A 111,039-nucleotide genomic window follows, 5' to 3' on the forward strand; every position below is an offset into this window, starting at 1 on the left:
GCCGAAGCGCGCTATTATGCTCAAATCGAGGACGTCGCCATCGCGGCGTGACTCAACCAAATCGGCCTCCGACAAACTCGGGGCGGTTCAAACTACATCGGCTACTGCGCCGACCAGAACCCCAGCCGGGTGCTGGTCTACCAGCCGACCATCGACGACGCCGAGGACTTCGCCAAGGACGACGTCGCCAAGCTGCTGCTGTGGCCGGCGGTGCGCCGGCTGTTCAGCGGGAAGAAACGGGACGCCAGCAACACGATCCGCTCCAAACGCTTCCCCGGCGGCTGGATCAAGATCAAGGGAGCGAACAGCCCGAAGGAGTTCCGCCGCATCACCGCCGACAAGGTGCTGCTGGAGGAGCCCGACGGCTACCCGGCCACGGCCGGCATGGAGGGCGACCAAGCCGAGCTGGCGTTCAAGCGCTGCCTGACCTCGGACGAGCCGCTGAAGGCCGCCGGCAGCACGCCGACGGTCAAGGGCGCCAGCAAGATCGACGCGCTGTTCGAACAGGGCACCCAGGAACACCGCTACGTGCCCTGCCCGCACTGCGGCGAGATGCAGATCATCCAGTTCGGCAACGGCACCGGGCCGGGCATCCGCTGGGAGCCGAAGGAGGCGCCGACCCACGCGTGGTACGTCTGCGTCAACGGCTGCCCCATCGAGGAGGAAGGCGAGGGGGAGGTCGGCGGCAAGGCCTGGATGGACGAGCATGGCGCGTGGCGGGCGCACGCGCCGGAGAACTGGCCGCACCGCTCCTTCCACATCTGGTCCGGCTACAGCCAGTTTGCCCAGGCGTCCTGGCTGGAGCTGGCCAAGGAGTTCGTCCGGGTCCGCAAGGACCCCAACAAGCTGCGGGTCTTCGTCAATCAGGTCCTCGCCGAAACCTACGTGGTGCGCGGCGAGGCGCCGGAGTGGCGCCGGCTCTATGAGCGCCGCGAGGACTACCGCCGGATCCCGGCCGGCGGGCTGATCCTGACCGCCGGCATCGACGTGCAGAAGAACCGCGTCGAGGTCTTCGTGTGGGCCTGGGGGGCGGACTGGCAGTCCTGGCTGGTCGACCACATCGTGATTCCCGGCAACCCCTACGAGGCCGAGGTGTGGACCAAGGCGTCGGAGGCCATCCAGGGCCATTGGACGCACGAGTCCGGGGTGGAGCTGAGCCTGACCAAGGTCGGCGCCGACACCGGCTATGCCACCAAGCAGGTCGAGGCCTGGAGCCGCAAGCATCCCGGTCTGGTCATCCCGATCAAGGGCGCCAACAGCCTGGGCGCCCCGGCCTTCGCGTGGTCGAGCGTGCGCGAGTCCACGACGGACGGCAAGCGGCGCAAGCGGGGCCTGCGGCTCGGGATGGTCGGCGGCCACACCCTGACGCTGGAGCTGTACGGGCTGCTGGGCCTCGACCCGCCGACGGAGGACGAGGCGGCCGAGGGCGCGGTCCATCCCGCCGGCTACGTCCACCTGAACAAGCAGGCCAGCGAGGAGCTGTGCAAGCAGCTGGTCGGCGACCAGTGGATGGAGGAGAGCGGCAACTGGAAACAGGTCCACGCCACCGAGGCGCTGGACGGCTGGAAATACGCCCGCGCGGTGCTGATCGCGCTGGGGGCGGAACGCTGGTCCGCCAACCGCTGGGCGCAGCTCGCCGAAGCGCTCGCCGTCGTCGCTCCCTCCACCGCCGGGGAGGATGCCGGCGACACCGATACGCCGGTCCCGGTGCCCGCCAAACCCGCGCCGCCGGCCAAGAAAAGCCGATGGGAAACCGTCGTCCACCACAACGACTACACAGCGAGATAGCCCATGGCCACCACCCCCGAGCTGGAAGCGCGGTTGGAGCAGCTTCTCAAGGCCCGCGCCAACGACGCCCGACTGGTCCAGCGGGCGGACGGGTCGCGGGTCGAATACCGGACCGGCGCCGAGCTGGACACGGCGATCCAGGACCTGGAGAAGCGCCTCGCCGCCCGCAAGGGCCGGGCCGTCGGGCCGGTCTACCAGCGCACCCGCAGCGTCAAGGATCTCTGATGAGCAAGCCCATCCTTCGCGTGGCGGCCGGCGACGCCTCGGGGCGGACAGCCCGCCCGGTCACGCCGGCAACGCCGGGGCCGAGCAACCGGTCCAACGGCCTGGACGCGGCGCAGTACGGCGGCCGGCTGACCTCCTTCGTCCCGGCGGCCCAGCACATCAACGCCCTGATTTCCTCCTCGGGCCGCACCGTCACCACCCGCGCCCGCTACCTGCGGCGCAACAACGGTTATGTGAAGGCGGCGGCCGAGGCCTGGAAGGGCGACGTGATCGGCACCGGCTTCACCCCGACCGTGGGCGACGAGGCCCTGAAGGCGCTGTACAACCGCTGGACATGGCAGGCCGACGCCGAGGGCGTGCTGGACTTCGAAGGCATGCAGCGCCGGGCCGGGGACGAGGGCTTCGTCGTCGGCGAATGCTTCATCCGCCGTCGGCCGCGCTTCCCCCAGGATAGCCTGGAGGTGCCGGTCCAGCTGCAATTCCTGCCTTCGGAGCAGTGCCCGGCCCAGCACAATGGCACGGCGCCCGGCGGCAACCCGATCGTCCAGGGAATCGAGTACGACCGGACCGTCCGGGACCGGCGGGTCGCCTATTGGTTCCACCGGGGCAACCCGACCGACCCGACGCCGGGCGACCTCGACCCCACCACCTTGGTCCGGGTGCCGGCGCGCGATGTGATCCACGTCTTCGACCCGTCCGAGGCCGGGCAGCGGCGCGGTGTCTGCCAGTTCGCGGCCGGGATCGTCCCGGCGTGGCTGCTGGATGTCTATGAGGACGCCGAGCTGGACCGCAAGAAGGTGGCGGCGCTGCACGCCTTCTTCTTCTTCCGTCCCGATCTGCCCGACGCCGAGAACGAATCCATCGCCCCGCCGCCGCCAATCACCCTGCGGCCCGGTTCGACGGTGACGCTTCCCCCCGGCTGGGACGCGCGGCCCTCCACCCCGGCCGATGTCGGCGGCGCGTTCGAGGCCTTCATGTTCCGGGCGCTGCTGCGCCTGTGCGCCGCGCTCGGCGTGCCCTATCCGCTGGTCACCGGGGATTTCTCCAAGGTCAACTTCTCCAGCATCCGGGCGCAGTTCATCGCCTACCGCCGCCGGGTCGAGGCGTTCCAGCACGCGGTCATCGTCTTCCAGCTCTGCCGCACCGTCTGGCGCTGGTTCGTCGAGGCCGCCGCCCTGGCCGGGCGGCCCGAGCTCGCGCCCTACAGGACGGAGCTGTCCGCCATCCTGGACGTGCCGTGGCAGCCGCCGCGCTGGGAATGGGTCGATCCGCTGAAGGACGTGAAGGCGGAGAAGGAGGCGGTCGATGGCCTGCACAAGCCGTTGTCCGCCGTCTGGGAGGGGCTGGGCGAGGACCCGGCGGCGAACAAGGCGCGGATCGAGGCCGATCTGGCGTGGGTCAAGTCGCTCCGGGACAAGGGCTATCTGCCGCCGGACAAGGCGGCCGGCGCGGGCGCTCCGCCGCCGGCTGGCGGCAACCAGGACGGCGCCGAGGGCGGCGCGGCAACCGAGTAGGGCATCGACATGGCAAAATGGTACGAGATCAAGGCCGCCGCCGAGGGCAGCGGTCAATCCGCCCCCACGATCTTCCTCTATGACGAAATCGGCTATTGGGGCACCACGGCGAGGGATTTCGCCGACGACCTGAAGGCGCTTGGGCCGGTGACGGACCTCACCGTCCGAATCAACTGTGGCGGCGGCGAGTTCTTCGCCGGGCTGGCGATCAACAACCTGCTGCGCACCCACCCGGCCAAGGTCACCGTCAAGATTGACGCCTTCGCCGGCTCCATCGCCTCCGTCATCGCCATGGCTGGCGACGTGGTGGAGATGCCCGCCAACGCCATGATGATGATCCACAACGTCTCTTGGTGGGCGTCCGGCACGGCGGAAGACCTGCGTGAGACCGCCCTCATCATGGACCAGATGCGCAAGTCGCTGGTCGCCGCCTACCGGGCCAAGACCGGCCTGGATGAGACCAGGATCAGCGAGCTGCTGACCGATGGCGGGACCTGGATGACGGCGGCCGAGGCCAAGGATCTCGGCTTCTGCGATGTCGTCACCGGCGCGGTGGACGCGACCAACTTCGCCGCGGTGACCCCCGGCCGCTTCGCCGCGGTGCCCGCCGCGGTCGCCGGCAAGCTGAGCGCCACCCCGCCGCGCGCCCAATCCCCCACCGCCCCCAACGGAGACAGCATGAGCAAACCGCAGACCCCGACGGCGCCGACCGCCGGCACCCAGCCGCCGGCCGGCGCCGCCACCCCGGAGGCCGAGCTGCGCGCGCAGCTCGCCGCCGAGGCCGAGGCCAACGCCGGCAAGCGTTCCCCGGTCCCCGGCGAGACGCCGGAGGCGATGACCGCCCGGCTGCGCGCCGAGGCGGCCGAGATCACCGACCTGTGCGAGATCGCCGGCTGCCCGAGGAACGCGGCCGGCTACATCCGCAAGGGCCTGACGCCGCAGAGCGTCCGGGCCGAGCTGCTGAAGCGCGACGTGGCGCAGTTCGAGCGGAGTTCGGTCGCCCCGGTCACGGTCGAGCCGCCCGCCGCCAAGGCGGTCGCGATCGACGCCGCCGCCGCCTACCGCACGTTCAACAGCCCGAAGGCCTGATCCCATGGCAACGTTCACCGAAGGCATGCACGCGGGCGAGTTTCTCGTCTCGGAAGCCAATGGCCGCCTGTCGCGCGCCACCATCACCGTCGCCTCGGGCGCCGGGAAGCTCCAGGCCGGCACGGTCCTGGCGACGCTGACGGCCGGCGGCAAACACGTCCCCTACGACAACGCCGGCACCGACGGCTCGGAAACCGCCGCCGCCATCCTCTACGCCGGGGTGGACGCCACCGCCGCCGACGTGAAGGCCACCGGCATCGTCCGGCTGGCCGAGGTCGCCGCCGAGGCGCTGGTCTGGGCCGACGGCCTCGACGCCGCCGGCAAGACCGCCGGCCTCGCCGATCTGGCCGCCGCTTTCGTCATCGCCCGCTGAGGAGCCCGCCACCATGGCCGAACTGACCCTTGACGCCTTCAACGACGACGCCTTTTCCAACGCGACGATGACCGCCCAGGTCAACACCAACATCCCCTTCGTGCCCGGCTTCCTGGGATCGCTGGGCGTGTTCACCGGGGAAGGCGTCTACACCACCACCGTCGCCTTCGACGACGAGAACGGCAACCTCAGCCTGATCGAGACCAGCCCGCGCGGCGCGGCGCCGAGCCAGTCGAAGAACAGCAAGGGCACGACCCGCCACCTGTCCACGGTGCGCCTGGCGCGCGAGGCGGTCATCACCGCCGACCAGGTCTCGGGCGTGCGCGTGCTGGGCACCGCCAACCAGCTCCAGACCGCCGAGCGTCTGGTCTACAAGCGGGTGGAGGGGCCGACCGGCCTGAAGGCCCAGCTGGGCTTCACGCTGGAGCATTTCTATCTCGGCGCCATCGACGGCGTGGTCTACGACGCCGACGGAACCTCGGTGCTGTGGGACTATTTCGCCCATTACGGCCAGAGCCGGCCGGGCCTGACCACCTGGGACTTCGGCGCGTTCACCGCCGACGGCTCGGAGTTCGGCAAGGCCTGCCTCAAGCTGCGCCGGGCGCAGACCAAGGCGCTGAACGGCTTCTCGCTGGCCGGCGCCGCGCCGGTCGCGCTGTGCGGCGATGATTTCTACGACGCCGCGTGGGGCAACAAGGAGGTGACGCAGGCCCGCCAGCTGGCGGTCACCGGCAACATGCAGGCGCCGGAGATCATCGCCCAGCACGACGCCTACGACTCGTTCAAGTACGGCGGCATCACCTGGGTGAACTACCGGGGTTCGGACGACACCAAGGTGGCGGTGCCGGCCGACGAGGCGCGGCTCTTCGCCATGGGCGTGCCGGGCCTGTTCAAGACCTACTTCGCCCCGGCCGACACCTGGGATTTCGTCAACACCGAGGGGCTGCCGAGCTACATGCTCCAGCGCGAGGAGCGGCAGACCTCCAGCCTGCGGACCTTCGAGGTGCAGTCCAACCCGCTGGCCATCTGCCTGCGCCCCAAGAGCTTGCTCCGCCTGAAGAAGGCCTGATCCCCGTTCCCACGCCTGACTGCGAGAGGGCCGCCCCTGGGCGGCCCTTCGCGTTTCCGGAGGTCCCCGCATGAACGCCTTCGCCGGCATGCTCGACAGCCTGTTCGCCGACTCGAACATGGCGGTGGATGCCCTCTACACCCCGCCCGACGGCGGCCCGCCCGTGCCGTGCCGCGCGATGATCCGGCAGCCGGACGTGGACTGGCGCAGCGGAGGCAGCGCCATCGGCACCACGGCGCGGATCGCCGAGATCCGGGTGTCCGAGGTGGCGGCGATGGAGGAGGAGGGGCTTCTCGCCTTCGGCGGGCGGACGGCGAGCGTCCAGAAGGCCAGCCGGCCGGACGCCGACCGGCTGGTCTGGCGCCTGGAGCTGGGCTGATGACGGACCCCGTGCGGGAGCGGGTGCTGACCGCGTTCCAGGCCCTTCTCGAAACCGTGATGGTGGAGGCCTCCCCGCGCGCCATCACCGTCTACCGGGGGCGCCGCAAGGCGGTCCCCGACGAGAAGCTGCCGGCGCTGGTGATGCGGGGCGCCCCGGTCTCCTCCGACCAGGAAAGCGCGGCGGTGGTGCGCAACACCGAACGCATCACCGTGACGGCCTACACCAGCGACGCGACCGACGCCGGGCTGGACCGGGCATTGGTGGCGCTGTGGACGGCGCTCCAGCGCGCCATCGAGGCCGACCCGACGCTCGGCGGGCTCGTCGTCGACACCAACCTCGCCGACGCCGACCAGGACGCGGCCGACGAAGAGGGCATCGGCGGGCGGGGCGATGTCTTCGCCGTCTACAGCGTCGAGTACTGGACCAAGCCCGGCGACCCCTACGCCCTGGCGCCCTGACCACGTTTCATCACCCTGGAGAGCTTCCATGGACATTCCGGCCCATCGGGCGGCGGCGGTGGTGCCGACGCCTGCCCAGACCTTCGAGCGTCGCGACGGCGACCAGCTCGTGGCCATCACCGGGGAGACCGCTCCGGCGGACGCCTCCCTCGCCACGCCCCCGTTGGCCGACGAGACCGACGCCCATGGCGCCGAGCCGGACGGCGATCCGCTCGCCCTGTCCCCCACCGCCAAGCGCCGCCGGCTCGCCAGCGAGACGCCGATCGTCACCGCGCCGATCGTCACCGCGCCGCTGGCCGACTGAAGGAGCATCCCCCCATGGCCCTGCGTTCCCGCAACGCCGCCCTGCTGGCGAAGATCGAGACCACCGAGGGCGTCGAGGCCGTGCCCGTCGCCGGTCTCGACGCCGTGCTGGTCGAGAACCCGCAAATCAGCTTCAACCCCAACATCGTGCAGACCAACGAGGCCACGGGCAGCCTGGACGGGCGCGGCCCGATCGCCGGCGGCATGACGGTGCAGATCACCGGCGACGTGCTGCTGAAGGGCTCGGGCGCCGCCGGCACCCCGCCGGAGTGGGGCAAGCTGCTGAAGGCCTGCGCGTGGTCGGAGGTCCTCACCGCCGCCGCCGTTCCGGTCGCCCCGGAGGCCGCCACCGCCGGCACCGCCACCAGCTTGACGCTGGGAGCCGGCGCCAGCGGCACCGCCCAGGCCTATCGCGGCATGCCGCTGCTGCTGACCGGCAACCCGGCGGCCGGCGCCACCAGCTTCGTCGCCGACTACACCGCCGGGAAGCTTGCCGTCCTGGCGGACCGCTTCGCCTCGCCGTTGAGCGCCGGCACCAGCTATCAGGTGCCGGCCAACGTGCTGTACCGCCCGGCCTCGGTTTCCATCCCGTCGCTGACCCTGCACCTCTTCCTGGACGGCGTGCTCTACAAGGTGGTGGGCGCGCGCGGCAACGCCAGCGTCAAGCTCCAGAGCGGAAACATCGGCCGCATCAGCTTCACCTTCACCGGGATGTTCCTGGCCAAGGTCGATTCCCCGGTGCCGGCCGGGCTGGTCTACGACAGCACCCGTCCGCCGGTGTGGAAGGGCGGCAAGGCGCTGGTCGACCGCACCCCCTCGGCGATGGCCTCGATGTCGATCGAGTTCGGCAACCAGATGACCAACCCGGACAACCCGAACGCCGCCGAGGGCTTCGACCCCTCCATCGTCACGTCACGCAACATGACCGGGTCCTGCGACCCGCTGGAAACGCTGATCGCCACCCGCGACAGCATGGCCGCCTTCCGCGCCGGAACGCCGCAGATCCTCCACGCCTCCTACGGGACGGCGGTCGGCAACCGGATCGGCCTGACCATCCCGGCCGGCTTCTACACCAGCCTCGCGCCGGGCGACCGCAACGGGCTGATGACCAACACCCATCAGTTCGCCTGCACCGGCGAGGATGCCGGCGCCTTCCTCTGCCTGCACTGATCCCGAGACCCCGGCCGACACCGGGTCACCGATCGGCCCCGTTTGCGCAACGGGCCGCCGATGGGCGCCTCGGCGCCCGCGCGGGCGGGGATGTCGGCCCCGCCCGCACCCACTCCCTCAACCGACATGAGGCTTCCATGCTCCCCGTTTCCACCAAGGACGTGATCCCGTTCACGCCGCTCGTCGATCATCTCGCCATCCTGGCCAAGCTGCGCGACAGGGCCGAGGCCGACGCCGAGCGCGAGGCCTTCGGCCGTCTGATCGACGCCACCCAGGCCGAGATCGACGCCGCGCCGCAGCCGGTGTTCCGCCTGGGCATCGCCAGCCACTTCACCCGCGCCGCCTTCCGCCGCGACCTGAAGGCGGCCGGCACCACCTATCCCGGCGACGTCGCCCTGTACCGCGCTCTGCGCGAGGACCTGAAGGAGGTGGCGCCCTACAATCTGGACGACCTGCTGGCGCTGATCGACGAGGTCGAGGCCGCCTCCCAGGGCGAGGTCGATCCCACGGCCTCCGACAGGCTGGAGACCATCAAGAGCGTGGCGCGCTCGTGCGGTGGGCGCTTCGCCGCGCTGGAGGGCGACCGCGACTTCTTCATTGCCGTGGCCCCGCTCATCGCTTGCCGCCATTTCCTGCTCGGCTGGGAGGGCATCAAGGCGGAGGACGGTTCCGACGCGCCCTTCGTCCGCCGCCGCGACCTGACCACCGACGCGACGCTGGCCCATCTGTCCGAGGAGGAGCTTCAGGCGGTCGGCTTCAAGATCATGAGCCTGATGCGCCCGTCGAAGGATCTGGAAAAAAACTCCGCATCGCCGTCGCGGTCAGCCTCCAGCCGGAAGCCTTCCCCGACGGCGAAGACCAAGCGCCTGACGGCTCCGCGTGGGTCCTCTTCGGCGAACGCTTCGAGCGGAACCCCCGCCTCGACCTGACCGAGGACCATTTCGACATGGTCCAGTTCTGGCGGGCCTACCGCCCGCCGCCGGGCCGCGTCGCCGGCATGGCGGGCGGGATCATCCCGGTGGCCGGGCATCTGCCGGAGGCCGGCGGCTTCGGCGATCAGGCGGCGATCATGCTCGACGCCTTCGCCATCATGACCGCCGCCGAGGCCGAATTGCTGGCGGGAGAACCGGGATGAAGATCGTCGGCCGGATCAGCGGCGACCTGAAGGAGCTGATGAACACCCGCTTCGACGAGATCGCCGACGCCGCCCGCGCGGCGGTGCGCTCCGCCTCGGAAGGTCTCCAGGCGGAGCTGCGCCGGCAGACCGTCGCGGCCGGGCTGGGCAGTGGGCTGGAAAAGGCGTGGCGGCTGGACCTGTATCCCAAGATCAGCCGTCGCCGCACCCTCCGCCCGGCGGGGCTCGTCTACTCGAAGGCGACCCGGTTGCACGATGCCTTCGATAATGGCGAGACCATCACGGCGCGCGGTGGGAAGTGGCTGGCGATCCCGCTGCCCGCCGCCAAGGCGGCCGGGTTGGACAAGAGCCCGATGCGTGATGACTCCCGTCGCGCCAGCCCGATGCCGGCGAAATGGTCCAACGTGGTGGCCGCCACGTCGAAGTTCGGGGCGCTGCGCTTCGTGCCGATCGGCAACGGCGCCCGCGCCCTGCTGGTCGCCGACGGCAAGGCGCGGGGCGATACCCTGGCGCGCGGCGGCGCCGGCCGGGCGACTTCGATTCCCCTCTTCCTGCTGGTCAAGCGGGTGCGGGGCCGCAAGCTCCTCGACCTCGCCGCCGCCGCCAAGCAGGCGGAGGCGCAGCTGGTCGCCAACCTCTCCAACATCCTCGGACGGTAGCCATGGCGCAAAGACAGGTCAGCGTCCGCATCGGCGTCGAGGCGGACAACCTCGACGCCGTCCGCCAGAAGCTGGAGGCGCTGGGCGTCACCGTCAAAGCGGTGGGCAACGACAACTCCGTCGACAAGCTGCGCCGCTCCTTCGAGGGGCTGGAGGGGCGGCTCGACCCCGCCGCCCGCGCCACGCAGCGCCTTGCCCGCGACACCGACATCCTGAACAAGAACCTCGCCGCCGGGACGGTGACGCAGGAGCGCTACAACCAGCTGTTGGCGCGGTCGCAGCAGGCCCACGCCCAGGCGGCGGCGGGGATGGGGGCGGCCACCAGCTCCGCCGGCTCGTTCCGGGGCGCGATGGGCAACCTCGGCGCCCAGATCCAGGACGTGACGGTGCAGGCCCAGATGGGCACCAGCGCTTTCATCATCATGGCGCAGCAAGGGCCGCAGATCGCGTCCGCCTTCGGCCCGGCCGGCGCGGTGATCGGCGCCTTCGTCGCCATCGCCTCGGTGGCGGCCGGCGCGATCTTCAGCCTGGGCCAGAACGCCGACGACACCACCACCTCCTTCACCAGCTACACCAAGGCGCTTGAGTTCGCCAAGCGCGCCAGTGACGAGATGAAGGGCGCGTCGGAGGGGGTGAAGGCGGCGCTGGAGGCCGAGGGCCGCGCCGCCACCGACGCCGCCCAGAAGCGGCTGGCCAAGGCCGACGCCGAGCTGAAGGCGCTGGAAGTCGGGATGCTCGGCACGGCCGACGCGGCGTCGGCCGCCGGTGCCGCGATCACCTATCTGTTCCAGAACAGCAAGGTGAAGGAGCTGCGGCAGGAAGTCGAGGTGCTGCGCGGCACCTTGGGCCAGTACAACGACGGCGCCCGCGACGCCCGCCTCGCCACCGAACAGGGCAACACGTCCCTGCGCGACGCGCGCGGCGTGGTCGAGGATTACCGGGAGAGCCTGCGGCAGCAGATCGCCGAGGCCAAGCTGACTGCCGACGCCGAGGACCTGAGCAGCGCCGGGAAGCTGCGCGCCCGGCTGGAGACCGAAGCCCTGACCAAGGCGCGTGCGGCTGGGCGCATGGAGCTGGACGCCGGCACGCGGTCGCTGATCGACGAGCTGGTCAAGCAGCAGGAGCGCATCGACCAGCTCCAGGAGGACGAGAAGGCGTCGAACAAGGCGGGCACGGCGGCCGAGACGCTGGCCAAGCAGCGCGCGCGGGTCGTCGCCGAACTCGACCGCGACGTGGACGCGCAGAAGCGGCTGGCCGAGATCGCCGGCATGGGCGCGGCGGAGCAGCGCGCGGCCAACGAGCAGACCCGCATCGCGGCGGAGCTGGCCAAGGCCCACACGACCGAGTCCACCGCCGAAGGCAAGGCCATCGCCGCCAAGGTGAAGGAGGCCGAGCGCTGGAAGGCGGTCGCCGCCGACACCAAGACGCTGGACGCGGCCAAGACCAGCCTGAAATACGCCCAGGACGAGCTGGCGCTGAACACCCTGCTGCCGGGCGCCCGCGAGCGCGCGGTGCGCAGCCTGCAAATCCAGCGCGAGGCGACCGAGCGCTGGGGCGAGGCGGCCAGCGAGGTCAAGACGCAGTGGGTCGGCCTCCAGGAGCGGATCGCCGACACCCAGGCGATCAAGAAATTCCAGGACGACGTCCGCGATGTCGCCAAGGACATCGGCAAGGACGTGTCCGAGAACCTGTGGGACCAGTTCACGGGCGAGGCCAAGGCGCAGGACGCGCTGACGATCTTCAAGAACCTGTTCAAACGGATCGCCATCGAGGCGCTGAACGCCAACATCATCCTGCCGATCGTGACGCAGGTGGTCGGCTCGGCGCCGTCGCTGTTCGGGATCTCCAGCGCCGCGACCGGCGGCAGCGCCGGCAGCCAGACCGCCAACGGGCAGGGCGGCTCCATCGCCAACGGCGGCATGTCGCAGCTGATCCAGGGCGGCCAGAACCTCTACTCCGGGATCACCGGCTCCACGTCCTCGACCCTTGCGGGGGCCGGGACCTATCTGGCCGAAAGCAGCCTTGGGCACTCCTGGGGCCTCTCGACCGCCTATCCGATGATGACCAGCGCGCCGGTCGGCACCGGGGCCGGCGGCACGCTGATCGCAGGCGAGGCCACCAAGGTCGGTACCGCCTACGCCGCCAATTCGTCAGGAACCGCGCTGTCGAGTGGCCTCGGCGCCATCGGCGCGGCGGCGCCCTACGGCATGCTCGGCGGCATGGGGGGCGCCTACCTCTCCAACACCTACATGGGTGGGTCCAAGGTGGGTGGCGCCGTCACAGGCGCGGCTCTGGGCGTGGGCACCTATGCAGCCGGCACGGCGATCACCGGCGCCCTGGGCATGGGCGCGGCGGCCTCGGCCGCTGGCGTCAGCGGCATGGCCGGCGCCACCGCAGCCCTGTCCGCCATCCCCGTTTATGGGTGGATCGCGGCGGCGGTTTTGGCCGCCGTCATGGCGGCGGTGGGCAGCCAGAAGCCCAGCGTCGGGCCGAACGCCCAGGGCAATGTGATCGTGCAAAATGGGCGCTACGCCCAGGGGCCGAGCGCGGCGGACAACGGCGGCGACGACTCCAACGTCAAGACCGTGACCGCCGCCCTCGCGCAGGGCTTCAACACCCTGGCCGACACCTACGGCCTGAAGATCGCCGACAAGAACTTCGGCTATTGGGAGGGCGGCACCGAGGCCGCCACCGGGAACGGCGTCCACAACGACCCCAAGCTGCTGATCCGGCGGATGGTCAACGAGGGCATCAGCGCCTCGGACCCCAACAGCTCCGTCGCCAAGGCCCTGGCATCGGACGCGGCCAAGAACGTCGATGATCTCGAAACGCTCCAGAAATACCTCGACGTGGCGAAGAAGATCGACACCGCCACGGAAGCCTTCGCCGAGCTGAACAAATCGCTCGCCCAGGTGCAGGCGAGCGCGAAGACGGCGGCGGCGGACGGTTTCAAAAGCATCGACGACGAAATCAAGACCGCCGACACCATCGGCCTGGGCACGGCGTACCGGAACAGCCTGGAAAAATCGATCCGCTCCACCTTCGAAGGGGCGGTGGAGGCCGCGACGCCGTGGGAAACCGCGATGGCGCAGCTGCGCGGCTCGACCGACGCCTGGATCGAGGCCGTGACGCGGTGGAACGTCGGCGTGTCGGAAGCGGAAATCCGCGCCGACGCCGCCGCCAAGGCGACCAAGCTCCGCGCCCAGGCGATGGAGGAGTACAACGCCGCGCTCTATCAGGCGCAGGGCCGCGACTACCTGACCACGCTGGCCGGAATCGGCGCCGGGCGCGACACGACGCGGCGCAACTTCGCGGCGCTCGGGGTGGACGATGCCGCCGGCAAGGCGGACGCGCTGGTCACGGCGCAGCTGACCAACGCCATGTCCGGGCTGGGGCTCGCCGCCCTGTCGGACGTGACGACGACGCTGGGCGGCGCGGTCGGCACCTTGGCCGAGACGATGCGTCTCGCGGCGCAGGCCACGGCCACCGAGGATCTGACGGTACGGTCGCTGAAGGCGCAGGGGCGCGGGGAGGAGGCCGCCGCGCTGGAACTGTCGCTGACCCAGCAGCGCGCCTACGCCCAGGCGGTCAAGGACGGCAACGACGCCGCCTATCTGGCGGGCTTGCGGTATGTGCAAGGGCTGGACAGGGAAACCGCCGCCAAGGAGCGGCAGGCGGCTCTCACCGCCTACAACGCCGACCTCCTGGCGCGGACCTACGCGGCGGTGGGACAGGACCGGATCGCCCAGCTCCTCTCCCTCGACCAGCGGCAGGCGGTGGAGCTGTCCCAGGCCCGGACCGCCGGCCGGGACACCACCCAGCTCCAGCGGGTGCAGCTGGCCGAGCGCGAGACGCAGTCGTTCCAGTTGGCCAAGCAGGATCTGCTGGACGCCTACGACGAGAAGATCGCGGCGGAACAGGACTACATCGCCACCCTGACCGACGGCGCGGTCAAGGTCGCGCAGTCGGCCCGGCAGTTCCGCTCCGCCTTCGACGCGCTCGCGCTCAACGACAACGCGCCCCTGTCGGCCTTCGACCGTCTGGCCGAGGCTCGCCGCCAGTTCGAGACGGCCTATCGGACCATGCACGCGGCGACGGCCTCCGACGCCGCGAAGGAGGCGGCCGGGAAGGACTTGCAATCGCTGGCCCCGACCCTCGTGCAGCTGGCCAAGGGCTTCTACGGCAGCACCGACGCCAGCGATTACGACCGGGTCCGCGCGGTGCTGGCCGAGTTCGGCGACGTGTCGGCGCTGGGCGTGGACACGGCCGAGCAGCAGCTCGAAACGGCACAGGAGGCGCTGAAGGAAACGCAGCGCGCCCGCGCCGAGGCGGCCAGCTTCGGGCAACGGCAGATCGGCCTCGGACAGGACGCGGTCAGCCGGCTCAACGACCTGAACGCCACCATGCTCCAGAGCCACGCCATCATGCAGGCGGCCCTGTCCCCGCTCAACCAGCAGACCGGCACCCAGACCACCGCCACGGTGGACCGGATGCTTCAGGGGCTGACGGCGCAGACCCTGCCGGCGATCATGACCTGGGCACGGGCGCAGGGCAGCGGGACCGTCCAGGCGGTGATCGACACGGCGGACCAGCGGCTCGGCTGGCAGAACAACCCGTACCGCTACACCAGCCCGGTCGAGTTGCAGCCGGTCGGCCAGTACATGAGCGCCGACGCGTTCGCCGGGGTGATGCGCGGCATCGGCTTCACCGGCCCGATGGACAAGGCCAACAGCTGGATCGCCGCTTACAACCAGCAGACGACCTACGAGGCGGCGGTGCGGGCCTGGGCGCATGAGCATGGCGTGCCCGGCTTCGCGGCGGGCGGCATCATCCCGCACAGCCCCGGCGCCATCCCCGGCGTCGATTCCGTCCCGCTGATCGGCATGCCGGGGGAAGGCGTGGTCAACCTGCGCGGTATGGGCGTGCTGGGCGCCGACGGTCTCGCCGCCCTGAACTCCGGCCGGTGGCCCGCCAACGACCGGCGCGGCGGCTCCGTCACCGCCTTCCGCGCGGGTGGCGCTGGAGCGTCGGACGGCGGCACCGCTCCGCTGCTGGCCGAGCTGCGCCGGCAGAACGCCCTGCTGGAGCGCCTGATCGTCCTGACCGAGGAGGGCGACGCCGACAACGCCGCCGCCACCCGCGAGGGCGCCGTCGCCCTGACCAAGGCGTTCGGCGCCCGGACCGGCCGCGCCGCCGACCCGGTCGGTTCCCGCCTTCGCACCGCCAACGGATAGCCCCATGCCCTACCTGCTGCGCGCCTGGCCGTACGACGCCGCCCTCGGCGCCGTGCGGCTTCTCCCGTTCTCCGACACCGGCTTCACCAGCGAGCCGGGGGACAGCCTGCCCAACACCTATTTCGTCCGCCGGATCGAGACGCCGCTGTCCGCCAAGCGATCCCTGTTCGCCGGCACCGCCATCGGCGGCTACAGCGAGACGAGCTTCGGCCGCGCCACGCTGGCCAACGACGACGGCGCCCTCGACGGGCTGGCGGAGCTGGAGTGGGACGGCCGGCGGGTGGAGATCCTGCACACCGCCAAGCAGCGGCCGACGCTGGCCGACTTCGGTGTGCTGTTCAGCGGCGCGGCCGAGCAGCTGGTGCTGGGCGACGAGATCGCCATCGAGCTGCGCGACCTGCTGGTGCTGTTGGACGTGCCGGCCAGCCGGGGCCAGTTCGGCGGGACGGGCGGGATCGACGGCACCAGCGAATTGAAGGGCCGGGAAAAGCCCTGGCTGATCGGCCGGCGCCGGCAGATCGAGCCGGTGCTGATCGACGCCGCCCGCAACGTCTACATGATCGACCCGGCCGGCTTCAGCGCCTTGCTGGCCGCCCGCGACATGGGCGTGGTCTACGGCGGCGGGGTCAACGATTACGCCTCCCACGCCGCGCTGATCGCCGCCACGGTCCCCGCCACCGGCATCGCCACCGCCAAGGCGGCGGGTCTCATCCGCCTTGGGCAGAAACCCGCCGGGCGCTTCACGGTGGACGCCGAGGGCGTGACGGTCGGCGGAAGCTGGATTTACCGCTTCGCCGATCTGGTGCGTCACCTCGTCATCGCGATGACCACGCTGACCGCCGCCGACCTCGACGCGGCGTCCTTTACCGCGTTCAACGCGCTTCAGCCGGCCGTGCTGGGCTACTGGTGCGACGGCGCCAACGTGCCCCAAGTCCGCGCGGCGATCGACGAATTGGCCGAATCGGTCGGCGCCTATTGGGGCTTCGGCGAGAACCGGTTGCTGGGGCTGGGGCGCTACGACGGCCCGGCCGCGTCGGCGGATTTCACGTTCGATGAGCGGCACATCATCGAGCTGACGCCGCGCGCCGTCGAGCGCCGCATGAAGACGCTCAAGCTCGGCTACCGGCCCTTCGCGGCCACCATCACCGATGCCGACCTCGCCCAGGTCAACGTCACGGCGGCCGACCGCGAGGCGCTGCCCAACGAATACCGCTGGACCTCCGTCGGCACCCATGCCGGAGCGGCGGCGGCCTCTCTGCTGGCGCGCGAGGAGGAGGTCAAGACCCTCTTCGACCTGGAAGCCGCTGCGGTCGCCGAGCGGGACCGCCGGCTGGCGCTCTACGGCGCCAAGGTCAAGGCCTTCGAGGTGGTGGTGCCGCTGACGCTGGGGCTGGAGGTCGGCCACACGGTGCGGCTGACCGACGCCCGCTATGGGCTGGCCGCCGGCTGGCGCGGGCTGGTGCTGGAGACCGAGCGCGACGCGCTCGCCGAGGAACACAAGCTGACGGTGATCGGTCATGGCTAAGCCGCTGCACGTCCTGTGGAAGAAGCCGAGCGACACCGGAGCCTATTCCGGCGGCGCGTGGGTGGCCGGCGGTGGGCTGGCGCTGACCAACCTGACGACGCAGGACGTGCAGGAGGTGGCGCGCTCCACCGACACCGCCGAGGCCTCGACGTGGTGGCGGATCGACTTCGGCCGGCTGACCCCCTTGTCGATGTTCGCCCTCCTCAACCACAACGGCAGCACCTTGGCGCGGCGCCGGCACATCGTCACCAACAGCCCGGACAACAGCGGGCCGCCGGTCTACGACACCGGCTTCGAGCGCATGCGGGTGCCCACCGTGGTGTGGGGCGCCGAGGCCTTCGGCGCCTTTCCCTTCGACGGCATCGACGCCGACGCCTACCCCGGCGGCACCGTCGACCTGCACATCGCCCCCGAGCCGGTCTATGGGCGCTACCTCTTCACGCAGATTTCCGACGAGGACAACCCGGCCGGCTACGTCCAGGCCGGGCGCTTCATGGCCGGCGAAGCCTGGGCGCACCGCTACACTTACGGCCTGACCGTCAAGCCGGTCGACCCCAGTGTGGTCAAGCGCACGCGGGGTGGGCTGCGGCTGGTGCGCAAGCTGCCCGGCTACCGGACGGTGACGGTGACCTTCGAGCACATGTTGGCGCGCGACGCCTACGGCACCGGCTTCGAGATCGACCGCCAGCTCGGCAAGAGCGGCGATTTCCTGCTGGTCTGCGCCCCCGACGAGGACCCGTCGCTCCGCTTCCGCCGCACCGTCTACGCCGCGCTGACCGACACGGTCGGCATCACCACGACCTCGCTCGGCCGCTACGGCTGGGCCATCAACGCCGAGGAGCTTGTCTGATGCCGATGTTCGCCGGCCGGAACTGGACACTCGCCGACTTCCAGCCCTTCAAGTATTTCGAGAACTGGACTCCGTTCTGGGGCGATGTCCTGACCGAGCTGGACAGCCGGGCGGAAGGCATCGGCGAGGCCACGGCAGCGGCCATCAGCGCCGCCGAGGCGACGCTGGCCGACCGGCAGACGGTGGCCCAGGATAAGGCGGCGGTCGCCACCGACAAGACGGCGATGCACACCGACCGTCTCGCCGCCGATGCCGACGCAGCGGCCACGGCGGCGGACCGGACGGCGGTGGCGGCCGACAAGACGGCGGTGCATGCCGATCGTCTCGCCGCCGACACCGACGCCCAGGCGACCGCCGCCGATCGGCTGGCCGTCGCCACGGACAAGACGGCGGTGCACGCCGATCGCGTGGCGGCCGACGCCGACGCGGTCGCCACGGCGGCCGACCGGCTGGCGGTGGCGGCGGACAAGGCGACGGTGGTAGGTGACAAACAGGCGGTGCATGACGACCGCGTGGCGGCCGACGCAGCGGCGGCGCAGGCACTGGCCGCCGCCGCCAGCGTCAACCTGCCGGCGATCACGGTCGCCAACGCCGGGCAGGGCCTGGAGGTCAAGCCGAACGGGACCGGCTGGCAGCTTGCCACCTTCCTGAAAGCCCTGGCGGGCACAGCCACTTCGTGGATCCGCACGGTCGCCGGCTCGGCGGCCACACCCGGTCTCCAAGTCGGCGAGGCCGGCACCGGCCTGTACCTCGTCAGCGCCGGGGTGGTCGCGCTGGTGCTCACCGGGGCCGTCGAGGTGTTCCGGACCGCAGCCAACGGTGTCGCGAGCTTCGGCCGTGCCGTCGTGCCCAAGACGGTGGATGCTCCTTGGACCAGCACGATCACGCTTGACCTGACAGCGGGCAACAAGTTCCGGACCACCCTTGGCGGGGCGACTGTCTATGGGAACCCCACGCTGACGGCGGCCATGATCGGGCAAGAATTCACGATCATCCCGACGCAGGGCACCGGTAACCAAACCGTCAGCTTCTCTAGCTTGTTCAAATTTCCCAATGGCGCCGCGCCGACGGCCTCGACCGCCGCCGGCAAGCGGGATCGGGTCATCTGCGAGGTGGTCAGCACGACCGCCATCGACGCCGTCTACATCAAGGGGTTCTGATGATGGATGCCTTCATCCGCCGCCCCTCCGGCCTGCTGTTGCCACCGGAGCCGCGCCTTCACCGCCCGCAGCTCTGCGACCTGTTCGGCGGCACCATGATGATGGGCTCCGCTCCGCTGCGCCTCGTCAAATTCAAGTTATGGGGAGCGGCTGGAGGGACAGCGACTGGCAATCCGGGCGCGCCCGGTGGGGCGGGCGGTTATACCGAGTACACCGATACGTGGGAGGCCGGGACGGCCTTCGGATTGGTTGTGGGGGGTGGAGGCCTTAACTTCGCGGGCGGGGGGTTGGCCGGGGTCTTTTCCAGTACGACGATCAATCAGGGCACGGCCATTGCGATCGCTGGCGGCGGCGGTTCCAGCGGTGATTATTTCAGCCAGACAAAGGGCGGCGCCGGAGGCGGCCTATCGGGAGAGGCGGGCTACGCTTTTAGCTTCGGCTCTGCCGGAGCTGGCGCCACACAAACGGCCGGGGGCGGCGCTCTCAACGGTGGCTCCGGTGTCGGCGCTGGTGGCGGGTCGTCCGGCCCGACCTACGGCGGGGGCGGTTCCGGCAGCAACGGTGGTGGCGGTGGCGGTGGTGGATACTTCGGGGGCTACGGCGGGAACACCGCAGGCGGTGGCGGCGGCAGTGGGTTCGTGCTGTCCGGCGCCAAGGGTTCGACCGTCGCGGGCAGCGGTCCGACGCCTGGGAACTCTGGTGACGCTGACCGAGCCGGGGCTGGGGCCGCCGGGGCCGCGCAAGGAGCCGATGCGCGCATCGTGATCTTCATCGACGGCCTTTACCACACGGCCTTCGGTTATGGCGGCGCAACATTTATCGTTCCATGAGGCATCAGATGCACACATTCCCTTTGGTCGTGGTGACCGGCAACAGGGTCGCTGCCGTCTTCGAGCGTCGAGCCCAATTCATTGGCCCTGGTGATGTCCCACACCCCGCCGAAGCCTGGGATTTCTGGACGCCAGCCGAGTGGGCCGCCCTATGCCCCGGCTGGACGATCCTCCCGCTGGTCGATGAGCAGCCGCCGACCGTCGCCGGAAAGCGCGCGGTGCGCCGGCCGCTGGCCGACTGGACGGTCGGCGCCGACGCAGTGAGCGTCACCTATGAGCCGGTCGACCTGACGCCCGCCGAACTGGCCGCCACCCTCAGCGTGGCCCGCGTCGCCAAGGTGGCCGCCATCAACGCCGAGCGCGACCGCCGCCTCTCCGTCGGCGCCCCCTATGCCGGCAAGCGGATCGAGGTCTCCGACAAGGGACGGGCCGACCTGGGCGGCATGGTGTCGGCCGCGATCCTGGCGACCAGCGGCGCGGCGCTGTGGGGTGAGGGCTACGCGCGCGGCTGGATCGCCATGGATAACGAGCGGGTGCCGCTGCTCACGCCGCTGGACGGCATCGCCTTAGCCGGATCCGTGGGCGACTGGTACGGCCTGACCATGCAGCACGCCCGCGATCTTAAGGACGCGGCCTTGGCCGGCGATCTGACTGCGGTGAACGAACTGGCCGGCTGGCCCGGCTGATCCCCGCGACAACACTCCAACCCCGATCGACCGACAAGGCGCCGCGTGGCGCCTTTGTCGTGTCTGGAGGATCCCCGCATGTTCACCACCCTCTGGCCAGCGCTTGCCAGCTGGCTGGCCGCGTCGTGGCCAGCCGTCGTCCTCTCCGCTCTGGCTCTGGCCGCCGCCTACCGCGAGCGCGGGCAGGGGCACGCTTGGCTTGGCACCACCGGGGCGCGCGTGGTCTTCTGGGCGCTGCCGGTCGGTGCCATGACCTTCGCCTTGGCTGGCCCGCCGAACCTGGACGGGGCGCGGGTGGCGGTGCTGACCGGTGCTCTGGCCTACGCCGGCATGGCGTGGCTGCCGCACGCTGCCGGACAGAACCTGACCGAGACGGCGGCGGCCTACCCGCAGAGCTGGACCGCTCGCATCAGCCTTTCCAACAAGCTGGGCTACCTCGCCGCTGTGGGCATCGCCCGGCTGGCGTTGATCGCCCTGCCGCTGGTCCCCGGCCACCCCGCTGCCCTGTGGCTGCCGCTCGCTGGGCTGGTCCTGCCGCTCGCCTACCTTCTGGGCGCCCGGCTGCCGGCGTTGCCCTGGCGCCTGACCACCGCCACGGAGTGGGGCGAGGCCCTGTCCGGCTTGGGCATCGGCGCCGCGCTCGCCGTCACGCTGACCGCCTGAAGCGGGGCAGGAAGCCACTTCATTTTTCCGCCCTCTTCGGAGGTCGGAAAATGGGACATGACCGCCCGCAACAGACCCCGACCGATCCCCGATTCGTCACCCACGCCGCCCGGCCCGTGCCCAGCGGCCTTTTTGCGCTGAAGGAGACCATGCATGCGCGCCATCCCGCATTCCTGCCCCGAACTGGTGAAGGCCGCCGAGGGCCTGCGCCTCACCGCCTACCCCGATCCCGCCAGCGGCGGCGCGCCCTGGACGATCGGCTACGGCCACACCGGGCCGGAGGTTCGCCCCGGCCTGACCATCACCCCGGCCCGCGCCGAGGAACTGCTGGCCCAGGATCTGACCGAGGCGGCGGCGATCGTCGACCGCGCTGTCAACGCGCCGCTGACCGACGCCCAGTTCGGGGCGCTGGTCTCCTTCGTCTTCAACGTCGGCACCGGGCGGAAGGCCAAGGGCAAGGACACCGGCAAGGACGGGTTCCTCGTCCTGAAGACCGGCAAGCCCTCGACGCTGCTGGTCAAGCTCAACGCCGGGGACCATGCCGGCGCAGCGGCCGAGTTCGGCAAGTGGACGCGCGGCGACGGCAAGGTGATGGCCGGCTTGGTCAAGCGGCGCGCGACCGAGGCGGCGCTGTTCCTGGCCGACACCAACGCCCCGGTCACGCGCGCGGCCGAGCCGGCGCCGGGCATGAAGCCGCTGGCCAAGTCGGTGACCGGGGTCAGCGGCGGCGGCGCGCTGGGGCTGGCCACCGTCGCGGTGGTGATCGACCAAGCGCGCGACGTGTCGGAGTCGGTGCGCGGCCTGCTGGAGGCGCTGCCGTCGGGCGCGCTGGGCTGGGGGGTCGCCGCGCTGCTGGGCGTGGCGGTGGTGGTGATGCTGGTCCGGCGCTGGGACGACCAGCGCAAGGCGGCGTGATGGTCCTCCTCGCCGCGCTGTGGGGCCGGGTCGGTCCCACCCTGATCGCCGCCGGGCTTCTGCTGGCGGCGATCGTCTCCTTCGGTGCCGTCCAGCGCCGGGCCGGGCGGCGGGACGCCGCCGTCAAGTCGACCACGTACTCCCTCTGGAACGCACAGGTGCGCCATGACATCGAGGACGATCTTCGCCGGGCTGGCCCTGGCGCTGCTGACCGGCTGCGTGACGAGTGGAGCCGGGACTGAGGGCGCCTGCGCAGCGTGGCGGCCAGTCTACGTCAGCCGGGCCGATGCGCTGACCGAGGGCACGGCGGAGCAGCTCCTTGCGCACAACCGTACTGGGGCGATCCTATGCGGGTGGAAGCCGGCCCGTTGAAGGCGAGGCCAAACCGTTCCCTGGGAACGGTTTGGCTAACAGGCGTGCGGAGCCATATATAATTTTGATCAAACTGTAGGGCGGCCAATCTAAGCGGAGACCGCCATCATTCCTGCAAATGAAGATGTCAAACTGGCCAGCTAACGTATTGATTTTGCTAAGGTGAGTTTAAGCCCGAAAGTCTGACAAACGCTAAATATTTCAATGCTCTAAGCATCACTTTTAATCATGTGGCCGTGGGTTCGAATCCCACCCGGATCACCAAAAACAGCTTGAATATCAAGCGATTAGACAAAGGCCCCGAGCAATTTGCCGGGGCCTTCGCTTTTGTGTCCGCACCATGTCCGAATTCCGGACAAGGCGTGTCCGCGCCATTGCGATGCATTGGACCGCGGCAGGCGCTATCCTCCGGCCGTCCTTGTGATTTGGATGGGAGTGCGGAATGGACGATCCATCGGGCGGATGGGCAAAAGCGGCGAAGGCGTCCGCCGAGCTTGGCGGAAAGGTGGTGGACGCAGCTCGCGACCTGGGGAGCTTCATTGCCGGGCCGGCGGCTGAGGTGGTGGGGATGGTCCAGGACCAGCTCAAGGTCGCGCGGTTCGAACGTCGGATCCGGCTAATGGATCGCGTCGATGCGCTCATGAAGGAGCGAGGCATGTCCGGGCCAACTCGACAGCTTACCCTAGCGGTTGGGCTGCCGCTTCTCTCTTACGCCGCAGTTGAGGAAGATGACAATCTCCAGGACCGATGGGCGACCTTGTTGACGAACGCTGCGGATGCCGGCAGCGGGACTGAGATGCGGCGTGCGTTTGTGTCCATGCTCGCCGACATGACGGCCCTGGATGTGAAGTGCCTCGTGGCTATCGCAACGGCTCCGAACGCGGGGAACGGCACCATCCTGACGGGTAAGTTGCCTGATTGCGTTGAGATCGACGAGCAGAGCGAAGCGGACGCGGCTATGCCGACAAAGGATGTGGCTGTGTCCCTCGGGAACCTCTATCGGCTGGGGTGCATCACGCTCGGTATGACCTGGGGCGGCTGGATGCATCCGGCGACCGCCGCGATCACACCGCTTGGCCTTGCCTTCGTGCACGCCTGCACCGCCCAGCAGCATGTAGCAACGCCATAGCGGACCACAGCGGTTTCAGCCCTTCGGAACTATCCATATTCGTCACGCTACATATCTCTTGTCTAATCCGTAACGTGACGCTAGATTGTGTTACGTTACGGACATGGAGGCCGCCTTGCAGGCGAAGCCAAAATATTTCGAGACCGCTTTGCCTGGAGCGGAACGGCAACGTCTCTACCGGCAGCGCAAAGCTGATCGGGAACGCCACACGGCGGAGTTGATTGCTGAACTGTTGGCCACCGTGCCGGAAGACGTGGCGGCTCGACTGACCGCCGACGAGCGATACAACGAGATCATCACCGCAGCCTTGCTGCGCTGATTGAGCGCGGCCGATCCGGGAGGGGTAGGAGCCTCCCGGTCCGGCCTAACCACAACCCGAGCTGTAGAGGAGCTACGGACCATGGCTGGTTCCGAGAATACCACGACTTTGCCCGGCTGCATCAACGGACTGCCCAAGCGCGGCACCGGGCCGGGCATCCACCCCGACGCCGAGTTGCTGTTCGCCTGGGACGCCTTCACCGATGCTGTGACGGCCTACCAGTGCGCCCTGGATGGCGAAGAGGGGCTGTACGAGGAGATTACCTTCAATCTCGGTCTTCGCATCGAGGCGTTCCGCCCGAAGACCATGGACGGGATGGCGCGCCAGCTCCGTTACCTGCTGACCAAATACATCGACTGCGAAGACGCTTGGGAAGTCATCGTCTTTGGGGGCAACATGACGTCGGGCCTGAAGGAGATCCTGGACAACGTTCATCATGTCGGGATGCTGTGGCGCATGCTCGAATCGATTGATGGGCCTGCGGAGCGCATCGCCCGCGCGGCGACAGGGCGAAACGGCGGATCGACCCTCATCCCGGCGCTGGGCATGACCTTCGCCGATGCCAGCGCCAAGGTGCTCGCCTTGCTGGGCGATCACCAAGCCGCCGCCGAAGCCAGAACCGACGATCCGCCCGATCATCTGGTGGTGGAGGCGTGCGAGATCCGGCGCGCGGTGTTCACCGCGCCGCCCCGGACCCCGGCCGATGCGCTGGCCGTGTTGAACCTGCTGGCGGACGACGGCGCCGGCCTGACCGATGGCCGCTGGGTGGAGGGGCAGGAAACCGCCGTGACCCTGCTGCGCGACTTCATGGCGCGGCAGGTCGCCCCCGACCAGCGGGTGTAGCGGCTGCGTTCGGTCGATGCCGTGGAATGGCTGACAGGCCGAAAGCCCGCGGCATCGACTGTCTATTTGCCCCGCCGACGATGTGCTGTCCAGGCGTCACGCCGCCGCTTTCGATCCTCTTCCTCCACGTCTCTCTCGTGGGCTTCGATCGAGTAGCCGGATAACATATCTACCGCTTCGTCGAGGCGGCGGCGATCCCACAGCTTGCTACGGCCATAGGTGATGGGATCGGGCCATGTCCCCTCCTCCATACCCAGGTTGAAGCTATTGACGGTTAGGCCCAGGTAGGAGGCCGCCTGCAGACGTGTCAGAAGACGCGGCCAGTTTGGCAGACCGGCTAGATCGGGATTGCGTGCCACGGGTCCTTCCTCAGTGCCAGGAGCACCTTGGCCAGTTGAGCTTCTCGACGTGCTGGTGTCGGTGTCCGGCGTGGACTCTGCCGTGCTGGAGGACCGCTACTTCCTGCATCCGGCGGAGAAGCTGTGGCCCGCTGCAGTCGTTGGTGACACGCTGACAAGTGGCCTTGGTGGTATCGGCGTAGGGGAGTAACAGCAGTCCGACCCTACGTATTTAAGACGTAGGGCCATTTTTTGGAAGCTTAAATGCCGCCACTTTTTAGCAACGGGTACTTTATTCTCAGCGTCGCCTTCTCACATTCTTCTGCGGCGGAAGTAGCGGATCTCTGTCTAACCCGCTCGGCGGCTCAACGTAATCCGCGTCAATCCCTTCGTCGCCGATCCCTACTTTGCAAAATTCAATACCCAGAGAGCAACACGTAATGTTCATAACCTTAAAAAGAGCGTCAGGCATCCGTGGTCCTGCGATAACTTTGGTTACAGGATTTTCCAAATAATACCATTCGCTATCAGATAATATGCGTATTTCTCTCTCGTATTCCCATTCCTTGTACTTTGAGAATAGGATCGTTCTCGCGGCATCATCTTCGCGCTTGACGTCTGCCAAATCGAGATAGGCATAGACACCTCGGTACTCAACAGGCCTGATACTCCTAGACCCTTCAGGAAGATTCATTTCGATTGCAACACCATCGAAACCACCAGCATAGTGTGACCAAAGCAAATGACAGTCATATGTGCCGCTTAGAGAGCATACTTTGTATTTATTCTTTGATTCAACGACACCCTTTACTATCCTCTGCGCTTCGGTTTCTTGATCATGAGAATAACTGTAAGCAAACATTCCTTCCATCGGATCGTTTAGATTTTTCCAGTCTGCACAGTAAAGTCGCCGGTTAATGATGATGTCGAATGCAAATGCAATCTGGGCCGCAGCCCTAAATTTGTAAGCCTTCAATTCTCGGCCTCCTTTTTCTTGATACGGCGTTTCATCCTATCAAAAAAGGCGGCGTAAGTTCAAAAAATTCTAGTTATCGGTAGAGATATACAAAGCCTGCAATTCATGAGCGCAGCGAGTCGGCCTCTGCCGACGAGTAAACTCCACCCTTCCAATAGAAAAGCCCCCGGCCTTCACCGGGGGCTTTGTGCACCTGCCGCGCCGCCGCTGTGGGCCGCAGACTGTCGGGGTTGTTGCGATCACTCTCCGACTTGACCGGCGCCGGTAGGAAGCCGACGCATCGCTGGGCGCTCCATCATCACAAGCTCCCCGCGTTCCTGGGCTATCAGGGCGCCGGGATGATGCCCGGCACCGTGCAGAACTTGTCCGGCCGGGCGACGGCGATGTCGGCGCGCAGGAAGGCACGGATCCAGATCTGCATCTTGCTGAAGGCGTCGCCGGCCGCGTTCGTCATCTCGATCACGAGGTTTTCGCGGACCGCCACCAGGAGGTTGGGGAACTCGCCCACCACGGCAACGCTGGCATTCGTCGATGTGCCACGGGTGAGGTTGTTCGGAACCTGCTTGGTCGGCAGCTTTGCCAGCGCCTTGAAGCTCTCCGGCGCCATGAGCGGCTGACCGGTGCTGTCCTTCATGCGGTCCAGCGTGCCGGCGGTGCGCGGAGAGAAGATCACCGCGTTCGCCTGCCCGTTGGCCTCGGCCACCTTCTCGACGGCGATGGAGAAGGGATCGTAGCTGGCCAGCACGTCGCCGTTGGCGGACGCGGTGACGGTCTGGATGCCGGTCGTGTTCACCAACCCCTTGGGCTCTTCACCCACGCCCGTGCCGAACAGCGCCACCCGGTCGAGTTCCAGCGCCAGCCCGGCGGCAAGCGCGTTGCGCACCACCGATTCGACGTTGGCGGAATCCATGAACAGTTCCCGGCTGAGCTTGACCAGCACCGCCAGGGTGCGGGCCTTCATGTCCACGGGCTCGAACGTCATGGCGCCTTCCGCCATGGCGGCGTTCTCGGCCTTCCAGCCGGGGGCCGGGTCGGTCAGAACCCGAGCGATGCGCATGGTCTGGCTGGTCATCGGGATCGTCAGCGCGCCGGCCTGCAACACACGGGCCTGATTGCGGGCGGCGTCGATCACGTCGGCGGAAAGGATGGTCGGGACCGTGTAGCCGCCATCGGCCAGCACACCCTCGCTCATCGCGCGGCGCTCCAGCTCGGCGCCGGCCCAATCGCCCGTGACCATGCCCCGGAAGTAGCGTCCAAGGTTCAGTTCGCCGCGCTGGTCGGTTCGGTGGTTGGGCAGGAAGGCAGAGCGCACCGACTGGCGCAGGGTCAGAGCGCGCACGCTGTCGCCGTCGTTGCCGATGATCCGGCTTGCGGGTTCGGCGCGCTGTTCGTCCGCCGACACAGCGCCGCCGCTTCCCACCGGGTGCTGCTGGGCGCGCTGTTCGATGGGGTCGCCCTGCGGCGCCTGGGCTGCGGCTGCGGCGCGGCGCGTGTCCTCCACCACCTGGGCACGGCGAATGTCCTCATCGAGCGTCTTCACGTCCGCCTCCAGCTTGTCGAACTGGCTGCGCGTCTGGTCGGACAACTCGCCCTTGGTCAGCCGCTCCATCTGGTCGATCAGGCCAGCCCGCTTCAGACGCAACTCGTTCAGGGTGAAGCCGCCCAGCGCGAACGGCAGAAGGTCGAGCAGAGCGCGCGTGTCGATCGGCGTTCCCTGCATGGTGGCGGCCAGCGCGGCGGCCGGGGTGAAGACGTGTAGGGCGATGGCGCCGGCCAGCGTTACGAACAGGGCCGCCAGCACCGACGAAGAGAGCCGTGCTTTCATGTGGTCACTCCTGATAGGCGGCGGTTGCCCCGCCGGTTTTAAGCGTGATGGCAAGTTGGTGGATCAAGGCGCCGTCGAAGGTCAGGTCTTCCCAGACACCCGGCTTACCGGTCGGGACGCAGGGGTTCCGATAGACATGCTCCGTCCCCTGGATGCCAATCCGAGCTTCTGGCCAAGAACGGCACACACGAACGCAGTCCACGCGGCCAGCAAGGCCAGGGTCGGACAGCACGGCGGTCAAGCCTTCGTGAAAAGTCGCGGCGCCCAGGCCATCGAGGATGGCGACGGAGGCAAGACCCCAGTAGTCGAGCACGCGAGCGCCCGCATCCACGGCCTTCGAGGCGGCGGCCATGGCGATCAGGATCGTCGCGGCGTGGTCTGGACCAATGTCCGGCGCATGCAGACCGCGACCGCCTTTGGGAAGCATGGCGCGTTCTCGAAGCTGGCGTGTGCGAACATCCAGGTCCGATGCGGGCCAGCCGGCCAAGGTCGTCATCAAGCTTTCGAACTGCCGCGCTCGCATCGAGCCACCTCATTTGTAGAATATACGAATGAATGCACGATAGCCTCATTCGGAGAAACTGCAATAGAGAAGTTGCGGTAGTGCGCAGGCTGGGGAAAGTGCGCACCCGGTGCGCACTGCGCACTTGCTGGACGGTTAGCAGGGGTTAACAAGAGCCCAGCGGCCAGCCCTTTGAATTTGAGCGAAAAAGTGCCGCTTTGGCCCTGCAAAACTCAGCATTTGTTAGCAGCCTAGCTGCGCGGCGCGGGAGCAAAGTGCGCACCTCAAATCGCTGGAGGGGAAAAAATCTGCGCGTGAGAGGGGCTGCGGTCCCGGCCGAGGACGATCCCCAGACTTTCGACCACCCCTCCCTTTGATCGACGATAGGCCATCAGGCGCCTCGCTCGCGGTTCCGGCGCAACCCCTCGCAAGCGCTGATACTCGTCGGCGCCAAGTCCGTCACACGGCAGATGGCGCCGCCGCCATGGTCCCACGCAACGCGAACCCGCCCGGCACCCTCGATGCGCGTCACCTTGCCCGCCCAATTCCGTTTCGTCCGAGCCTCCTCCACACGATCGCGGACAATGAACGGCTCGTCAGGCGTGCGCGTGATCGCAGGCGCCGCAACAGCCTGGGGCGCTAGCCCCCGGCCGGATGCTGGCTGTGTGGCCTTGCGGGTCGTCTTCGCCACCTTCCGCTTTGCCTTCTCGGGACGGGCTGCCGCTTTGACCTTGGGCGCCGTGCTGGCCTTGGTGGCAGATTTCGGCGTGGGTGGTTCCTTGGGCTTCGGGGCTTCTGGCTTTTCCAGCCAGCGCTCCTCATCCAGCCAGTTGCAAGGAAGCTTGATCCACTGCGTGTCGGGAAGGTGCGCTTTGGCCTTGGTGTACTGGGTCATTGCGGCAATGAGGATATCCGCCGATACACCGTCTTGGGCCAGAGCCTTTGCATAAGCGGTCTTTGCTTTTGCTCGGCCCTCTTGCTTGCGGCACACCGCCCAGAATTCATCGAAGCGATCTGGCTCGCCAGCAGGCGCCCCGATCTCCCGCTCGTTGCGGTCGGCCGGAGCACCAGCGGAGGCCGCCGCATAAGGCGGGGATCCCTCTTCTTCTCCCTCTGGGAACCCTCCGGGAGAAGAACCGGGATGGTGTAGCATGGGTGCTACTGGTCCGTTGCACCCATGCGACTGGTCCGCCGCATTTATGCAACCGGTCGCATCCAAGCTACCGGTTGCGTGGGTGCTACTGGTCGGGGCGGTGTAGTGGAGGTTGGGCCGGTAGACATTGGCCGTGCGCTCCCCGCCACGATCTGCACCGCCACGGAGCGTCACGGGCAGGATGCCGAGCTTCTCAAGCTGGGCCAAGGCTCGGATAACTGTCCCACGATGTACGCCGCTCCGCTCGGCCAAGCGCGCGTGCCCGATCCGTGCGAGACCCGTCTTGTTGTCGATGCAGGCCACGACATGGAGGAGCACTTTCACCTCGGTCCCGGTCAGCGTGCCGCCGGTCCCCGCTGCCAGGAGGAAATCCAGCTTGTCACTCGACAGGATGGCCACGGGCGTCCTCCTCCCACAGCCGATAGCCAAGCGCCGAGAAAGCCGCGCGCCGCTTCAGCAGCTTCCGCCGGTCCACCTTGCGCTCGCACGCGAAGACGAGGGGCACCTTCAGCCTGATGTAGGCCGTCAGGTGCGGATCATTCAGCGCGACCAGGGCGCACCCGCCGTCCACCATGAACGTGGCGGACAGGCACGGCGCGGCCATGGCTTCCGCCGGAGGCTGGTCGCCGGGGATGGCCCAGACCAAATAGGGTCGGCCGGCGCTGACGAAGGTCGCGATGCGCGCCGCCAGGATGGGCGCGGCACGTGGATTCGTGGTCATCATCGAACCCCGGTCCGACGGGCTTTCGGGTTCCGCTGGGTTTCCTTTTCGGCAATCCAGCGCTTGACGGAGGGGACGCTGAAGTAAATACGTCCACCAATCCGAACAAATGGTAAGCCATTCGGCTCATTCACCCGACGTGCAATTGTGCGCGTAGAGCATTTAAGCTCAAGAGCGAGCGCTTCAATGCTGACATAATCATGGAGGATACCCCCGGTGGCTTCCATTTTGTTTGTCTCCAGTCGATATGTATCTTCTGGCAGACACTTTCAGCCAAGTAAGAAATTGGTGCAACGAGGCACTTTATTCAGTGAATAAGAAAACCAATGCCAAAATTCAGTGATTAAATGGAACGCTTACCCTGTATTTCGGGCAGGCCGGATTGCAGCAGGCAAAATACGATAATAGGCTCGACGGACTTGCGCGGCAGTTCTTCTTCTTTCCGCTGCAGTCTCACTTGATTCCCTCGCGACATCGGCGAAAACTTGGCGCGTGCTTCCCTCTGACAGCATGATCCGAAGCGCCGCAGCCTCTGCCTCCTTCGCGCGGCGTGCTTTCTCCGGCTCTGGTAGCGGCGGGCGCCCCCGTCCGCGTCCAATAAGCCCGTGCGCTTCCATGGCCTCGATAGCCCCGCGAAAGCGCGCATCGCCGGTCTCGTCAAGCAGACGCTGGAGTTCCGCCCGAACCTGCCCCTTGCTGATCCGGCTCATAACGCACCCCGCTTCAAAGGAACCACGTTGGTGCCGGATCCGACCGATGCGCTGCTCACCAGGGCGCCCACACGCTCGGCCGCAGCCCGCAACGGATCATCGAACAGATGGGCATACCGCTGGGTGGTGGACGCCTGGGTGTGGCCGAGCAACGCGCCGATCAGCGGTAGCGACGCGCCCGAACTGACGAGGATGGACGCGAAGGTGTGGCGTAGGTCATGCACTCGGACGTCGGTCAGCCCCGGCGGCAGCTTCACCTTTTGTACCGCGGCCAGCTTGACCACCTCCGCGTAGCTCGGCATCCGCGGCGCGGCGTCGGCCCCCGCCGCCCGCTCGGCTGCCGCGACCAGTTCGGCCACCAGCCGGCCAGGCGCCGTGTCTGGCGCCGCCGCCCACATGGCGACGGTCGCGCGCTGTGTCACAGACGCCCAGCTCTTCTTGATCTCCGATTGGGGGCCTTCACCTGTTGGGCTGGGGAACAGGAATTCGCTGGGGGCCTTTTTGTCCTCTGCGGCTTTCCTTTCGGCCTCGCCCAGCATCGCGGACAGCAACGCCAGAGACGGAGCGGACAACGGGGCGCGATGCTCCTTCCGCTGCTTGGTGTGTGCCGACGGCTTCACCCACACTCCGGCCTTGAGGTCGAACATGCTCCAGGTCGCGGCCAGAACCTCGGTGCGACGAGCACCGGTCAGCATGAGGAGGCGGATAGCGTTTGCACTGGCTGGCTCCGGATGGGAAGCCAATGCATCAAGAAGAAACGCGATCTCTTCCGTCGAGAGATACCGGGCGCGCTTGTTCTCGTTGTTCCGTTCGATGCCTTGTGCAGGGTTATCGGTCCTGACTTCCAACTTAATCGACCAACTAAAAAGCTTTGAAAGCACGGCGACAACGCGATTGGCCTGAATTGGTGTACGCTTGCTTACCTCTCTGTGGATAGCATCAATATCGGCGTGCTTTATTTCTTCTACTTTCCTGTTGCCGATTTTCGGAATGACGATATTATCAAATATCAAAGTGTATTGCTGAACGGTGCCTGGGCGCTTTCTCGGCAGATAGTCTTCTTTGAATTGTTGAACCAACTCGGCGACGGTTGGTGCGGCGCGGTGGGCCTCGCGCTCAGCCAGCGGATCCTCGCCACGGTCGATCCGCTGCTTAAGGGACTTCGCCTCATCCCGCGCGGCGGCAACGGACCAATCGGGGAAGGAGCCTATGGTGATTCGACGCTCCCGGCCGGCTGTCCGGTAGTTCAGGACGAACGCTTTAGCGCCCGCCGCCGTCACCCGAACACCAAAACCTTTCACTTCCGAATCGTAGGCTACGCGGTTGCCGCTGGCCGGGGAGGGAAGGGCCTTCACTGTTCGATCGCTGAGCTTGTCCGCCATATCAAAGGGTCCTTGCCCGTTCTTCCGTGTCCGCATTGTGTCCGTACATGACGCGGCTTTAGTTGACGGAGTGTGGCACCCGTTGTCATTTTCGGTCAACAGAATATCAAGGGATAGCAACGCTTATATCCCGCCTTCGGCTGCGGACACAGAGTTTTCAAGGCGTTGAGTGGTGCTGTCGGAAAGGACTTTTAATCATGTGGCCGTGGGTTCGAATCCCACCCGGATCATCAAAAACAGCTTGAATATCAATCTCATGTGTAGAGGCCCCGAGCGATCTGCCGGGGCCTTTGCTTTTTGCCCATATCGCAATGCGCACAACATCTTAGGGTTGCTTATTGTATTTAAATTGCACTCCCTATGTGGAGAAGAGGTCATGGTCCCGGACCTTCCCAGCACCCCGGAGATGGGGCACCGGAAGGGCTGCTTACTTGTAGTGGTGGACCGTAAGAAGGCGTGCCAAGGAGCAGTTCTGGCGGTTATGAACGCGCTGACTGCGGCTCCGGACAGATGAGAGACGGTAGTTGGAAGATTACCGGCGCCCATGTTTTCGGCGATGACGTTCAAGGGGTGGTGGCGCCGCCGAGGGCTGTGAACTGGAATTCCATCGGCAACTATCGCGTCACGCCAGGGATGGCCGGGTTTATCCCCGTGCTCGTACGTCCGCCACGCCGCGCCGGGCCAGTTCGTCGGCGCGTTCGTTTTCCGGGTGGCCAGCGTGGCCGCGTACCCAATGGAACTCGATTCGATGCTGCTTCTGCGCGGCGTCGAGGCGCTGCCACAAATCGACGTTCTTCACCGGCTTGCGGTCGGCCGTGATCCAGTTCTTGGCCTTCCAACCATGGATCCACTTGGTGATGCCGTTCTTAACATATTCGCTGTCGGTGTAGAGTCGCACCGTCACCGGACGCTTCAACGCCTCCAGCGCCTGGATCGCCGCCATCAGCTCCATGCGGTTGTTGGTCGTCGTCGGCTCGCCGCCGTACAGTTCCTTCTCCACCGCGCCGAAGCGCAGGATGGCGCCCCAGCCGCCGGGGCCGGGGTTGCCGCTGCACGCGCCGTCGGTGAAGATGTCCACCGCCTTGGTGGAGTCCTGATCGTCGCTCATCAGATCACGCTCCGGCCGGCTGGTCGTCGTCGTCGAGGAAATAGTCGCCCAGGCCCCGCACCGTCTGGTGGAAGCGCAGCTTGCGCAGATATTCCACAGGATCCTTGGGGCGCACGAAGGCGCCCGGCGGGTGGTTCAGCCAGTCGTAGAGGCGGGTCAGCAGAAAGCGCACCGCGCTGCCCCGGCATAGCCAGGGCAGGGCGTCCAGCTCGGCCCGCGACAGGGGGCGGACCTTGCGGTAGCTGCTCAGCAGCAGCCGGGCCTTGGTGGCGTTGAACGACCCGTCGATCTCGAAGCACCAGGCGTTGATGCAGATGGCGATGTCGTAGGCCAGGAAATCGTTGCAGGCAAAGTAGAAGTCGATCAGCCCGGTGAGGCTCTCGCCCCGGAAGAAGACGTTGTCGGGGAACAGGTCGGCGTGGATGACGCCCGACGGCAGTCCGACCGGCCAGTTGGCCGCCAGCGCCGCCAGTTCCGTCTCCAAAGTCTCGCGCAAGCCCACCGCGACCTCGTCGGCGCGGTCGGCGGATTTGGCGAACAGATCCTGCCAGCCGGCGAGCGCCAGCGCGTTGGGGCGCTCCATCGTGAAGTCGCCGACCGCCAGATGCAGGCGGGCCAGCGCCGCGCCCAGCTCCGCGCAGTGCTGCGGGTGGATGCGGCGCGGCCACAGGCCGGACAGGAAGGTCACGATGACCGCCGGCCGTCCGCACAGCTCGCGCAGGGCCACCCCGTCGCGCGCGGCGACGGGCAGCGGGCAGGCGACCCCCTTGTCGGACAGATGCTCCATCAGCCCCAGGAAGAAGGGGATGTCCTCCCGCCGGGTGCGTTTCTCGTAGAGCGTCAGGATGTAGGGGCCGCGCTCGGTCACCAAGAGGAAGTTGGAATTCTCCACCCCCTCGGCGATGCCCTTGCACGACAGCACCGCGCCCAGATCGTACTGGGCGGCGAAGGCGCTGAGATCCTCGTCGGTAACTTCGGTGTATACGGCCATGGTGTCTGCGCCTTAACGGGTTTCTTGCGGCCGGTCAACGGGGGCGTGTAGGGCGGGCGCGTGCAAGGTGGGCGCGCGTCGGGCGGGGGCCTCCTCCGGCGTGATGGGCTCGTAGAATTCCGGGCCGAAGCCGGCGCGCTCGCGGCTCACCGTGTTGAAGGGGCGCTTCAGCCCGCCACGGAAATGGCGGCCGACCAGCTCCTGCCACAGGGCGACCGGCTCGGCCCCGCGCTGGGCGCAGAGATGGACGAACCAGCGCCGGCCAGCGGCGACGTGGTCGATCTCCTCGTCGTGGATGGTCTGGAGCAGGTCGGCGCTTTCCCCATCGCCGAAGTCGCGCAGGCGGCGCACCGTGTCGGGGGTGACGTCCAGCCCGCGAGCCTCCAGCACCATCGGCACCACCGCCAGCCGGGCGGCGAGGTCATGCGCGGTCTCCGTCGCCGCCTGCCACAGCCCGTCATGGGCCGGGAGATCGCCGTAGGAGGCGCCGAGCGCGTTCAGCCGCTCCTCCAGCATCACGAAATGCCGGGCCTCGTCGTCGGCCACCTGGACCCAGTCGTCGGTGAAGCCCTTCGGCAAACCAGCCCCGGCGAAGCGGCTGACGAGATCCCAGGCGAGGTCGATGGCGTTCAGCTCGATGTGGGCCAGCGCGTGCAGCAGGGCGATGCGGTTCTGCGCGCTGCCGCCGCGCCCGCGCTTGGGCATGTCGCGGGGAAGCTTCAGTTCCGGCCGTTCGGGCCGGGCCGGACGGTCGGGCGGGGCGACGGTCACGGCGGGGGACAGCCGGCCGTCGCGCCACGCGGCGGCGTGTTCGCGGGTCAGCCGCACCTTGTCCAGCGGCGCTGCGGCGGTCAGCACCGCGACGGCCGCCTCGCCGAGATTGCTCACCATCCGTAGGCGACGAAGTTCGGGTTGAGGATGTCGGGCTTGCCGTAGAGCAGGGGGCTGCCGTCCGGCTGCTCCACCCGGCCGCCGGCGCCGACCAGCACGGCGTGGCCGGCGGCGGTGTCCCATTCGCTGGTCGGGCCGAAGCGCGGGTAGAGATCCGCCTTGCCGCGCGCCACCGTGCAGAACTTCAGCGAGCTGCCGCAGGTCAGACGGTCCTTGACGACGTACTGGGCCAGGAAGGCGTCGATCTCGGCGCCGGTGCCATGCGAGCGGCTGGCGACGACGGTCAGTCCGTCGGGCGGCGGCTTGCGTACGGTGATGGCGTGGTCGTGACGGCCCTCCGCCCAATGCACCGCCGTGCCCGGCCCGGCGGCGGCGTAGAGGTCGCCGGTCGCCGGGGCGTAGACCACGCCCAGAACCGGGACGCCGTTGTCGATCAGCGCGATGTTGACCGTGAACTCGCCGTTGCGGGAGATGAACTCCTTGGTGCCGTCGAGCGGATCGACCAGCCAGAACCGCCCGCCGGAGATGTCGGGGCGGTGCCCGGCCGCCGTCGCCTCCTCCGCCACGATGGGGATGCCGGGGGTCAGGTGGTGGAGGGCCGGCAGGATCACCGCCTCGGCCGCGTGGTCGGCCTGGGTCACCGGGCTGCCGTCGACCTTGGTGGCAACGTCGATGCCGTCGTTGTAGAAGCGCAGGATAACCTGACCGGCCTCGTGGGCGATGGTGCGGACCGTGGGCAGCAGGCTCGCCACAGCGATGTCGGGCATGGTGGTGTCTCCTTGTGCGTGGGGAGTCACCATAGCGCGCCGAACCGGCCGGCCGGAAGATATTGAACAAGGCAGGAGGCGGAGAAGGCGAATGAGCGCGAACTGGAGAGCGATGACGGAGGCCGATCTCGACGCGGTGCTGGCGGTTGCCGACGTGGTGCATCCCGATTACCCGGAAGACCGCGCGGTTTTCGCGGAGCGGCTGGCGCTGTTTCCCGAAGGCTGCCGGCTTGCCGAGCGGGACGGGCGGGTCCTGGGCTACGGCGTGATGCATCCGGGCCTGCTCGGCGTGCCGCCACCGCTGGACGCGCCGCTGGGGGCGCTGCCGGCTGTGGCGGATTGTCTCTACCTGCACGACATCGCGCTGCTGCCGGACACACGGGGGCTGGGACTCGGCGCAAAGGCGCTGGGCTATGCGCATGGGCTGGCGGCGGAGAAGGGGTATGGAGCGCTGGCGCTGACCTCGACGCCGGGCGCGCTCGGCTATTGGACGCGGTCGGGATTCGCGCCCTATGCGGAGATCGGCCCGGCCCTGGCGGCGAAGCTGGCGAGCTACGGCGCCGGCATGAGCTACATGACGGCGGCGGTCGTGCGGGGGTAGGGAGGAGACGACCGCCCCGTTTGCCCCCTCCCTAACCCTCCCCCGCGTCGCGGGAGAGGGAATTCCGCCGAACGCCGGCAAGGGGCCGGCCCCCTCTCCCGCCAGAGGCGGGGGAGGGATGGGGAGGGGGCAAACGGGGCGGCGGACGGCCCTCAAGCCTTCGGCTTGCCCTCCTCGCCCCAGACCAGCTCGTTGAACAGCGGCTCGATCACCGGCTGGCCCAGGTCGCGGGTGATGAAGACCAGCTTGCTCCGGCGGTCCTCGCCCGGCCATTCCTCCAACCGGACCGGCGGGTGGAACATGTGCTGCACGCCGTGGACGACGACCGGCAAGTCGCTTTCCCGCACGTTCAACAGACCCTTCACCCGCAGCAGGTTGTCGCCGCCCTGGGCGATCAGCGCCTCCATGAAATCGACGAAGCCGTTCCAGGGCAGCGGCTGGTCTATGACCATGCAGAAGGCCCGGATGTGGTCGTCGTGGCGGTTGGCGTCGTGGTGGTGATGGCCGTGCTCGTGGTCGTGGCCGCAATCCGCGCCGCAATGGTCGCCATGCTCATGGCCGTGATCGTGGTGGTCATGATCGTGGTCATGCCCATGGTGATCGTCATGCCCATGCTCGTGGCCATGCGCGTGCTCGTCGCGGTAGGCCTCCTCGCGCAGCCAGCGGGCGACGTCGGGGCTCTTGGTCTCCGGGTTGTAGAGGCCGGCGTCGAACAGCGATTGCGGATCGACCGCGCCGTGGGCGGCGGGGATGATCGGGGCGGCCGGGTTGATGGCGTTCAGGCGCTTCATCAGCGCCGCCGTCGCCGCCGGGCTGGCCACGTCGGTCTTGGTCATCACGATGCGGTCGGCCACGGCGGCCTGCTTCACGCTTTCCGGCTGGCGGTCGAGCTGGAGCGAGCCGTGCGCCGCGTCCACCGTCGCGATCACCCCGTCCAGGCGGAAGCGGGCGGCCAGCAGCGGGTCGGTCATCAGCGTGTGGATGATCGGGGCGGGGTCGGCCAGACCGGTGGTCTCCACCACCACGCGGTCGAAGTCCGGCACCTCGCCGCGCACCCGCTTGAGGAACAGGTCGCGCAGCGTGTCCACCAGGTCGCCCCGGATGGTGCAGCACAGGCAGCCGCTGTCCATCAGCACCATGTTCTCCGAGGCCTTGGCGACCAGCAGATGGTCCAGCCCGACCTCGCCGAACTCGTTGATGACGATGGCGGTGCGCGCCATGCCGGGGTGGCGCAGCAGGGCCTGGAGCAGCGTGGTCTTGCCGCTGCCGAGGAAACCGGTCAGCACCGACACGGGCAGGCGGGGGGAGGACGCGGCGGGAGCGGTCACGGGTGTTTCTCCTGACAGGCTTTGCAGACGCCGCGCACCTCGACGGTGGGGCGCTGGACTCGGAAGCCGCGCTCGGCGGCGGCGGTCTCGATGGCGGCGCGGATGCGGGAATCGTCGATCTCGGCGGCGTCGCCGCAGCCCTCGCAGACCAGGAACTGGCCGGAATGGGTGGCGCCGGGGGCGGCGCAGCCGATGTAGGCGTTGAGCGATTCGATGCGGTGGACCAAGCCCTGCTCGACCAGGAACTCCAGCGCCCGGTAGACGGTCAGCGGCGCCGTGGCCTTGCCGTCCTGCTGGCTCAGATCCTCCAGGATCGCGTAGGCGCCGCGCGGCCGGTGACCGGACCACACCAGCTCCAGCACGCGGCGGCGCAGGCTGGTCAGCCGGGCGCCGCGTTCGGCGCAGAGCGAATCGGCGCGGGTCAGCGCGTCGTTGACGCAATGGCTGTGGTCGTGGGCCGAGGCCTGATGGGTGGGGTGATGATCGTGGGTGGCGGTCATGACGTTACTATATAACCCCGGCGTCGCCGAAACAAAGCGCCGCGTCGCCGCACCGCGCATGAAAAAAAGAGCGGCTCCGGCCGGGAGCCGCTCTTAACGCGTGGCGATTCTTGGTCTTGTGGCTGGCTTGCAATCGGTGTCGGGACGGTTGGGTGGGGGTTGGGAGAAAGCCACCGTCCTTCTTGCCGGTGATCGTAACGGCGTTCGGTGACGTTTCCCTTGCGGCGGCGTGACGATGCCGTGAAACCGGCTATGCCTTCGCCTTGCGCTGTCGGTAGAGGGCGAGCGCGCGGTCGCGGGCGGCGTCGTGCTCGACGATCGGGTGCGGGTAGTCCGTGCCCAGTTTGACCCCGGCGGTCTTCAGCACCTCGGGCGGCGCTTCCCAGGGCTTATGGATCCAGCGCGCGGGCAGGCGGTCCAACTCGGGGACGTGGCGGCGGACGTAATCGCCCTTGGGGTCGAACTTCTCGCCTTGCAGGACCGGGTTGAAGACGCGGAAGAAGGGGGCGGCGTCGGCGCCGCAGCCGGCCACCCATTGCCAGTTGCCGGCGTTGTTGGCGAGGTCGGCGTCCACCAGCGTGTCCCAGAACCAGCGTTCCCCTTCCTGCCAAGGCAGCAGCAGATCCTTGATCAGGAAGGACGCGGCGATCATCCGCACGCGGTTGTGCATCCAGCCGGTGCGCCAGAGCTGGCGCATGCCGGCATCGACGATGGGATAGCCGGTGCGCCCGCGCTGCCACGCCCGCAAGCCGGCCGCATCCTCGCGCCAGGGGAAGTCGGCGAAACGCTCGTTGAACGGCCGGTCGGGCAGGTGGGGGGCTTGGTGCAGCAGGTGATGGTTGAACTCCCGCCAGCCGATCTCGCGGAGGAAAGCCTCGACCCCGCCGGCCAGTTCGGGCTGGGCGTCGGCGGCGTGGCGGGCGGCGTGCCAGATCTGGCGCGGCCCGATCTCCCCGAAGGCGAGGCGGGGTGACACGGCCGAGGTGCCGTCATGGTCGGGGCGGTCGCGCTCGGTCGGGTAGGCGGCGACGGGGCCGTCGAGGAAATCGGCGAGACGTTCGCGGGCCGCCGCCTCCCCCGGCTCCCAGGACTCGCGCAGGCCGCCAGCCCAGTCGGGGGCGGTGGGCAGGAGCCTCCAATCCGCCAGCCGGTCGGACGCGACGGGCGTCTTCGGCGCGGTCAGCGCGGCGGGCGGACGGGTCGGGTGGGGCGGGTCGAGGCTGGCCGAGACGCTGCGCCAGAAGGGGGTGAAGACCTTGAACGGCCCGCCGCTCTTCTTCTCGACGGTCCAGGGCTCCGCCAGCAGACCGGCGTTGAAGCTGCGGACGTCGATGCCGCGCTCGGTCAGCGCCGCCTCGACCGCCGAGTCGCGGGCGGTCAGCGCCGGGGCGTAACGGCGGTTCCACAGCACGCAGCCGGTGTGGGTCTCCCGGATCAGCGCGCCAAGAACCCCGGCCGCCTCGCCCCGGCGCAGCAGAAGCGGCGAGCCGAGCGCCGCGCAAGCCTCCCCCAGCCGTTCCAGGCTGTGGTGCAGCCACCAGCGCGACGCGCCGCCAAGCGGCCAGGGATCGCCGTCCTCGTTCTCCAGGATGAACAGCGGCAGGACCGGCGCGCCGGACTCGGCGCTCTGCTTCGCGGCGGCGGTCAGGGCCGGGTTGTCGGAAAGGCGCAGGTCGTTGCGGAACCAGACGATGATCGGGGCGGGCATGGCGAGGACGGCTCGTGGGGGATCGGGTGTCGCGGACACCCCGATATAGGCCGAGGTTACGCTGCCGCCAGCCGTCTCCTCAACGGCCGGCGTCGGGCGACAGGCGTTCGCACGGGAAGCGGTGGATGCGGCCGCGCGTCGTCAGCAGCGCCTCGAAGCGCGGCGCCAGCAGCCCGGAGATCGCCGGGTTCAGCACGTTCAGCCCGCCGGTGAAGCTGCCGAAGGCCGGAAGGATCAGCTTCGCCCCGTCGGTCGCGAAGCAGCGGTCGCGCACCCGCTGCCGCCCGGCCAGCACCAGCGCCGCCGCCGGGTGGAGATGGCCGGACAACTCGCCCACAGCGCCGGGCTGCGCCTCGTGGCGGAAGACCAGCGGACCGAGCCGGCACTCCGCGACGGCGCGGCCGCCCAGGCCCTGTGGCGGTTCGGGGTCGTGGTTGCCGGTGATCCACACCCACTCCGCCACGGCGGCGGTCAGCCCCCGCAGCCGCTCCACGTCGCCCGGAGCCATCCGTTCGGCGGCGCGGCGGTCGTGGAAGCTGTCGCCCAGGCACAGCACCCGCGCCGGCGTCTCGCGTTCGATCAGGGCCGCCAGCCGGTCCAGCGTCGCCCGCGTGTCGTAGGGCGGCAGCATCCGCCCGCGCGCGGCGAAGGCCGAACCCTTTTCCAGATGCAGGTCGGCGACCGCCAGCACTCCCTCCGCCGGCCACAGCAGCGCGCCCGAGGCGTCGGCAACCAGGGCCGCGCCGCACAGCGTCAGCGCGGCCCGGCTGTCGTCAGTCCGACAGGCCGGAGCGCCCGTCTGCGGGAAACCCGACATCGTTCGTTCACCCTTTGTCGTCACGGAGGGATAAATCCTTATGATTTTTGTGGGCATAGGGCTTGCACGGTCCGCTTCAGCCCAAGGGGCGCCCGCTTCGGCGGGTTCGCAACCACAGCCAAAGGACCGACCATGGCCAATGTGACGTTTTCCGGCCCGACCCTGCCCAAGGACCTGACGGTCTACGCGATCGCCGGCGACACCGGCACGCTGCTGGCGCTGGCGAAGGCGAACGACATCCCGATCCCCTTCCAGTGCCAGGACGGCGAGTGCGGTTCCTGCCTCGTCAAGGTGACCTATCTCGACAACAAGGCCCCGATGGCCGTCGACCTGACGGAGAAGGAGAAGGTCACCCTGTCGGTCAACGGCAAGCTGACCCGGAGCCTGCTGGCGGCGGCCGAGACCGACCACCGCCCGCCGCCCTACCGCCTGGCCTGCCAGTTCATCGTCCGCGACGAGAACATCCGCATCGAGTTCAGCGGCGAGCCGGGCGTCGAGCCGGAATTGCGCAAATCGGCCTGATCGGGTCCTGACGGGACGGGACGGCGTCACGGCGTGAGCCGTCCCGGTTCGGGTTCGCGGGGAGGGTCGAACTCCGGCATGGCCTCCGCGACCAGGGCGTCGGCGGCCGCCGCCAGCAGCTCGTCGGTGGCGCTGCCGTCGATCTTCTCGCGTCCGATCTCCAGGATGACCGGAACGGCCAGCGGCGAGATGCGGTCGAGATCCTTGTGGACGATCCGCCCGCGCACCCGCGCCAGGAAATCCGACAGCCGCCGCACGTCGGTCAGCCCGCCGGCCGCATCGGCCCGCGTCGCCCGCAGCAGCACATGGCCGGGGTCGTGCTTGCGCAGCACGTCGTAGATCAGGTCGGAGGAAAAGGTGACCTGCCGCCCGGTCTTCTCCTGCCCCGGATGGCGGCGGTCGATCACCCCGGCGATCAGCGCCACGTTGCGGAAGGTCCGCCGCAGCATCGAGGATTCGTCCATCCAGGCCTCCAGGTCGTCACCCAGCATGTCCTGGTCGAACAACGCGTCCATGTCGGCCCCATGCTCGGGAGACGGCGAGCGCAACGACCACACCGCCAGCACGTAATCGGTGGCGACGAAGCCCAGCGGCCCCAGCCCGACACGCTCCATCCGACGGGTCAGCAGCATGCCGAGCGTCTGGTGCGCGTTCCGTCCCTCGAAGGCGTAGGCGACCAGATAGCGCTTGCCGTCCTTGGGGAAGGTCTCCACCAGCAGCCCGTCGCGCGACGGCAGCACCGACCGCGCCCGCTGGAGCCGCAGCCACTCCGACACGTCCTCCGGCAACCCGTCCCACTGCGCGGGATCGGCGAGCATGGCGCGCACCCGATCGGCCAGATGGGTGGTCAGCGGCAGGCGGCCCCCGGCGTAGGCGGGCACCTTCGGGTCGCCGCCGCCGCCCTTGGCGACCTGCGCCTCCATCTCGCGCACGCCGAGGAATTTCAGCAACTGTCCGGCGAACAGGAAGGTGTCGCCCGGCGTCAGTCCCTGGATGAAATACTCCTCCACCTCGCCCAGCACCGGGCCGCGCGCCATGCGGACGCGCAGCAGGGCCTCCTGCGTGATGGTGCCGACGTTCATGCGGTACTGCCGCGCCACCGCCGGCCCGGCGATCGCCATCCGGCCGTCCTCGCGCAACCGCAGCCGTTGGAACCGCTCGTAGGCGCCCAGCGCGTAACCCCCGGTCGTCACGAAATCCAGCACGTCGTCGAACGCGTCGCGGCTCAGCGCGGCGTAGGGCGCGGCGGACACCACCTCCTCGTAGAGGTCGTCGGGACGGAAGGGCGCCGCGCAGGCCATGCCGAGGATGTGCTGCGCCAGAACGTCGATGCCGCCCGGACGGGGCGCCTCGCCGTCCAGCGTGTGCTCGTGCACGGCGTCGAGCGCGGCGCGGCATTCCAGCACCTCGAAGCGGTTGGCGGGAACCAGAAGCGCCCGGCTCGGCTCGTCCAGCCGGTGGTTGGCGCGGCCGATGCGCTGGACCAGCCGGCTGGATCCCTTCGGCGCGCCGATCTGCACCACCAGATCCACCGCCGCCCAGTCGATGCCGAGGTCGAGCGAGGAGGTCGCGACCACCGCGCGCAACTCCCCCCGCGCCATGGCGCCCTCCACCTTGCGCCGCTGCTCCACCGCCAGCGAGCCGTGGTGGAGCGCGATGGGGAGGGTGTCGTCGTTGACCTTCCACAGCGCCTGGAAGACCAGCTCGGCTTGGGCGCGGGTGTTGACGAAGATCAGCGTCGTGCGGTGGCGGCGGATGCGTTCGTACACCTCGCCCAGCGCATGGATTGCGGTCCGGCCGCCCCAGGGCAGGCGCTCGCGCGTGGTCAGGATGTCGATGTCGGCCTGTGCCCCCGACCGCCCGAGCACCAGCCGGACGTCGGAGGCCTCCAAACGGCCGTTGCGCGACAGCCACGCCAGCAGCCGGTCCGGCTCCGCCACCGTGGCCGACAGCCCGACCCGCCGCGCGGCGGGCGCCAGCCGGGACAACCGCGCCAGACCCAGCGCCAGAAGGTCGCCGCGCTTGGTCCCGGCCAGCGCGTGGAGTTCGTCCACGATGACGCAGCGCAGGCCCCGGAACAGCCGGTCGGCGTCGGCGTAGGACAGCAGCAGCGCGAGGCTTTCCGGCGTGGTCATCAGGATGTGCGGCGGGTGGGCGCGCTGGCGCCGCCGCTTGGCCTCCGGCGTGTCACCGGTGCGCGTTTCGGCCCGGATCGGCAGGCGCATCTCGGCGATGGGGGTTTCCAGGTTGCGCTGGATGTCCACCGCCAGCGCCTTCAGCGGCGAGATGTAGAGGGTGTGCAAACCCTCCCGCGGGCGCTCCGCCAGATCGATCAGCGAGGGCAGGAAGCCCGCCAGCGTCTTGCCGCCGCCGGTGGGGGCGATCAGCAGGGCGCTGTCGCCACGCTCCGCCGCCTCGACCATGGCGGTCTGGTGCGCGTGCGGCGCCCAGCCCTTGGAGCGGAACCACGCGGCGACGTTCGGCGGGATGAGGGCGGGGAGGGGGGCGTCCATGGGAGGCTCTGCTGGGGCGCTGCGGCGCGCCGGAACCCAGTATGACACGAGAAACCGCGCGACGGTTCACGGCCTCCCCTTTTGCGTTGCCGGCTCGGGACGGAAAGAATAAGCGACAAGCGGGAACGTATAAAGAACGAAATTAACGGGTCGGAGCGTCGGGCCTTGGAAAAGCAGCCGGGACGGCTCTTGCGGAACCGTCCTGGCTTTTGTCCTGTCACGGACCTCCCGAACGGAGAAGCCCTCCACCGGCGCTCCGGTCAGGCGGCGCGGATCGTGGCGATGAAGTTCGCCACCTCGCCGCGCAGCCGTTCGGCGTCTCGGGCAAGCCCGCCGGCCGCGTTCAGGACCATGCCGGCGGCGGAGCCGGTTTCCGAGGCCGCGTGGGTCACGCCGCTGATGTTGGAAGAAACCTCGCCGGTGCCGCGCGCGGCCTGCGTGACGTTGCTGGCGATGTCGCCGGTCGCGGCGTTCTGCTCCTCGATGGCCGCCGCGATGCCGGTGGCGATGTCGTTGATGCGGTTGATGGTGCTGGCGATGCCGCCGATGGCCGACTGGGCGCCGCCGGTCGCGGCCTGAATTTCCTTGACCTTGGTCTGGATGTCCTCGGTTGCCCGCGCGGTCTGGTTGGCCAGCGCCTTCACCTCCGACGCGACGACGGCGAAGCCCTTGCCGGCCTCGCCCGCGCGCGCCGCCTCGATGGTGGCGTTCAGCGCCAGCAGGTTGGTCTGGCCGGCGATCGAGTTGATCAGGACGACGACCTGCTCGATCTGCTGGGCGGCCTGCACCAGCCCCTCGATGGCGCGGCCGGTGCGCTCGGCGTCCTCCACCGCCTGACCGGCGACCCGCGTCGAGGTGCTGACCTGACGACCGATCTCCGCGATGGAGGCCGACAGCTCCTCCGTCGCCGCCGCGACCGTCTGGACGTTGGCCGAGGCCTGCTCGGCCGCCGCCGCGACGGTGGTCGCCTGCACGCTGGTCTGGGTCGCCGTCGAGGACATGGCGCTGGCCGTGCCCTGCATCTCCGTCGCCGCCGCCGCGACCGTCTCGACGATGCCCTGGACGCTGCTCTCGAAGCGGTCGGCCAGTTGCAGCATCGCGGCTCGGCGGTCCGCCGACGCCCGCGCCTCGTTCGCCTTGGCGTCCTCCTCCAGTTTGCGGGTCTGGATCATGCCGTCGCGGAACACCTGCATGGCCGCCGCCATGTGGCCGATCTCGTCGCGGTGGCCGGCCGCCGGGATGTCGACGGACAGGTCGCCGCGCGACAGTTGGCCCATGGCCCCGGTCATCGCCACCACCGGGCGCGCCACGCTGCGGCTGATCGCCCAGGACAGCACCAGCGCCAGCAGAACGGCGATCGGCGTCAGCGTCTTCGCCGTCAGCTCGGCCGTCCCGGCGGTGTCGAGCGCCTCCTCGCGCAGGTTAGCCTGGGAGGCCCGGACCTGCTCGCCGATCTCCTTGAGCTGCTTGGCGATCGCGAGGCCCAGCGGTTGCATGCGGACGCCCTGGATCTCCTCCAGCAGCACCATCCGCTTTTCCATCTCCTTCACGCCGCCGCTGAAGGTTTCCAGCAGGGATTTGGCCGTCGCGATCCGCGCCTCCTGCCCGTCGGCGAGCGCGAGCTTGGGCAGTTCCTTCATGGCGTCCAGGGCTTGGCCCAGCCGCAGGGTGACACGGGCGAAGTCGTATTCCTTGTCGCCGTCGAGCAGGCGGAAAATGAGGATTCGCGTGGTCCACACCGCCTCGGTCAGCTGGTCAAGGGCGACGAGGGCGGGCAAGTGCTCGGCCTTGAACTCGGCCTCCCGCATCTCGATCAGCAGGGCGCGCAGGGCCGAGCCGGTGTCGTAGACGATGGCCTTGTTCAGGCGGTCCTGTTCGGTGCGGGTGGCGACGTATTCCCTGGCGGCCGCTTCATAGGCGCGGACCTGCCCGGCGATCGCGTCGATCGCTTGGCGTTCGGACTCCTGGGTGGCCAGTTGCCTGGCCGACGCGAGTTCGTTTTGCGCCGCCGCAAGCTCGCTGACGATGGTCTTGGCGTTGGCGTCGCTGACTGTCGACATGTAACGCAGGAAGGCCATCCTGGCCCGCAGCACGGCTGAATCCGTCATTTGCACGCGGTTGACGAAGACCCCCTGCTCCGCGAAATCGTCCAGTCCCTTCTCGGACAGTTTCGCCGAACGCCAGGACACGACGCCAAGCATCAACAGCAAAAGAACAACCAGGGAAAAACCTAAGGTTATCCGCGCGCTAATCTTCAGGTTCCCAAACATAAATTCCCTCGGTATCCAGTGGATACGCCCTGCCACAGGATTGAAATCCGCGCGGGCTATTCAGTGGTCTGATATAATAAAAATGAGGAAACGGAATTCAAGACACAATATTCGCCATTTTTTATTGATAGTGGTAGGGATTTCGTTTCGGTTGCATTGCATTTATCTTAGCGGCAAGAAAAAACCACAAAAAAATTATATGGCAATGAATTTTGATGGTTTCTGATTGGTTGCGTGAGGTGATGATGATGTTTGATACTAAAATTTGTAAAAATCAAAGTATGGGTAAGATTGAATAAAGAGATTTTATTGACGGCAGTCTTTGGGTGACGTGACCGTTGCGTTTCGTGTGGACACTATAACATTTGGCATAAAACCCACCTTCGTCCATCCAAAGGCATATGTCGCAGGTATGGGGAAAAGATTTCGACGAAGCCCTCGCGACGCGTTCCTGTGTTCCGCAGGCGAATATATAAATTTTGCAACAGACCGACGCCAAATCGGACCGAAGGTTGGGCATGGCGGAGGTCGATGGTCCGGGGTGGACACGAATCGGTGCCGAACCCATGGATTTCCAATTGGGAATCCGGTCGGTGCGTGTGTCCGCGCCGGCTGTGGATCGTCGGGCCTGATGGCCCGGCGTTCCAGCCGCGATGAAGGCGACGCGCGATCCTAGGGCTTAGCGATGTGCCAAGCGTTGTTGACGCCGTCGCCCGTGGTGTCGCCAGCCTTGGCGTCCTTGGCCCAGGTGTAGAGCGGCTTTCCGTTGTAGGCCCATTGCTTGGACCCGTCGTCGCGGGTCACGACGGTGTATTTGCCCATCGGCTTGGCGGCGGCGTCGGCCATCAGCGGCGGCCAATTGGTGGCGCAGGGGCCGTTGCAGGTGGATTTTCCCCCGGTATCCTTGTCGAAGACGTAGAGCGTCATGCCCTTGGCGTCGGTCAGCGTCGGCCCCATGGCGGTCTTGCCGGTCATCGCCGGCTCCTTTCCTTGGGCGAAAGCGGGCGCCCCACCCAGGGCGGCGCTCAGGCCGAGCGCCAGGGTCGCGATGCGGAGCGTTCTTGTCATGGCTTTTTTCCTCCCATAAGCGGCTCGCCGGACGGCGGTGCCATCCCATCATGGACGACGGGCGCGGGGAGGAAATTCCCCTATGACGGATACGATCTTTTGGACTTTGGCTGATCGCGAAGAGGGGCTATGCGCGGTTCCGCAGGGGCCAGGGCGAATAGGGCGCCAGCCTTTTCGGCCGCGCGATCAGGAGGCGGCCTTCTTCGCCGCGCCGATCCTCGGTTCCTCGCCCTTCAGCAGGCGGCGGATGTTGGCCTCGTGGCGGATGAAGACCAGGACCGCGATGAACAGGCAGAGCCCCGCCACCAGCGGCCCGCCGAAATACCAGCCGGTCAGCGGGCTGAGTCCCAGCGCGGTCAGCGCCGACAATGACGAGATGCGGAACAGCGCCGCCATGACCACCCAGGTCAGGCAGGCCAACAGCCCGACCGGCCAGCACACCGCCAGCAGCACGCCCAGCGCCGTGGCGACGCCCTTGCCGCCCTTGAAACCGAGCCAGACCGGGAAGCTGTGGCCCAGCATCGCGCCGCCCGCCGCCAGCACTGCCGCCTCCAGCCCCAGGAAGGCCGGACCGGCCCACAGGAAGGCGAGCAGCGCGGCGATGGCGCCCTTGCCGCTGTCGAGCAGCAGCGTGGCGAGCGCCAGCGGCTTGTTGCCGGTGCGCAGCACGTTGGTCGCCCCGATGTTGCCGGAGCCGATCTGGCGGATGTCGCCCAGACCGGCCATCCGGGTCAGCACCAGACCGAAAGGGATCGACCCCAGCAGATAGCCCAGCAGGGCGCAGACGACCAGCAGCAGCACGGGATCAGCCCTCCGCCCAGACGGTGCGGCCGTCCACGATGGTGCGCAGCGGGCGGCCCTGGACCGGGCGGTCCTCGAAGGGCGAGTTCTTGGACTTCGACTGGAAGGCCGACACGTCCACCTGCCACGGGCGGTCCAGGTCGAAGGCCACCAGATCGGCGGCGGCCCCCCTGGCGATGCGGCCGAGCGGCAGATCGAGGATCGCCGCCGGGTTCACCGTGACGCAGGCCAGAGCCTTCAGCAGCGGCAGCTTCCCCTTGTGAACCAGTTCCAGCGTCAGCGGCAGCAGCGTCTCCAGCCCGATCACGCCGGGGGCGGCCTGGGCGAAGGGAAGGCGCTTCTGGTCCTGGTCCTGGGGGACGTGGTCCGACGCGATGGCGTCGATGGTGCCGTCGGCCAGACCCTCGACCACCGCGCGGCGGTCCATCTCGCCACGCAAGGGGGGCGAGACCTTGGCGTAGGTGCGGTAGTCGCCGACGTCCACCTCGGTCAACGCGAAGTAGTGCGGGGCGGTGTCGCAGGTCACCCGCAGGCCGCGCGCCTTGGCCCGGCGGATCAGTTCCACCGATTCCGAGGTGGTGACGTGGGCGAAGTGCAGGCGCCCGCCGGTCAACTCGACCAGACGCAGGTCGCGCTCGATCATGATGATCTCGGCCTCGCGCGGGATGCCGACGAGACCCAGCCGCGTGGCGATCTCGCCGGAGTTCATCATGCCGCCCGACGCGAGCGACGGCTCCTCCGGGTGCTGCACGATCAGCTTGCCGAAGGTCTTGGCGTAGCTCAGCGCCCGGCGCATCGTCTTGGCGCTGGCGATGGTCTTGGTGCCGTCGGTGAAGGCGACCGCCCCGGCATGGGCGAGCAGGCCCATTTCGGTGATCTCCTTGCCCTCGGTCCCGCGCGTGGCGGAGCCGTAGGCGAAGACCTTCACCAGCTTCACCTCGCGGGCGCGCCGAGCGACGAACTCCAGCCCGGCGACCTCGTCCAGCACCGGGTCGGTGTTGGGCAGCAGCGCCATCGCGGTGATGCCGCCGGCGGCGGCGGCGCGCGACGCGCTCTTGATCGTGTCCTTCTCCTCCTCGCCCGGCTCGCCGATCAGCACGCGCATGTCGACGAGACCGGGAGCGAGGCAGAGCCCCGACAGATCCACCGTCTCGATGCCGTCCGGCACGCCTCCGTTGAACAGGCCGGCGCCGAAATCGGCGATCCTGCCGCCCTCGGTCAGCAGGTCGCCGCGCTGGTCCAGCCCGGTCGCGGGGTCGAGCAGGCGGGCGTTCCGGTAAGCGACGCGGCCGGTCATTGGGTGTCTCCTGCGCGGCGGCGCTCGCGGGTCAGCAGGTCGAGGACGGCCATGCGGACGGCGACGCCCAGTTCGACCTGGTCGAGGATCATCGAGCGCTTGAGGTCGTCGGCGACCTCCGAGTCGATCTCGACGCCGCGGTTCATCGGGCCGGGGTGCATGATGACCGCGTCGGGCTTGGCGACCTCCAGCTTCTCGTAGTCGAGGCCATAGAAGTAGAAATACTCGCGGGTCGAGGGGATGTACTGGCCGCTCATCCGCTCGGTCTGGAGGCGCAGCATCATCACCACGTCGGCGTCCTTGAGGCCTTCCTTCATGTGGTGGTGGACCTCGACGCCCAGCCGCTCGATCTGCGAGGGCAGCAGGGTCGGCGGGGCGACGCAGCGGACCCGCGCGCCCATGGCGTTCAGCAGGTGGATGTTGGAGCGCGCCACCCGGCTGTGCAGGATGTCGCCGCAGATCGCCACGATCAGCCCGTCGAGCCGGCCGACGCGGCGGCGGATCGCCAGCGCGTCGAGCAGCGCCTGGGTCGGGTGCTCGTGGTGGCCGTCGCCGGCGTTGATGACCGAGCAGTTGACCTTGTCGGCCAGCAGCTTGACCGCGCCCGAATCGGCGTGGCGCACGACCAGCGCGTCGAGGTGCATGGCGTTGAGCGTCATCGCCGTGTCGATCAGCGTCTCGCCCTTCTTCACCGAGCTGCCGTCGGACGACATGTTGATGACGTCGGCGCCCAGCCGCTTGCCGGCCAGCTCGAAGCTGGTGCGGGTGCGGGTGGAGTTCTCGAAGAACAGGTTCACCAGCGTGCGGCCGTCCAGCAGGGTGGACTTCTTCACGGGCCGGCGGTTCTGCTCGACGTAGCCGTCGGCGAGGTCGAGGATTCGGGTGATCTCTCCGGCCCGCAGCCCCTCGATGCCGAGAAGGTGGCGGTGCGGGAAGATCGCGTCTTGGGGGTCGGGGGCGGTCATGGGCGCGGACTATAGGAGCGGCGCGGGGCGGTCGCAAGCGGGCGCATCACCGGATGTTTTCGGCCTCTTCGAACAGCCAGTCGCGGAAGGCCTTCACCTTGGGCCGGGACAGGTAGTGCGGCGGCGACACCACGTAATAGGCGACGCTGCCCGGCAGCCGGACGTCGAACAGCCGCACCAGCCGGCCGTTGGCGATGTCGTCGGCCACCAGGGCGCCGCGCGCCAGCGCCACGCCGTGCCCGTTGATCGCGGCCTGGAGCGTGAAGGATGAATCGTCGAATCGCGGGCCGCGCTCCACGTCCAGCCCCTCGATCCCGGCCGCGCGGCACCATATGGCCCAGGAGATGCGGTAGTCGTCGTGCAGCAGGGTGTGGTGGCGGAGATCCTCCGGGCAGACCAGCGGGCAGTCGCCGTCGAGCAGCGAGGGGTGGCCGACCGGGAAGATGTCCTCGGTCAGCAGACGCTCGACATGCAGGTCGGGCCAGTCACCGTTGCCGAAGCGGATCGCCAGATCCACGTCGTGCCGCGCGAAATCCACCATCAGCGACGTGCTCTGCACGCGGACGTCCAGATCGGGGAAGCGCTTCTGGAAGCGTGTCAGGCGCGGCACCAGCCATTTCGCGGCGAAGCTCGGCATGGTCGAGACGGTCAGCGCCCCGGCGTTGTCGCTGCGGATCAGACTGTCGGTCGCCTGCGCTAGGGTGTCCATCGCCTCGCGCACCGGCGGCAGGTAGCTCTGCCCGGCCTCGGTCAGCGCCAGCGCCCGGTTCATCCGGCGGAACAGGGGCAATCCCAGCCATTCCTCCAGCGCCTTGATCTGGTGGCTGACGGCGGCCTGGGTGACGTTCAACTCCTCGGCCGCCTTGGTGAAGGACAGGTGGCGGGCGGCGGCTTCGAAGGCGCGGAGCGCGTTCAGCGGGGGGAGGCGGCGGGCCATCGGGATCCAGCGGGAAGGGGGGATAGGATTCGGATTAGTTTCCCTAATCGACTCTATGAGAAAGCGTCGTTTGTCCGCAAGCCGCGCGTGGCGCATCTTCATCTTCAGAACACAGTCGATGCGGCGCCGCCGGCGGCTTTCCCCCAGGCTCCGCACTCACCCATTCGGATAAGGAGATCGATCATGAGCCGGAGCCAGTCTTCCGTTCTGTCCACCGCGTCCCATGCCGCGTCGCAGCGCTCGGTCCCCGCCGGGATCGGCGGCACGATCGCCAACCTGTTCGACCGGATGGCGACCTGGAACGAGCGCCGCCGGCAGCGTCTGGCCCTGGAGGCACTGCCGGACCATCTGCTGTCCGACATCGGCGTGTCGCGCGCCGACGCCAGCCAGGAAGCCGACAAGCCCTTCTGGCGCGGCTGACCCTTGGCCGGGAGCGTGACCAGGGCCGCGTGGACAGGCGGTTGCCTGTGCGGCGGCGTGCGGTACGAGATCGGCGGCCGGCCGGAGCCGATCTCGTTCTGTCACTGCGGGCAGTGCCGCCGCCAGCACAGCCATGTCGGCGCCTACACCGGCGCTCCGCGCGCGACGGTGCGGCTGACGGCCGACTCGACCCTGGCGTGGTACGCCTCCTCCGACCAGGCGCGGCGTGGCTTCTGCGCGCGTTGTGGGGCGGGAATCTTCTGGGATGCCCTGGATGGCGGGCCGCGCATCACGATCACCGCCGGAAGCCTGGACGACGCCACCGGCCTGCACGCCGACCGGCACATCCTGGTCGACTGCAAGGGACCCTATTACGAGATCGGCGCGGACGGTCTGGAACGACGGAGCAGCACGGGGGAAATCCTGATGAGCGGCAAGTCCATGAAGGATGGCGGTCATGAGCAGTGACAGGCCGCTTCCCGGCGGTTGCCTGTGCGGCGGCGTGCGGTTCCTGGCGACGGAACGGCCGATGGGCGTGGTGAACTGCCATTGCGGGCAGTGCCGCCGCTTCCATGGGCATTTCGGCGCCTACATCACCGTGCCGCGCGACACCGTGTTCTTCGACGCCGACGCGACCCTGACCTGGTACCGCTCCTCCGCCATCGCGGAGCGGGGGTTCTGCGGGCGCTGCGGCTCGTCGCTGTTCTGGAAGGGCGACGGCAAGGCGACGGTGGACGTCGCCGCCGGCAGCCTCGACCAGCCGACCGGGCTGACCACGCTGCGGCACATCTTCGCGTCCTCCAAGGGCGACTACTACACCATTGAGGACGGGCTGGAGCGGTTCGACGGCGAGGCGCCGGAGCCGCCGTGAATGGTGCCGTAACCGTTTTCCTGCGTGCCAATACGTCGCAGGGGCATTGCGGGCAACGCGGGGCGCTTTTCGTTGACCCCGGTTGTCGCGGGTGAGAATGGTTTGCACCAGCAAGACCGTTCCCCGACTCCGAGGTCCGCCCGATGCGACGCCTGCTCGTTCCGCTTGCCGTCTCGGCCCTCGCGCTGCTCCCCGTGGCGCCCGCGCTGGCCGAAGACGCCCCCATCACCATCGTCATCAAGGATCATAAATTCGAACCGGCCGAAGTGAAGGTGCCGGCGAACAAGCGCGTCACGCTGCTGGTCGACAACCAGGACGTGACCTCCGAGGAGTTCGAGAGCGCCGAGTTGAAGGTCGAGAAGATCGTCGGCGGGCGCAAGCAGATGAAAGTGGCGATCGGTCCGCTGAAGCCGGGAAAATACCCGTTCTTCGGCGAGTTCCACGAAGCCACCGCCCAGGGCGTCGTCCTGGCCGAATGACGCGGGCGTCACCGTCCGGCGCCGCGTCGTTTTTCTCTCGGAGACGTCCATGCTCGCCAGTCTGATCATCGTTTTTCGCGAAGTGCTGGAGGCCGGTCTGGTCATCGGCATCGTCCTGGCCGCGACCAAGGGGGTCGAGGGCCGTGGCCGCTGGGTCGCGACCGGCATCGTCGCCGGCATCGCCGGATCCTGTCTGGTCGCGACCTTCGCCGACGTCATCAGTTCCCTGTTCGCCGACACCGGGCAGGAGATGTTCAACGCCACCGTGCTGCTGGTGGCGGTCGTCATGCTGGCGTGGCACAACGCCTGGATGGCCCAGCATGGCAAGGAGTTGGCCCGCGACATGGCGGCGGTCGGCCGCGAGGTGCAAAGCGGCGAGCGGTCGCTGGCGGCGCTGGCCGTGGTGATCGGCGTCGCCGTGCTGCGCGAGGGCTCGGAGGTCGTGCTGTTCCTGACCGGGATCATGGCCTCGGAAGAGAACGGCTTCACCACAGTGTTCGGCGGCGGGCTGGGCGGCATGGCGCTGGGCGCGCTGGTGTCGGTGCTGCTCTACGCCGGGCTGTTGCAGATCCCGACGCGGCATCTGTTCGCGGTGACCTCCTGGCTGCTGACCCTGCTGGCGGCGGGCATGGCGGCCACCGCCGTGAATTTCCTGGCACAGGCGGGCGTGCTGGAATCCGGCACCGAGATCCTATGGGACAGCTCGGGCGTGCTGCGGGACAAGAGTCTTGTGGGCCAAGCGCTGCATGTGCTGGTCGGCTACACCGACCGTCCCACCGAGGCGCAGTTGTTCGCCTATCTGGCGGTCGTGCTGGGGATCGTCCTGCTGACACGCTGGGCCGCGCGCGGCAACCCGCCGGGATCGGGAACGGCGCGGGCGTAAAGCCACTTCGGCCTCTCTCCCCCGCCATGCGGGGGAGGGGCGGGGGCCGGGCGCGCCGTTCTTCTTTTAAAAAAGCGTCATCGTCGTTCCGGTGTCACCGCTGGTCCGGCGGGACCCACACCCACTCCTCCTCGCCGTCCTCGTCCTTCTGCTCCTCCACCGGCCCCGCCTCCTGGCGGCGCTGGTTCGCCAGCATGTCGAGCGCGCCTTGCAGGATGTAGGCGGCGGCCATCTTGTCGACCACCTCGTCGCGCCGCTTGCGGGTCATGTCGGCCTCGCCGATCATGAAGCGCTCCACCGCCGAGGTGGACAGCCGCTCGTCCCAGAAGGCGATCTCGGCGTTCCAGCCCAGCAGGTCGGCGCGCTCCAGCAGGTTCTTGGCGAAAGCGCGGACGGATTCGGCGCGCGGCCCTTCCGTCCCGTCCATGTTCAGCGGCAGCCCGACGATCAGCCCACCGATGGCGTAGTCGCGGACGGTCTTGCCCAGCTCCCGCGCGTCCTGCGTGAACTTGGTGCGTTTCAGCGTGTGGATGGGCGAGGCCACCACCAGCCCCGGATCGGAGACCGCCAGCCCGACCGTCGTGCTGCCGACGTCGAGGCCGAGCAGCCGTTGCCCCTTGCCCAGCCGGGCCGCGAGTTCGGAGAGTGTGTGAATCATGAGCCGACCATAGAATCCCGCACGCCTCCCCGCAAGATCGCTTGAGTTGTTCCCAAAGATACTTACTCTTCTAAGCATGTTGCCCGAACGCTTGACGCACCGGCCGCTGGCCGACGCCGACATTCCGGCCGTCTGCGGCTTTCCCCGCACGCCGGAGGAGCTGTATTTCCTGTTCCCGCGCGCCGTGTGGCCGCTGACGCCCGATCAGGTGCGCGCGGCCTTGCCCCAGCGCCGCGACCCGACGGTGGCGACCTTGGGCGGGCGGGTCGTCGGCTACGGCAATTTCGCGACCTTCGAGGAAGGGCGGACGGCCAGCCTGGGCAACCTCAGCGTCGATCCGGATTTACGCCGCCACGGCATCGCCGCATATTTGGTGGGGGTGATGATCGAACGGGCCTTCGTGCATCATGACCTTCCTGAACTCACGCTTTATTGCTTCAACACCAACACGCCGGCGCTGTTGCTCTACGCCAAGCTCGGTCTGGTGCCGATGGCGCTGGAAACCCGTGTCACCCCCTGGGGCGACTCCATCGGATTGTTGAAGCTGCGCATGGACCGTGACACGTGGCGGGGCCGGGCGGTTCTGGCGGCCTGAACGCTTTCCGCCGGGCGTCCGCGCCGCGAGCGTTGCGGCGGGCGCCCACGGGTGCTAGCTTCGCGGCGGATTTCCAATATTTTGGAAGAGAGTAGAGGCATGTCGCTCGACAAGGCCACAGTGGCCAAGATCGCGCATCTGGCCCGCATCAAGGTGCCGGACGGGGAACTGGAATCGCTGGCGGGGGAACTCAGCCAGATCCTGACCTTCGTGGAACAGCTCAACGAGGTCGACACGAAGGACGTGCCGCCGATGACCAGCGTGGCCGCGCAGAAGCTGCGCCGCCGCAAGGACGAGGTCACCGACGGCGGCTACGCGCCCCAGGTCCTGTCGAACGGTCCGGAGACGGCCGAAGGCTTCTACGTCGTGCCGAAGGTGGTCGAGTGATGACGGCGCTCACGCATCTGACCATGGCGGGGGCGCTGGACGGCCTCGCCAAGAAGGAGTTCACCGCGGTCGAACTGGCCGAGGCGCATGTGCGCGCGGTCGAGGCCGTGCGCCCCTTCAACATCTTCATCACCGAGACGCCGGACGCGGCCCTGTCGATGGCCAAGGCCAGCGACGAGCGCCGCGCCAAGGGCGAGGCCGGTCCGATGGACGGCCTGCCCATCGCGGTGAAGGATCTGTTCTGCACCAAGGGCGTCGCCACGACGGCCGGCAGCCACATCCTCGACGGCTTCAAGCCGGAGTATGAGTCGACCGTCACGTCGCAGCTGTGGCGCGACGGCGCGGTCATGCTGGGCAAGGTGAACCTGGACGAGTTCGCCATGGGTTCGGCCACCATCACCGCCCATCAGGGCGAAACGGTCAGCCCCTGGAGCCCCGGCGCGCCCGGCGCCTGGGACCGCAAGATCGTCGCCGGCGGCTCGTCGGGCGGCTCGGCCGCCGTCATCGCGGCCCGCGCCGCGCTGGGCGCCACCGGCACCGACACCGGCGGCTCGATCCGCCAGCCGGCCGGCTACACCGGCACCGTCGGCATCAAGCCGACCTACGGCCGCTGCTCGCGCTGGGGCATCGTCGCCTACGCCTCCTCGCTGGACCAGGCCGGGCCGATGACCCGCACGGTCGAGGACGCGGCGATCATGTTGCGCTCGATGTGCGGCTTCGATCCGAAGGATTCGACCTCGGTCGATCTGGCGGTGCCCGATTTCCGCGCCGCGCTGACCGGCGACATCCGGGGCTTGCGCGTCGGCATACCCAAGGAATACCGCGTCGAGGGCCTGTCGGCCGAGATCGACGCGCTGTGGACCCAGGGCATCGAGTGGTTGAAGGAGGCCGGCGCCGTGCCGGTCGAGATCAGCCTGCCGCACACCAAATACGCGCTGGCCGCCTACTACATCATCGCCCCGGCGGAAGCCTCGTCCAACCTCGCGCGCTACGACGGCGTCCGCTACGGGTTGCGGGTCGAGGGCGGCAGCCTCAGCGACATGTACGAGAACACACGCGGCGCCGGTTTCGGCCGCGAGGTGCGCCGCCGCATCCTGATCGGCACCTACGTGCTGTCGGCGGGCTATTACGACGCCTACTACAACAAGGCCCGCCAAGTGCGCACGCGCATCAAGTGGGACTTCGACGAGGCGTTCAAGAGCTGCGACGTCATCCTGACGCCGACCGCCCCCAGCACGCCGTTCGCCATCGGCGAGAAGATGGACGATCCGGTGCAGATGTACCTGAACGACGTCTTCACCGTGCCGATCAACCTCGCCGGCCTGCCGGCGATGTCGGTCCCGGCCGGTTTGGGCGCCGACGGTCTGCCGTTGGGCCTGCAACTGATCGGCCGCCCCTTCGACGAGGAGACCCTGCTCCGCGTCGGGCAGGTGGTGGAGAAGGCCGCGAACGTCACGGCGCTGCCGCCCTTCGTGGCCTGATCCTTACCTCGCCCATGACATGAAAAGGGCCGGCTCCCCATCATCGGGAGCCGGCCCTTTTCGTTTGCCGGGAAGGTCGTCGCGCCGGGGTGGGTCAGGCGCCGCCGATGCCCTGGATGTAGCTCTCGCCGGTCTTGGGATCGATGACCTCTCCGGTGCCGGGCGTGCCGGGGGCGGCCTCGTCGCGGTCGCTCAACGGCTCGTTCTGCGGCTTGACCGGAACCGGTTTGGTGGCGGGCTGGTCGGCTTTGGGGTGATCGGCCATGGCGGTGTCCCTCGGGTTGGTATCGCGTTCGACCCCTCAACAGCGCCGGGGCGGAATGGTCACTCCGCCGCCAAGGACGGAGCCAGCGCGACGACGGCGGGCTGGCGAACGGACTGGTGGGCGGGCAGGGTGGGCGCGATGCGCTTGTGCAGAAGCCATTGGTCGATGGGCACGCGGACCGTGGTGCCGTCGGGGGTGCGGTAGGCGAAATGCCCGCGCTCGGTTCCGCAATGGACGTAGCCGAGTTGGTCGTAGAAGGGCAGCACCGTCGCGTTGTCGCGGTCGACGCCAAGCTCGGCCACGCTGCCGCCGTTGGCCGCCACCACCCCCTCGGCCGCCCGCATCAGCCGCGCCCCCAGGCCCAGCCCCCGGAACGGCAGGAAGACCCGCAACGCCCAGAGCGTGGCGCGGCCGAGATGCCGTTTGCGGACGAAATCCACACAGACCTGCCCGACCGGAAAGTCGTTGAGTTCGGCCAGCAGCATCGCGCCGGTGCCGCGTTCCTGCATGCGGAAGGCGTTGCCCAGGATCTCGCGGTGGGGGGTGTGCAGGCCGAACCACTCCAGCTTGGGCAGGTCGTCGACCCGCGCCGGGCGGATCGTCACCGGAAGGACCACCGACCCCCGATCCCCGATGGCGCTGCTGTGAACCTGTCTCGCCTCGCGGCCCCATCCGCCATCCGCCATCGCCCGAACCCTTTCGATCCCGTTGCGATCCATATCCGTTCCGAAGGTTGAACGGGCGCGACCGGCGGGCGTTCCAGTCCTCCCCCGCAAGGACAGGCGCAGAGGAAGTCGGAAAATTGGTGAAATTATCTAAAAATATATACAAAATTCAAGAAAATGCGTAATTCATTCAACGACGCCATGGGTAAGTGAAGAGAAACAGCGCGTCCGTCGTCGATTGGCGAATTGTAAGACGGATGGATGATTGACACTTCTTTGTCACTTTTGATACCTCTCGAAAGGGAAGGGGGGATTCCTTGGGAAGAACAGGAATCTTCCGGTTTTGCATAAAATTATTTCTGTCGGGCGGAGGTGGAATCATGATGAGGATCGTCAATCTGGGACGCACGGGCCTGTTCGTCGTGATGCAAGGTGGCGCGCTTGCCAATCTGGGCGGCCGCAGCCACTGGGGCTCGGCCGAGGACGCGCGCCGCGCCGCGCAGGCCGCGAACGCATCGGTCAGCGATTTCGTGGTGCGGACGGGTTCGTGACGGTTCCGTGCCGCGCGGGCGGCACGATTTGGAAATCCCGGCAAAGACAAAGGGCGCGCCCGATGCCGGACGCGCCCTTTGTCTTTGCCGGGATAAGGCTTGAGCGGCGTTTGCTCAGCCGGCACGCACACGGGCGAGGAAGCGGTCGACCTCGGCCCCCAGGGTCTGCGCCTGCTGCGACAGCTGGTTCGTCGCTTCCAGCACGTTGCGGGCCTCGACCCCGGCGTCGTTCGCCGAGCCGTTGACGCGCACGATGGTTTCCGTCACCTCACGGGTGCCGATCGACGCCTGCTGAACGTTGCGGGCGATCTCGGTGGTCGCGGCGCCCTGTTCCTCCATAGCGGTGGCGATCGAGGTCGAGATCTCGTTGATGCGGGCGATGGTGCCGGAAATGGACCGAATCGCGCCCACCGCTTCCTGGGTCGCGCCCTGGACCGCGCCGATCTGCGTGTTGATCTCTTCCGTGGCGCGGGCGGTCTGGTTGGCGAGGCTCTTCACCTCGCTCGCCACGACGGCGAAGCCCTTGCCGGCCTCTCCGGCGCGCGCTGCCTCGATGGTCGCGTTCAGCGCCAGCAGATTGGTCTGGCTGGCGATGTCGTGGATGAGCTTGACCACCTGCCCGATGCGGCTGGCGGCATCCGCCAGACCCTGCACGGTGGCGTTGGTCCGCTCGGCCTCGGTCATCGCGGCGCTGGCGATGGCGGCGGATTGGGTGACCTGATGGCTGATCTCGCCGATGGAAGCGGTCAACTCCTCCGCCGCCGCTGCGACGGTCTGGATGTTGACGGAGGCTTCCTCGGCGGCGGCGGCGACCTGGGTCGACTGCTCGCTGGTCTGCTCGGCCGTGCGGCTCATGCTCTGGGCGGTGGATTGCAGCCGGTTGGCCGCGCTGGACACTGCCTGGACGACGCCCTTGACCTCGCGCTCGAAGCTGTCGGCGGTGGAGCCCAGTTCGCGGCTGATGATGGCGGCGGTGTTCAGATCGATGTAGACGGAGGTCGCCAGATCCATGTCGAGGAACACGGCCTTGTTGATCGCCTGGAGCAGCAGCGAGAGCTTTTCCGGCTTCTTGCGGTGCAACTGCGCGGCCTGCTCGATCAGCTTGTTCAGCGTAAAGCAATAGGCACCGGTGTACCAGCGCGGCTCCAGCCCGATCCGCTGGTGGGTCTGGCCGATCTTCAGAACCTGGCTGACATAGGCGTCGTCGAAGGTGCCGGTGAAAACGTTCCGCAGCCAATGCTGCTTCTGCAGGTCGCGCGCCCGGTTGGCGGCAGCCGGGTTGGCCAGAAGCGACGCGACCTGGGGAACGTTGCGCAAGTAGGAATAGAACTCGTCCAGGATCTGGTCGATCCGCTGGGCCAGATAGGGCTGGAATTCACGAAGAACGGCCTTGGTCGGTTCATCGATTCGCAAGAAGGCAATGCGGTCGGAAATGGACTGGGTCTGGGCAACGTTCGACATGAAGGAATCCCCGGATGGCAAAAGCGGCAGTCTGCAAAGAATTTATTAAAATCCAAAGCTTCCACCGGTCGGCCATGATGGATGGTTTGGCGCAGCTTTGAATAAGTCAGATTGTCGCAGCACTCATCTTATAAGAAATAAATTTTTCTCTATTGTGACATAAAATGATCATCCGAGGGCCGATACGGCTTCGCCATGAAAAAGACCGGCGGAGCCAGGGGCGCCGCCGGTCGAAGTTCGACAGGTCTGGAGGCTAGAAGCGGGCAAACGGCCCGCGGCGTCGTGCGAAGGCGGCTCGCGGGGAACCGGCTCGGCACGCCCGCGCGGCCGGCGGAGCGCCGGTCGCGCGGGAATGGCGGATCAGGCGACCATCTGGTGGGCGGGGCTGGGACGGCGCAGGGCCTGCGCGGCGCTCAGCACGGCCTTCTGGAGCTTCTCGAAGGCGCGGACCTCGATCTGCCGCACCCGTTCGCGGGAGACGGAGAATTGCTGGCTCAACGCCTCCAGGGTGGAGGGATCCTCCTTCAGGCGGCGTTCGAACAGGATGCGGCGTTCGCGGGCGTCGAGCCGGTCGAGCGCCTGACCGACCAGACGGCGGCGCAGGGCCAGCTCGTTGGCGTCGGCCAGCGTGACGTCCTGCGTCGGCCGGTCGTCGGCCAGCAGCTCCAGCCAGTTGGTCTCGCCGTCGCTCGACAGGGTGGCGTCGAGCGAGCTGTCGTTGGCGGCCAGACGGCGGTTCATCTCGACCACCTCGTTCTCCGGCACGTCCAGCTCGGTGGCGATGGCGGTGACGGTTTCCGGCGACAGGTCGCCCTGTTCCAACTCGGCCATCTGGCTCTTGAGGCGGCGCAGGTTGAAGAACAGCTTCTTCTGCGCGGCGGTCGTGCCCATCTTGACCAGCGACCAGCTGTGCAGAATGTATTCCTGGATCGCGGCGCGGATCCACCAAGTGGCGTAGGTCGCGAAGCGGAAGCCGCGCTGCGGATCGAATTTCTGGGCGGCCTGCATCAGGCCGACGTTGCCCTCGGCCACCAGATCGACCAGCGACAGGCCGTAGCCGCCGAAACCACGGGCGATCTTGATGACGAGGCGCAGATGGCTGCCGACCAGCCGTTCCAGGGCGTGGGGGTTGCCGCGTTCGCGCCAGGCGATGGCGAGATCACGCTCCTCGTCCGGAGCCAAGATCGCGAACCGCTTCGATTCTTCGACATAGCGGGTCAGGCTGGCGCTTTCGCCGCTCAGAAGTTTCTTCAGCATGCTGATGCCTCCTCTCCAACGCTCCACGGTCGGCCGTGACGCGGTGCTCCTTCGGCGGACGTAAGAAAACCGTCCGCTGCTTCGGCATTTCAAGTTATCGGGGTGTGTATTCGCCGCGCTTCTTTAGGAACAACGTCCGTCAGACACTATTAATGTGACCGGGCGACCCTATTGGATCAACCCCTTAAAGGGCATGATCCCGGAGTTTTTTGGCGTATACCCACGCTCTTCTGCCACTCGGACCGGCGGTCCGGTCGATCAGAGCGGGCTATGACCCTGGCAGTTTGGCCAGTGCACTTTCGGACAGGTCTGTCGCGCCCGTCCCATCGTTTCGGTCCTTTCCCGGAGGAGGCATCGGGCGGACCGCATCGGCCGAAGGTCTGTGGGCGGCTATGCTTCGGCTTGGCGTGAGCGGAAGGGGCTGACCACGGCGTAGGAACCCTAGATGGGAAGGCCGGGCGTCTTCGCCACCCGCACCTTCGGCCTATGCCATCGCGGCGTTTTCCGGGAGACGGGCAAGGAAAAAGGCGCGCCCCAAGGGGACGCGCCTTTCGGAAACGCTTGGCGGAACGGCCTGGGATTACTCGGCGGCCGAACGCTTGCGGCCGAGGCCGAGCTTGGTCGCCATTTCCGACCGCGCCTTGGCGTAGTTCGGGGCCACCATCGGATATTCCGGGGGCAGGCTCCACTTGGCGCGGTACTCGTCCGGCGACAGGTCATAGACGGTCTTCAGATGCCGCTTCAGCATCTTCAGCTTCTTCCCGTCCTCCAGGCAGATGATGTATTCCGGCGTGACCGACTTCTTGATCGACACCGCCGGAACCAGCTCCGACTTGGCCGGGGCGGGCTTGTCTTCGCCCAGGTTGCGGAAGGCCGCCTGCACGTTGTGGATCAGCGACGGCAGTTCGTGGACCGACACCGTGTTGTTGCCGACATAGGCGGCGACGACCTTGGCGGTCAGCGATTGCAGATCGGCGAATTCGATGGTCATGGCGGCGCTCCGTTCGCGATGAGGAAGGATCAGCCGTTCACCGAATCGCGCAGCTGCTTGGCCGGCTTGAACTTCGGGGCCTTCGACGCGGCGATGGCGACCACTTCGCCGGTGCGCGGGTTGCGGCCTTCGCGGGCGGCGCGCTCGGCCACCTCGAAGATGCCGAAGCCGGCCAGACGAACGTCCTCGCCCCGGCCCAGCGCGCCGGAGATGCCCTCGAACACCGCCTGAACGACCTTGGCCGCGTCGGCCTTCTTGATGCCGGCGTTGGTGGCGACGGTTTCGATCAGTTCGGCCTGGTTCATGCAAAACTCCATTGGGTCGGTTTGGTTTCGGTTTTTCGGAGTTATTGGCAGAACGGCTCCATCCGCACAAGAGCGATCACAGAAAAGGCAACTCACGGTGTTTTTCTTGACCGCACTTCTTGTCCGATCTGTGTCCGGAAAGCACCAGGAATGAGGCGGCGGCCCGTCGCGGCGGAAGCGGAGGCTGGGCTTCGCGCGGCTTTCGACGGTGAATATGGCGACTCGCGGCAAAGCGCCCGGTGGCGGTTTTGAAAGCTTTGGGGTGGGGGTTGAAGCGGTCGCGGACACCCCCATCTGCCAGGGGTTCGGGTCCGGGCCCCTCTGGCGACCGAGGCGTCGGTCGTGATGTCGGAACCTCTTGATCTTACCGCTGACGCAAGCGTCATCAAGTGGGTTGTTCGATGGACAGTCTTTACGCGTCCTTTCTCTTCGATTTCATGGGGAAACCTTTATGGGTTTGGTTGGCCTTCATTGGCGTCGTCATGGCGCTTCTGGCCTTCGACCTGGGTGTCCTCAACCGCCGCGACCATGAGATCGGTGTCGCCGAGAGCCTGAAGCTCTCCGTCTTCTACATCGCCGTCGCCATGCTGTTCGGCGGCTGGATCTGGTGGTCGATGGGCGGCGAGGCCGGCATCCAGTACTACACGGGCTATTTCATCGAGAAGAGCCTGTCGCTGGACAACGTCTTCGTCATATCGCTGATCTTCGGCTACTTCGCGGTTCCGCGCGCGTTGCAGCACCGGGTGCTGTTCTGGGGCATCCTGGGCGTGGTCCTGCTGCGCGGCCTGATGATCGGCGCCGGTGCCGCGCTGGTCTCGGAATTCCATTGGGTGCTCTACGTCTTCGGCGCCTTCCTGCTCCTGACCGGCGTGAAGATGCTGTTCGCGGCGGATTCGGAGCCGGACATCGCGCACAACCCGGTGCTGGCTTTCCTCAAGCGCCATCTGCGGGTCACCGACAGCTTCCACGGCCACCACTTCGTCGTGAAGCAGCCGGTGAAGGAGGAGGGCGGGGCGATGCGTTGGGTCGCGACGCCGCTGCTGCTGGCGCTGATCATGGTGGAACTGGCCGACCTCGTCTTCGCGGTCGACAGCGTGCCGGCGATCTTCGCCATCACCACCGATCCTTACTTGGTCTACACCAGCAACATCTTCGCGGTGCTGGGCCTGCGCGCGCTGTACTTCGCCCTGGCGGCGATGGTTCACCGGTTCAAGTACCTGAAATACGCGCTGGCGCTGGTGCTGGTGTTCATCGGGTCGAAGATTTTCTACACGCAGTTCTTCGGGAAGATGGATCCGCTGATCTCGCTCGGCGTCACGCTGGGGCTGATCGCCGGCGGCGTGGTGGTCTCGCTGGTGAAGACCCGGCAGGAGGAGCGGCAGGGGACCTTGCAGGCGGAGTGAGGGGAACTGGCTTTTGAGGGGCTTTGCCCCCTCCCTAACCCTCCCCCGCTAACGCGGGAGAGGGAACTCCACTGAACGCCGACAAGGGTCCGGCCCCCTCCCCCGCCGAAGGCGGGGGAGGGATGGGGAGGGGGCAAAAGCGCCCTTCAGAACCCCAGTTTCCCCAGCGCCGCGATGCTCTCCGCCGCGCTGGTGTGCAGGATGAAGGTCCCGCCCGCCGCTTCCCAAGGCGCGCGGGCCTTTTCGCGGTCGTCCACCAGCAATGTGCCGGGGCCGCCGTAACGCGGCTTGTCGCGCGCCATGCAGGTGATGACCGGAACCTCGGCCCCCAGCATGCGGGCGACCCAGCGCGTTTTCTGGTCGGGCGCCCAGCTTCCCAGCGGCAGGCCGGTCAGGATGGTCGGGCGGTGCGGCGCGCAGAACGCCCACAGCTCCTGCGCGTCGTGCATGAACTCCAGCGTGCCGAAGAAATCGGGGTGGCGGGACAGCGCCCACCACATCTCCTTCATCGGCAACGCCTCCGGCCGCCGGCCGGTGGCCGCGACGACGCCCCGGTCGAAATCCGCCAGCACGCCGTCGAGGTCGAGGAACAGGGCCGGACGCGCGCTCACGCCCCGCCCAGTTCCGCCCGCTCGCGGAACTCGTCGAGCGCCTGCGGGTTGGCCAGCGCCTCGGTGTTCTTGATCGGGCGGCCGTGGACGGCGTCGCGCACCGCCAACTCGGTGATCTTCCCCGACCGCGTGCGCGGGATGTCGCTGACCTGCACGATCTTCGCCGGGACGTGGCGCGGCGAGCAGTTGTCCTTGATCCGCTTGCGGATCTTGCCCTCCAGCGCCTCGTCCAATTTCATGCCCTCGCGCAGCACGACGAACAGGATGACGCGCACGTCGCCGTCCCAGGTCTGGCCGATGCAGACCGCCTCCATGATCTCGTCGAGCTGTTCGACCTGCCGGTAGATCTCCGCCGTGCCGATGCGCACGCCGCCGGGGTTCAGCACCGCGTCGGAGCGGCCGTAGATCACCCAGCCGCCATGCTCGGTCTGCTCGATGAAGTCGCCGTGGACCCAGATGTTGGAGAAGCGGTCGAAATAGGCGGCGCGGTACTTGGAGCCGTCCGGGTCGGCCCAGAAGCCGATGGGCATGCTGGGGAAGGGGCGGGTGCAGACCAACTCGCCCTTCTCGCCGCGCACGGCGTGGCCGTTGTCGTCGAAGGCCTCCACCGCCATGCCGAGGCCGCGCGTCTGAATCTCGCCCTTCCACACCGGGGCGATGGGGTTGCCCAGCACGAAGCAGGACATGATGTCCGTGCCGCCGCTGATCGAGGCCAGATGCACGTCCTGCTTGATGGCGCGGTAGACGAACTCGAAATTCTCCGGCATCAGCGGCGAGCCGGTCGAGGTCAGCGTCCGCACGCTGGCCAGTGAATGGGTCCGGATCGGCTCCAGCCCCGACTTCTCCAGCGACTGGATGAACTTGGCCGAGGTGCCGAACACGGTGATCTTCTCGGCGTCGGCGTAGTCGAACAGGATGTTGCCGGTCGGCGCGAAGGGCGAACCGTCATAGAGCGTCAGCGTCAGCCCGCTCGCCAGCCCGGTGACCAGCCAGTTCCACATCATCCAACCGCAGGTGGTGAAGTAGAACAGCCGGTCGCCCGGCTTCAGGTCGCAGTGCAGCCGGTGTTCCTTGACGTGCTGGACCAGGGTGCCGCCGGTGCCGTGGACGATGCATTTCGGCTTTCCGGTGGTGCCCGACGAATAGAGGATGAACAGCGGGTGGTCGAAGGCGACCCGCTCGAACACCGGCTCGACGGCCGGGTGGGGCGCCATGAACTCCTGGAAGCCGACGGCGTTCGGCACGCCCGACAGATCCGGCGCCTCGGCGACGTAGGGAATCACCACGGTGGCGACGACGGTCGGCAGATCCTTCAGCACCTCGGCCAGCTTGGCGCGGACGTCGTGACTCTTGCCGTTGTACCAGTAGGCGTCCGGCGCGAAGACCACCTTCGGCTCGATCTGGCCGAAGCGGTCGACGATGCCCTGCACCCCAAAATCGGGCGAGCAGGACGACCACACCGCGCCCAGGCTGGCGGTCGCGACCATCGCGGCCAGCGTCTCCGGCATGTTCGGCATGATGGCGGCGACCCGGTCGCCCTTGGTCACCCCCTTGGCCTTCAACGCCTGCTGGAGCCGCGACACGGTGGCCTTCAGCTCCGCCGCCGACCAGCGGTACTTCACCTTGTCCTCGCCCCAGAAGACCAGGGCGTCGCCGGCCGGCAGGTTGGCCAGCATGTTCTCGGCGTAGCTGACGCTCGCCTCCGGGAACCAGCGGGCGCCCGGCATCTTGTCGCCGTCGAGAAGATCGACCGCGCCCAGGTTGCCGGTCAGGCCGGCCCACTCCCACAGGAAGCGCCAGAACCGCTCCTTCTCGGCGATCGACCAGTTGTAGAGCGCCTCGTAATCGTCCAGCCGCAGACCGAAGCGCGCGTTGGCCGCGTCGCGGAAGGCGGTCAGGTTGCTTTGCGCGACACGCTCCTCGCTCGGGCGCCACAGCGGAGTGTCCATGCTCTTTCCCTCGTTCGCGGAATGGGGCCTTTGATTGGTCGGCCCTCGGATTGCGGGGCAGCATAGCGCACCGCCTCACGGCTTGTCTCCCGGCCAAGAGGCGGAACTTTCGCGCGCGCCGGCCGGTTGCCTTGGGGAGACGAAACCCCGCGAGGCGGCATGACGGTCATCGGCATTTCAGGCTCTTACGGTGGGTTGAACCTCGGCGACGAGGCGATCCTGACCTCGGCCATCGAGCAGCTCCGGGCCACGGTTCCCGGCGTGGAGATCGTCGTCTTCACCCGCAACGCCGAGCACACCCGTGCCCACCACGCGGTGGACCGCGTGCTGAATCCGCGCGAGGCGATGCGCGACGAGATCCTGCCGGAGGTCGAACGTCTGGACCTGCTGCTGCTGGGTGGCGGCGGGATCCTGTACGACAGCGAGGCGCGGACCTACCTGCGCGAGGTCACCATCGCGCAGCGGCTGGGCATCCCGACCCACACCTTCGCCATCGGAGTCGGCCCGCTGAAGGACCAGACCGAACGCGACGCCGTGCGCGACGGGCTGGACCGCATGGGCGGCATCACCGTGCGCGAACAGAGCGCCAAGCGGCTGATTGAGGAGATCGGGGTCCGCGTGCCGGTGGAGGTCACGGCCGACCCGGCGCTGCTGCTGACCGCCGATCCCTTCACCGACGCGATGCTGGCCGAGGCCGGGATCCCGAACGACCGCCCGCTGGTCGGGCTGTCGGTGCGCGAGCAGGGGGCGGCGGCGCCCGACCTGACCGACGCCGCCTACCACCAGCTTCTGGCCGAGGCCGCCGACTTCATCATCGAGCGATTCGGCGCCGACGTGGTGTTCGTGCCGATGGAGCGCGCCGACGTGCGCGAGGCCCACCGCGTCATGGGCCGGATGGCGGTGCCCGAGCGCGCGCATCTGCTGAAATACCAATACGAGCCACGCCGCATCATCGGGCTGATGCGCCATCTGAAGATGGCGGTCGGCATGCGGCTGCATTTCCTGATCTTCGCGGCGATCACCGGCACCCCGCTGATCGCCTTGCCCTACGCGTCGAAGGTGTTCGACTTCCTGACCTCGCTGGGGCTGGAGCCGCGCTCCACCGTCGCCCACACCACGGCCGGGACCTTCCTGGCCGACCTCGACCGGCTGTGGGACCACCGCGAGGAGCAGCAGGCACTGCTGCGCTCGCAGGTGCCGGTGCTTCAGGACCGCGCCCGCCGCACCGCGCCGCTGGCGACGAGGGCTGCAAGGGAGGGGTGAGGAGGTAACGCTTGCCCCCTCCCTAACCCTCCCCCGCTTCGCGGGAGAGGGAACCAGCACTGGAATTTGCAGAGCTCCTGCCCCCTCTCCCGCGAAGCGGGGGAGGGATGGGGAGGGGGCCAAGACACGAACCCATGAGGAGGACCGCACCGTGCCCGCTTTGACCTTGCCGCCGAACCCCGCCACCGTGATGCTGCCGCCGCGCGCCGCGACCCGAGTCGGACGCTGCGACGTGCTGGTCGTCGGCGGCGGGCCGGCGGGGATGGCGGCGGCCATCGGCGCCGCCCAGGCCGGGGCCGAGACGATCCTGGTCGAGCGCTACGGCTTCCTCGGCGGCAACGCCACGGTGGCGCTGGTCATGCCGTGGATGAGCTTCTACACCCAGCGCGGCTCCGTCGCTGTGGTTGACAACACCAAGCTGATGCCGCAGGACCACGGCCCCGGCGAGCCGGTGGTCGGCGGCGCGCTGGCGGTGTTCCTCGGCCGGCTCTACGCCGCGCAGGGCGCCGTGCCGCCCTCGCCGGACACCGGCTTCACCGTGCCCTTCGACCCGGAAATCCTGAAGGTCGTCTCCCAGCAGATCCTCGACGAGGCCGGGGTCAAGGTGCTGCTGCACGCGTTTGCCTCCGGCATCGTCGGCGAGCGCGGGCGCCCGACCGGCGTCGTGTTCGAGACCAAGTCCGGTCCGCTGGTGATCGAGGCCGGCACCGTGGTGGACTGCACCGGCGACGGCGACATCGCCGCGCTGTCGGGCGCCGACTACGAGGTCGGGCGCGAGGAGGACGGGCTGGTCCAGCCGATGACGCTGATGTTCCGCATGGCCGGCTTCGACCACAACCTGTTCTCGCGCTTCGTCCACGAGAATCCGACGCAGTGGCGCGGCGTGCACGGCCTGTGGGATCTCGTGTCGAAGGCGACGGCCAACGGCGACCTGTCGCTGACCCGCGAGGACATCCTGTTCTTCGGCACCACCCAGCCGACCGAGGTGGCGCTGAACTGCACGCGGGTCACCGGCGTGCTCGGCACCGACGTGTTCGACCTGACGCGGGCGGAATGGGAAAGCCGGCGCCAAGCCGCCGAGATCGCCCGCTTCATGCAGAAATACGTGCCGGGCTTCACCGAGTCCTACCTGTGCCAGACCGGCGTCGCCGTCGGCGTGCGCGAGACGCGGCGGGTCGTCGGCGATTACCGCATGACGGCCGACGACGTGCTGGGCGCCGCCAAGTTCGAGGACGCGGTGGCGCGCGGCACCTACCCGGTGGACATCCACAGCCCGACCGGCAAGGGCACCACGCTGAAGCGCGTGCCGACCGGCGAATGGTACGAGGTGCCGCTGCGCGCCATGCTGCCCAAGGGCATGGACAACCTTCTGGTCGCCGGGCGCTGCATCTCCGGCAGTCACGAGGCGCATTCGTCCTACCGGGTGACGCCGACCTGCATGGCGACGGGGCAGGCGGCCGGCGTCTGCGCCGCCTACGCCAGCGCCCGGCGCGAGCAGCCCCGCGCCATCGCGCACCAGACGGTGCAGAAGGAATTGCTGCGCCAGGGCGCGCTGCTGCGGCCGGTGGGGTGAAGGGAGCGGGTAACGCGGAAGGGCGACGGACCCGTTCGGGGATGCCGGACGGGGAACCGCCTCGCCCCTTCGTGGCAGCCGGAGCGGCCGCTCGCCCCAAGCTGGAACAAAGCCGTGGGGTTCCCGTTCCGATGACGCTCACTCGCCAATTGGGAGGATGCCATGATCGGCACGATACTTTTGATCATCCTGGTTCTTCTGCTTCTGGGTGCCGTTCCGGCTTGGCCGCACAGCCGCGGCTGGGGCTATGGCCCGAGCGGCATTCTGGGCGTTCTGGCGATCATCCTGATCGTCCTGCTGCTGATGGGGCGGATCTAAAGGCAGGCTCCGCCTTTCCCTGGAGAGCCCCTCTCCCCTTGCGGGAGAGGGGTTGGGGTGAGGGGGTGCAAATCTCTTTCCGCCTTTCAGGCGGAACACCCCTCATCCCAACCCTTCTCCCGCAAGGGGAGAAGGGCAAGTTTGCGCCTAAGGGAAGGATGGGGTGGGGGCAAAGCGTTGCTGGACTTGCGCGATCCGCGGCGTCGCGTCGCATCCGGCCACCACGACGTCATGGCCGCAACGCAAAAACGACGCGTTTGGGTGTCTTGCCGCGACCATGCTTATTGGCTAGGTTCCGGACAGCGAACTGTCCAAAAGGCCTAGCCATGGCACTGGAGATCGAGCGCCGCTTCCTTGTGCGCAAGGACATCCGGCATCTGTGCCGGGACGGCATTTCCATCGTTCAGGGCTATCTGCCGCGCGACGGCGACAACACGGTGCGCGTCCGGCTGATCAGCGACGCAACCGCCGGCGACACGGCCACCCTCACCATCAAGAGCCGCAAGAGCGGCGCCAGCCGGGAAGAGCTGGAATACCCGCTGGGCAGCGACTTCGCCCGGCAGCTCCTGCGCCATTCCTGCGCCGGCCACCTGATCCGGAAAACCCGCTACCGTCACGACCAGGACGGCCTATGCTGGGAGATCGACGTGTTCGAGGGCGAGAACGCCGGTCTGGTGATCGCCGAGGTCGAACTGAGCGATCCCGAACAGATCGTCCCGCTGCCCGAATGGATCGGGGCGGAGGTCACGTCCCTGCGCGCCTACAGCAACTCGTCCCTGTCGCGTTGCCCGATTCGGGGCTGGGCCAGCGCGGCCTGAGCCTCTGCAAAAGCGCTCTCCACGGAGCGCCCCGCCGCGAGGGAAGGGCGCCCCGCAGTCCGGCGGGCCTTACCCCCGCGCCGCCAGACGTTCCGCGTCCTTCAACGCCCCCCACGCCAAGCGGCGCGTGATGGAGGTGCCTTCGGGCGGACCGGCGAACAAGGTCTCATCCCGTTCGCACTCGATGCTCCACAGCGCGAACAGCCGCACCGCCAGACCGGCGTTGGTCCGGGCCGATACCTCGGCGATGCGGTCCTCCAGCGTGCAGACCTGATGGATCTGCTCGTTGGTGGCGGTGTGCAGGCCCCAGCTGGGGCCGTGGGTGTCGCGCAGCAGGGCCATGTAGGCTTCTCCCAGTTGAAGCAGTTCGTCGTCCTGTTCGCCGGGAAAAGCTGTGCTACTGTCGGTCTCAGCCATGATCGAAGCTCCTTAACAGCTTAGGTGGTGGTCAGGCCGGGCGGGGTGTTCCACCACCCCGTTCGGCCGCCGGACGGCACGTCTTGCGACGCGGCATCCGGGTATGTGCAATCCTAGGGCATTGCGGGACTGGTGTCACTCTTCTCCAAAGTGGGGAGGGGGAGGATGGAAGCTCCTAGCGGATAGGCATGGGTTCGGCCTTATGCCCCCTCCCTAACCCTCCCCCGCTGCGCGGGAGAGGGGACTGCCGCTGAACACCGACAAGCGTCCTACCCCCTCTCCCGCGCAGCGGGGGAGGGATGGGGAGGGGGCAACCACAACAACCACCAACTCAAGCCGTCCGCACCTTGTTCAGGAAGCCCTGGACCTCGCCGCGCAGGCGGTCGGCCTGACCGGCCAGTGTGCGGCTGGCGACCAGCACCGCGTCGGCGGCGCCGCCGGTCTTGCTGGCGGCGGTCGTCACCTCGGCGATGTTCTGCATGACCTGCTGGGTGCCCTCGGCCGCCTGCTGGACGTTCTGGGCGATCTCCTGCGTCGCGGAGCCCTGCTGCTCCATCGCGTGGGCGATGTCGGTCACCGTGCGGCTGATGGTGGTCACCGCGTCGGAGATGGTGCGGATGGCGTCCACCGCGCTGCTGGTCGCCATCTGCATGTCCGCGACCTGATGGGAAATCTCCTCGGTCGCCTTCGCGGTCTGGCCGGCGAGATTCTTCACCTCGGTCGCCACGACGGCGAAGCCCTTGCCGGCCTCTCCGGCGCGCGCCGCCTCGATGGTGGCGTTGAGCGCCAGCAGGTTGGTCTGCTCGGCGATCTCGCCGATCAGCCCGACCACCTTGCCGATGCGCTCGGCGGCGTGGGACAGCCCCTCGACGATGCCGTTGGTCTGCACCGCCTTGTCGGCGGCGCCCACCGCCGCGTTGGAGCTGGCGTTGAGCTGGCGCGAGATCTCGGCGATGGAGGCCGACAGCTCCTCCGCCGCCGCCGCGACGGTCTGCACGTTGCTGGTGGCCTGCTGGGAAGCGGTGGCGACGGCGGTCGATTTCGCCGTGGTCAGGGCCGCGTCCGACGACATCTCCTGCGCGTCGCGGCCCAGCGTCGAGGCCGATTCGGTCAGCGACACCACCACGCCCGACACCGCCTGCTCGAAGCCGTTGGCGAACTCGTTCATCGTGCGACGGCGGTCGGCGTCGATCTGCTGGCGCATCTCCTCGCGGTCGCGCTCCATCTTCTGCATCTCCAGGGCATTGTCCTTGAAGATGGTCATGGCTTCCGCCATCGCGCGCAGTTCGTCCTTGCGGTCGCCGCCCGGCACATGCACCGACAGGTCGCCCTCGGCCAGACGGCTCATGGCGCCGGTCATGGCGTGCAGCGGGTGGGTGATGGCGCGGTCGATGACCCAGGCCATGATGATGCCCAGCAGCAGCGCCACGGCGGAGCCGATGGCGATCACCATGCCGGAGTTGGCGCGCCCCTCCTCGCGGTCGTCGCGCTGGATGACGACCAGCCGGCCGATCTGATCGCTGACCGAAGTGGCGGCCTTCGTCATGGCGAGCGAGGCCTCCTGCTGCCGCTTGGCGGTCGCGACCAAGGCGGTGAATTCCGTGTCGAAGGCCTGCGCGGCTTCCGTGGCGGCCGTGATCAGCGCGCGGCCCTCCTTGTCGAGCAGCAGAGCCCCCGCCTTGCCGGCCAGTTCCAGGGTCTCCTTGACCGCGCCGGTCACGCGGGCGTGGGAGTCCGGGGCGTTGCTCAGCAGGAAGTCGCGCTGCCCCAGCATGGCCGCCTGCGCGCTCTGCACCAGCCGCATCGCCAGACCGCGCAGCAGCACCGCCTCGTTCACCTCGCTCTGGGCGTAGCCGGACGCCTCGCGCAGGGCGTTGGAGACCATGGTCTGGTTTTCCTGAAGCTCCAGCGCGTGGGTCTGCACCGCGCGCGCCGTGCGGTCGATGGTCTCGGCGATGGCGGACGGCACCGTGCCGGTGATGCCGCGGATCGTCCGGAAGGCTTTGCGATAGGCATCGGTGTCGGCGACGATGGTCTGCGCCAGCGTCTCATCGTTGGTGCCGGCGAGATCCTTCTCGACCGCCTCGGTCGTCGCCACCAGCTCGTCGATGGCGGCGGCGACGCGGTCGAGCAGGGCGGGGTTGCCGGTGCGCAGGTACTCGCTCTGCTGGACGCGGGCCTCCTGCACGCGCTCGATCACGCGGTTGGCGCGTTCGGTCGTCTCGATGCCGTGATGGGCGGCGGTGTCCGCCTCCTTCTGGCTGACCATGTTCTGGTCGTAGCGCTCCGATTGCTGCGCGCCGATCTTCTCGGCGATCTCGCGGAGCGCGCGGGCGCGGGTCTCCATGCTTGCGGTGCGGGCGTGGGCCTCGCGGTCCTGGGCCACGAAATTGCCGAAGGCGGCGCGGTAGCCGTCGATTCCCGCCAGCACCTCGTCCACCAGCCGGGCGCCCTCGCCGGCGGGCAGCGCCGTGCGGGTGTCCTGCGCCTCGGCGCGGAGCGCGTCGAGCATGCCGGGAACGTTCGTCACCGCCTTGGCGTCGCGTTCGGTGACGAAGCGCGCCTCCTCGATGCGGACGGATTTGAGACGGGCGTCGAGTTCGGCCGTGTGGGCGGCGAGGTCGACACGCCCGGCGTAGGTGCGCAGGCTGTTCCAGCCGACGAACGCCACGGCAACCGTCAGCAGCAGCACGGTGGCGAAACCGAGCGCGATCCGTGTTCCGATCGTCATGATCGTAGGCTCCCTGTCATCAGAGCGATGCGTGTTCTGTTCTTGCACCCCTATTTAAGCACGCTGGGTTAATTCCCGGTTTGATGCAGGTCAGGAATAACTTTCGTTTCAGAAGCGATCGGGCATCCAGGGACGCGCGCCGCCAAACAAGCGGTCGAGTCGTTTGGCTGCGGCGTCTTCACCGTGCAGCATCCCGGTCTGCCGAAGCGCGCGCGCGCTGGCATGGCCGCTGAACAGGCTGGAGAAAGCGGCGATGCCGAGCGTCGCGACCGGCGTCTCGTCTCGCGTGGGAGAGGCGATTACACCGAAGCCGTCTTCAACCTGAAGGTGGAAGCATCGACAATTCTCTGAAAAGAGAGAATCATTGATCTCGAAAGCGATAGAATCTTTTGCGTCGGTGGGGTAGCCACGGGTTGCAAGGGCGCGCTCGACGTCCAGGACGCGGACCAGCCACTCCTCCCGCCCGTCCATCCGGACCCCGACGTCCTCGGCCAGTAGGGCAAGCGGATCGTCCGGGCCGCCGCGCCACGCGATGCGATCCACCTGGGCGCGGTAGCCGGCGAGAACGCGCAGCGCCAGACGCGTCGACCGCGCCGTCGGCGTGCAGAGATCCGCCACGATCAGCCGCTGGTCCTTGGGCGGCGCGACGGCGACGTAGCCCTCCGGGGATCCGTCCGGCCCGCCGAGCAGGAAGAGGTCGGACGGCTCGCCGTCGGGGCAGAGCGCCAGCGTCCACAGCGCCTCGTTGCGTTCCGGGAGCCCGTTGCCGGTGGCGAGCAAAGCTTGGCGCAGCCGGGCGAGCGGGGCCGCGTCGAGCGGGTCGGCCGGAACGACGGTGCCCTCGAGGCCGGCGTCGCGCCGGGCGCCGGCCAGGGCCGCGGGGGCGGCGCTCCAGTCGCAGGACACGCCGCCGCGCCCGAAGCCGAGCCGGCGGTAGAAGGGCAGGGTGGACGGGTGCAGGACCGACACGGCGGCGCCGGCGGCGCGCCCCTCGGCCAGAAGGGACCGCATCAGCGACGATCCGGCGCCCGTACCGCGCGCGGCCGGATCGACGGCGACCATGGCGACCCCTTGCGATGGAACCGGGCGCCCGCCGAACCACTGGTCCATGCGCCACCACGCCGCGCAGGCCGACAGCGGCGCGGCGCCGTCGCGGCGCAGGCAGCGGATGGTGTCGGTGCCGAACAGGGCGGCGTAGCGGTCGAAGATCTCGCGGGGCAGGCCGAACCCTTGCCGCGCCAGACGCGCGACGGCGCCGATGTCGTTGGCGGTGGCCGGGCCGTAGAGAGAATCGGGGATGATCATGGGTCTCGCGTTCCGAGAGGGTTTGACCCCACCCTAACCCTCCCGTGCGGGGCCGGGGAGGGGATGGATGCTTAAACCGCCGCTCCGCCCAACCGCTCCACCGCCCAGCGGGCGGAGTCGCGGACCACGTCGCTGGGGTCGTCGAGAAGCCCTTCGGCCACGAACCGCAGGCGGGGATCGCCGCTGTTGCCCAGCGCCACCAGCACGTTGCGCACGAAGCGGTCGCGGCCGATGCGCTTGACCGGCGAGCCGCTGAACACTTGCCGGAAGCCGGCGTCGTCCAACTGCGCCAGATCGGCCAGCCGGGGCGCGGTCAGCTCGGCGCGCGGCAGGAAGGCCGGTTCTCGTGTGGTCCTGGCGAACTTGTTCCAGGGGCAGGCGGACAGGCAGTCGTCGCAGCCGTAGATGCGGTTCCCCATCAGCGGTTTGAGCGCGTCGGGGATCGGTCCCTTGTTCTCGATGGTCAGGTAGGAGACGCAGCGCCGCGCGTCGAGCTGGTAGGGCGCCGGGAAGGCGTCGGTCGGGCAAGCGGTCTGGCAGGCGGTGCAGGAGCCGCAACGGTCGCGGCCGGTCGCGTCCGCCGGAAGCTCCAGCGTCGTGTAGACCTCGCCCAGGAACAGCCAGGAGCCGTGGTCGCGCGACACGAGGTTGGTGTGCTTGCCCTGCCAGCCCAGCCCGGCGCGCTCGGCGAGCGGCTTCTCCATCACCGGGGCGGTGTCGACGAAGACCTTCACCCCCGCCTTGGTCTGGGAGTGCAGCCATTGCGCCAGCGTCTTCAGCCGGCCCTTGATCAGGTCGTGGTAATCCCGGTTGCGGGCGTAGACCGAGACGATCCCCCGCTCCGGGTGACCCAGCATCCGGCGCGGGTCCTCGTGCGGGGCGTAGCTGGTGCCGAGCGCGATGACGGTCCGCGCCTCGGCCCACAGCGTTTGCGGATGGGCGCGCTGGTCGGCCCGCTCGGCCATCCAGCCCATGTCGCCGTGCCGCCCCTCGGCCAGAAAGGCAGCGAGCTTCTCCCGCGCGTCCCCGCCCAGCGCGGCCGGCGCGAACCCCACCGCGTCGAAGCCCAGCGACAGCGCGCGGTCGCGGATGCGCTCGCGCAGACGGGTCGGATCGGCCGGGGCCGGTTCAGCCCCGGCCACGGTAGGTCTGGACGTCCTGCGACGGGATCCACACGCCCTTGGGCGGCTCGCCGGTCTGGTAGAGGACGTCGATCGGGATGCCGCCGCGCGGGTACCAGTAGCCGCCGATGCGCAGCCAGCCCGGCGACAGCTCCGCCACCAGCCGCTTGCCGATGCCGACCGTGCAGGCCTCGTGGAAGGCGCCGTGGTTGCGGAAGCTGGTCAGGTAGAGCTTCAGCGACTTGCTCTCCACCAGCCAGTCGCCGGGGACGTAGTCGATGACCAGATGCGCGAAGTCGGGCTGGCCGGTGATCGGGCACAGCGAGGTGAACTCCGGAGCCGTGAAGCGCACGACGTAGCCGTCGCCGGGGTTGGGGTTCGGCACCCGCTCCAGCACCGCCTCTTCCGGGGTCTTGGGTTGGACGGTGGCGCCGCCGAGCTGGGTCAGGCCGGCGTAGATGTCACTGCTCATCGGTCGTGTCCTTCGTCTCCGCCGCCGCTTCGGTCTTCGCCTCGGGCTTTGGCGGGCGGTTCTGCTTGGGCGGCTTGGGCGGCTTGGCGATCGGGTCGGTGGTGGCCTCGACGTCGCCCTCGGTCAGGCGGGCTTCCAGGGCGCTGGCGACCTGTTCGAAGCGGCCCTCGGCGATGGCGCCCCGCATCTCGCGCATCAGGTCCTGGTAGTAGTGCAGGTTGTGCCACGTCAGCAGCATCGGCCCCAGCATCTCGTTCGCCTTGAACAGATGATGCAGATAGCCCCGGCCGTAGCTTCGGCAAGCCGGGCACCCGCACTCGGCGTCGAGCGGGCGGTCGTCGTGGGCGTGGCGGGCGTTGCGGATGTTGATGGTGCCGCGCCGGACGAAGGCCTGCCCCGTGCGGCCCGAGCGGGTCGGCATGACGCAGTCGAACATGTCCACGCCGCGCCGCACCGCGCCGATCAGGTCGCTGGGGCGCCCCACCCCCATCAAATAGCGCGGGCGCTGCTTGAGCATCGCCGGCTCGGTGAAGTCGAGCACGGTGAACATCGTTTCCTGCCCCTCGCCGACCGCCAACCCGCCGATGGCGTAGCCGTCGAAGCCGATGTCGGACAGGGCGGCGACGCTTTCGGCCCGCAGTTCGGGATAGACGCTGCCCTGGACGATGCCGAACAGGCCGTAGCCGGGACGCTCGACGAAGGCGTCCTTGCTGCGCCTGGCCCAGCGCATCGACAGACGCATGGAGGATTCCGCCTGCGCTTCCGTCGCCGGGAAGGGGGTGCATTCGTCCAGGCACATGGTGATGTTGCTGTCCAGCAGGTGCTGGATCTGGATCGAGCGTTCGGGCGTCAGATGATGGCGGCTGCCGTCGAGATGCGATTTGAAGGTGACGCCCTCCTCCGACATGGTGCGCAGGTCGGACAGGCTCATCACCTGGAAGCCGCCGCTGTCGGTCAGGATCGGCTTGTCCCAGTTCATGAAGCGGTGCAGGCCGCCGAGCTGGGCCACCCGCTCCGCCGTGGGGCGCAGCATCAGGTGGTAGGTGTTGCCGAGCAGGATCTCGGCGCCGGTCGAGGCCACCGCGTCGGTGGTCATCGCCTTCACCGTGGCGGCGGTGCCGACCGGCATGAAGGCCGGCGTCTCGATGGAGCCGTGGGCGGTGGTCACCCGTCCGCGCCGCGCCCGCCCGTCGGTCGCCAGAAGCTCGAAGCCGATACCGGTCATGTGGGATCCGTCCTGTGCAGCAGCGAGGCGTCGCCGTAGCTGAAGAAGCGATAGTTCCGATCGATGGCGTGGGCGTAGGCCGCGCGCATGCGCTCCATCCCGGCGAAGGCGCTGACCAGCATGAACAGGGTCGATTTCGGCAGGTGGAAGTTGGTCCACAGCAGATCGACGATGTGGAAGCGGTAGCCGGGGGTGATGAAGATGCTGGTGTCGCCGCTGAACGGCGCCAGCGTGCCGTCCGCGCGCCCCGCCGTCTCCAGGATGCGCAGCGCGGTGGTGCCGACCGAGACGATCCGCCCGCCCGCCGCCCGCGCGGCGTTCACCGCCTCGGCGGTCTCGGCGGAGATCTCGCCCCATTCGCTGTGCATCTTGTGGTCGGCGATGTCGTCCACCTTGACCGGCAGGAAGGTGCCGGCCCCGACGTGCAGCGTCACCGGAACCCGCCGCACGCCGCGCGAGTCCAGCGCCGCCAGCAGGTCCGGCGTGAAGTGCAGCCCGGCGGTCGGCGCGGCGACGGCGCCCTCGCGCGCGGCGAAGACGGTCTGGTAATCGGCGTCGTCGCTCTCGTCCGATTGGCGGCGGATGTAGGGGGGCAGGGGCATGCGGCCGTGCCGGTGCAGCGCCTCCATGAGATCCGGGCCGGAAACGGAGAAGCGCAGCCGCACCTCCATGCCGTCCTTGGCGACGACCTCGGCGGCGAAGTCCCCGGCGATGACGATGGTGTCGCCGGGCTTCAGCCGCTTGCCGGGGCGGGCGAAGCTGGCCCATTCCCGTTCGCCCAGGCGCTTGTGCAGGGTGATCTCCACCGCGACCTCGCCGCGCCGGCCGTCGAGCCGGGCCGGGATGACGCGGGTGTCGTTGACGACCATCAGGTCGCCCGGCTGCAACAGGGTGGGCAGGTCGCGCACGACGCGGTCGTGCAGGCGGTCGCCCACCTCCAGCAGGCGGGCGGCGTCGCGCGGCCGGACGGGATGCTCGGCGATCCGGTCGGGCGGCAGGTCGAAATCAAAATCGGCGGTCTTCATGGAGGCCGCAGCTATAGACCGAACCGCCCGCCTTTGGGAAGGCGGACGGTGCGGATGGCGGTCATGACGGCGTGCTTATCCCTGCCTGATCTTGGCAAGGAAGCCCGAGACCTCGCTGCGCATGCGCTCGGTCTGGGTGCCGACGTCGCGGGCGGCGGCGGCGACCTCGGTCGAGGCGCGGCCGGTCGCCGTGGCGTGGTCGCACACCATGGTCAGGCTGTTCGACACCGAGCCGACGCCGTGCGCCGCCTCGTTGACGTTGGTGCTGATGGCGCGGGTCGCCGAGCCCTGCTCCTCGATGGCGGCGGAGATGCTGGAGGCGACGCTGTTGACCGTCTCGATCACCCCGCCGACTCCGCGCATCGCCTCCACCACCGAGGCGGTGGCGGACGTCATCGCCCCGATCTGGGCCTGCACGTCGTCGGTGGCCTTCGCCGTCTGGTTGGCGAGGTTCTTCACCTCGCTGGCGACGACCGCGAAGCCTTTTCCGGCCTCGCCGGCGCGGGCGGCCTCGATGGTCGCGTTCAGCGCCAGCAGGTTGGTCTGCTCGGCGATGGAGCGGATCAGGTCCACCACCTCGACCGTGCGCTTGGCGACGGTGTCGAGCTGCTCGATCAGCTGGTAGGTGCGCCGCACGTCCTCCACCGCGCGGGTCGAGCCGGCGGTCGATTCCGCCACCTGCTGGGCGATCTCGCGGATCGAGGCCGCAAGCTGCTCGGTCGCCCCCGCCACCGCGTTGACGTTGCCCGAGGTGTGGTTGGCGGCCTGCGCGGCGGTGTCCACCAGCTGCGTGGTCTCGCCGGCCCCCCGGCTCATCGCGCTGGAGGTGTCACTCAGCTTGGCGGCCGCGTCGGCGACCGAGCGGACCAGACCGCCGACGTTGCGCTCGAACTCGTCGGCGAAGCGGTTCATGGCCGCGCGGCGCTCGTCGGCGGCCTGGGCCTCCAGCGAGGCTTGGCGGGAGCGCAGTTGGGCCGCCTCGATGGCGGTCAGGCGCAGGGCGTCGACCGAGCGGGCCAGCGCGCCGACCTCGTCCCGGCGCTCGGCCCCCTCGACCATGGTGGCGAGGTCGCCGCGCGCGATGGCGCCGGTCGCGCTGGCGATGCGGTCCAGCCCGTTGGCGACGTGGGCGATCAGCCGGTAGCCGAACAGCCCGACCAGCAGCGCCGCGACCAGCGTGCCCGCGAGCGTTTCCAGCAGGGCCGAGCGGAAGGCGGCGTCCACGTCGTCGATGTAGACGCCGGTGCCGATCATCCAGCCCCACGGTTCGTAGTTGGCCGCGTAGGACAGCTTGGGGAAGGGTTCGGTTCCGCCGGCCTTGGGGAAGTTGTAGATCACGAAGCCGCCGCCGGCCCGCGCGCGGTTCAGCAGTTCGCGGATGGGGAGGATGCCGTTGCTGTCGCGGAAATCGGCCAGCTTCTTGGTGTTCTCGACGTCGCGCTTGGCGCCGTGGAACACGCTGTTTCCGTCATACTCGAAACCGAAGACGTATTCCTGGCCGAGGAACCGCAAGGCGCGCAGCGTGTCCTTGGCGCGGGTTTGCGCCTCTTCCTTGGTGAACTCGCCCTTCGCGGCGCGCTCGTCGTAGGATTTCAGGACGGAGATCGAGGACTCCACCATCGACTTGATGGTGGTCTCGTAGCCTTCGATCATCGTCGCCCGCTTGCCGTAGGCCGACAACAGGCCCGCCGCGAGGATCGCCGCGATAAAAAATCCCTGAAGGATCAGGAGCTTGGCCCTGATGCTGTGAAAGGAGATCCGCATGTCGGCACCGTCCGCTTTCCATCGGTTCGTCCACAACGGGCCGGTTCCGTCCGAACGGGAATCGGAGCGGCCCGCTGGGCTTGATCACTGGGTTTCGCCGGATTGATACAGCATGCCTGTCATATTAACGTGGGTCTAAAGGCGTATGAGGCTGATTGCCGCAGAGTCAAATTTGTGACGGCGCAGGAGGCGGCGGGGTGCGACGTCCTATCCGTCTCGGACGGCTTACCACCCGGCCCGTCCTCTGGCAGAGTGAACCCCATGACGTTGATCGCTTATCCGCTGTCGGGCGCGCTTCCCGACATCCGCCCGGCCCGCGCGACGCGGGACTGGATCGACGCGCTGCCGGAACAATACGGCTACCGCTGTCTGCCCCTGAACATCGCCAGCATGCACGGGTGGGAGGTCTGCAGCCCCTGCCGGGCCACGGCGGTGTGGAACGGCGGCACCGGGATCGACGCGATCACGGTGACGTCGGAGGAGAAGCACCCTCTGCTGCCCGCCAGCCATTTCGGCAGCGGCGTCCTGACCTTCCACGTCGCCGTGCTGTTCCGCACGCCGCCGGGGGTCAACCTGATGGTCACCGGGCCGATCAACCACCCCAAGCACGGCATCATGGGCCTGTCGGGGATCATCGAGACCGACTGGTCGCCCTATCCCTTCACCATGAACTGGAAATTCACCGCCCCCAACGTGCCGGTGACCTGGGAAAAGGGGGAGCCCTACGCCCATCTGATGCCGATCCAGCGCGGTCTGGTGGAGAGCCTGGAGCCGGAAATCCGCGAACTGGACAGCGATCCGGAGACCGCCGCGCAGTACCGCGCTTGGGCGACCTCGCGCAGCCAGTTCAACACCGACCTCAAGACGCCGGGAAGCAACGCCGCGCAGGAGCGCTGGCAGAAGGGCTATTACCGGGGCAAGCAGCCCGACGGCACCGACGGCCCGCCGGAGCACGAGATCAAGCTGCGACCCAAGCCGTTCCCAGGACGCTGACGGGTAAAGCCCTTCTCCCCTTGTGGGAGAAGGGTTGGGATGAGGGGGATTCGCCGAAGGCGAAGAGGAGGTTTGCGCCCCCTCACCCCAACCCCTCTCCCACGAGGGGAGAGGGGCTTGTTTCAGCATCCATGCGCTCTCGGGGAGACAATGAAGCGCTCTGAATTGAAGGCCGTCGACCCTACAGCGTCGCCTGGATGCTCTGCACGAATTGCGGCAGCCCGGCTTGACGGCGGCGGCGCAGGCGTTCGGCGCGCAGGATCGACTCCACCGCCGTGACGCTCTCCTCCACGTCCTGGTTCACGACGACGTAGTCGTACTCCGCCCAGTGGCTGATCTCGTTCGACGCTTTCGCCATGCGGTTGGCGATGACCTCGGCCGAGTCCTGCCCACGATCCCGCAGGCGGCGCTCCAGTTCCGAGGCCGATGGCGGCAGGACGAAGACGCTCACCAGATCGTCGCGCGCGTTCTGCGCCAACTGCTGGGCGCCCTGCCAGTCGATGGCGAACAGCACGTCGCGGCCGGCGGCCAGCGCGTTCTCCACCGCCCCGCGCGGCGTGCCGTAGCAGTTGCCGAAGACGCGGGCGTGTTCCAGCAGGTCGCCGGTCTCGGCCATGCGGTCGAACCGCTCCTGGTCGATGAAGAAATAGTCGATGCCGTCCGTCTCGCCGGGGCGCGCCGGACGGGTGGTCACCGAGATGGAGTTGGTGATGACGGAATCGCGGGCGAGCAGGCCATGCGCGATGGTCGTCTTGCCGGCGCCCGACGGCGACGACAGCACCAGCATCAGGCCGCGCCGGGAGATGTGGGGGGAATTGTACTCGGTCGGGGCCATGGTGGTCACTCGATGTTTTGAACCTGTTCGCGAAGCTGCTCGATGGACGCCTTCAGCGACAGGCCGATGCGGGTCAGCTCCACGTCGGCGGACTTGGAGCACAGCGTGTTGGCTTCGCGGTTGAACTCCTGGCACAGGAAGTCGAAGCGGCGGCCGATGGCCCCGCCCTCCGCCATCATCTCGCGCGCGGCCTGGATGTGGGCGCGCAGGCGGTCCAGCTCCTCCCGCACGTCGGCCTTGCCGATCAGGATGGCGGCCTCCTGGGCCAGCCGGTCCTCCGACAAGGCGGGGAAGGAGCCGAGTATGGTGGCGACCTGGGTGCGCAGCTTCTCGCGCAGCGCCTCGGGCTGGGTCGAGGCGCAGGCCCCGGCGGCGTCCACCAGCCGGGCGATCTCGTCGAGATGGCCGTTCAGCACCGTCGCAAGGCGGGCGCCCTCGGCCAGCCGGTTGACCACCAACTGGTCGATCAGCTTAGCGAGGTCGCCCTTGATCGCCGACTCGACGCGGGTGCGGGCCTCGGTCTCGTCCTCTTCCACCGGCTCGATGATGCCGCGCACCGCCAGCAGCGAATCGAGGCGCGGCGCGGCGGCGCCGGCGCCTTCGATCTCGCGCGCCAGTTCCAGCACCTGGGCCAGCAGGTCGCGGTTGATCCGCAGCTGCGAGACCGCCTGGGTGCGGTTGACGGTCAGCGTCAGGTTGACGTTGCCGCGCCCCAGGCGCTTGGGCACGTCGGCGCGGGCGGCGGCCTCGATGCCGTCGAAGCCCGACGGCAGACGGCAGCGCAGGTCCAGGCTGCGCCCGTTGACGCTCTTGGCCTCGAAGGTCCAGGAAAAGCCGTCCCCGTGGCCGTCGACGCGTGCGAAACCGGTCATGCTGGCGACGACAGGGCGATGAGCGGGCACGGGGAACCTCGGGCTGCACGGTGTGGAAGGATGAAGGATGCGCAGCCGGTTATACCGGCGGTACGATCCGGCAACAAGCGCGCAAGGGGGAGTTTTCATGCGGCATCCACGGTCCATTCCCCGTTCCATCGTCATAACCGGCGCGTCGAGCGGCATCGGCGAGGCTCTGGCCATGTCCTACGCCGCGCCCGGCGTGACGCTGGCGCTGACCGGCCGCGACGCCGCCCGGCTGGAGGCGGTGGCCGGACGCTGCCGGGCGGCGGGCGCCACGGTGACGACGGGGCTGCTCGACGCGGCGGACCGGACGGCGATGGCGGCGTGGCTGGCGGCGGCCGAGTCCGCCGCGCCGGTCGATCTGGTCGTCGCCAACGCCGGAATGTCCGCCGGCACCGGCGGCGGGGTGGAGAGCGAGGAGCAGGCCCGGCGCATCCTGTCGGTCAACCTCGACGGCGTGCTGAACACCATCCACCCGCTGCTGCCGGCGATGCGGGCGCGGGGCCGGGGGCAGATCGCGCTGATGGCCTCGCAGGCCAGTTTCCGCGGCCTGCCCGGCGCCCCGGCCTATTGCGCCAGCAAGGCGGCGGTCCGCGTCTACGGCGAGGCGCTGCGCGGCGATCTGGCAGGGGAGGGGATCGGCGTCTCGGTGATCTGCCCCGGATTCGTGAAGAGCCGGATGACGGCGGTCAACCGCTTCCCCATGCCCTTCCTGATGGAGACGGAGGCGGCGGCCTGGGCGATCAAGCGGGGTTTGGCGCGCAACGCGGCGCGAATCGGCTTCCCCTGGCCGATGGTGGCGGCGGTGTGGCTGCTGGCCCTGCTGCCGCCGGGCTGGACCGACGCCGCGTTGATCAAGGCGCCGAAGAAGGGCTGAGGCTCAGTCCGACTTGGCGTGGGCGATGGCCTCGCGGACGCTGACGCCCTTGCGCAGGATGTTGTCCACCGCGCGGCCCTGGACCAGATTGATGCCCATCTTGTGCGCGTAGACCAGACTCGACACGCTGTCGCAGCGCGCCAGGATGAACTTGCAGCGGTCCTGCTCGGCGATGCGGTCGCGGAAATAGGTCTCGAACTGCGGCTCCATCTCCAGCATGTCGTTCGACCAGAAGATCTTCGCATAGTCTGCGTTCAGGTATTCCAGGTCGAAATTCGTCACCCAGAACGGGTTCAGCCCGTCCACCGCGATCTGGTAGCGGCGGTCCCGCGCGAACTCGACGACCTCGTTGAACAGCGACAGGTTCTCGATCAGGTCACCCTTGGAGACCTCCAGCACCACCTGTCCCCGGAAATCCATCGGCAACCGTTCGTCGAACTTTACGAATCCGGTCGAGATCACCGTGGAGAGGTTGATGTTGATGCCGATCCGCCGTCCGCGCATGAAGCTGAGCCCGTGGTTCAGCGCCCGCAGCACCGACTGGTCGAGGTTGGCCGTGAAGTAGTTGAACAGCCACTTGTTGGCCGTGATGTCGTAATCCGGGCAGAGCCGTTCCTGCAGAAGCTTGATCGAGATGTAGAGCTCGAAATACTCCATGTCCTCGGAGGAGCTCTTGCCGATGTTGGCGATTGCCTGGTTGAACAGGAAGGGCGACAGGTCGAACATCTGCATCGAGCGTTCGAGCTTGCCCAACTCCTCCAGCGTGATCGGCGGCTTGGTCTCCACGACGCCGCCACCGGTCTCGCTGACCTGCAACTCTTCGATGAAGCGGATGACGTTGATGAAGTTCAACGCCAGTTCCATGATCGAATAGAGCGAGTATTCCTTGTAGGGGTTCGGCCCGGTCAGCGTGGTCTTGGACAGGAAGACCTGCTCGACCGTCTGGCAGACGTCGGTGACGCCGGTCAGCTTCAGCCCCTTGTAGAGGATGATGACGTCGCCGTTGGAAATGTTGAAGGATTGCAGGTAGGACGCCTTGCTGCCCAGCTCCTGGATGATGGTGCGGACCATCATCTGGCTCGACGGATCCCGGTCCTTCAGCAAGGACAGATGCATGTGGATCAGGCGGGTGCCCTGCAACTCGCTCTTGGCGGACCGCAGCAGGTTCAGGAGCTTGTCGTTGTCGAAGTCGGGGCGCTGGTCCTTGGCGGCGGCGAAGGCGGCCTGCTTTTCCGTGGTGGAAAGCCGCACCCGGTCTCGACCCATCGGTGGTTTGCCGCCGAACCTGCTCATCACGTGCCTTCCCTGGAACGACCCTTTATTTTTCGCCCACGCGCCGCCGCCGTCATGGCGCGCGTTCGCCCGGTCATGACACGCCGCGAGGGTGGGACCGGGCGGCAACGACACCCTCTGGCCAAGAAGACGCACGCCACCCTGTTTCGATGATAGTTGCGGTTTTCTTTAAGAAGCCCTTAAGGCGTCGCCAATAAAAAAAATGCGCTCGACATTCTTGTTAAAACGTCGAGCGCATCCAAGCCATGCCATCCAGAAACGTCAAGTCTCCGTTTCGGTCGAAACCGGCGTAGAGACCGGTTCCCCAGCGGGGACGATGCGCACCCGACGGTCTATGACCGCCAACGCGATCTTTCCATGCTTCAACGCCAGCGCGTCGTCTCCGAACAGTTCGCGGCGCCAGCCGTGCATCGCCGGGATGTCGGCGGAATCGTCGGCCGCCAACGCTTCGAGATCGGCCGAAGCCGACACGAGCTTTGCCGCGACGTTGTTCTCGTCGCATTTCATCTTCAAGAGAACGCGCAGCAACTCTACGATGGGTTGCAGGCCGGGCGGGGTTTCCTCGCGCGGTTCGATCTTGGGCAGGTCGCGGTCGGGGATGTCGAGACCGGCCTGGACGGCGGCCAGCACGTCGGCGCCCTGCCGTCCCTCGGCGAATCCGCGCCCCATGCCGCGTGTGCGGGCGAGGTCGTCCACGTTGGTCGGCGCGTGGGCGGCGATCTCCAGCAGCGCCTCGTCGCGCAGCACGCGGGAGCGCGGCATGTCGCGGCGCTGGGCCTCGCGCTCGCGCCACGCCGCCAACTCCTTCAGCACGGCCATGAAGCGCGGCTTGTTGGTGCGGACCTTCAGCCGCGCCCAGGAGGTGTCGGGATCGACCTGGTAGGTGCGCGGGTCGGTGAGGATCGCCATCTCCTCCTCCAGCCAGTGCGAGCGGCCGGTGCGGGCGAGGCGGCGCTTCAGCTTCTCGTAGGCCGGGCGCAGGTGGATGACGTCGGACAGCGCGTAGGTCAGCTGCCGCTCGGTCAGCGGGCGGTGCGACCAGTCGGTGAAGCGGCTGGACTTGTCGATGCGCGCGCCGGCCAGCTTGGTGACCAGCGTCTCGTAGCCGACGCTCTCGCCGAACCCGCAGACCATCGCGGCGACCTGGGTGTCGAACAGCGGGGTGGGGATGCTGCCGGACAGGTGCCAGAAGATCTCCACGTCCTGGCGCGCCGCGTGGAACACCTTGAGGATCGACGGGTCGCCCATCACCGCGTAGAGCGGCGCCAGATCGATTCCCTCGGCCAGCGGGTCGATGGCGACCGCGCCGTCGGGTCCGCCGATCTGCACGAGGCAGAGCTGCGGCCAATAGGTCTTTTCCCGCAGGAACTCGGTGTCGACCGTGATGTATTCGGTCCCGGCCAGCGAGTGGCAGAAGGCCGCGAGGGCGTCGGTTGTCGTGATGAGCGTCATGGTTGCTTCATACACGAGGCGGCGGGCGGGTTAAAGTGCGGTGAAAGATCGTTGCGCTTTCGGCCGGTGGCGAAGGGCCGCGTGCGCTTCCGGCGCACACGGCTTGACATTTCGGCGCGTCCGGTGTGGTGTGTCAGACCCCATTTCCGTGCCGGAATCCGCTCTTTTCAAGGTGTTTCGACCCATGCACCCCTACCGCACGCACACCTGCGGCCAGCTTCGTGAAGAAAACGCCGGGGAGACCGTCCGCCTGTCGGGCTGGATCAACCGGAAGCGCGACCATGGACAGCTGCTGTTCATCGACCTGCGCGACCATTACGGCCTGACGCAGTGCGTGGTCGATACCTCCAACCCGGCCTTCGAGGTCGCCAACCGGCTGAAGCTGGAATCGGTGATCACGGTGACCGGCAAGGTGGTCAAGCGCACGGCCGAGACCACCAACGACAAGCTGCCGACCGGCCGCATCGAGATGCAGATCGCCGAGCTGACGATCCAGGGCGAGGCCGAGCAGATCCCCCTCCAGGTGAACCAGGAGGCCGACACCGGCGAGGACATGCGCCTGCGCTACCGCTTCCTCGACCTGCGGCGCGAGCGCATCCACGAGAACATCCTGCTGCGCTCGCGCGTCATCGCTTCGGCCCGCCGCCGGATGATCGACCAGGGCTTCACCGAGTTCCAGACGCCGATCCTGACGGCCTCCTCGCCCGAGGGCGCCCGCGACTATCTGGTGCCGAGCCGCAACCACCCCGGCAAGTTCTACGCGCTGCCGCAGGCGCCGCAGCAGTTCAAGCAGCTGCTGATGGTCGCCGGCTTCGACCGCTACTTCCAGATCGCGCCCTGCTTCCGCGACGAGGACGCGCGCGCCGACCGCAGCCCGGGCGAGTTCTACCAGCTCGACTTCGAGATGTCCTTCGTCACCCAGGAGGACGTCTTCGCCGCCGTCGAGCCGGTGCTGCACGGGCTGTTCGACGAGTTCGGCGGCTTCCGCCGCGAGACCAAGCCGGTCATCGACCAGGCGCCGTTCCGCCGCATCAGCTTTGCCGAGTCGATGCTGAAATACGGCAACGACAAGCCCGACCTGCGCAACCCGCTGGTCATCACCGACGTGACCGAGATCTTCAAGCGCGAGGACGTGGAGTTCCGCGCCTTCAAGCAGACCGTGGACAAGGGCGGCGTCGTCCGCGCCATCCGCGCCCCGAAGGTCTCGGACCGCCCGCGCAGCTTCTTCGACAAGCTGAACGACTGGGCGCGCGGCCTGGGCGCCCCCGGCCTCGGCTACATCGTGATGGAGGCCGCCGGCGGCAAGGGTCCGATCGCCAAGTTCGTGCCGGAAGCGGCGCAGGCCGCCCTGCGCGAGCTGGTCGGGCTTGAGGACGGCGACGCGGTCTTCTTCGTCTGCGACCAGCCCGGCCCGGCGGCCAAGCTGGCCGGCTTCGCCCGCACCCGCATCGGCGAGGAGCTGGACCTCATCGAGAAGAACGCCTTCCGCTTCTGCTGGATCGTCGACTTCCCGATGTACGAGCTGGACGAGGAGACCAACAAGGTCATCTTCAGCCACAACCCCTTCTCGATGCCGCAGGGCGGCCTGAAGGCGTTGCAGGAGAAGAACCCGCTGGAGATCAACGCCTACCAGTACGACATCGTCTGCAACGGCGTCGAGCTGTCGTCGGGCGCCATCCGGAACCATCTGCCGGAGGTGATGTACAAGGCCTTCGACATCGCCGGCTACCCGCCGGAGGAACTGGAGGCCCGATTCGGCGGCATGCTGAGCGCGTTCAAGCTGGGCGCCCCGCCGCACGGCGGCTCGGCTCCGGGCATCGACCGCATCGTCATGCTGCTGGCCGACGAGCCGAACATCCGCGAGGTCATCGCCTTCCCGCTGAACCAGCGGGCCGAGGATCTGCTGATGCAGGCCCCGGCGCAGGTCGATCAGGCCCGCCTGAAGGAACTGCACCTCAAGCTCGACCTGCCCAAGCCGAAGGTCGCCGCACCGCAGGCGTGAGGGCAGGGGATCGGTTCAAGGAAGGGCCGCGCCGGAGTCGATCCGGCGCGGCCTTTTTCTTTTGGAAAGTTATTGATGCGGAGAGTTCTTGCCCCCTCCCTAACCCTCCCCCGCTGGCGCGGGGGAGGGAGCTGAGGTCGATCTGGCGGGCGTCCCCTCTCCCGCGAAGCGGGGGAGGGCTAGGGAGGGGGCGGCGCGCGCAAAACCACCAGATTTCCCCGCCATCGCTGTTGCCAAACCCCCTTCATCGGGCTATGTAAGCGCCGTCGTCAAAACCTCACGCGGGCTGGCGGACCCTCGGCTTTACCCCGATGGCCCGATCCGGTGTCCACACCTGTGGACAGGCGCCCGCGGCGGATCAACCGGAAAAAGGGATTTTTCCATGGCTATGCCAACCTTCACCATGCGCCAGCTGCTCGAGGCCGGTGTCCACTTCGGTCACCACACCCGTCGCTGGAACCCGAAGATGAACCAGTACATCTTCGGTGTGCGCAACGGCGTGCACATCATCGATCTGGAACAGACCGTCCCGATGCTGCACCGCGCCCTCCAGGCCGTGCGCGACGTCGTCGCCGGCGGTGGCCGCGTCCTGTTCGTCGGCACCAAGCGCCAGGCCCAGGAGCGCATCGCCGAGGCCGCCTCCAAGTGCGGCCAGTACTACGTCAACCACCGCTGGCTCGGCGGCATGCTGACCAACTGGAAGACCATCTCGCTGTCGATCAAGCGTCTGCGCGAGATGGAAGAGCGTCTGGGCGGCGACACCTCGGGCCTGACCAAGCGCGAAGTGCTGGAGCTGACGCGCGAGCGCGACAAGCTCGAGCGCGCGCTCGGCGGCATCAAGGAGATGGGCGGCCTGCCGGACGTCATCTTCATCATCGACACCAACAAGGAGTCGATCGCGGTCAAGGAAGCCAACAAGCTCGGCATCCCGGTCATCGCGGTCCTCGACAGCAACTCCGATCCGGACGGCGTGGCCTTCCCGATCCCTGGCAACGACGACGCGCTGCGCGCCATCGACACCTACTGCGACCTCGTGGTGGGTTCGGTCCTCGACGGCCTCCAGGCCGAGATGAGCGCCGCCGGCATTGACGTGGGTGCCCGTGAGGACGCCCCGGCCGAGCAGCTGCCCGAGGAAGAGGCCACGGCCGAAGCCCCCGCCCAGGCCTGAGCCTGACGGACGAAAGGGGCAGCCGGGCCTTATGACCTATGGCCCGGCTGCCTTTTTTATGGGTTGCCACCGGAATTGACTTTGTGACTCAATCCGATCCGCTGCGGATCGCTTGTTAAGGAAGAGGGCGCAACATGGCCGAGATCACCGCCTCGCTCGTCAAGGAACTGCGCGAGAAGACCGGCGCGGGCATGATGGACTGCAAGAAGGCTCTGAACGAGACCCAGGGCGACCTTGAGGGCGCCGTCGACTGGCTCCGCAAGAAGGGCCTCGCCGCCGCCGCCAAGAAGTCGGGCCGCATCGCCGCCGAGGGCCTGGTCGCCGTCGCCACCGCCGGCACCAAGGGCGCCGTCGTCGAGGTGAACGCCGAGACCGACTTCGTCGCCCGCAACGACAAGTTCCAGGGCTTCGCCGCCAAGTGCGCCGAGATCGCGCTCGCCACCGGCGGCGACGTGGAGGCTCTCAAGGCCGCCGCCTATCCGGGCTCGTCGCACACCGCCCAGGACGAGCTGACCACGCTGATCGCCACCGTCGGCGAGAACATGAACCTGCGCCGCGCGACCACCCTGTCGGTCAATTCGGGCGCGGTCGTCAGCTACGTCCACTCGGCCATCGCGCCGGGCCTGGGCAAGATCGGCGTGCTGGTCGCGCTCGAGTCGACCGGCGACGCCGCCAAGCTGGCCGATCTGGGCAAGCAGATCGCCATGCACATCGCCGCCGCCCGTCCGGAGGCGCTCGACATCGCCGACGTCGACAGCTCGTCGCTGGAGCGTGAGCGCAACGTGCTGGCCGAGCAGGCCCGCGCCTCGGGCAAGCCGGAGAACATCATCGAGAAGATGCTCGAAGGCCGCATCCGCAAGTACTACGAGGAAGTCTGCCTGCTGGAGCAGGTCTACGTCATCGACGGCGAGACCAAGGTCCGCAAGGTGGTCGAGAACGCCGCCAAGGCCATCGGCGCTCCGGTCGCCCTGACCGCCTTCGCGCGCTTCGCCCTGGGCGAAGGCATCGAGAAGGCCCAGAGCGACTTCGCCGCCGAGGTGGCCGCCACCGCCGCCGGCCAGGCCTAAGTCTACGTCCTTACCGTCACGCCGTATCCGAAACAGCAAGGGAGCGTTTCCCCCATGCCCGAGACCACTGGGGCCGAGACCACCGGAACCGCCGCGCCGGAAGGCACCCGCTACAAGCGGGTGCTGTTGAAGGTGTCCGGCGAGGCGCTGATGGGTCAACGCGACTACGGCCTCGATCCCGACATGGTCAACCGCATCGCCAACGAGGTGAAGGCGGTGATCGCGTTGGGTGTCCAGGTCTGTCTGGTCATCGGCGGGGGAAACATCTTCCGGGGTGTGAAGGGTGCGGCGGGCGGCATGGAACGCGCCTCGGCCGACTACATCGGGATGCTCGCCACCGTGATGAACGCGCTCTCGATGCAGAGCGCGTTGGAGCGGATGGGCGTGGTGACCCGCGTGCAGTCGGCCATTCCCATGTCGTCGGTCTGCGAGCCGTACATCCGGCGCCGCGCGATCCGTCACATGGAAAAGGGCCGGGTGGTGATCTTCGCCGCCGGCACCGGCAACCCCTTCTTCACGACCGACACCGCCGCGGCGCTGCGCGCCTCGGAAATGGGCTGCGACGGTCTGCTGAAGGGAACGCAGGTGGATGGCGTCTACACCGCCGATCCCAAGAAGGATCCGAACGCCACGCATTACGAGCGCCTGAGCTACATGGACGTCCTGACCAAGGACCTCCAGGTGATGGACGCCTCGGCGATTGCGTTGGCGCGCGAAAATCACATTCCCATCCTGGTGCTCTCGATCCACACGCCCGGCTCCTTCGCCGAAGTGATGCAGGGCCGTGGCAAGCACACCCTCATAACGGAAGAAAGAGAGTAGGCCCGTGGCTGCGCCCGACGTATCGGATCTCAAGCGCCGCATGGAAGGCGCGATCGAATCGTTTCGCAAGGACCTCACCGGTCTCCGTACGGGCCGTGCCTCGTCCAGCCTGCTGGAGCCGGTCTCGGTCGAGGCCTACGGCAACCGTGTGCACCTGAAGGAGGTCGCGACTGTCTCGGTTCCCGAGCCGCGCCTGATCACGGTGCAGGTCTGGGACCGCAGCATGGCCAAGGCGGTCGAGAAGGCCATCCGCGATTCCGGCCTGGGGCTGAACCCGCAGGCGGAAGGGCAGGTCATCCGCGTGCCGCTTCCCGACCTGACGCAGGAGCGCCGGACCGAGCTGACCAAGGTCGCTCACAAGTATGCCGAGCAGACCCGCATCGCCATCCGCAACATCCGCCGCGACGGCATGGACGCGCTCAAGAAGGCCGAGAAGGCCAGCGAGATCACCCAGGACGAGCACAAGACCCAGTCCGAGAAGGTGCAGACGTTGACCGACCAGCACATCAAGCTGGTGGACGACACGCTAGCGCAAAAAGAAAAGGACATCATGCAGGTCTGACCCGGAATGCGCGACGCGGACGACAACCAGTCCATCAAGGCTCCCGAGCATGTCGCCATCATCATGGACGGCAACGGGCGCTGGGCGAAGGCGCGCGGCTTGCCGCGCACCGCCGGTCACAAGAAGGGCGTGGACGCCGTCCGCCGCACCGTGGAAGCGGCGCGCGAACTGGGCATCGGCACCCTGACCATCTTCAGCTTCTCCTCCGAGAACTGGCGCCGGCCGGAGGAGGAGGTGACGGACCTCATGGGTCTGCTGCGCTTCTACCTGCGCAGCGAGGTCGCCGAGTTGCACAAGGGTGGGGTCCGGCTGCGGGTGATCGGCGAGCGGGCGCGTCTGTCCGAGGACATCAACCGGCTGATCGACAACGCCGAGGCGCTGACCCGCAACAACGTCACGATGACACTGGTTGTGGCGCTGAGCTACGGCTCCCGCCAGGAGATCGTGCTGGCGGCCCGTCGATTGGCCGAGGATGTCGCCGCCGGCCGGCTGAGCGCCGGGGCCATCGACGAGACCGCGCTGACCGCCCGGCTGTTCACCGCCGACATTCCCGATCCCGACCTGATCATCCGCACCAGCGGCGAGAAGCGGATCAGCAATTTCCTGCTGTGGCAGGCGGCCTACGCCGAGCTGGTCTTCGTGGACACGCTCTGGCCCGATTTCACAAAGCGCGATCTGGAGGCGGCGATTGACGAGTTCCACCGACGGGAACGCCGCTTCGGCGCCACCACAGCCGGATCCCGCTAAGGTCCCCAACCCCCAGCCGGCCAATCCCAAGACAGGGGATTTGAAGACCCGCGTGATCTCCGCGCTGGTCATGGCGCCCATCGTTCTGGGCGCCGTCTGGGCCGGTGGTTGGGTGTTCCGCGCCCTGATCGCGCTGGGCGCGGTCATCGCTATTTCCGAATGGATCAACATGGTGCCCAGCGCGCGCCGGCTTCCGGCCCGCGCGATCTCGGTCGTCGGCGTGCTGGCCGCGCTTGCCGCGCAGCTCGTCGCCGGTCCCTGGGCCGGGCTGGGCGTCGCCATCGCCTTTTCGCTGCTGACGGCGCTGGGCGGCGGCGGATCCGACCGAGGGCTGCTCGGCTTCGGCGTGTTCTACGTGTCGGTCGGCATCGCCGGGCTGATGTGGCTGCGCGACCTGCCGGGCGACGGGCTGGCGCTGTTCCTGTTCGCCATGCTGGCGATCTGGGCGACCGACATCGGCGCCTACGCCGCCGGCCGCTCCATCGGCGGGCCGAAGCTGGCCCCGCGCATCAGCCCCAAGAAGACCTGGGCCGGACTGATCGGCGGCATGGCGGCCTCGGCGCTGGTCGGCTGGCTGGTGGCGCTCGCCGTCGGCGCGGCCATGCCGGCCGTGGCGCTGCTGCTGGGCGCCGTGGCGGCGGTGGTGGGGCAGATAGGCGATCTCTTCGAATCGGCGGTCAAGCGCCGCTACAACGTGAAGGACAGCGGCCAGCTCATTCCCGGGCATGGCGGCATTCTGGACCGCATCGACGGGCTTCTGGTCGCCGCCCCGGTGCTGGCTGTGTTCCACGCGACCATCGGAAATTCTCTATCATGGTGGTGACGACGACGAACGCCGGTGCGGGTGACCCCCGGCGGGTGACGATCCTGGGATCGACCGGCTCGGTCGGCACCCAGACCGTGGACCTCGTCTCCCGCGATCCCGAGCGTTTCCCGGTCGAAGCGCTGACCGCCAACCGCAACGTCGCCCTGCTGGCCGATCAGGCCAAGCGCCTGAACGCCCGCCTCGCCGTGGTCGCCGACCCGGCCGGCCACGCCGAGTTGAAGGAGCGCCTCGCCGGCACCGGCATCGAGACCGCCGCCGGTCCGCAGGCGGTGGTCGAGGCCGCGCAGCGTCCCGCCGACTGGGTGATGGCCGCCATCGTCGGCGCCGCCGGGCTGGAGCCGACGCTCGCCGCCGTGCGCCGGGGCGCCATCGTCGCCTTCGCCAACAAGGAGGTGCTGGTCTGCGCCGGCGACCTGATGATGGAGGAGGTGCGCGCCCACGGCGCCACGCTGCTGCCGGTCGACAGCGAGCATTCCGCCATCTACCAGGTCTTCGACTTCGAGCGGAGCGGGACCGTCGCCCGGCTGATCCTGACCGCGTCCGGCGGCCCGTTCCGCACGAAGGACCGCGCCTTCATGGCGTCGGCGACCCGCGAGCAGGCGGTGGCCCACCCGACCTGGGACATGGGCGCCAAGATCTCGGTCGACAGCGCCACCATGATGAACAAGGGGCTGGAACTGATCGAGGCGCATTTCCTCTTCGGCATTCCGGAGGAGCGCATCGACGTCTTGATCCACCCGCAATCGGTCATCCATTCGCTGGTCGAGTACGTCGACGGCTCGGTGCTGGCGCAGCTCGGCACGCCGGACATGCGCACGCCCATCGCCTACGCGCTCGGCTGGCCGTCGCGCATCGCCACCCCGGCGGAGCGGCTGGACCTGACCAAGGCCGCCACCCTGACCTTCGAGGCGCCCGATCCCGTGCGGTTCCCGGCCCTGCGGCTGGCCCGCGCCGCCTTGCAAAGCGGGGGTGGCGCTCCTACTATTCTCAGTGCCGCCAACGAGGTGGCCGTCCAGGCGTTTCTCGACCGCCGGATCGGCTTCCTCGACATCGAAAGCGTCGTCGAGGGGACGTTGACAGCGTTGCCCCACCGCCCGCTGCGTGATCTTGCCGCAGTGCGCGAGGCTGACGCCGAGGCGCGCCGCGACGCCGCCGCGCGCGTGTTGGCCTGCGGTGCGACGGCGGTTGGCAACCGGTGATCCGAGATCGAGGCCCAGAAGGGCACAAAGGGTAAGATGGACATCATTGGCGGTTTCTGGACCTCGGTGCTCGCGTTCCTGCTGGTCCTCACCGTGCTCGTGTTCGTTCACGAGCTTGGCCATTACCTGGTGGCGCGGCGCAACGGCGTGCGGATCGAGGTCTTCTCCATCGGCTTCGGGCCGGAGCTGTTCGGCTTCAACGACCGGGCCGGCACGCGCTGGAAATTCAGCGCCCTGCCGCTGGGCGGCTACGTCAAGATGTTCGGCGACGCCGATCCGGCCAGCACCCCCGGCGCGCATCTGACGGCCATGTCGCCGGAAGAGCGCGCGGTGTCCTTCCATCACAAGCGGGTGGGGCAGCGCGCCGCCGTGGTCGCCGCCGGCCCCATCGCCAATTTCGTCTTCTCCATCACCGTGCTGGCCGTGCTGTTCGCCACCGCCGGCCAATCCTTCACGCCGGCCGACGTTGGCGGGGTGCAGCCGGGCAGCGCCGCCGAGCGCGCCGGGCTGCAGCCGGGCGACCTGATCCTATCCATCGACGGAGCCGGCATCCAGCGCTTCGAGGAAATCCGCCAGATCGTCTCGATCAAGCCGGGCGAGACCCTGCGCATGGAGATCGAGCGCGAGGGCAAGACCGTCACCCTGCCGGTCACCCCCGATTCGCGCGAGGTCGTCGACCGGCTCGGCAACGCCCACCGCATCGGCCAGCTCGGCATCACGCGCGGCAGCGTCGATATGAAGCGGCACGACCCGGTGACGGCCGTCTGGCAGGCGGTGCGCGAGGTGACCGGCATGATCACCGGCACCTTCACGGCGCTCGGCCAGATGATCGAGGGATCGCGCGGCACCGAGGAGCTGGGGGGGCCGTTGCGCATCGCCCAGATGTCGGGCGAGGTGGCGCAATCGGGCTGGTATCCGCTGGTCTGGTTCATGACCTTCCTGTCGGTCAATCTTGGGCTGATCAATCTGTTTCCGGTGCCGATGCTCGACGGCGGCCATCTGCTGTTCTACGCCATCGAAGGCGTGCGCGGCCGTCCTCTTGGAGCGAGAGCGCAAGAATACGGTTTCCGCATTGGACTGGCTTTGGTATTAACGCTCATGGTCTTCGCCACGTGGAACGACCTGGATCAACTCCGCGTGTTCGATTTCTTCCGGGGACTGGTGTCTTAAGCCCAGCCCCATGCCAGGGAGCGTGATTTTGCCGGTGTCGAGCAGAGTTTTGGCGGCGGGCCTGTTGGCCAGCTGCGCCATGACGACGGTGTCTGTCGCCCTCGCCCAAACGGGTTCGCCGCTCACGGCGCCTGGAACGCTGGTCGCGCAGGTCTTTACCGGCGGGACGGTGCGGGATATCCGGGTCGAGGGGATTCAGCGAATCGAAGCCTCCACGGTCCGCTCCTACATGACGATCCAGCCGGGCGACCCGTTCGATCCCGACCGGATCGACAGCTCGCTGAAGGCGCTGTTTGCGACCGGCCTGTTCGCCGACGTGTCGCTGAAACGCGAGGGCGACGCCCTGGTCGCGGTGGTCGTGGAAAACCCGATCATCAACCGCATCGCCTTCGAGGGCAACAAGCGGATCGAAAAGGACAACCTGGAAAAGGAAATCCAGCTGCGCCCGCGCGTGGTCTACACGCGGACCCGCGTGCAGAGCGACGTCCAGCGCATCCAGGACATCTACCGCCGCCAGGGCCGCTTCGCCGCGACCGTCGAGCCGAAGATCATCCAGCTCGACCAGAACCGCGTCGATCTGGTGTTCGAGATCAACGAGGGTGTCCGCACCGGCGTGCGAGGCATCACCTTCGTCGGCAACGAGAAGTTCTCCGACGGCTCGCTCCGCGAAGCGGTGCAGACCAAGGAAACCGCGTGGTGGCGGTTCCTCACCTCGGACGACAACTACGATCCCGACCGGCTGAACTACGACCGCGACCTGCTGCGCCGCTTCTACCTGAAGGAAGGCTACGCCGATTTCCGCGTCGTCTCCTCGGTGGCCGAGCTGACGCCGGACCGCGAGGCGTTCTTCATCACCTTCACGGTCGAGGAAGGCGAGCGCTACAAGTTCGGCAAGGTCGACATCAAGACCTCCCTGAAGCAGCTCGACCCCGCCGCGCTCCAGGCCATCCTGTCGACCCGGGAAGGCGACTGGTACAACGCGCAGGAGGTGGAGAACACCATCACCAAGCTGACCACCGCGGTCGGCGACCTGCAATACGCCTTCGTGGACATCCGGCCGCGCATCTCGCGCAACCGCGAGACCCAGAGCGTCGACATCACCTACGAGATCAACGAGGGCCCGCGCGTCTTCGTCGACCGCATCGACATCAACGGCAACGTCCGCACGCTGGACAAGGTGATCCGGCGCGAGATGCTGCTGTCGGAAGGCGACCCGTTCAGCTCGTCCAAGCTGAAGCGCTCGGAACAGCGCATCAAGGATCTGGGCTATTTCGAACGCGTGACCATCACGTCGGGCGAGAGCGGCGCGCCCGACCGCTCGGTCGTGAACGTCGAGGTGGCGGAGCAGTCGACCGGTGAAATCTCGGTCGGCGCCGGCTTCTCGACCTCCGACGGTCCCTTGGGCGACTTCTCGATCCGCGAGCGCAACCTGCTCGGCCGCGGCCAGGATCTGCGCTTCGGCGCCACGATTTCCGGCGTCCGCCAGGAATACGACGTCTCCTTCACGGAGCCGTATTTCCTCGACCGCGACCTGTCGGCCGGCGTGGACGTCTTCCGGGTCCGCCGCGACTACCAAGACGAAAGCTCCTTCAACGAGAAGAACACCGGCCTCGCGCTGCGCCTGGGCTTCCCGCTGACCGAACGCCTGCGCCAGCGCGTCTACTACCAGCTCCAGGACACCCTGATCGAGGAGGTGCCGACCACCGCCTCGAAATACGTGCAGGAGCAGCGCGGCGAGCGTCTGACCTCGTTGATTGGCCAGGAGCTGACCTACGACACGCGCAACAGCAAGCTGTCGCCGACCGAGGGTTACTTCATCCGCCTGACCAACGACATCGCCGGTCTCGGCGGGTCGGTGCGCTTCCTGCGCAACCGTCTGGCCGGCGGCTACTACGTGCCGCTGGGCGGCGAGAGCTGGGTGCTCAGCACCACCGGCGAACTCGGCTACATCCTCGGCCTCGGCCAGAAGGTGGCGTTGGCGGACCGCTTCTTCATCGGCGGCGACACGCTGCGCGGCTTCAACACCGCCGGCATCGGCCCGCGCGACATCATCACCGGCGACGCGCTGGGCGGCACCCGCTACGCCCGCGCCTCGGTGGAGATGAGCTTCCCGTTCGGCCTTCCGGAAGAGTTCGGCCTGCAGGGTCACGCCTTCACCGACGTGGGTTCGCTGGGCAAGGTCGACATCAGCGATCCGAACGTGAAGGACAACGAATCGATCCGGGTGTCGGTCGGCACCGGCGTGTCGTGGAAATCGCCGTTCGGGCCGATCCGGCTCGACGTCGCCCTGCCGCTGCGCAGGGAAGACTACGACAAGAAAGAGCTCATCCGCTTCAGCTTCGGAACCAGGTTCTAAGATGCAATCCAGCACGCTCAAGGCGACGCTTCGCGCCGCCGCCCTGTCGGTCGCCGTGACCGCCGGTCTGTCCTACGCCCCGGCGGTCCTGGCCCAGGCGGCTCCGAAGCCGGCCGCTCCGGCGGCAACGCCGGCCCCGGCTCCGGCCGCCGCCCCGGCTGCCCCCGCGACGGGCGAGCTGAAGGCGCCGGTCATCGCCGTGATCGACGTCCAGAAGATCATGCAGGACTCCGTCGCTTCGAAGGGGATCTCCAAATCCTTCGAGACGCTGCGCGAGACCTACCAGAAGGAAATCTCGACGCTCGAGGACAAGCTGCGCAAGGGCGAGGACGAGCTGCGCAAGCAGCAGACCGTCCTGGCGCCCGAGGCGCTCGCTAACAAGCGCCGCGATTTCGAGAAGCAGGTCGCGGAGGTCCAGAAGACCGTCCAGTCCCGCAAGCGCGTGCTGGAGACCTCGCTGAACGAGGCGATGGCCGTCGTCCACAAGACGATGGTCGAGGTCGTGGCCGACATCTCGCGCGAGCGCGGCGCCAATCTGGTGCTTGCCCGTCAGCAGTTCGTTCTGGTCGACACCCAGCTCGACGTGACCGAGACGGTGCTGGACCGCGTGAACAAGAAGCTGCCGCAGGTCGCGCTGAACGTTCCCAAGCCGTAAGAAGGCCCAAGGTCCGGGGCCGCCATTCTCCCTCCGGGGAGGGTGGCGGCTTTTTCCGTCAAGGTGGCGACGATTGCAGTCGCGGCGGAAATCGGGCAAGAAGGCGACGAAGAATTCAGACGCCGCGTCGATGCGGCGCCCCGGTCCCATTTTTTCGGGAACGCGGAAACTCTTGGCGGTGTTTGGAAAGGCGGGCGGCCGGACGATGGATGTAGCGGCAGAGAACAACGAACAGAACAACACGATGCCCGACCTCGACGTGATGCGGATCATGCAGATGATCCCGCACCGTTACCCGATCCTGATGATCGAGCGGGTGGTCGACATCGTGCTGGGCGAAAGCGCCACCGGCATCAAGAACGTCTCAATCAACGAGCCCTTCTTCCAGGGCCATTTCCCGTCGCGTCCGGTGATGCCCGGCGTGCTGATCATCGAGGCGATGGCCCAGACCTCCGCCGTGCTCGTCGTCGGCACGCTGGGGCCGGAGGCCGAGGGCAAGCTGGTCTATTTCATGACGGTGGACGAGGCGCGCTTCCGCCGGCCGGTGACGCCGGGCGACACCATCCACATCCACGTCACCAAGCAGCGCAAGCGCGCCAACGTGTGGAAGTTCAAGGGCGAGGCCAAGGTCAACGGCGTCCTCGTCGCCGAAGCCGTCTATTCCGCCATGATCCTGGACGAGAAATGACCGTAACGATCCATCCGTCCGCCATCGTCGATCCCTCCGCCAAGCTGGGCGAGGGCGTGTCGGTCGGCCCCTTCTGCGTGGTCGGCCCGAACGTCGAACTGGGCGACGGCGTGCGGCTGGTGTCCCACGTCGCGGTGGACGGACGGACGCGCATCGGAGCGGGGACGGAGATCTACCCCTTCGCCTCCATCGGCCATCGTCCGCAGGATCTGAAGTTCCACGGCGAGCCGTCGGAGTTGGTCATCGGCGCGCGGAACCAGATCCGCGAGCATGTGACCATGAACCCCGGCACCGAGGGCGGCGGCATGCTGACCCGTGTCGGCGACGACGGGCTGTTCATGATGGGCTCGCACGTCGCGCACGACTGCGTCGTCGGCGACCACGTCATCCTGGCGAACAACGCGACCTTGGGCGGTCACGTGACGCTGGGCGACTACGTCATCATCGGCGGGCTGTCGGCGGTGCGCCAGTTCGTGCGCATCGGCGCCCACGCCATGATCGGCGGCATGTCGGGCGTCGAGAACGACGTGATTCCCTTCGGCCTCGTCATGGGCGACCGGGCGCGTCTGGCCGGGCTGAACCTCGTCGGGCTGGAGCGGCGCGGCTTCAAGAAGGACGACATCCACGCGTTGCGCGCCGCCTACCGCATGCTGTTCGGTCCGGAGGGCACCTTCGCCGAGCGGGTGGAGGGAGTCGGCCGCGATTTCGGCGAGCGCGCCCTGATCGCCGACGTGCTCGACTTCATCCGCGCCAAGGAGGCCCGGTCCCTCTGCCAGCCGCGCGAAGGCTGAGACGGCGGAGACCCGTCCGATGACGGCTGTTCCGCCCAAACTCGGCATCCTGGCCGGCGGCGGCACGTTGCCGGCCAGGATCGCGGCGGCGGCGCTGGGCCAGGGGCGCGCGGTGTTCCTCGTGGCCTTCGATGGCCACACCGACCCGGAGACGGTCGCCGGACTGCCCCATCTGTGGAGCCGCTTCGGCGCCGCCGGAACGATCATCCGCCGGCTGCACGACGAGGGCGTCGCCGACGTGGTGTTCGCCGGGCCGGTCAAGCGCCCTTCCTTCACCGAGCTGCTGCCCGATTGGCGGACCACGCGCTTCCTGGCGCGGGTCGGCACGCGCGCGCTCGGCGACGACGGACTTCTGCGCTCGGTGGTGCGCGAACTGGAGGAGGACGGCTTCCGGGTCGTCGGCTTGCACGATTTGCTCAAGGATTTGCTGACGGCGCCCGGCCCGGTCGGGTCGCTGGTCCCGGACGAGGCGGCGTGGCGCGACATCGCGCGCGCCGCGCAGGTGGCGCGCGCGCTGGGCGACCTCGACGTCGGTCAGGGGGCAGTGGTCCAGCAGGGCATCGTCCTGGCGGTGGAGGCCATTGAGGGCACCGACGCCATGCTGGCGCGCTGCGCCGGTCTGGCGCGGCCGGGGCCGGGCGGGGTGCTGGTCAAGGTGAGGAAGCCACGCCAGGACAAGCGCATCGACCTGCCGACCATGGGGGTGACGACGGTGGAGAACGCCGCCGCCGCCGGCCTGCGCGGCGTCGCCGTGGAGGCGGGGGGAAGCCTGCTGATCGACCGCGCGGCGGTGGCCGAGGTGGCTGACCGGCTGGGGCTGTTTGTGATCGGCATCGACGCGCCCGAACCCACCGTATCCTCCGATGGGACCGTCCCATGAGCGTGCCCACCCTGTTCCTGATCGCGGGCGAGCCGTCGGGCGACGCGCTGGGTGCCCGGCTGATGGCGTCGGCCAAGCGTCTGACCGGCGGCCGGGTGCGGTTCCAGGGCATCGGCGGCGAGAAGATGATCGCCGAGGGGCTGGAAAGCCTCTTTCCCATGGGCGAACTGACGTTGTTCGGAATCTTCGAACTGCTGCCGCATCTGCCCAACCTGATCCGCCGCATCGACCAGACGGTCGCTGCGGTGCTGCGCGACCGTCCCGACGCGGTGATCGGCATCGATTCGCCGGGCTTCACCGTCCGCGTCGCCAAGAAGCTGCGCGCGGCGGCGCCCGAGCTTCCGCTGATCCATTACGTGGCGCCGACCGTCTGGGCCTGGAAGCCGAAGCGGGCGGCGAAATACGCGGCGATCTACGACCATCTGCTGGCGATCCTGCCCTTCGAACCGCCCTATTTCGAGCGCGAGGGGCTGGCCTGCACCTTCGTCGGCCATTCGGTGGTCGAAGGCGGGGCCGGCAAGGGCGACGCCGCCCGCTTCCGCCGCGAGCACGGGCTGACGCCGGACGATCGGCTGGTCACCATGCTGCCCGGCAGCCGGAAGGGCGAGGTCTCGCGGCTGCTTCCCGATTTCCGCGCGACGCTGGAACGGCTGCTGCCGACCCATCCGGGGCTGGTGGCCGTGGTGCCGACCGTTGCCACCGTGCGCGACCGTGTGGCGGCGGCCGTCGCCGGCTGGCCGCTGCGGGTGATCCTGGTCGAGGGCGACTCCGCCAAATACGACGCCTTCGCGGCCTCGGAGGCGGCGCTCGCCGCGTCGGGAACGGTGGCGCTGGAACTGGCGCTCGCCCGGCTGCCGACGGTGATCGCCTACCGGCTCAACCCGGTGACGGTGGCGCTCTACCGGCGCCTGATCCGGGTGAAATACGTCAACCTCGTCAACCTGATGCTCGACCGCATGCTGGTGCCGGAACTGCTGCAGCAGGACTGCCGGCCCGACCGGCTGGCCGAAGAATTAGGACGCCTGCTGGACGACCCGCAGGCGCGCCAGAAGCAGATCGACGGGGTGGCCGAGGTCGCCCGCTGGCTGGGGCAGGGCGACACGCCGCCCAGCGAGCGGGCCGCCCGCGTCATTCTCGACATCGTAGCCCACCACCACCCCAACCCCGAAACGGGAGAGGCAAGGCCATGAGCGACTTCCGACTGTTGCACACGATGCTGCGCGTCCTGGACATGGACAAATCCGTCGATTTCTACACCCGCCTGCTCGGCATGAAGCTGCTGCGCCGCAACGACTACGAGGGGGGCCGCTTCACCCTGGCCTTCGTCGGCTACGGCGACGAATCCGACACGGCGGTGCTGGAACTGACCCACAACTGGGACCAGAAGGAACCCTACGAGATCGGCACCGCCTACGGCCACATCGCGATCGGCGTGCCGGACATTTATGCCACCTGCGAAAAGCTGGCTGCCGAGGGTGTCAAGATCCCGCGCCCGCCCGGCCCGATGAAGCACGGCACCACCGTGATCGCCTTCATCGAGGATCCGGACGGCTACAAGGTCGAGCTGATCGAAAAGAAGTAAGGACGCCTCAAAGCCGGCGGTGGAACAGCACGGTGTCGTGATACCGGCCGTCGGCCTCCAGCGTGTGGTCGGGCAACACCCCGGCCTGGATCCAGCCGGTGGATCGGTAGAACGGTTCGCCGACGTCGCCGGCCAGCGTGTCCAGTTGCAGCACGATGCGCCCCTGCTCTCGGGCCGAGGCGCAGAGGTCCTCCATCAGCCGGCGCGCGATGCCGCGCCGGCGGTGGGCGCTGTGGACCAGCAGCTTCCGCACCTCGGCGCGGTGCCGGGCGTTCTGCTTCGGGCTGGGCACCAGCTGCACGCACCCGGCCACCGCGCCCTCCGCGTCGCGCGCCACCAGCAGAGTCAAATGCCCACCGGCCAGATCGGCGGCGATCTCGTCCCAGAACGCGCGGTTCAGGGTTGGGTCGAGCGGCGCGTGAAAGCCGACCGACGCGCCGCTGGCGACGGCGTCCTCCAGCAAGGCCTCCAACCCGGCCCGCAGTGCGGGTTCGTCCAGGCGGGTGACGGAACAGATGGTCAAGCCATCGGCGGCGTGGGGGAGGGGGGCGTGGGTGTCCATGGCCGAAGCTTGCCGCCGCCGGGGCCGACCGTCCATTGACTTCGAAACGGAGGGGTGTGAGCTTTTCTCACAGCGTCCTCCCGCCGTTTCCGATCCTGTCCGCCAGTGAACCCCGCCATGCCGCGCCTTCCCCTGACCGCCCTGGCCGCCTTCGAGGCCGCCGCCCGCTGCGGCAGCATGACGGGCGCCGCCGCCGAGATCGGCCTGACCCACGGCGCCATCAGCCGGCAGGTGGGTGATCTTGAGAAGCAACTCGGCACCCGGCTGTTCGAGCGCACCCCGCGCGGGCTGGTGCTGACCCACGCCGGGCGCGATCTGGCGCGCGCCTGCACCGGCGGGTTGGGCCGGATGGGTGAGGCTCTGGAGCGGATCGGCCGCGACGGACCGCAACGGCTGCGCATCGCCGCGCCGGCCGCCTGGGCGGCGCTGTGGCTGCTGCCGAGGTTGCCGCGCTTTCTGGAGGGCTGGCCGGGTCTGCGTGTGGATCTGGACACCGGCAACATCGACCGGCCGGTGGAGGCCGAGTCCGGATGGGTGGTGATCCGCTATGTGCGGGGCGGAGACGACTCGCCCGATGGCGACACGCTGTCGGACGAACCGCTCTTCCCGGTCTGCGCCCCGAACCTTGCGGAGACGCTGCGCGGCCCGGCCGATCTGGCTGCCCTGACCTTGCTGCATTTCCACTCCTCTCCCGACTGGAGCCTGTGGCGGGCCGAGGCGGCGCTGGATGGGCTGGACAGCTCGGGCGGTCTGGGCTTCTCCGACTCCGTCCTGGTTTTGCGGGCGGCGGAGTCCGGGATGGGGATCGCGCTGGGGCGTCCATCGCTGGCGCTCGACAGCCTGGAGGCCGGGCGGCTGGTCTGCCCCTTCGGTCCGGTGGCGCCAATCGGTGACCGTTACGTTCTCACCGCGCCGGGGCCGGAGCGCGGGCGTCCCGTGTCGCGGGCGTTTCGCGCGTGGCTGCTGTCGGAGGCCGGCGAGGATGCCCGCAGCTTTCGCGCCTGGGTCCGGGACCGGTTCCGAGGAGAACCGTAGCCCTTACGCCGACCGGCGGAAGCGTGCCCGGTAAGTCGCCGGGCTGATCCCCAGCCTCTGGCGGAAGTGGTGGCGCAGAGTCGCGGCGGAGCCGAAGCCGGCCCGTGTCGCGACCTCCTCCACCGCCGTCTCGCCGTTTTCCAGCAGGCTCCGTGCCCGGGCCAGACGTTCGGCCAGCAGCCATTCGCCCGGCGTCTGGCCGGTCAGCGCGTTGAAGCGGCGCAGGAAGGTGCGCAGGCTCATCCCCGCCCGCTCGGCCATGGAGGCCAAGCTGTGCTCCTCTCCCAGCCGGTCCCGCAGATGGTCGAGCAGGGGCCCGAGCCGCGCGCCCTCCCGCGCGGTGGGGACCGGCGCCTCGATGAACTGGGCCTGCCCGCCCTCGCGGTGCGGCGGCACGACCAGCCGGCGGGCGACGCTGTTGGCGGCGTCGGGGCCGAAATCCCGCCGCACCAGATGCAGGCAGAGGTCGATCCCGGCGGCGCTGCCGGCGGAGGTCAGGATGTTGCCCTCGTCCACGTACAGCACGTCGGGCGCCACGCGGATGTCGGGGTAAAGATCGGCCAGCGCCGCGGCGTAGCGCCAATGCGTGGTGGCGCGCCGCCCGTTCAGCAGCCCGGCGGCGGCGAGGACGAAGGCGCCCGAGCAGATCGACAGGATGCGGGCGCCGCGCGCGTCCGCCCGTTGCAACGCCGCGGTCAGCGCGGGGGGAACCGGCTCCCGCGCGCCGCGCCAGCCGGGAACCACGATGGTGGAGGCCTCGTCCAGCAGTTCCAGCCCGCCATCGGCCATCACCCGGATGCCGCCCATCGCCCGCAGCGGGCCGGAATCGAGCGCGGCGACGGCGAAGCGGTACCAGCCCGGTCCCAGCTCCGGGCGCGGCAGGCCGAACACCTCGACGGCGACGCCGAATTCGAAGGTGCAGAGACCGTCATAGGCGAGGACGGCGACGAGAGGGGATTGGTTTGGCACGGCATGCACGGTAACTGGCAATCGCGCCACTTTCCAGCCCGCCGCCGCTGCGACACCCTACGCCCACTTATGAACTTTGTTGGAGTGTGCGCCATGCCGAGTCCAAGTCTGGTCGCCGAAATCCCCGCAGCCCCGTCCCATCTGGCCGCCGAGCATTTCGCGCGGCGCCTGTCGCTGGAGACCGATTGCTGGGACGTGCAGGAGTCGCTGAAGGGCGCCGCCGGTGACTTTGTCCTGCTCGACGTGCGCGGGCCGGCGGCCTACGCGGCGGGCCACGCGCCGGGGGCGATCAACCTGCCGCACGGCAAGATCACGGCGCGGCGGATGGAGGCGTGGGAGGAGGGGACTCTGTTCGTTGTCTACTGCGCCGGGCCGCACTGCAACGGGGCCGACCGGGCGGCGTTGCGTCTGGCGCGGCTGGGGCGGCCGGTCAAACTGATGATCGGCGGCATGACGGGGTGGGCGGACGAGGGCTTCGCCGTCGTTACCGGAAACGACGCGGGCTAGACGGCCGTCAGATCAGCACGATCCCGGCGAGCAACGCCAGGATCAGCAGATAGACCACCAGCCGGCGCAGGCGCCAGCCGAGCGGCGCCTTGTTGTCGTTGGCCGGCGGGTGCAGACGCACCCGCCGGGCCGGCACGATGAACGCAGCCGGGTCCTGGGCGGCTCCGTTGGAGCCGCCCATGCCGATACGGGCTGTGGGACGGTTACCCACGCTCGTTCAGCGGCACGAAGGGCCGCTTGTTTTCGCCGGTGAAGAGCTGGCGCGGACGGCCGATCTTCTGGACGGGATCCTCGATCATCTCCTTCCACTGGCTGATCCAGCCGACGGTGCGGGCCAGCGCGAACAGCACGGTGAACATGCTGGTCGGGAAGCCCATCGCCTTCAGGATGATGCCCGAGTAGAAGTCGACGTTCGGGTACAGCTTCTTCTCGACGAAATACGGGTCGGAGAGGGCGATCTTCTCCAGCTCCATCGCGATGTCGAGCAGCGGCTCGTTCTTGATGCCGAGCTCGGCCAGGACCTCGTGGCAGGTCTCGCGCATGACCTGGGCGCGCGGGTCGTAGTTCTTGTAGACCCGGTGACCGAAGCCCATCAGGCGGAAGTTGTCGTTCTTGTCCTTGGCGCGGCGGACGATCTCCGGAATGCGATCGACCGAGCCGATCTCCTCCAGCATCTTCAGCACGGCCTCGTTGGCGCCGCCATGGGCCGGACCCCAGAGCGAGGCGATGCCGGCCGCGATGCACGCGAACGGGTTGGCGCCCGACGAGCCGGCCAAACGGACGGTCGAGGTCGAGGCGTTCTGCTCGTGGTCGGCGTGCAGGATGAAGATCTTGTCCATCGCCTTGGACAGGATCGGGTTGACCTTGTACGGCTCGCAGGGCGTGCCGAAGGTCATGTACAGGAAGTTTTCCGCGTAGGTCAGGTCGTTGCGCGGGTACATGAACGGCTGGCCGACCGAGTACTTGTAGGCCATCGCGGCGATGGTCGGCATCTTGGCGATCAGGCGGTGCGCGGCGATCTTGCGCTCCACCGGATCCTCGATGTCGGTCGAGTCGTGGTAGAAGGCCGACAAGGCGCCGACGACGCCGCACATGATGGCCATCGGGTGCGCGTCGCGACGGAAGCCGCTGTAGAACTTCGTCAGCTGCTCGTGCACCATCGAGTGGCGGCGCAGGATGACGTCGAACTCGGTGCTCTCGGCGGCGGTCGGCAGGTGGCCGTTCAGCAGCAGGAAGCAGACTTCCGGGAAGGTCGAGTTCTTGGCCAGCTCGTCGATGGCGTAGCCGCGGTGCAGCAGGACGCCTTCGTCGCCGTCGATGTAGGTGATCGCCGACTCGCAGGAGCCGGTGGACGTGAAGCCCGGATCGTAGGTGAAGTAACCGGTCGCGGCGTAGAGCTTGCGGATGTCGATCACGCTCGGCCCCACGCTGCCGTGCAGCACCGGCATCGTGACCTGTTTGCCCGTTTTGTTGTCGATGAGGGTGACGGTGTCGTTGCCGTCCTCAGTCTGGGTCATCTCGGCACGTCCTTATCGTTGAGGTCTGGGCTTGGTGCCCTTTTTTGATCGGCGCAGCATAGTTCCAAGCCCGCCCGATGGCAACGAACGGAAAGACCCTTTATGCTGCACCCGCTGCATCGCGGATGCGAGACAAGGTCTCGTCACGGCCCAACAATTCGGCGACCTCGAAGATCGGCGGGGACACCGTCGACCCGGTCAGCGCGGCGCGCAACGGCTGCGCGACCTTGCCCAATTTCTCGCCACGCGCCTCGGCGAAGGCGCGCACGCGGCCTTCCAGCGCCGAGGCGGTGAATTCCGGCTCCTCCGCGAACTGCGCGGCCAGATCCGTCAACAGGCTGCGGCCCTTTTCGTCCAACAGCGCCGACGCCTTTTCATCGACCGGCAGCGGGCGCGCGGCGACGTAGAAGCGGGCGCTCTGGGCGAGGTCGACGACGGTGCGGGCGCGCTGCTTCAGCCCGTTCATGGCGCGGGTCAGCAGGTCGCGGTCGGCCTCGGTCAGGGCGCGGCCAAGATCGGCCTCCAGGCGCGGGGCGACCAGCCCGACCAGCCGTGCGTCGTCGGCCAGACGCATGTAATGGGCGTTCAGGCTGTCGAGCTTGGCGAAGTCGAAGCGCGACGGCGAGCGGCCGATGCTCTCCAGGTCGAACCACTCTATGGCCTGCTCGGTCGAGATGATCTCCTCGTCGCCGTGCGACCAGCCCAGCCGCAGCAGGTAGTTGCGCACCGCCTCCGGGAGATAGCCGAGATCACGGTAGGCGTCGACGCCGAGCGCCCCGTGGCGCTTGGACAGCTTCGCGCCGTCGGCGCCGTGGATCAGCGGGATGTGGCCGAAGCGCGGCAGATCCCAGCCCATGGAATGGAAGATCTGGATCTGGCGGAAGGTGTTGGTCAGATGGTCGTCGCCGCGCACGACGTGGGTCACGCCCATGTCGTGGTCGTCCACCACCACCGCCAGCAGATAGGTTGGGGTGCCGTCGGCGCGCAGCAGGATCAAGTCGTCGAGCTGGGCGTTCTGCACCGTCACCTCGCCCTGGACGAGGTCGTTCAGGACGGTCTCGCCCTCCTGCGGGGCTTTCAGGCGGATGACGGGGGCGACGCCTTCCGGCGCGTCGGAGTCGGGGCGGTCGCGCCAGCGGCCGTCGTAGCGCATCGGCTGGCCGGCGGCCTTCTGGGCGGCGCGCATGGCGTCCAGCTCCTCCGGGCTGCAATAGCAGCGGTAGGCCTTGCCGGCGGCCAGCATCTGGTGGGCGACCTCGGCGTGGCGGTCCTTGCGCTCGAACTGGCTGACGGCGTCGCCTTCCCAATCCAGACCCAACCACTGGAGTCCGTCGAGGATCGCGTCCACGGCGGCCTGGGTGGAGCGTTGCCGGTCGGTGTCCTCGATCCGCAACAGGAACTTGCCGCCCATCCGCTTGGCGTACAGCCAGTTGAACAGGGCGGTGCGGCCACCGCCGATGTGGAGAAAGCCGGTGGGCGAGGGGGCGAAACGGGTGACGACAGTCATCGGTGTCTCAATTCCGGGTTCGACGCTGCTACACTGCAACGATGGTCGGTCAAGCTGTATCACAGGGACCGGGTTCGGGGGCAATGCCATGCGCGCATGGGCGGCAAAAGGGCGTCGAACGGGAACGGGGCGGGCGTGACGGATCGGTCCGCCGCCCCGTTGGACGATCCGTTGCCCGGCCCGCTGGACGAGGGGTGGGAGCCTGTGGCGACCGTCGCGCCGTGGACGCGCGTCCTGGCGCCGTTGCTGTCGGCCTGGGGCTGGCTGACCAACCAACTGGCGGCGGAGCGGGAGCGCTGGGTGCTGTGGATCCCGGTGGGCTTCGGGTTCGGGGCCGTGGGGTACTTCTGGCTGCCGGCCGAACCGCCCTGGTGGAGCGGGTTGGCGGCGGTCGTCGGGGCGTCGGTTCTGCTGGCGGGTTTGCGCCGCTGGCTGGCCGGGGTGGTCGTCGCGCTTGGACTGCTGGTCGTGGCCGGCGGATTCCTGACGGCGCAGGGGCACGCCATGCTGGTGGCGGCGCCGGTGCTGGCGCGCGACATCCCATCGGCGACGATCACCGGGCGGGTCATGGCGGTGGAGCGGCGGCCGGGCGCGGTACGGCTGACCCTGCGCGACCCGACGGTCAGCCGGCTGAAACCGGAGGAAACCCCGGCCGCCTTGCGGATCCGTGTGTCGGACAAGCATCCCCCGCCGCCGCCGGGCGCCTTGGTCCGTCTGCGCGGCAGCGTGTCGCCGCCCCAGCCGCCGGCCGAACCGGGCGCCTTCGACTTTCAGCGGCGCGCCTATTTCATGGGGCTGGGCGGGGTCGGATTCTCGGTGGGCGCCGCCGAGGTGATCGACGCGCCGCCGGTCACCGGTTGGTCGCGGGTGACGGTCGTCTTCGAGCAACTGCGCGGCTACATCGCCGAGCGGGTGGCGAGAACCATCGACGACCCGGTCGAGGCCAGCGTGACCACCGCCCTGTTGAACGGCGAGCAGTTCGCCATCCCCGACCCGACGATGGAGTCCTTCCGCAACAGCGGGCTGGCGCATCTGCTGTCGATCTCCGGCCTGCATGTCGGGATCGCGGCGGGCATCCTGTTCTACGTGGTGCGGGCGCTGCTGGCGGCGGTGCCCTATGTCGCGCTGCGGTGGCCGGTCAAGAAGATCGCGGCGGTGTTCGGCATCCTGTCGGCGCTCGCCTACACGCTGCTGGTTGGGGCGCCGCTGCCGACGGTACGGTCGGTGCTGATGACCGGGTTGATCATGGGGGCGGTGGTGCTGGACCGCGATCCGCTCAGCATGCGGCTGGTCGCCTTCGCCGGCATCGTCACGGCGGCGATGGATCCGGAGGGCATGCTGGGGCCGAGCTTCCAGATGTCCTTCGCGGCGGTGGTGGCGCTGATCGCCGCCTTCGAAGGCGGCGGCCCGATGGCGGCGTGGAAGCGCGATCTCG

General features: G+C 68.3%; 110 protein-coding genes (1 of these 110 only partly in view). 62 read left to right on the forward strand and 48 right to left on the reverse strand.

Going from position 1 to position 111,039, the window contains the following annotated elements:
• Nucleotides 1-60 precede the first annotated feature (60 nt).
• From EJ913_RS19705 to EJ913_RS19820, 25 genes are all read left to right on the forward strand, one after another.
• Nucleotides 61-1,788: a terminase gpA endonuclease subunit gene (locus EJ913_RS19705; RefSeq protein ID WP_127001025.1), complete on the forward strand. Its 1,728-nt coding sequence runs from the start codon at nt 61-63 to the stop codon at nt 1,786-1,788.
• 3 nt (nt 1,789-1,791) lie between these two features.
• Nucleotides 1,792-2,013, forward strand: coding sequence for a phage head-tail joining protein (locus EJ913_RS31750; RefSeq protein ID WP_185909859.1), 222 nt, complete (start codon nt 1,792-1,794; stop codon nt 2,011-2,013).
• Nucleotides 2,013-3,527: a phage portal protein gene (locus EJ913_RS19710; protein WP_185909860.1), complete on the forward strand. Its 1,515-nt coding sequence runs from the start codon at nt 2,013-2,015 to the stop codon at nt 3,525-3,527. Before EJ913_RS31750 ends, EJ913_RS19710 begins: the two co-directional genes overlap by 1 nt.
• A 9-nt stretch (nt 3,528-3,536) precedes the next feature.
• Nucleotides 3,537-4,616, forward strand: coding sequence for a head maturation protease, ClpP-related (locus EJ913_RS19715; RefSeq protein ID WP_127001029.1), 1,080 nt, complete (start codon nt 3,537-3,539; stop codon nt 4,614-4,616).
• A gap of 4 nt (nt 4,617-4,620) precedes the next feature.
• The gene (locus tag EJ913_RS19720) at nt 4,621-4,989 is read left to right on the forward strand and encodes a head decoration protein (RefSeq protein ID WP_127001031.1); all 369 of its coding nucleotides are present in this window, start codon (nt 4,621-4,623) and stop codon (nt 4,987-4,989) included.
• 13 nt (nt 4,990-5,002) lie between these two features.
• Nucleotides 5,003-6,058, forward strand: a complete 1,056-nt coding sequence (locus EJ913_RS19725; RefSeq protein ID WP_127001033.1) for a major capsid protein — start codon at nt 5,003-5,005, stop codon at nt 6,056-6,058.
• Between the two features lie 70 nt (nt 6,059-6,128).
• Entirely contained in the window at nt 6,129-6,437 is a 309-nt protein-coding gene (locus tag EJ913_RS19730; protein ID WP_127001035.1) for a head-tail joining protein, read from the forward strand.
• On the forward strand, nt 6,437-6,898 hold the full coding sequence (locus tag EJ913_RS19735) for a hypothetical protein (RefSeq protein ID WP_127001037.1): 462 nt from the start codon (nt 6,437-6,439) through the stop codon (nt 6,896-6,898). Before EJ913_RS19730 ends, EJ913_RS19735 begins: the two co-directional genes overlap by 1 nt.
• Before the next feature lie 28 nt (nt 6,899-6,926).
• The gene (locus tag EJ913_RS19740; RefSeq protein ID WP_127001039.1) at nt 6,927-7,202 is read left to right on the forward strand and encodes a hypothetical protein; all 276 of its coding nucleotides are present in this window, start codon (nt 6,927-6,929) and stop codon (nt 7,200-7,202) included.
• A gap of 14 nt (nt 7,203-7,216) precedes the next feature.
• Complete coding sequence (locus EJ913_RS33075) at nt 7,217-8,371, forward strand: phage tail tube protein (protein WP_127001041.1); 1,155 nt, start codon at nt 7,217-7,219, stop codon at nt 8,369-8,371.
• 137 nt (nt 8,372-8,508) lie between these two features.
• Nucleotides 8,509-9,300, forward strand: coding sequence for a hypothetical protein (locus EJ913_RS19750; RefSeq protein ID WP_127001043.1), 792 nt, complete (start codon nt 8,509-8,511; stop codon nt 9,298-9,300).
• A gap of 17 nt (nt 9,301-9,317) precedes the next feature.
• Nucleotides 9,318-9,506: a hypothetical protein gene (locus EJ913_RS19755; protein WP_127001045.1), complete on the forward strand. Its 189-nt coding sequence runs from the start codon at nt 9,318-9,320 to the stop codon at nt 9,504-9,506.
• Nucleotides 9,503-10,165 carry a DUF6441 family protein gene (locus EJ913_RS19760; RefSeq protein ID WP_127001047.1) on the forward strand — a complete coding sequence of 221 codons (663 nt, stop codon included), beginning with the start codon at nt 9,503-9,505 and terminating at the stop codon, nt 10,163-10,165. Before EJ913_RS19755 ends, EJ913_RS19760 begins: the two co-directional genes overlap by 4 nt.
• 2 nt (nt 10,166-10,167) lie before the next feature.
• Complete coding sequence (locus EJ913_RS19765; protein ID WP_127001049.1) at nt 10,168-15,399, forward strand: hypothetical protein; 5,232 nt, start codon at nt 10,168-10,170, stop codon at nt 15,397-15,399.
• Nucleotides 15,400-15,403: 4 nt separating this feature from the next.
• Nucleotides 15,404-16,924 (forward strand): hypothetical protein, encoded by a 1,521-nt coding sequence (locus tag EJ913_RS19770; RefSeq protein ID WP_127001059.1) that lies wholly within the window; start codon nt 15,404-15,406, stop codon nt 16,922-16,924.
• The gene (locus EJ913_RS19775) at nt 16,917-17,774 is read left to right on the forward strand and encodes a hypothetical protein (RefSeq protein ID WP_127001061.1); all 858 of its coding nucleotides are present in this window, start codon (nt 16,917-16,919) and stop codon (nt 17,772-17,774) included. Before EJ913_RS19770 ends, EJ913_RS19775 begins: the two co-directional genes overlap by 8 nt.
• Entirely contained in the window at nt 17,774-18,934 is a 1,161-nt protein-coding gene (locus tag EJ913_RS19780; RefSeq protein ID WP_127001063.1) for a hypothetical protein, read from the forward strand. Before EJ913_RS19775 ends, EJ913_RS19780 begins: the two co-directional genes overlap by 1 nt.
• Nucleotides 18,934-19,764 carry a hypothetical protein gene (locus tag EJ913_RS31755; protein ID WP_185909861.1) on the forward strand — a complete coding sequence of 277 codons (831 nt, stop codon included), beginning with the start codon at nt 18,934-18,936 and terminating at the stop codon, nt 19,762-19,764. Before EJ913_RS19780 ends, EJ913_RS31755 begins: the two co-directional genes overlap by 1 nt.
• 8 nt (nt 19,765-19,772) lie before the next feature.
• Nucleotides 19,773-20,450 (forward strand): DUF4376 domain-containing protein, encoded by a 678-nt coding sequence (locus EJ913_RS19790; RefSeq protein WP_127001065.1) that lies wholly within the window; start codon nt 19,773-19,775, stop codon nt 20,448-20,450.
• A 78-nt stretch (nt 20,451-20,528) separates the two neighbouring features.
• Nucleotides 20,529-21,113 (forward strand): hypothetical protein, encoded by a 585-nt coding sequence (locus tag EJ913_RS19795; protein ID WP_127001067.1) that lies wholly within the window; start codon nt 20,529-20,531, stop codon nt 21,111-21,113.
• A gap of 153 nt (nt 21,114-21,266) precedes the next feature.
• Nucleotides 21,267-22,028, forward strand: coding sequence for a lysozyme (locus tag EJ913_RS33175; protein WP_127001069.1), 762 nt, complete (start codon nt 21,267-21,269; stop codon nt 22,026-22,028).
• Nucleotides 22,028-22,270: a hypothetical protein gene (locus EJ913_RS19805; protein ID WP_127001071.1), complete on the forward strand. Its 243-nt coding sequence runs from the start codon at nt 22,028-22,030 to the stop codon at nt 22,268-22,270. Before EJ913_RS33175 ends, EJ913_RS19805 begins: the two co-directional genes overlap by 1 nt.
• Before the next feature lie 572 nt (nt 22,271-22,842).
• Entirely contained in the window at nt 22,843-23,529 is a 687-nt protein-coding gene (locus tag EJ913_RS19810) for an Abi-alpha family protein (protein ID WP_127001073.1), read from the forward strand.
• A 103-nt stretch (nt 23,530-23,632) separates the two neighbouring features.
• The gene (locus EJ913_RS19815) at nt 23,633-23,848 is read left to right on the forward strand and encodes a hypothetical protein (RefSeq protein WP_127001075.1); all 216 of its coding nucleotides are present in this window, start codon (nt 23,633-23,635) and stop codon (nt 23,846-23,848) included.
• Nucleotides 23,849-23,929: 81 nt separating this feature from the next.
• Complete coding sequence (locus tag EJ913_RS19820; protein ID WP_127001077.1) at nt 23,930-24,691, forward strand: hypothetical protein; 762 nt, start codon at nt 23,930-23,932, stop codon at nt 24,689-24,691.
• A gap of 62 nt (nt 24,692-24,753) precedes the next feature.
• Here the strand turns inward: EJ913_RS19820 and EJ913_RS19825 are convergent, their stop codons facing one another.
• The 11 genes from EJ913_RS19825 to cysQ all read right to left on the reverse strand — a co-directional run bounded on the left by EJ913_RS19825 (nt 24,754) and on the right by cysQ (nt 36,055).
• Nucleotides 24,754-25,050, reverse strand: coding sequence for a hypothetical protein (locus EJ913_RS19825; protein ID WP_127001079.1), 297 nt, complete (start codon nt 25,048-25,050; stop codon nt 24,754-24,756).
• 277 nt (nt 25,051-25,327) lie between these two features.
• On the reverse strand, nt 25,328-26,005 hold the full coding sequence (locus EJ913_RS19830; RefSeq protein WP_127001081.1) for a DUF2971 domain-containing protein: 678 nt from the start codon (nt 26,003-26,005) through the stop codon (nt 25,328-25,330).
• Between the two features lie 325 nt (nt 26,006-26,330).
• Nucleotides 26,331-27,830: a phage major capsid protein gene (locus EJ913_RS19835; protein ID WP_127001083.1), complete on the reverse strand. Its 1,500-nt coding sequence runs from the start codon at nt 27,828-27,830 to the stop codon at nt 26,331-26,333.
• 4 nt (nt 27,831-27,834) lie between these two features.
• A complete protein-coding gene (locus EJ913_RS19840) occupies nt 27,835-28,326 on the reverse strand; it encodes a hypothetical protein (RefSeq protein WP_127001085.1) in 492 nt (163 codons plus the stop codon).
• A gap of 397 nt (nt 28,327-28,723) precedes the next feature.
• Nucleotides 28,724-29,884 carry an LvrA C-terminal domain-related protein gene (locus EJ913_RS19845; RefSeq protein ID WP_185909862.1) on the reverse strand — a complete coding sequence of 387 codons (1,161 nt, stop codon included), beginning with the start codon at nt 29,882-29,884 and terminating at the stop codon, nt 28,724-28,726.
• Nucleotides 29,865-30,209 carry a hypothetical protein gene (locus EJ913_RS19850; RefSeq protein ID WP_127001089.1) on the reverse strand — a complete coding sequence of 115 codons (345 nt, stop codon included), beginning with the start codon at nt 30,207-30,209 and terminating at the stop codon, nt 29,865-29,867. Before EJ913_RS19850 ends, EJ913_RS19845 begins: the two co-directional genes overlap by 20 nt.
• 703 nt (nt 30,210-30,912) lie before the next feature.
• Nucleotides 30,913-32,298, reverse strand: coding sequence for a tyrosine-type recombinase/integrase (locus tag EJ913_RS19855; protein WP_185909863.1), 1,386 nt, complete (start codon nt 32,296-32,298; stop codon nt 30,913-30,915).
• A 643-nt stretch (nt 32,299-32,941) separates the two neighbouring features.
• Nucleotides 32,942-33,406 carry a ribonuclease HI gene (rnhA, locus tag EJ913_RS19860; protein ID WP_127001093.1) on the reverse strand — a complete coding sequence of 155 codons (465 nt, stop codon included), beginning with the start codon at nt 33,404-33,406 and terminating at the stop codon, nt 32,942-32,944.
• 4 nt (nt 33,407-33,410) lie between these two features.
• Nucleotides 33,411-34,397, reverse strand: a complete 987-nt coding sequence (locus EJ913_RS19865; protein ID WP_127001095.1) for a homoserine kinase — start codon at nt 34,395-34,397, stop codon at nt 33,411-33,413.
• A 12-nt stretch (nt 34,398-34,409) separates the two neighbouring features.
• The gene (locus EJ913_RS19870) at nt 34,410-35,288 is read right to left on the reverse strand and encodes a ferritin-like domain-containing protein (RefSeq protein WP_127001097.1); all 879 of its coding nucleotides are present in this window, start codon (nt 35,286-35,288) and stop codon (nt 34,410-34,412) included.
• On the reverse strand, nt 35,282-36,055 hold the full coding sequence (gene cysQ / locus EJ913_RS19875; protein WP_127001099.1) for a 3'(2'),5'-bisphosphate nucleotidase CysQ: 774 nt from the start codon (nt 36,053-36,055) through the stop codon (nt 35,282-35,284). Before cysQ ends, EJ913_RS19870 begins: the two co-directional genes overlap by 7 nt.
• Nucleotides 36,056-36,146: 91 nt before the next feature.
• On the opposite strand from cysQ, the gene EJ913_RS19880 reads away from it, so the two are divergent.
• Nucleotides 36,147-36,656: a GNAT family N-acetyltransferase gene (locus tag EJ913_RS19880; RefSeq protein WP_127001101.1), complete on the forward strand. Its 510-nt coding sequence runs from the start codon at nt 36,147-36,149 to the stop codon at nt 36,654-36,656.
• Between the two features lie 152 nt (nt 36,657-36,808).
• Here the strand turns inward: EJ913_RS19880 and EJ913_RS19885 are convergent, their stop codons facing one another.
• From EJ913_RS19885 to pdeM, 4 genes are all read right to left on the reverse strand, one after another.
• A complete protein-coding gene (locus EJ913_RS19885) occupies nt 36,809-38,011 on the reverse strand; it encodes a CobW family GTP-binding protein (RefSeq protein ID WP_127001367.1) in 1,203 nt (400 codons plus the stop codon).
• Nucleotides 37,981-38,484: a Fur family transcriptional regulator gene (locus tag EJ913_RS19890; RefSeq protein WP_127001366.1), complete on the reverse strand. Its 504-nt coding sequence runs from the start codon at nt 38,482-38,484 to the stop codon at nt 37,981-37,983. Before EJ913_RS19890 ends, EJ913_RS19885 begins: the two co-directional genes overlap by 31 nt.
• 250 nt (nt 38,485-38,734) lie before the next feature.
• Nucleotides 38,735-40,192: a cryptochrome/photolyase family protein gene (locus EJ913_RS19895; RefSeq protein WP_127001103.1), complete on the reverse strand. Its 1,458-nt coding sequence runs from the start codon at nt 40,190-40,192 to the stop codon at nt 38,735-38,737.
• 79 nt (nt 40,193-40,271) lie between these two features.
• The gene (gene pdeM, locus EJ913_RS19900) at nt 40,272-41,009 is read right to left on the reverse strand and encodes a ligase-associated DNA damage response endonuclease PdeM (protein ID WP_127001105.1); all 738 of its coding nucleotides are present in this window, start codon (nt 41,007-41,009) and stop codon (nt 40,272-40,274) included.
• Nucleotides 41,010-41,141: 132 nt separating this feature from the next.
• Between pdeM and EJ913_RS19905 the strand changes: the two genes are divergently transcribed.
• Entirely contained in the window at nt 41,142-41,531 is a 390-nt protein-coding gene (locus tag EJ913_RS19905; protein WP_127001107.1) for a 2Fe-2S iron-sulfur cluster-binding protein, read from the forward strand.
• A 26-nt stretch (nt 41,532-41,557) separates the two neighbouring features.
• Here the strand turns inward: EJ913_RS19905 and EJ913_RS19910 are convergent, their stop codons facing one another.
• From EJ913_RS19910 to EJ913_RS19940, 7 genes are all read right to left on the reverse strand, one after another.
• Nucleotides 41,558-44,044 carry a ligase-associated DNA damage response DEXH box helicase gene (locus tag EJ913_RS19910; protein ID WP_127001109.1) on the reverse strand — a complete coding sequence of 829 codons (2,487 nt, stop codon included), beginning with the start codon at nt 44,042-44,044 and terminating at the stop codon, nt 41,558-41,560.
• Nucleotides 44,045-44,304: 260 nt separating this feature from the next.
• Nucleotides 44,305-46,314 carry a methyl-accepting chemotaxis protein gene (locus EJ913_RS19915; protein WP_127001111.1) on the reverse strand — a complete coding sequence of 670 codons (2,010 nt, stop codon included), beginning with the start codon at nt 46,312-46,314 and terminating at the stop codon, nt 44,305-44,307.
• Nucleotides 46,315-46,986: 672 nt separating this feature from the next.
• Entirely contained in the window at nt 46,987-47,382 is a 396-nt protein-coding gene (locus EJ913_RS19920) for a COG4315 family predicted lipoprotein (protein ID WP_127001113.1), read from the reverse strand.
• Between the two features lie 186 nt (nt 47,383-47,568).
• Nucleotides 47,569-48,183, reverse strand: a complete 615-nt coding sequence (gene plsY, locus EJ913_RS19925; RefSeq protein WP_127001115.1) for a glycerol-3-phosphate 1-O-acyltransferase PlsY — start codon at nt 48,181-48,183, stop codon at nt 47,569-47,571.
• Nucleotides 48,184-48,187: 4 nt separating this feature from the next.
• Complete coding sequence (gene pyrC / locus EJ913_RS19930; protein WP_127001117.1) at nt 48,188-49,480, reverse strand: dihydroorotase; 1,293 nt, start codon at nt 49,478-49,480, stop codon at nt 48,188-48,190.
• Nucleotides 49,477-50,445, reverse strand: coding sequence for an aspartate carbamoyltransferase catalytic subunit (locus EJ913_RS19935; RefSeq protein WP_127001119.1), 969 nt, complete (start codon nt 50,443-50,445; stop codon nt 49,477-49,479). Before EJ913_RS19935 ends, pyrC begins: the two co-directional genes overlap by 4 nt.
• A gap of 46 nt (nt 50,446-50,491) precedes the next feature.
• Complete coding sequence (locus tag EJ913_RS19940) at nt 50,492-51,382, reverse strand: transcriptional regulator GcvA (protein WP_127001121.1); 891 nt, start codon at nt 51,380-51,382, stop codon at nt 50,492-50,494.
• A 183-nt stretch (nt 51,383-51,565) separates the two neighbouring features.
• Between EJ913_RS19940 and EJ913_RS19945 the strand changes: the two genes are divergently transcribed.
• From EJ913_RS19945 to EJ913_RS19965, 5 genes are all read left to right on the forward strand, one after another.
• Nucleotides 51,566-51,802 carry a DUF1127 domain-containing protein gene (locus EJ913_RS19945; RefSeq protein WP_127001123.1) on the forward strand — a complete coding sequence of 79 codons (237 nt, stop codon included), beginning with the start codon at nt 51,566-51,568 and terminating at the stop codon, nt 51,800-51,802.
• Between the two features lie 15 nt (nt 51,803-51,817).
• On the forward strand, nt 51,818-52,270 hold the full coding sequence (locus EJ913_RS19950; protein ID WP_185909864.1) for a GFA family protein: 453 nt from the start codon (nt 51,818-51,820) through the stop codon (nt 52,268-52,270).
• Nucleotides 52,260-52,673: a GFA family protein gene (locus tag EJ913_RS19955; protein ID WP_127001127.1), complete on the forward strand. Its 414-nt coding sequence runs from the start codon at nt 52,260-52,262 to the stop codon at nt 52,671-52,673. The genes EJ913_RS19950 and EJ913_RS19955 overlap by 11 nt, the downstream gene beginning before the upstream one ends.
• A gap of 143 nt (nt 52,674-52,816) precedes the next feature.
• Nucleotides 52,817-53,152 carry a cupredoxin domain-containing protein gene (locus tag EJ913_RS19960; protein ID WP_127001129.1) on the forward strand — a complete coding sequence of 112 codons (336 nt, stop codon included), beginning with the start codon at nt 52,817-52,819 and terminating at the stop codon, nt 53,150-53,152.
• 49 nt (nt 53,153-53,201) lie between these two features.
• Complete coding sequence (locus EJ913_RS19965) at nt 53,202-54,035, forward strand: FTR1 family iron permease (protein WP_127001131.1); 834 nt, start codon at nt 53,202-53,204, stop codon at nt 54,033-54,035.
• Nucleotides 54,036-54,129: 94 nt separating this feature from the next.
• Here the strand turns inward: EJ913_RS19965 and ruvX are convergent, their stop codons facing one another.
• Nucleotides 54,130-54,693, reverse strand: coding sequence for a Holliday junction resolvase RuvX (gene ruvX, locus EJ913_RS19970; RefSeq protein ID WP_127001133.1), 564 nt, complete (start codon nt 54,691-54,693; stop codon nt 54,130-54,132).
• Nucleotides 54,694-54,784: 91 nt separating this feature from the next.
• On the opposite strand from ruvX, the gene EJ913_RS19975 reads away from it, so the two are divergent.
• From EJ913_RS19975 to gatA, 3 genes are all read left to right on the forward strand, one after another.
• Complete coding sequence (locus EJ913_RS19975; RefSeq protein WP_244939426.1) at nt 54,785-55,288, forward strand: GNAT family N-acetyltransferase; 504 nt, start codon at nt 54,785-54,787, stop codon at nt 55,286-55,288.
• A 99-nt stretch (nt 55,289-55,387) separates the two neighbouring features.
• Nucleotides 55,388-55,675, forward strand: a complete 288-nt coding sequence (gene gatC, locus EJ913_RS19980) for an Asp-tRNA(Asn)/Glu-tRNA(Gln) amidotransferase subunit GatC (RefSeq protein ID WP_127001137.1) — start codon at nt 55,388-55,390, stop codon at nt 55,673-55,675.
• On the forward strand, nt 55,675-57,156 hold the full coding sequence (gene gatA / locus EJ913_RS19985) for an Asp-tRNA(Asn)/Glu-tRNA(Gln) amidotransferase subunit GatA (protein WP_127001139.1): 1,482 nt from the start codon (nt 55,675-55,677) through the stop codon (nt 57,154-57,156). The genes gatC and gatA overlap by 1 nt, the downstream gene beginning before the upstream one ends.
• Before the next feature lie 94 nt (nt 57,157-57,250).
• Here gatA and EJ913_RS31760 read toward each other — a convergent pair whose 3' ends face one another.
• Together EJ913_RS31760 and EJ913_RS19990 are read right to left on the reverse strand one after the other, a co-directional pair.
• A complete protein-coding gene (locus EJ913_RS31760) occupies nt 57,251-57,421 on the reverse strand; it encodes a hypothetical protein (RefSeq protein ID WP_185909865.1) in 171 nt (56 codons plus the stop codon).
• A 59-nt stretch (nt 57,422-57,480) separates the two neighbouring features.
• A complete protein-coding gene (locus EJ913_RS19990; RefSeq protein WP_127001141.1) occupies nt 57,481-58,107 on the reverse strand; it encodes a GNAT family N-acetyltransferase in 627 nt (208 codons plus the stop codon).
• 359 nt (nt 58,108-58,466) lie between these two features.
• On the opposite strand from EJ913_RS19990, the gene EJ913_RS31765 reads away from it, so the two are divergent.
• On the forward strand, nt 58,467-58,637 hold the full coding sequence (locus tag EJ913_RS31765; protein WP_185909866.1) for a hypothetical protein: 171 nt from the start codon (nt 58,467-58,469) through the stop codon (nt 58,635-58,637).
• 114 nt (nt 58,638-58,751) lie between these two features.
• Here the strand turns inward: EJ913_RS31765 and EJ913_RS19995 are convergent, their stop codons facing one another.
• From EJ913_RS19995 to EJ913_RS20010, 4 genes are all read right to left on the reverse strand, one after another.
• The gene (locus tag EJ913_RS19995; protein ID WP_127001143.1) at nt 58,752-60,098 is read right to left on the reverse strand and encodes a globin-coupled sensor protein; all 1,347 of its coding nucleotides are present in this window, start codon (nt 60,096-60,098) and stop codon (nt 58,752-58,754) included.
• 360 nt (nt 60,099-60,458) lie between these two features.
• Nucleotides 60,459-61,355, reverse strand: coding sequence for an RNA polymerase sigma factor RpoH (gene rpoH / locus EJ913_RS20000; RefSeq protein WP_127001145.1), 897 nt, complete (start codon nt 61,353-61,355; stop codon nt 60,459-60,461).
• A 580-nt stretch (nt 61,356-61,935) separates the two neighbouring features.
• A complete protein-coding gene (locus EJ913_RS20005; RefSeq protein WP_127001147.1) occupies nt 61,936-62,346 on the reverse strand; it encodes a Ros/MucR family transcriptional regulator in 411 nt (136 codons plus the stop codon).
• A gap of 29 nt (nt 62,347-62,375) precedes the next feature.
• On the reverse strand, nt 62,376-62,651 hold the full coding sequence (locus tag EJ913_RS20010) for an HU family DNA-binding protein (RefSeq protein WP_127001149.1): 276 nt from the start codon (nt 62,649-62,651) through the stop codon (nt 62,376-62,378).
• Between the two features lie 401 nt (nt 62,652-63,052).
• Between EJ913_RS20010 and EJ913_RS20015 the strand changes: the two genes are divergently transcribed.
• Nucleotides 63,053-64,054 (forward strand): TerC family protein, encoded by a 1,002-nt coding sequence (locus EJ913_RS20015; RefSeq protein WP_127001151.1) that lies wholly within the window; start codon nt 63,053-63,055, stop codon nt 64,052-64,054.
• Nucleotides 64,055-64,200: 146 nt separating this feature from the next.
• On the opposite strand, the gene EJ913_RS20020 is transcribed toward EJ913_RS20015, so the two are convergent.
• Nucleotides 64,201-64,665 (reverse strand): HAD family hydrolase, encoded by a 465-nt coding sequence (locus EJ913_RS20020; RefSeq protein ID WP_127001153.1) that lies wholly within the window; start codon nt 64,663-64,665, stop codon nt 64,201-64,203.
• A complete protein-coding gene (locus EJ913_RS20025) occupies nt 64,662-66,614 on the reverse strand; it encodes an acetoacetate--CoA ligase (RefSeq protein WP_127001155.1) in 1,953 nt (650 codons plus the stop codon). The genes EJ913_RS20020 and EJ913_RS20025 overlap by 4 nt, the downstream gene beginning before the upstream one ends.
• A 159-nt stretch (nt 66,615-66,773) precedes the next feature.
• Between EJ913_RS20025 and EJ913_RS20030 the strand changes: the two genes are divergently transcribed.
• From EJ913_RS20030 to EJ913_RS20045, 4 genes are all read left to right on the forward strand, one after another.
• On the forward strand, nt 66,774-67,877 hold the full coding sequence (locus tag EJ913_RS20030) for a polysaccharide pyruvyl transferase family protein (protein WP_127001157.1): 1,104 nt from the start codon (nt 66,774-66,776) through the stop codon (nt 67,875-67,877).
• A gap of 151 nt (nt 67,878-68,028) precedes the next feature.
• Nucleotides 68,029-69,450, forward strand: a complete 1,422-nt coding sequence (locus EJ913_RS20035; RefSeq protein ID WP_244939427.1) for an FAD-dependent oxidoreductase — start codon at nt 68,029-68,031, stop codon at nt 69,448-69,450.
• Between the two features lie 162 nt (nt 69,451-69,612).
• Nucleotides 69,613-69,768, forward strand: coding sequence for a DUF3309 family protein (locus tag EJ913_RS20040; protein WP_127001159.1), 156 nt, complete (start codon nt 69,613-69,615; stop codon nt 69,766-69,768).
• Between the two features lie 326 nt (nt 69,769-70,094).
• Nucleotides 70,095-70,586: a CYTH domain-containing protein gene (locus EJ913_RS20045; RefSeq protein WP_127001161.1), complete on the forward strand. Its 492-nt coding sequence runs from the start codon at nt 70,095-70,097 to the stop codon at nt 70,584-70,586.
• Nucleotides 70,587-70,655: 69 nt separating this feature from the next.
• Here the strand turns inward: EJ913_RS20045 and EJ913_RS20050 are convergent, their stop codons facing one another.
• The 8 genes from EJ913_RS20050 to EJ913_RS20085 form a co-directional block, all read right to left on the reverse strand.
• Nucleotides 70,656-71,003 carry a hypothetical protein gene (locus tag EJ913_RS20050; RefSeq protein ID WP_127001163.1) on the reverse strand — a complete coding sequence of 116 codons (348 nt, stop codon included), beginning with the start codon at nt 71,001-71,003 and terminating at the stop codon, nt 70,656-70,658.
• 331 nt (nt 71,004-71,334) lie between these two features.
• Nucleotides 71,335-73,734 carry a methyl-accepting chemotaxis protein gene (locus EJ913_RS20055; protein WP_127001165.1) on the reverse strand — a complete coding sequence of 800 codons (2,400 nt, stop codon included), beginning with the start codon at nt 73,732-73,734 and terminating at the stop codon, nt 71,335-71,337.
• A gap of 108 nt (nt 73,735-73,842) precedes the next feature.
• Nucleotides 73,843-75,039, reverse strand: a complete 1,197-nt coding sequence (locus EJ913_RS20060) for a GNAT family N-acetyltransferase (protein ID WP_127001167.1) — start codon at nt 75,037-75,039, stop codon at nt 73,843-73,845.
• Between the two features lie 71 nt (nt 75,040-75,110).
• Nucleotides 75,111-76,181: a tRNA epoxyqueuosine(34) reductase QueG gene (gene queG, locus EJ913_RS20065; RefSeq protein WP_127001169.1), complete on the reverse strand. Its 1,071-nt coding sequence runs from the start codon at nt 76,179-76,181 to the stop codon at nt 75,111-75,113.
• Nucleotides 76,168-76,632 carry a preQ(1) synthase gene (gene queF / locus EJ913_RS20070; protein WP_127001171.1) on the reverse strand — a complete coding sequence of 155 codons (465 nt, stop codon included), beginning with the start codon at nt 76,630-76,632 and terminating at the stop codon, nt 76,168-76,170. The genes queG and queF overlap by 14 nt, the downstream gene beginning before the upstream one ends.
• Nucleotides 76,622-77,857 (reverse strand): tRNA guanosine(34) transglycosylase Tgt, encoded by a 1,236-nt coding sequence (gene tgt / locus EJ913_RS20075; protein WP_127001173.1) that lies wholly within the window; start codon nt 77,855-77,857, stop codon nt 76,622-76,624. The genes queF and tgt overlap by 11 nt, the downstream gene beginning before the upstream one ends.
• Nucleotides 77,854-78,882: a tRNA preQ1(34) S-adenosylmethionine ribosyltransferase-isomerase QueA gene (gene queA, locus EJ913_RS20080; protein ID WP_127001175.1), complete on the reverse strand. Its 1,029-nt coding sequence runs from the start codon at nt 78,880-78,882 to the stop codon at nt 77,854-77,856. Before queA ends, tgt begins: the two co-directional genes overlap by 4 nt.
• A 75-nt stretch (nt 78,883-78,957) precedes the next feature.
• The gene (locus EJ913_RS20085; RefSeq protein WP_127001177.1) at nt 78,958-80,646 is read right to left on the reverse strand and encodes a methyl-accepting chemotaxis protein; all 1,689 of its coding nucleotides are present in this window, start codon (nt 80,644-80,646) and stop codon (nt 78,958-78,960) included.
• A gap of 261 nt (nt 80,647-80,907) precedes the next feature.
• On the opposite strand from EJ913_RS20085, the gene EJ913_RS20090 reads away from it, so the two are divergent.
• The gene (locus EJ913_RS20090; protein ID WP_127001179.1) at nt 80,908-81,639 is read left to right on the forward strand and encodes a DUF6065 family protein; all 732 of its coding nucleotides are present in this window, start codon (nt 80,908-80,910) and stop codon (nt 81,637-81,639) included.
• Nucleotides 81,640-81,820: 181 nt separating this feature from the next.
• On the opposite strand, the gene gmk is transcribed toward EJ913_RS20090, so the two are convergent.
• Both gmk and EJ913_RS20100 read right to left on the reverse strand, forming a co-directional pair.
• Nucleotides 81,821-82,474: a guanylate kinase gene (gene gmk, locus EJ913_RS20095; protein WP_127001181.1), complete on the reverse strand. Its 654-nt coding sequence runs from the start codon at nt 82,472-82,474 to the stop codon at nt 81,821-81,823.
• 5 nt (nt 82,475-82,479) lie between these two features.
• Entirely contained in the window at nt 82,480-83,346 is an 867-nt protein-coding gene (locus tag EJ913_RS20100) for a YicC/YloC family endoribonuclease (RefSeq protein WP_127001183.1), read from the reverse strand.
• 127 nt (nt 83,347-83,473) lie between these two features.
• Between EJ913_RS20100 and EJ913_RS20105 the strand changes: the two genes are divergently transcribed.
• Nucleotides 83,474-84,247 carry an SDR family NAD(P)-dependent oxidoreductase gene (locus tag EJ913_RS20105; RefSeq protein ID WP_127001185.1) on the forward strand — a complete coding sequence of 258 codons (774 nt, stop codon included), beginning with the start codon at nt 83,474-83,476 and terminating at the stop codon, nt 84,245-84,247.
• Nucleotides 84,248-84,250: 3 nt separating this feature from the next.
• On the opposite strand, the gene EJ913_RS20110 is transcribed toward EJ913_RS20105, so the two are convergent.
• Both EJ913_RS20110 and rnd read right to left on the reverse strand, forming a co-directional pair.
• Nucleotides 84,251-85,540, reverse strand: coding sequence for a hypothetical protein (locus EJ913_RS20110; protein ID WP_127001187.1), 1,290 nt, complete (start codon nt 85,538-85,540; stop codon nt 84,251-84,253).
• 261 nt (nt 85,541-85,801) lie between these two features.
• Nucleotides 85,802-86,992, reverse strand: coding sequence for a ribonuclease D (gene rnd, locus EJ913_RS20115; RefSeq protein WP_127001189.1), 1,191 nt, complete (start codon nt 86,990-86,992; stop codon nt 85,802-85,804).
• Between the two features lie 184 nt (nt 86,993-87,176).
• On the opposite strand from rnd, the gene aspS reads away from it, so the two are divergent.
• From aspS to gloA, 16 genes are all read left to right on the forward strand, one after another.
• A complete protein-coding gene (gene aspS, locus EJ913_RS20120; RefSeq protein WP_127001191.1) occupies nt 87,177-88,994 on the forward strand; it encodes an aspartate--tRNA ligase in 1,818 nt (605 codons plus the stop codon).
• A gap of 382 nt (nt 88,995-89,376) precedes the next feature.
• Nucleotides 89,377-90,162 (forward strand): 30S ribosomal protein S2, encoded by a 786-nt coding sequence (gene rpsB / locus EJ913_RS20125; protein ID WP_127001193.1) that lies wholly within the window; start codon nt 89,377-89,379, stop codon nt 90,160-90,162.
• A gap of 134 nt (nt 90,163-90,296) precedes the next feature.
• Nucleotides 90,297-91,229, forward strand: coding sequence for a translation elongation factor Ts (gene tsf, locus EJ913_RS20130; protein WP_127001195.1), 933 nt, complete (start codon nt 90,297-90,299; stop codon nt 91,227-91,229).
• 54 nt (nt 91,230-91,283) lie between these two features.
• Nucleotides 91,284-92,051 carry a UMP kinase gene (gene pyrH, locus EJ913_RS20135; RefSeq protein ID WP_127001197.1) on the forward strand — a complete coding sequence of 256 codons (768 nt, stop codon included), beginning with the start codon at nt 91,284-91,286 and terminating at the stop codon, nt 92,049-92,051.
• Between the two features lie 4 nt (nt 92,052-92,055).
• Nucleotides 92,056-92,613: a ribosome recycling factor gene (gene frr / locus EJ913_RS20140; protein WP_127001199.1), complete on the forward strand. Its 558-nt coding sequence runs from the start codon at nt 92,056-92,058 to the stop codon at nt 92,611-92,613.
• 6 nt (nt 92,614-92,619) lie between these two features.
• Nucleotides 92,620-93,360, forward strand: a complete 741-nt coding sequence (locus EJ913_RS20145; protein ID WP_127001201.1) for an isoprenyl transferase — start codon at nt 92,620-92,622, stop codon at nt 93,358-93,360.
• A gap of 40 nt (nt 93,361-93,400) precedes the next feature.
• Nucleotides 93,401-94,183, forward strand: a complete 783-nt coding sequence (locus tag EJ913_RS20150) for a phosphatidate cytidylyltransferase (RefSeq protein WP_238520398.1) — start codon at nt 93,401-93,403, stop codon at nt 94,181-94,183.
• On the forward strand, nt 94,174-95,385 hold the full coding sequence (locus EJ913_RS20155; protein WP_127001205.1) for a 1-deoxy-D-xylulose-5-phosphate reductoisomerase: 1,212 nt from the start codon (nt 94,174-94,176) through the stop codon (nt 95,383-95,385). The genes EJ913_RS20150 and EJ913_RS20155 overlap by 10 nt, the downstream gene beginning before the upstream one ends.
• A 36-nt stretch (nt 95,386-95,421) precedes the next feature.
• Nucleotides 95,422-96,555 carry an RIP metalloprotease RseP gene (rseP, locus tag EJ913_RS20160; RefSeq protein WP_127001207.1) on the forward strand — a complete coding sequence of 378 codons (1,134 nt, stop codon included), beginning with the start codon at nt 95,422-95,424 and terminating at the stop codon, nt 96,553-96,555.
• 79 nt (nt 96,556-96,634) lie between these two features.
• A complete protein-coding gene (gene bamA, locus EJ913_RS20165; protein WP_238520396.1) occupies nt 96,635-98,911 on the forward strand; it encodes an outer membrane protein assembly factor BamA in 2,277 nt (758 codons plus the stop codon).
• 1 nt (nt 98,912) lies between these two features.
• Nucleotides 98,913-99,566: an OmpH/Skp family outer membrane protein gene (locus EJ913_RS20170; RefSeq protein ID WP_127001211.1), complete on the forward strand. Its 654-nt coding sequence runs from the start codon at nt 98,913-98,915 to the stop codon at nt 99,564-99,566.
• Between the two features lie 205 nt (nt 99,567-99,771).
• On the forward strand, nt 99,772-100,254 hold the full coding sequence (gene fabZ, locus EJ913_RS20175; protein WP_127001213.1) for a 3-hydroxyacyl-ACP dehydratase FabZ: 483 nt from the start codon (nt 99,772-99,774) through the stop codon (nt 100,252-100,254).
• Complete coding sequence (lpxA, locus tag EJ913_RS20180; protein WP_127001215.1) at nt 100,251-101,045, forward strand: acyl-ACP--UDP-N-acetylglucosamine O-acyltransferase; 795 nt, start codon at nt 100,251-100,253, stop codon at nt 101,043-101,045. Before fabZ ends, lpxA begins: the two co-directional genes overlap by 4 nt.
• A gap of 19 nt (nt 101,046-101,064) precedes the next feature.
• Nucleotides 101,065-101,925: an LpxI family protein gene (locus EJ913_RS20185; RefSeq protein ID WP_127001217.1), complete on the forward strand. Its 861-nt coding sequence runs from the start codon at nt 101,065-101,067 to the stop codon at nt 101,923-101,925.
• Nucleotides 101,922-103,115 (forward strand): lipid-A-disaccharide synthase, encoded by a 1,194-nt coding sequence (gene lpxB, locus EJ913_RS20190; RefSeq protein WP_127001219.1) that lies wholly within the window; start codon nt 101,922-101,924, stop codon nt 103,113-103,115. Before EJ913_RS20185 ends, lpxB begins: the two co-directional genes overlap by 4 nt.
• Entirely contained in the window at nt 103,112-103,507 is a 396-nt protein-coding gene (gene gloA, locus EJ913_RS20195) for a lactoylglutathione lyase (RefSeq protein WP_127001221.1), read from the forward strand. The genes lpxB and gloA overlap by 4 nt, the downstream gene beginning before the upstream one ends.
• Before the next feature lie 7 nt (nt 103,508-103,514).
• Here the strand turns inward: gloA and EJ913_RS20200 are convergent, their stop codons facing one another.
• The gene (locus tag EJ913_RS20200) at nt 103,515-104,069 is read right to left on the reverse strand and encodes a GNAT family N-acetyltransferase (protein WP_185909867.1); all 555 of its coding nucleotides are present in this window, start codon (nt 104,067-104,069) and stop codon (nt 103,515-103,517) included.
• Nucleotides 104,070-104,186: 117 nt separating this feature from the next.
• Between EJ913_RS20200 and EJ913_RS20205 the strand changes: the two genes are divergently transcribed.
• Entirely contained in the window at nt 104,187-105,104 is a 918-nt protein-coding gene (locus EJ913_RS20205) for a LysR substrate-binding domain-containing protein (protein WP_127001225.1), read from the forward strand.
• 3 nt (nt 105,105-105,107) lie between these two features.
• Here EJ913_RS20205 and ftrA read toward each other — a convergent pair whose 3' ends face one another.
• Nucleotides 105,108-106,073: a transcriptional regulator FtrA gene (gene ftrA / locus EJ913_RS20210; protein WP_127001227.1), complete on the reverse strand. Its 966-nt coding sequence runs from the start codon at nt 106,071-106,073 to the stop codon at nt 105,108-105,110.
• A gap of 93 nt (nt 106,074-106,166) precedes the next feature.
• Here ftrA and EJ913_RS20215 point away from each other — a divergent pair, with 93 nt between their 5' ends.
• The gene (locus EJ913_RS20215; RefSeq protein WP_127001229.1) at nt 106,167-106,580 is read left to right on the forward strand and encodes a rhodanese-like domain-containing protein; all 414 of its coding nucleotides are present in this window, start codon (nt 106,167-106,169) and stop codon (nt 106,578-106,580) included.
• Nucleotides 106,581-106,587: 7 nt separating this feature from the next.
• Here the strand turns inward: EJ913_RS20215 and EJ913_RS20220 are convergent, their stop codons facing one another.
• The 3 genes from EJ913_RS20220 to gltX all read right to left on the reverse strand — a co-directional run bounded on the left by EJ913_RS20220 (nt 106,588) and on the right by gltX (nt 109,604).
• The gene (locus tag EJ913_RS20220) at nt 106,588-106,761 is read right to left on the reverse strand and encodes a hypothetical protein (protein WP_185909868.1); all 174 of its coding nucleotides are present in this window, start codon (nt 106,759-106,761) and stop codon (nt 106,588-106,590) included.
• A 22-nt stretch (nt 106,762-106,783) separates the two neighbouring features.
• Nucleotides 106,784-108,097 carry a citrate synthase gene (gltA, locus tag EJ913_RS20225; RefSeq protein ID WP_127001233.1) on the reverse strand — a complete coding sequence of 438 codons (1,314 nt, stop codon included), beginning with the start codon at nt 108,095-108,097 and terminating at the stop codon, nt 106,784-106,786.
• Nucleotides 108,098-108,197: 100 nt separating this feature from the next.
• A complete protein-coding gene (gltX, locus tag EJ913_RS20230) occupies nt 108,198-109,604 on the reverse strand; it encodes a glutamate--tRNA ligase (protein WP_127001235.1) in 1,407 nt (468 codons plus the stop codon).
• A gap of 135 nt (nt 109,605-109,739) precedes the next feature.
• Between gltX and EJ913_RS20235 the strand changes: the two genes are divergently transcribed.
• On the forward strand, nt 109,740-111,039 hold the 5' portion of the coding sequence (locus EJ913_RS20235) for a ComEC/Rec2 family competence protein (RefSeq protein WP_244939428.1). It continues 881 nt past the right edge of the window; only the first 1,300 of its 2,181 coding nucleotides appear in the window; the start codon lies at nt 109,740-109,742; the stop codon falls past the right edge of the window.

It is taken from the genome of Azospirillum doebereinerae, from assembly GCF_003989665.1.
Classification (GTDB): Bacteria; Pseudomonadota; Alphaproteobacteria; order Azospirillales; family Azospirillaceae; genus Azospirillum; species Azospirillum doebereinerae.

What these genes read in the sequence shown, in the direction of transcription:
- EJ913_RS31750 (WP_185909859.1), top strand. Translation starts at nt 1,792, where the DNA reads ATGGCCACCACCCCCGAGCTGGAAGCGCGGTTGGAGCAGCTTCTCAAG.
- EJ913_RS19710 (WP_185909860.1), top strand. Translation starts at nt 2,013, where the DNA reads ATGAGCAAGCCCATCCTTCGCGTGGCGGCCGGCGACGCCTCGGGGCGG.
- EJ913_RS19715 (WP_127001029.1), top strand. Translation starts at nt 3,537, where the DNA reads ATGGCAAAATGGTACGAGATCAAGGCCGCCGCCGAGGGCAGCGGTCAA.
- EJ913_RS19720 (WP_127001031.1), top strand. Translation starts at nt 4,621, where the DNA reads ATGGCAACGTTCACCGAAGGCATGCACGCGGGCGAGTTTCTCGTCTCG.
- EJ913_RS19725 (WP_127001033.1), top strand. Translation starts at nt 5,003, where the DNA reads ATGGCCGAACTGACCCTTGACGCCTTCAACGACGACGCCTTTTCCAAC.
- EJ913_RS19730 (WP_127001035.1), top strand. Translation starts at nt 6,129, where the DNA reads ATGAACGCCTTCGCCGGCATGCTCGACAGCCTGTTCGCCGACTCGAAC.
- EJ913_RS19735 (WP_127001037.1), top strand. Translation starts at nt 6,437, where the DNA reads ATGACGGACCCCGTGCGGGAGCGGGTGCTGACCGCGTTCCAGGCCCTT.
- EJ913_RS19740 (WP_127001039.1), top strand. Translation starts at nt 6,927, where the DNA reads ATGGACATTCCGGCCCATCGGGCGGCGGCGGTGGTGCCGACGCCTGCC.
- EJ913_RS33075 (WP_127001041.1), top strand. Translation starts at nt 7,217, where the DNA reads ATGGCCCTGCGTTCCCGCAACGCCGCCCTGCTGGCGAAGATCGAGACC.
- EJ913_RS19750 (WP_127001043.1), top strand. Translation starts at nt 8,509, where the DNA reads ATGCTCCCCGTTTCCACCAAGGACGTGATCCCGTTCACGCCGCTCGTC.
- EJ913_RS19755 (WP_127001045.1), top strand. Translation starts at nt 9,318, where the DNA reads ATGGTCCAGTTCTGGCGGGCCTACCGCCCGCCGCCGGGCCGCGTCGCC.
- EJ913_RS19760 (WP_127001047.1), top strand. Translation starts at nt 9,503, where the DNA reads ATGAAGATCGTCGGCCGGATCAGCGGCGACCTGAAGGAGCTGATGAAC.
- EJ913_RS19765 (WP_127001049.1), top strand. Translation starts at nt 10,168, where the DNA reads ATGGCGCAAAGACAGGTCAGCGTCCGCATCGGCGTCGAGGCGGACAAC.
- EJ913_RS19770 (WP_127001059.1), top strand. Translation starts at nt 15,404, where the DNA reads ATGCCCTACCTGCTGCGCGCCTGGCCGTACGACGCCGCCCTCGGCGCC.
- EJ913_RS19775 (WP_127001061.1), top strand. Translation starts at nt 16,917, where the DNA reads ATGGCTAAGCCGCTGCACGTCCTGTGGAAGAAGCCGAGCGACACCGGA.
- EJ913_RS19780 (WP_127001063.1), top strand. Translation starts at nt 17,774, where the DNA reads ATGCCGATGTTCGCCGGCCGGAACTGGACACTCGCCGACTTCCAGCCC.
- EJ913_RS31755 (WP_185909861.1), top strand. Translation starts at nt 18,934, where the DNA reads ATGATGGATGCCTTCATCCGCCGCCCCTCCGGCCTGCTGTTGCCACCG.
- EJ913_RS19790 (WP_127001065.1), top strand. Translation starts at nt 19,773, where the DNA reads ATGCACACATTCCCTTTGGTCGTGGTGACCGGCAACAGGGTCGCTGCC.
- EJ913_RS19795 (WP_127001067.1), top strand. Translation starts at nt 20,529, where the DNA reads ATGTTCACCACCCTCTGGCCAGCGCTTGCCAGCTGGCTGGCCGCGTCG.
- EJ913_RS33175 (WP_127001069.1), top strand. Translation starts at nt 21,267, where the DNA reads ATGCGCGCCATCCCGCATTCCTGCCCCGAACTGGTGAAGGCCGCCGAG.
- EJ913_RS19805 (WP_127001071.1), top strand. Translation starts at nt 22,028, where the DNA reads ATGGTCCTCCTCGCCGCGCTGTGGGGCCGGGTCGGTCCCACCCTGATC.
- EJ913_RS19810 (WP_127001073.1), top strand. Translation starts at nt 22,843, where the DNA reads ATGGACGATCCATCGGGCGGATGGGCAAAAGCGGCGAAGGCGTCCGCC.
- EJ913_RS19815 (WP_127001075.1), top strand. Translation starts at nt 23,633, where the DNA reads ATGGAGGCCGCCTTGCAGGCGAAGCCAAAATATTTCGAGACCGCTTTG.
- EJ913_RS19820 (WP_127001077.1), top strand. Translation starts at nt 23,930, where the DNA reads ATGGCTGGTTCCGAGAATACCACGACTTTGCCCGGCTGCATCAACGGA.
- EJ913_RS19835 (WP_127001083.1), bottom strand. Translation starts at nt 27,830, where the DNA reads ATGAAAGCACGGCTCTCTTCGTCGGTGCTGGCGGCCCTGTTCGTAACG.
- EJ913_RS19840 (WP_127001085.1), bottom strand. Translation starts at nt 28,326, where the DNA reads ATGACGACCTTGGCCGGCTGGCCCGCATCGGACCTGGATGTTCGCACA.
- EJ913_RS19850 (WP_127001089.1), bottom strand. Translation starts at nt 30,209, where the DNA reads ATGATGACCACGAATCCACGTGCCGCGCCCATCCTGGCGGCGCGCATC.
- EJ913_RS19855 (WP_185909863.1), bottom strand. Translation starts at nt 32,298, where the DNA reads ATGGCGGACAAGCTCAGCGATCGAACAGTGAAGGCCCTTCCCTCCCCG.
- rnhA (WP_127001093.1), bottom strand. Translation starts at nt 33,406, where the DNA reads ATGAGCGACGATCAGGACTCCACCAAGGCGGTGGACATCTTCACCGAC.
- EJ913_RS19865 (WP_127001095.1), bottom strand. Translation starts at nt 34,397, where the DNA reads ATGGCCGTATACACCGAAGTTACCGACGAGGATCTCAGCGCCTTCGCC.
- EJ913_RS19870 (WP_127001097.1), bottom strand. Translation starts at nt 35,288, where the DNA reads ATGGTGAGCAATCTCGGCGAGGCGGCCGTCGCGGTGCTGACCGCCGCA.
- cysQ (WP_127001099.1), bottom strand. Translation starts at nt 36,055, where the DNA reads ATGCCCGACATCGCTGTGGCGAGCCTGCTGCCCACGGTCCGCACCATC.
- EJ913_RS19880 (WP_127001101.1), top strand. Translation starts at nt 36,147, where the DNA reads ATGAGCGCGAACTGGAGAGCGATGACGGAGGCCGATCTCGACGCGGTG.
- EJ913_RS19890 (WP_127001366.1), bottom strand. Translation starts at nt 38,484, where the DNA reads ATGACCGCCACCCACGATCATCACCCCACCCATCAGGCCTCGGCCCAC.
- EJ913_RS19895 (WP_127001103.1), bottom strand. Translation starts at nt 40,192, where the DNA reads ATGCCCGCCCCGATCATCGTCTGGTTCCGCAACGACCTGCGCCTTTCC.
- pdeM (WP_127001105.1), bottom strand. Translation starts at nt 41,009, where the DNA reads ATGTCGGGTTTCCCGCAGACGGGCGCTCCGGCCTGTCGGACTGACGAC.
- EJ913_RS19905 (WP_127001107.1), top strand. Translation starts at nt 41,142, where the DNA reads ATGGCCAATGTGACGTTTTCCGGCCCGACCCTGCCCAAGGACCTGACG.
- EJ913_RS19910 (WP_127001109.1), bottom strand. Translation starts at nt 44,044, where the DNA reads ATGGACGCCCCCCTCCCCGCCCTCATCCCGCCGAACGTCGCCGCGTGG.
- EJ913_RS19915 (WP_127001111.1), bottom strand. Translation starts at nt 46,314, where the DNA reads ATGTTTGGGAACCTGAAGATTAGCGCGCGGATAACCTTAGGTTTTTCC.
- EJ913_RS19920 (WP_127001113.1), bottom strand. Translation starts at nt 47,382, where the DNA reads ATGACAAGAACGCTCCGCATCGCGACCCTGGCGCTCGGCCTGAGCGCC.
- pyrC (WP_127001117.1), bottom strand. Translation starts at nt 49,480, where the DNA reads ATGACCGGCCGCGTCGCTTACCGGAACGCCCGCCTGCTCGACCCCGCG.
- EJ913_RS19935 (WP_127001119.1), bottom strand. Translation starts at nt 50,445, where the DNA reads ATGACCGCCCCCGACCCCCAAGACGCGATCTTCCCGCACCGCCACCTT.
- EJ913_RS19940 (WP_127001121.1), bottom strand. Translation starts at nt 51,382, where the DNA reads ATGGCCCGCCGCCTCCCCCCGCTGAACGCGCTCCGCGCCTTCGAAGCC.
- EJ913_RS19945 (WP_127001123.1), top strand. Translation starts at nt 51,566, where the DNA reads ATGAGCCGGAGCCAGTCTTCCGTTCTGTCCACCGCGTCCCATGCCGCG.
- EJ913_RS19955 (WP_127001127.1), top strand. Translation starts at nt 52,260, where the DNA reads ATGAGCAGTGACAGGCCGCTTCCCGGCGGTTGCCTGTGCGGCGGCGTG.
- EJ913_RS19960 (WP_127001129.1), top strand. Translation starts at nt 52,817, where the DNA reads ATGCGACGCCTGCTCGTTCCGCTTGCCGTCTCGGCCCTCGCGCTGCTC.
- EJ913_RS19965 (WP_127001131.1), top strand. Translation starts at nt 53,202, where the DNA reads ATGCTCGCCAGTCTGATCATCGTTTTTCGCGAAGTGCTGGAGGCCGGT.
- ruvX (WP_127001133.1), bottom strand. Translation starts at nt 54,693, where the DNA reads ATGATTCACACACTCTCCGAACTCGCGGCCCGGCTGGGCAAGGGGCAA.
- gatC (WP_127001137.1), top strand. Translation starts at nt 55,388, where the DNA reads ATGTCGCTCGACAAGGCCACAGTGGCCAAGATCGCGCATCTGGCCCGC.
- gatA (WP_127001139.1), top strand. Translation starts at nt 55,675, where the DNA reads ATGACGGCGCTCACGCATCTGACCATGGCGGGGGCGCTGGACGGCCTC.
- EJ913_RS31760 (WP_185909865.1), bottom strand. Translation starts at nt 57,421, where the DNA reads ATGGCCGATCACCCCAAAGCCGACCAGCCCGCCACCAAACCGGTTCCG.
- EJ913_RS19990 (WP_127001141.1), bottom strand. Translation starts at nt 58,107, where the DNA reads ATGGCGGATGGCGGATGGGGCCGCGAGGCGAGACAGGTTCACAGCAGC.
- EJ913_RS31765 (WP_185909866.1), top strand. Translation starts at nt 58,467, where the DNA reads ATGATGAGGATCGTCAATCTGGGACGCACGGGCCTGTTCGTCGTGATG.
- EJ913_RS19995 (WP_127001143.1), bottom strand. Translation starts at nt 60,098, where the DNA reads ATGTCGAACGTTGCCCAGACCCAGTCCATTTCCGACCGCATTGCCTTC.
- rpoH (WP_127001145.1), bottom strand. Translation starts at nt 61,355, where the DNA reads ATGCTGAAGAAACTTCTGAGCGGCGAAAGCGCCAGCCTGACCCGCTAT.
- EJ913_RS20005 (WP_127001147.1), bottom strand. Translation starts at nt 62,346, where the DNA reads ATGACCATCGAATTCGCCGATCTGCAATCGCTGACCGCCAAGGTCGTC.
- EJ913_RS20010 (WP_127001149.1), bottom strand. Translation starts at nt 62,651, where the DNA reads ATGAACCAGGCCGAACTGATCGAAACCGTCGCCACCAACGCCGGCATC.
- EJ913_RS20015 (WP_127001151.1), top strand. Translation starts at nt 63,053, where the DNA reads ATGGACAGTCTTTACGCGTCCTTTCTCTTCGATTTCATGGGGAAACCT.
- EJ913_RS20025 (WP_127001155.1), bottom strand. Translation starts at nt 66,614, where the DNA reads ATGGACACTCCGCTGTGGCGCCCGAGCGAGGAGCGTGTCGCGCAAAGC.
- EJ913_RS20030 (WP_127001157.1), top strand. Translation starts at nt 66,774, where the DNA reads ATGACGGTCATCGGCATTTCAGGCTCTTACGGTGGGTTGAACCTCGGC.
- EJ913_RS20040 (WP_127001159.1), top strand. Translation starts at nt 69,613, where the DNA reads ATGATCGGCACGATACTTTTGATCATCCTGGTTCTTCTGCTTCTGGGT.
- EJ913_RS20045 (WP_127001161.1), top strand. Translation starts at nt 70,095, where the DNA reads ATGGCACTGGAGATCGAGCGCCGCTTCCTTGTGCGCAAGGACATCCGG.
- EJ913_RS20050 (WP_127001163.1), bottom strand. Translation starts at nt 71,003, where the DNA reads ATGGCTGAGACCGACAGTAGCACAGCTTTTCCCGGCGAACAGGACGAC.
- EJ913_RS20055 (WP_127001165.1), bottom strand. Translation starts at nt 73,734, where the DNA reads ATGACGATCGGAACACGGATCGCGCTCGGTTTCGCCACCGTGCTGCTG.
- EJ913_RS20060 (WP_127001167.1), bottom strand. Translation starts at nt 75,039, where the DNA reads ATGATCATCCCCGATTCTCTCTACGGCCCGGCCACCGCCAACGACATC.
- queF (WP_127001171.1), bottom strand. Translation starts at nt 76,632, where the DNA reads ATGAGCAGTGACATCTACGCCGGCCTGACCCAGCTCGGCGGCGCCACC.
- tgt (WP_127001173.1), bottom strand. Translation starts at nt 77,857, where the DNA reads ATGACCGGTATCGGCTTCGAGCTTCTGGCGACCGACGGGCGGGCGCGG.
- queA (WP_127001175.1), bottom strand. Translation starts at nt 78,882, where the DNA reads ATGAAGACCGCCGATTTTGATTTCGACCTGCCGCCCGACCGGATCGCC.
- EJ913_RS20085 (WP_127001177.1), bottom strand. Translation starts at nt 80,646, where the DNA reads ATGCGGATCTCCTTTCACAGCATCAGGGCCAAGCTCCTGATCCTTCAG.
- EJ913_RS20090 (WP_127001179.1), top strand. Translation starts at nt 80,908, where the DNA reads ATGACGTTGATCGCTTATCCGCTGTCGGGCGCGCTTCCCGACATCCGC.
- gmk (WP_127001181.1), bottom strand. Translation starts at nt 82,474, where the DNA reads ATGGCCCCGACCGAGTACAATTCCCCCCACATCTCCCGGCGCGGCCTG.
- EJ913_RS20100 (WP_127001183.1), bottom strand. Translation starts at nt 83,346, where the DNA reads ATGACCGGTTTCGCACGCGTCGACGGCCACGGGGACGGCTTTTCCTGG.
- EJ913_RS20105 (WP_127001185.1), top strand. Translation starts at nt 83,474, where the DNA reads ATGCGGCATCCACGGTCCATTCCCCGTTCCATCGTCATAACCGGCGCG.
- EJ913_RS20110 (WP_127001187.1), bottom strand. Translation starts at nt 85,540, where the DNA reads ATGAGCAGGTTCGGCGGCAAACCACCGATGGGTCGAGACCGGGTGCGG.
- rnd (WP_127001189.1), bottom strand. Translation starts at nt 86,992, where the DNA reads ATGACGCTCATCACGACAACCGACGCCCTCGCGGCCTTCTGCCACTCG.
- aspS (WP_127001191.1), top strand. Translation starts at nt 87,177, where the DNA reads ATGCACCCCTACCGCACGCACACCTGCGGCCAGCTTCGTGAAGAAAAC.
- rpsB (WP_127001193.1), top strand. Translation starts at nt 89,377, where the DNA reads ATGGCTATGCCAACCTTCACCATGCGCCAGCTGCTCGAGGCCGGTGTC.
- tsf (WP_127001195.1), top strand. Translation starts at nt 90,297, where the DNA reads ATGGCCGAGATCACCGCCTCGCTCGTCAAGGAACTGCGCGAGAAGACC.
- pyrH (WP_127001197.1), top strand. Translation starts at nt 91,284, where the DNA reads ATGCCCGAGACCACTGGGGCCGAGACCACCGGAACCGCCGCGCCGGAA.
- EJ913_RS20145 (WP_127001201.1), top strand. Translation starts at nt 92,620, where the DNA reads ATGCGCGACGCGGACGACAACCAGTCCATCAAGGCTCCCGAGCATGTC.
- EJ913_RS20155 (WP_127001205.1), top strand. Translation starts at nt 94,174, where the DNA reads ATGGTGGTGACGACGACGAACGCCGGTGCGGGTGACCCCCGGCGGGTG.
- rseP (WP_127001207.1), top strand. Translation starts at nt 95,422, where the DNA reads ATGGACATCATTGGCGGTTTCTGGACCTCGGTGCTCGCGTTCCTGCTG.
- bamA (WP_238520396.1), top strand. Translation starts at nt 96,635, where the DNA reads ATGACGACGGTGTCTGTCGCCCTCGCCCAAACGGGTTCGCCGCTCACG.
- EJ913_RS20170 (WP_127001211.1), top strand. Translation starts at nt 98,913, where the DNA reads ATGCAATCCAGCACGCTCAAGGCGACGCTTCGCGCCGCCGCCCTGTCG.
- fabZ (WP_127001213.1), top strand. Translation starts at nt 99,772, where the DNA reads ATGGATGTAGCGGCAGAGAACAACGAACAGAACAACACGATGCCCGAC.
- lpxA (WP_127001215.1), top strand. Translation starts at nt 100,251, where the DNA reads ATGACCGTAACGATCCATCCGTCCGCCATCGTCGATCCCTCCGCCAAG.
- EJ913_RS20185 (WP_127001217.1), top strand. Translation starts at nt 101,065, where the DNA reads ATGACGGCTGTTCCGCCCAAACTCGGCATCCTGGCCGGCGGCGGCACG.
- lpxB (WP_127001219.1), top strand. Translation starts at nt 101,922, where the DNA reads ATGAGCGTGCCCACCCTGTTCCTGATCGCGGGCGAGCCGTCGGGCGAC.
- gloA (WP_127001221.1), top strand. Translation starts at nt 103,112, where the DNA reads ATGAGCGACTTCCGACTGTTGCACACGATGCTGCGCGTCCTGGACATG.
- EJ913_RS20200 (WP_185909867.1), bottom strand. Translation starts at nt 104,069, where the DNA reads ATGGACACCCACGCCCCCCTCCCCCACGCCGCCGATGGCTTGACCATC.
- EJ913_RS20205 (WP_127001225.1), top strand. Translation starts at nt 104,187, where the DNA reads ATGCCGCGCCTTCCCCTGACCGCCCTGGCCGCCTTCGAGGCCGCCGCC.
- EJ913_RS20215 (WP_127001229.1), top strand. Translation starts at nt 106,167, where the DNA reads ATGCCGAGTCCAAGTCTGGTCGCCGAAATCCCCGCAGCCCCGTCCCAT.
- EJ913_RS20220 (WP_185909868.1), bottom strand. Translation starts at nt 106,761, where the DNA reads ATGGGCGGCTCCAACGGAGCCGCCCAGGACCCGGCTGCGTTCATCGTG.
- gltA (WP_127001233.1), bottom strand. Translation starts at nt 108,097, where the DNA reads ATGACCCAGACTGAGGACGGCAACGACACCGTCACCCTCATCGACAAC.
- gltX (WP_127001235.1), bottom strand. Translation starts at nt 109,604, where the DNA reads ATGACTGTCGTCACCCGTTTCGCCCCCTCGCCCACCGGCTTTCTCCAC.